Source organism: Arsukibacterium sp., from assembly GCF_018402695.1.
Lineage (GTDB): Bacteria > Pseudomonadota > Gammaproteobacteria > Enterobacterales > Alteromonadaceae > Alishewanella.
Genome location: NZ_JAGYIM010000019.1, coordinates 57,672 through 173,014, shown reverse-complemented (window position 1 = coordinate 173,014; position 115,343 = coordinate 57,672). Strand labels below are relative to the sequence as shown.

General features: G+C 48.0%; 102 protein-coding genes and 1 pseudogene (2 of these 103 cut by a window edge). 47 read left to right on the top strand and 56 right to left on the bottom strand.

The features are described 5' to 3' along the window. From KG631_RS12240 to KG631_RS12165, 16 genes are all read left to right on the top strand, one after another. Window positions 1-471, top strand: the 3' portion of a protein-coding gene (locus tag KG631_RS12240; RefSeq protein WP_213999996.1) for a hypothetical protein. Its footprint begins 147 nt before the window's first position; the window shows 471 of its 618 coding nt (coding positions 148-618); the start codon falls outside the window, past its left edge; it ends in the stop codon at window positions 469-471. A 178-nt stretch (window positions 472-649) separates the two neighbouring features. Continuing rightward, window positions 650-1,195 carry a hypothetical protein gene (locus KG631_RS12235; RefSeq protein ID WP_213999995.1) on the top strand — a complete coding sequence of 182 codons (546 nt, stop codon included), beginning with the start codon at window positions 650-652 and terminating at the stop codon, window positions 1,193-1,195. Window positions 1,196-1,252: 57 nt separating this feature from the next. Continuing rightward, window positions 1,253-2,815 (top strand): glycosyltransferase family 4 protein, encoded by a 1,563-nt coding sequence (locus tag KG631_RS12230; RefSeq protein WP_213999994.1) that lies wholly within the window; start codon window positions 1,253-1,255, stop codon window positions 2,813-2,815. Then, window positions 2,805-4,916 carry a glycosyltransferase family 2 protein gene (locus KG631_RS12225; RefSeq protein WP_213999993.1) on the top strand — a complete coding sequence of 704 codons (2,112 nt, stop codon included), beginning with the start codon at window positions 2,805-2,807 and terminating at the stop codon, window positions 4,914-4,916. Before KG631_RS12230 ends, KG631_RS12225 begins: the two co-directional genes overlap by 11 nt. Continuing rightward, window positions 4,904-5,857 carry a glycosyltransferase family 1 protein gene (locus tag KG631_RS12220; protein WP_213999992.1) on the top strand — a complete coding sequence of 318 codons (954 nt, stop codon included), beginning with the start codon at window positions 4,904-4,906 and terminating at the stop codon, window positions 5,855-5,857. Before KG631_RS12225 ends, KG631_RS12220 begins: the two co-directional genes overlap by 13 nt. After that, entirely contained in the window at window positions 5,821-7,833 is a 2,013-nt protein-coding gene (locus KG631_RS12215) for a capsular polysaccharide biosynthesis protein (protein ID WP_213999991.1), read from the top strand. The genes KG631_RS12220 and KG631_RS12215 overlap by 37 nt, the downstream gene beginning before the upstream one ends. Window positions 7,834-8,282: 449 nt before the next feature. Continuing rightward, window positions 8,283-9,191, top strand: coding sequence for a sulfate adenylyltransferase subunit CysD (cysD, locus tag KG631_RS12210; RefSeq protein ID WP_214000379.1), 909 nt, complete (start codon window positions 8,283-8,285; stop codon window positions 9,189-9,191). After that, entirely contained in the window at window positions 9,191-10,612 is a 1,422-nt protein-coding gene (gene cysN, locus KG631_RS12205) for a sulfate adenylyltransferase subunit CysN (protein ID WP_213999990.1), read from the top strand. The genes cysD and cysN overlap by 1 nt, the downstream gene beginning before the upstream one ends. Continuing rightward, on the top strand, window positions 10,609-12,336 hold the full coding sequence (locus KG631_RS12200) for an SLC13 family permease (protein ID WP_213999989.1): 1,728 nt from the start codon (window positions 10,609-10,611) through the stop codon (window positions 12,334-12,336). The genes cysN and KG631_RS12200 overlap by 4 nt, the downstream gene beginning before the upstream one ends. A 117-nt stretch (window positions 12,337-12,453) precedes the next feature. Continuing rightward, window positions 12,454-13,047 carry an adenylyl-sulfate kinase gene (cysC, locus tag KG631_RS12195; RefSeq protein ID WP_213999988.1) on the top strand — a complete coding sequence of 198 codons (594 nt, stop codon included), beginning with the start codon at window positions 12,454-12,456 and terminating at the stop codon, window positions 13,045-13,047. A gap of 56 nt (window positions 13,048-13,103) precedes the next feature. Further along, window positions 13,104-13,658 carry a sugar transferase gene (locus tag KG631_RS12190; RefSeq protein WP_213999987.1) on the top strand — a complete coding sequence of 185 codons (555 nt, stop codon included), beginning with the start codon at window positions 13,104-13,106 and terminating at the stop codon, window positions 13,656-13,658. Between the two features lie 137 nt (window positions 13,659-13,795). After that, a complete protein-coding gene (locus KG631_RS12185; RefSeq protein ID WP_213999986.1) occupies window positions 13,796-15,760 on the top strand; it encodes a nucleoside-diphosphate sugar epimerase/dehydratase in 1,965 nt (654 codons plus the stop codon). Between the two features lie 63 nt (window positions 15,761-15,823). Then, window positions 15,824-16,246 (top strand): hypothetical protein, encoded by a 423-nt coding sequence (locus KG631_RS12180; RefSeq protein ID WP_301003788.1) that lies wholly within the window; start codon window positions 15,824-15,826, stop codon window positions 16,244-16,246. Between the two features lie 156 nt (window positions 16,247-16,402). After that, complete coding sequence (locus KG631_RS12175) at window positions 16,403-17,029, top strand: YjbF family lipoprotein (protein ID WP_301003787.1); 627 nt, start codon at window positions 16,403-16,405, stop codon at window positions 17,027-17,029. After that, window positions 17,026-17,784, top strand: coding sequence for a capsule biosynthesis GfcC family protein (locus KG631_RS12170; protein WP_213999984.1), 759 nt, complete (start codon window positions 17,026-17,028; stop codon window positions 17,782-17,784). Before KG631_RS12175 ends, KG631_RS12170 begins: the two co-directional genes overlap by 4 nt. Further along, window positions 17,781-19,898, top strand: a complete 2,118-nt coding sequence (locus tag KG631_RS12165) for a YjbH domain-containing protein (RefSeq protein WP_213999983.1) — start codon at window positions 17,781-17,783, stop codon at window positions 19,896-19,898. The genes KG631_RS12170 and KG631_RS12165 overlap by 4 nt, the downstream gene beginning before the upstream one ends. A gap of 61 nt (window positions 19,899-19,959) precedes the next feature. Here the strand turns inward: KG631_RS12165 and KG631_RS12160 are convergent, their stop codons facing one another. Next, the gene (locus KG631_RS12160) at window positions 19,960-21,486 is read right to left on the bottom strand and encodes a diguanylate cyclase (protein WP_213999982.1); all 1,527 of its coding nucleotides are present in this window, start codon (window positions 21,484-21,486) and stop codon (window positions 19,960-19,962) included. Between the two features lie 75 nt (window positions 21,487-21,561). Next, window positions 21,562-22,146, bottom strand: coding sequence for a thymidine kinase (locus tag KG631_RS12155; RefSeq protein ID WP_213999981.1), 585 nt, complete (start codon window positions 22,144-22,146; stop codon window positions 21,562-21,564). A gap of 172 nt (window positions 22,147-22,318) precedes the next feature. Here KG631_RS12155 and KG631_RS12150 point away from each other — a divergent pair, with 172 nt between their 5' ends. The 3 genes from KG631_RS12150 to KG631_RS12140 all read left to right on the top strand — a co-directional run bounded on the left by KG631_RS12150 (window position 22,319) and on the right by KG631_RS12140 (window position 26,780). After that, entirely contained in the window at window positions 22,319-22,735 is a 417-nt protein-coding gene (locus KG631_RS12150) for an MAPEG family protein (RefSeq protein WP_213999980.1), read from the top strand. A gap of 84 nt (window positions 22,736-22,819) precedes the next feature. Then, window positions 22,820-25,534: a S8 family serine peptidase gene (locus KG631_RS12145; RefSeq protein ID WP_213999979.1), complete on the top strand. Its 2,715-nt coding sequence runs from the start codon at window positions 22,820-22,822 to the stop codon at window positions 25,532-25,534. A gap of 37 nt (window positions 25,535-25,571) precedes the next feature. After that, complete coding sequence (locus KG631_RS12140) at window positions 25,572-26,780, top strand: serine hydrolase domain-containing protein (protein WP_301003786.1); 1,209 nt, start codon at window positions 25,572-25,574, stop codon at window positions 26,778-26,780. On the opposite strand, the gene rlmA is transcribed toward KG631_RS12140, so the two are convergent. Further along, on the bottom strand, window positions 26,777-27,595 hold the full coding sequence (gene rlmA / locus KG631_RS12135) for a 23S rRNA (guanine(745)-N(1))-methyltransferase (protein WP_301003785.1): 819 nt from the start codon (window positions 27,593-27,595) through the stop codon (window positions 26,777-26,779). The two genes, KG631_RS12140 and rlmA, sit on opposite strands and share 4 nt — an antisense overlap. Before the next feature lie 117 nt (window positions 27,596-27,712). Here rlmA and KG631_RS12130 point away from each other — a divergent pair, with 117 nt between their 5' ends. The 5 genes from KG631_RS12130 (at window position 27,713) to KG631_RS12110 (ending at window position 30,682) form a co-directional block, all read left to right on the top strand. Beyond that, window positions 27,713-28,036, top strand: coding sequence for a DUF440 family protein (locus KG631_RS12130; RefSeq protein ID WP_213999977.1), 324 nt, complete (start codon window positions 27,713-27,715; stop codon window positions 28,034-28,036). Between the two features lie 87 nt (window positions 28,037-28,123). Then, window positions 28,124-28,756 (top strand): energy transducer TonB, encoded by a 633-nt coding sequence (locus KG631_RS12125; RefSeq protein WP_213999976.1) that lies wholly within the window; start codon window positions 28,124-28,126, stop codon window positions 28,754-28,756. 68 nt (window positions 28,757-28,824) lie between these two features. Continuing rightward, on the top strand, window positions 28,825-29,421 hold the full coding sequence (locus KG631_RS12120) for a sigma-70 family RNA polymerase sigma factor (RefSeq protein WP_213999975.1): 597 nt from the start codon (window positions 28,825-28,827) through the stop codon (window positions 29,419-29,421). Continuing rightward, entirely contained in the window at window positions 29,408-30,076 is a 669-nt protein-coding gene (locus KG631_RS12115) for a hypothetical protein (RefSeq protein ID WP_213999974.1), read from the top strand. The genes KG631_RS12120 and KG631_RS12115 overlap by 14 nt, the downstream gene beginning before the upstream one ends. Before the next feature lie 60 nt (window positions 30,077-30,136). After that, the gene (locus tag KG631_RS12110) at window positions 30,137-30,682 is read left to right on the top strand and encodes a hydrolase (RefSeq protein WP_213999973.1); all 546 of its coding nucleotides are present in this window, start codon (window positions 30,137-30,139) and stop codon (window positions 30,680-30,682) included. 31 nt (window positions 30,683-30,713) lie between these two features. Here KG631_RS12110 and KG631_RS12105 read toward each other — a convergent pair whose 3' ends face one another. Both KG631_RS12105 and rlmJ read right to left on the bottom strand, forming a co-directional pair. After that, window positions 30,714-31,517 (bottom strand): S1/P1 nuclease, encoded by an 804-nt coding sequence (locus tag KG631_RS12105; RefSeq protein ID WP_301003784.1) that lies wholly within the window; start codon window positions 31,515-31,517, stop codon window positions 30,714-30,716. Between the two features lie 3 nt (window positions 31,518-31,520). Beyond that, complete coding sequence (rlmJ, locus tag KG631_RS12100) at window positions 31,521-32,411, bottom strand: 23S rRNA (adenine(2030)-N(6))-methyltransferase RlmJ (RefSeq protein WP_365868988.1); 891 nt, start codon at window positions 32,409-32,411, stop codon at window positions 31,521-31,523. Window positions 32,412-32,529: 118 nt separating this feature from the next. On the opposite strand from rlmJ, the gene KG631_RS12095 reads away from it, so the two are divergent. Beyond that, window positions 32,530-33,441: a tRNA/rRNA methyltransferase gene (locus KG631_RS12095; RefSeq protein WP_213999972.1), complete on the top strand. Its 912-nt coding sequence runs from the start codon at window positions 32,530-32,532 to the stop codon at window positions 33,439-33,441. 13 nt (window positions 33,442-33,454) lie between these two features. On the opposite strand, the gene KG631_RS12090 is transcribed toward KG631_RS12095, so the two are convergent. The 14 genes from KG631_RS12090 to metK all read right to left on the bottom strand — a co-directional run bounded on the left by KG631_RS12090 (window position 33,455) and on the right by metK (window position 45,649). Continuing rightward, the gene (locus KG631_RS12090) at window positions 33,455-34,228 is read right to left on the bottom strand and encodes a LytTR family DNA-binding domain-containing protein (RefSeq protein WP_213999971.1); all 774 of its coding nucleotides are present in this window, start codon (window positions 34,226-34,228) and stop codon (window positions 33,455-33,457) included. Next, window positions 34,212-35,339 (bottom strand): histidine kinase, encoded by a 1,128-nt coding sequence (locus KG631_RS12085; protein WP_213999970.1) that lies wholly within the window; start codon window positions 35,337-35,339, stop codon window positions 34,212-34,214. The genes KG631_RS12090 and KG631_RS12085 overlap by 17 nt, the downstream gene beginning before the upstream one ends. Then, entirely contained in the window at window positions 35,332-36,570 is a 1,239-nt protein-coding gene (locus tag KG631_RS12080; RefSeq protein WP_213999969.1) for an ABC transporter permease, read from the bottom strand. Before KG631_RS12080 ends, KG631_RS12085 begins: the two co-directional genes overlap by 8 nt. Further along, window positions 36,563-37,273 carry an ABC transporter ATP-binding protein gene (locus tag KG631_RS12075; protein ID WP_213999968.1) on the bottom strand — a complete coding sequence of 237 codons (711 nt, stop codon included), beginning with the start codon at window positions 37,271-37,273 and terminating at the stop codon, window positions 36,563-36,565. Before KG631_RS12075 ends, KG631_RS12080 begins: the two co-directional genes overlap by 8 nt. Before the next feature lies 1 nt (window position 37,274). Continuing rightward, on the bottom strand, window positions 37,275-38,438 hold the full coding sequence (locus KG631_RS12070; protein WP_213999967.1) for an efflux RND transporter periplasmic adaptor subunit: 1,164 nt from the start codon (window positions 38,436-38,438) through the stop codon (window positions 37,275-37,277). A gap of 22 nt (window positions 38,439-38,460) precedes the next feature. After that, window positions 38,461-39,156: a YIP1 family protein gene (locus KG631_RS12065; protein WP_213999966.1), complete on the bottom strand. Its 696-nt coding sequence runs from the start codon at window positions 39,154-39,156 to the stop codon at window positions 38,461-38,463. Continuing rightward, entirely contained in the window at window positions 39,149-39,433 is a 285-nt protein-coding gene (locus tag KG631_RS12060; protein ID WP_213999965.1) for a superinfection immunity protein, read from the bottom strand. Before KG631_RS12060 ends, KG631_RS12065 begins: the two co-directional genes overlap by 8 nt. Window positions 39,434-39,606: 173 nt before the next feature. Further along, window positions 39,607-39,885, bottom strand: a complete 279-nt coding sequence (locus KG631_RS12055) for a DUF1653 domain-containing protein (RefSeq protein WP_213999964.1) — start codon at window positions 39,883-39,885, stop codon at window positions 39,607-39,609. Beyond that, a complete protein-coding gene (ruvX, locus tag KG631_RS12050; RefSeq protein WP_213999963.1) occupies window positions 39,869-40,291 on the bottom strand; it encodes a Holliday junction resolvase RuvX in 423 nt (140 codons plus the stop codon). The genes KG631_RS12055 and ruvX overlap by 17 nt, the downstream gene beginning before the upstream one ends. Then, entirely contained in the window at window positions 40,291-40,848 is a 558-nt protein-coding gene (locus KG631_RS12045) for a YqgE/AlgH family protein (protein ID WP_213999962.1), read from the bottom strand. Before KG631_RS12045 ends, ruvX begins: the two co-directional genes overlap by 1 nt. Window positions 40,849-40,909: 61 nt before the next feature. Then, window positions 40,910-41,875 (bottom strand): glutathione synthase, encoded by a 966-nt coding sequence (gene gshB / locus KG631_RS12040; protein WP_213999961.1) that lies wholly within the window; start codon window positions 41,873-41,875, stop codon window positions 40,910-40,912. 7 nt (window positions 41,876-41,882) lie between these two features. Then, the gene (gene rsmE, locus KG631_RS12035; RefSeq protein ID WP_213999960.1) at window positions 41,883-42,611 is read right to left on the bottom strand and encodes a 16S rRNA (uracil(1498)-N(3))-methyltransferase; all 729 of its coding nucleotides are present in this window, start codon (window positions 42,609-42,611) and stop codon (window positions 41,883-41,885) included. A gap of 107 nt (window positions 42,612-42,718) precedes the next feature. Further along, a complete protein-coding gene (locus tag KG631_RS12030) occupies window positions 42,719-44,302 on the bottom strand; it encodes an AbgT family transporter (RefSeq protein WP_213999959.1) in 1,584 nt (527 codons plus the stop codon). A 198-nt stretch (window positions 44,303-44,500) separates the two neighbouring features. Further along, the gene (gene metK / locus KG631_RS12025; protein WP_213999958.1) at window positions 44,501-45,649 is read right to left on the bottom strand and encodes a methionine adenosyltransferase; all 1,149 of its coding nucleotides are present in this window, start codon (window positions 45,647-45,649) and stop codon (window positions 44,501-44,503) included. Window positions 45,650-45,978: 329 nt separating this feature from the next. Between metK and tkt the strand changes: the two are divergent. The 10 genes and pseudogenes from tkt to KG631_RS11975 all read left to right on the top strand — a co-directional run bounded on the left by tkt (window position 45,979) and on the right by KG631_RS11975 (window position 56,662). Continuing rightward, a pseudogene (tkt, locus tag KG631_RS12020) lies at window positions 45,979-47,980 on the top strand (transketolase). Window positions 47,981-48,036: 56 nt separating this feature from the next. After that, a complete protein-coding gene (epd, locus tag KG631_RS12015; RefSeq protein WP_213999957.1) occupies window positions 48,037-49,050 on the top strand; it encodes an erythrose-4-phosphate dehydrogenase in 1,014 nt (337 codons plus the stop codon). A gap of 16 nt (window positions 49,051-49,066) precedes the next feature. Further along, window positions 49,067-50,257: a phosphoglycerate kinase gene (locus KG631_RS12010; RefSeq protein ID WP_213999956.1), complete on the top strand. Its 1,191-nt coding sequence runs from the start codon at window positions 49,067-49,069 to the stop codon at window positions 50,255-50,257. Between the two features lie 103 nt (window positions 50,258-50,360). Continuing rightward, on the top strand, window positions 50,361-51,425 hold the full coding sequence (gene fba, locus KG631_RS12005; RefSeq protein WP_213999955.1) for a class II fructose-bisphosphate aldolase: 1,065 nt from the start codon (window positions 50,361-50,363) through the stop codon (window positions 51,423-51,425). A 264-nt stretch (window positions 51,426-51,689) separates the two neighbouring features. Next, window positions 51,690-52,460 (top strand): DUF3450 domain-containing protein, encoded by a 771-nt coding sequence (locus tag KG631_RS12000; protein ID WP_213999954.1) that lies wholly within the window; start codon window positions 51,690-51,692, stop codon window positions 52,458-52,460. Between the two features lie 6 nt (window positions 52,461-52,466). Next, window positions 52,467-53,834 carry a MotA/TolQ/ExbB proton channel family protein gene (locus KG631_RS11995; protein ID WP_213999953.1) on the top strand — a complete coding sequence of 456 codons (1,368 nt, stop codon included), beginning with the start codon at window positions 52,467-52,469 and terminating at the stop codon, window positions 53,832-53,834. Next, the gene (locus KG631_RS11990) at window positions 53,834-54,361 is read left to right on the top strand and encodes a MotA/TolQ/ExbB proton channel family protein (protein WP_212682389.1); all 528 of its coding nucleotides are present in this window, start codon (window positions 53,834-53,836) and stop codon (window positions 54,359-54,361) included. The genes KG631_RS11995 and KG631_RS11990 overlap by 1 nt, the downstream gene beginning before the upstream one ends. Before the next feature lie 11 nt (window positions 54,362-54,372). Next, window positions 54,373-54,777, top strand: coding sequence for a biopolymer transporter ExbD (locus KG631_RS11985; RefSeq protein ID WP_213999952.1), 405 nt, complete (start codon window positions 54,373-54,375; stop codon window positions 54,775-54,777). Window positions 54,778-54,779: 2 nt separating this feature from the next. Further along, the gene (locus KG631_RS11980; protein WP_213999951.1) at window positions 54,780-55,394 is read left to right on the top strand and encodes an energy transducer TonB; all 615 of its coding nucleotides are present in this window, start codon (window positions 54,780-54,782) and stop codon (window positions 55,392-55,394) included. Between the two features lie 2 nt (window positions 55,395-55,396). Further along, window positions 55,397-56,662, top strand: a complete 1,266-nt coding sequence (locus KG631_RS11975) for a tetratricopeptide repeat protein (protein WP_213999950.1) — start codon at window positions 55,397-55,399, stop codon at window positions 56,660-56,662. Window positions 56,663-56,876: 214 nt separating this feature from the next. Here KG631_RS11975 and prsR read toward each other — a convergent pair whose 3' ends face one another. Genes prsR through KG631_RS11960 form a run of 3 tightly spaced genes read right to left on the bottom strand, consistent with a single transcriptional unit; the run spans window position 56,877 to window position 61,076 of the window. Next, entirely contained in the window at window positions 56,877-58,235 is a 1,359-nt protein-coding gene (gene prsR / locus KG631_RS11970; protein WP_213999949.1) for a PEP-CTERM-box response regulator transcription factor, read from the bottom strand. A 1-nt stretch (window position 58,236) separates the two neighbouring features. Then, the gene (gene prsK, locus KG631_RS11965; RefSeq protein WP_213999948.1) at window positions 58,237-60,309 is read right to left on the bottom strand and encodes an XrtA/PEP-CTERM system histidine kinase PrsK; all 2,073 of its coding nucleotides are present in this window, start codon (window positions 60,307-60,309) and stop codon (window positions 58,237-58,239) included. Between the two features lie 14 nt (window positions 60,310-60,323). Next, window positions 60,324-61,076, bottom strand: a complete 753-nt coding sequence (locus tag KG631_RS11960) for a serine protease (RefSeq protein WP_213999947.1) — start codon at window positions 61,074-61,076, stop codon at window positions 60,324-60,326. A 140-nt stretch (window positions 61,077-61,216) separates the two neighbouring features. Here KG631_RS11960 and KG631_RS11955 point away from each other — a divergent pair, with 140 nt between their 5' ends. The 4 genes from KG631_RS11955 to KG631_RS11945 all read left to right on the top strand — a co-directional run bounded on the left by KG631_RS11955 (window position 61,217) and on the right by KG631_RS11945 (window position 64,812). After that, window positions 61,217-61,783, top strand: coding sequence for a patatin-like phospholipase family protein (locus KG631_RS11955; RefSeq protein ID WP_301003783.1), 567 nt, complete (start codon window positions 61,217-61,219; stop codon window positions 61,781-61,783). Between the two features lie 76 nt (window positions 61,784-61,859). Next, window positions 61,860-62,045 carry a hypothetical protein gene (locus KG631_RS18940; RefSeq protein ID WP_301003782.1) on the top strand — a complete coding sequence of 62 codons (186 nt, stop codon included), beginning with the start codon at window positions 61,860-61,862 and terminating at the stop codon, window positions 62,043-62,045. A 221-nt stretch (window positions 62,046-62,266) separates the two neighbouring features. Next, window positions 62,267-63,133, top strand: coding sequence for a PEP-CTERM/exosortase system-associated acyltransferase (locus KG631_RS11950; RefSeq protein ID WP_213999946.1), 867 nt, complete (start codon window positions 62,267-62,269; stop codon window positions 63,131-63,133). Then, a complete protein-coding gene (locus KG631_RS11945) occupies window positions 63,130-64,812 on the top strand; it encodes an FAD-binding protein (protein WP_213999945.1) in 1,683 nt (560 codons plus the stop codon). Before KG631_RS11950 ends, KG631_RS11945 begins: the two co-directional genes overlap by 4 nt. 42 nt (window positions 64,813-64,854) lie before the next feature. On the opposite strand, the gene KG631_RS11940 is transcribed toward KG631_RS11945, so the two are convergent. The 4 genes from KG631_RS11940 to KG631_RS11925 all read right to left on the bottom strand — a co-directional run bounded on the left by KG631_RS11940 (window position 64,855) and on the right by KG631_RS11925 (window position 70,177). Then, window positions 64,855-65,568 (bottom strand): PEP-CTERM sorting domain-containing protein, encoded by a 714-nt coding sequence (locus KG631_RS11940; RefSeq protein WP_213999944.1) that lies wholly within the window; start codon window positions 65,566-65,568, stop codon window positions 64,855-64,857. 250 nt (window positions 65,569-65,818) lie between these two features. Further along, a complete protein-coding gene (gene prsT / locus KG631_RS11935; RefSeq protein ID WP_213999943.1) occupies window positions 65,819-68,581 on the bottom strand; it encodes an XrtA/PEP-CTERM system TPR-repeat protein PrsT in 2,763 nt (920 codons plus the stop codon). Between the two features lie 78 nt (window positions 68,582-68,659). Then, window positions 68,660-69,904, bottom strand: a complete 1,245-nt coding sequence (gene wecC / locus KG631_RS11930) for a UDP-N-acetyl-D-mannosamine dehydrogenase (protein WP_213999942.1) — start codon at window positions 69,902-69,904, stop codon at window positions 68,660-68,662. Between the two features lie 30 nt (window positions 69,905-69,934). Then, window positions 69,935-70,177, bottom strand: coding sequence for a phosphopantetheine-binding protein (locus KG631_RS11925; protein ID WP_213999941.1), 243 nt, complete (start codon window positions 70,175-70,177; stop codon window positions 69,935-69,937). Between the two features lie 163 nt (window positions 70,178-70,340). Between KG631_RS11925 and KG631_RS11920 the strand changes: the two genes are divergently transcribed. The 3 genes from KG631_RS11920 to KG631_RS11910 all read left to right on the top strand — a co-directional run bounded on the left by KG631_RS11920 (window position 70,341) and on the right by KG631_RS11910 (window position 74,156). Further along, window positions 70,341-71,963 carry an acyl-CoA ligase (AMP-forming), exosortase A system-associated gene (locus tag KG631_RS11920; protein WP_213999940.1) on the top strand — a complete coding sequence of 541 codons (1,623 nt, stop codon included), beginning with the start codon at window positions 70,341-70,343 and terminating at the stop codon, window positions 71,961-71,963. After that, window positions 71,960-73,213, top strand: coding sequence for a pyridoxal-dependent decarboxylase, exosortase A system-associated (locus tag KG631_RS11915; RefSeq protein WP_213999939.1), 1,254 nt, complete (start codon window positions 71,960-71,962; stop codon window positions 73,211-73,213). The genes KG631_RS11920 and KG631_RS11915 overlap by 4 nt, the downstream gene beginning before the upstream one ends. A 142-nt stretch (window positions 73,214-73,355) precedes the next feature. After that, the gene (locus tag KG631_RS11910) at window positions 73,356-74,156 is read left to right on the top strand and encodes a Stf0 family sulfotransferase (protein WP_213999938.1); all 801 of its coding nucleotides are present in this window, start codon (window positions 73,356-73,358) and stop codon (window positions 74,154-74,156) included. 17 nt (window positions 74,157-74,173) lie between these two features. Here the strand turns inward: KG631_RS11910 and KG631_RS11905 are convergent, their stop codons facing one another. Continuing rightward, a complete protein-coding gene (locus KG631_RS11905; RefSeq protein ID WP_213999937.1) occupies window positions 74,174-75,076 on the bottom strand; it encodes a hydrolase 1, exosortase A system-associated in 903 nt (300 codons plus the stop codon). Further along, on the bottom strand, window positions 75,073-75,900 hold the full coding sequence (locus KG631_RS11900) for an alpha/beta hydrolase (protein ID WP_214000374.1): 828 nt from the start codon (window positions 75,898-75,900) through the stop codon (window positions 75,073-75,075). Before KG631_RS11900 ends, KG631_RS11905 begins: the two co-directional genes overlap by 4 nt. A gap of 145 nt (window positions 75,901-76,045) precedes the next feature. On the opposite strand from KG631_RS11900, the gene KG631_RS11895 reads away from it, so the two are divergent. Further along, window positions 76,046-77,107 carry a DegT/DnrJ/EryC1/StrS aminotransferase family protein gene (locus tag KG631_RS11895; protein WP_213999936.1) on the top strand — a complete coding sequence of 354 codons (1,062 nt, stop codon included), beginning with the start codon at window positions 76,046-76,048 and terminating at the stop codon, window positions 77,105-77,107. A 5-nt stretch (window positions 77,108-77,112) separates the two neighbouring features. On the opposite strand, the gene KG631_RS11890 is transcribed toward KG631_RS11895, so the two are convergent. The 6 genes from KG631_RS11890 to KG631_RS11865 are packed head-to-tail and all read right to left on the bottom strand — an operon-like array spanning window position 77,113 to window position 83,943. After that, window positions 77,113-78,195 (bottom strand): GNAT family N-acetyltransferase, encoded by a 1,083-nt coding sequence (locus tag KG631_RS11890; protein ID WP_213999935.1) that lies wholly within the window; start codon window positions 78,193-78,195, stop codon window positions 77,113-77,115. Next, complete coding sequence (locus KG631_RS11885; RefSeq protein ID WP_213999934.1) at window positions 78,196-79,248, bottom strand: GNAT family N-acetyltransferase; 1,053 nt, start codon at window positions 79,246-79,248, stop codon at window positions 78,196-78,198. A 4-nt stretch (window positions 79,249-79,252) separates the two neighbouring features. Continuing rightward, window positions 79,253-80,188: a polysaccharide deacetylase family protein gene (locus KG631_RS11880; RefSeq protein WP_213999933.1), complete on the bottom strand. Its 936-nt coding sequence runs from the start codon at window positions 80,186-80,188 to the stop codon at window positions 79,253-79,255. Beyond that, window positions 80,178-82,019 carry an asparagine synthase-related protein gene (locus KG631_RS11875; RefSeq protein ID WP_213999932.1) on the bottom strand — a complete coding sequence of 614 codons (1,842 nt, stop codon included), beginning with the start codon at window positions 82,017-82,019 and terminating at the stop codon, window positions 80,178-80,180. The genes KG631_RS11880 and KG631_RS11875 overlap by 11 nt, the downstream gene beginning before the upstream one ends. Window positions 82,020-82,064: 45 nt before the next feature. After that, a complete protein-coding gene (locus KG631_RS11870) occupies window positions 82,065-83,036 on the bottom strand; it encodes a glycosyltransferase (RefSeq protein ID WP_213999931.1) in 972 nt (323 codons plus the stop codon). A gap of 1 nt (window position 83,037) precedes the next feature. Then, window positions 83,038-83,943 (bottom strand): polysaccharide pyruvyl transferase family protein, encoded by a 906-nt coding sequence (locus tag KG631_RS11865; RefSeq protein ID WP_213999930.1) that lies wholly within the window; start codon window positions 83,941-83,943, stop codon window positions 83,038-83,040. Between the two features lie 282 nt (window positions 83,944-84,225). Between KG631_RS11865 and KG631_RS11860 the strand changes: the two genes are divergently transcribed. Beyond that, window positions 84,226-84,936 (top strand): tetratricopeptide repeat protein, encoded by a 711-nt coding sequence (locus tag KG631_RS11860; RefSeq protein WP_213999929.1) that lies wholly within the window; start codon window positions 84,226-84,228, stop codon window positions 84,934-84,936. A gap of 161 nt (window positions 84,937-85,097) precedes the next feature. Further along, a complete protein-coding gene (locus KG631_RS11855) occupies window positions 85,098-86,255 on the top strand; it encodes a sugar-transfer associated ATP-grasp domain-containing protein (RefSeq protein WP_213999928.1) in 1,158 nt (385 codons plus the stop codon). A 27-nt stretch (window positions 86,256-86,282) separates the two neighbouring features. Here KG631_RS11855 and KG631_RS11850 read toward each other — a convergent pair whose 3' ends face one another. From KG631_RS11850 to KG631_RS11745, 22 genes are all read right to left on the bottom strand, one after another. Next, on the bottom strand, window positions 86,283-87,356 hold the full coding sequence (locus KG631_RS11850; RefSeq protein ID WP_213999927.1) for a sugar-transfer associated ATP-grasp domain-containing protein: 1,074 nt from the start codon (window positions 87,354-87,356) through the stop codon (window positions 86,283-86,285). A 233-nt stretch (window positions 87,357-87,589) separates the two neighbouring features. After that, complete coding sequence (locus KG631_RS11845; RefSeq protein WP_213999926.1) at window positions 87,590-88,660, bottom strand: sugar-transfer associated ATP-grasp domain-containing protein; 1,071 nt, start codon at window positions 88,658-88,660, stop codon at window positions 87,590-87,592. Next, the gene (locus KG631_RS11840) at window positions 88,650-89,630 is read right to left on the bottom strand and encodes a sugar-transfer associated ATP-grasp domain-containing protein (RefSeq protein WP_213999925.1); all 981 of its coding nucleotides are present in this window, start codon (window positions 89,628-89,630) and stop codon (window positions 88,650-88,652) included. Before KG631_RS11840 ends, KG631_RS11845 begins: the two co-directional genes overlap by 11 nt. A 110-nt stretch (window positions 89,631-89,740) precedes the next feature. Next, window positions 89,741-90,751, bottom strand: a complete 1,011-nt coding sequence (locus KG631_RS11835) for a polysaccharide deacetylase family protein (RefSeq protein ID WP_213999924.1) — start codon at window positions 90,749-90,751, stop codon at window positions 89,741-89,743. Continuing rightward, a complete protein-coding gene (locus KG631_RS11830; RefSeq protein WP_213999923.1) occupies window positions 90,751-91,656 on the bottom strand; it encodes a hypothetical protein in 906 nt (301 codons plus the stop codon). The genes KG631_RS11835 and KG631_RS11830 overlap by 1 nt, the downstream gene beginning before the upstream one ends. Next, a complete protein-coding gene (locus tag KG631_RS11825) occupies window positions 91,653-93,173 on the bottom strand; it encodes a lipopolysaccharide biosynthesis protein (RefSeq protein WP_213999922.1) in 1,521 nt (506 codons plus the stop codon). Before KG631_RS11825 ends, KG631_RS11830 begins: the two co-directional genes overlap by 4 nt. Before the next feature lie 108 nt (window positions 93,174-93,281). Beyond that, complete coding sequence (locus tag KG631_RS11820) at window positions 93,282-93,428, bottom strand: hypothetical protein (RefSeq protein ID WP_213999921.1); 147 nt, start codon at window positions 93,426-93,428, stop codon at window positions 93,282-93,284. Window positions 93,429-93,451: 23 nt separating this feature from the next. Continuing rightward, complete coding sequence (locus tag KG631_RS11815; RefSeq protein WP_213999920.1) at window positions 93,452-94,726, bottom strand: hypothetical protein; 1,275 nt, start codon at window positions 94,724-94,726, stop codon at window positions 93,452-93,454. After that, window positions 94,701-96,053 (bottom strand): AMP-binding protein, encoded by a 1,353-nt coding sequence (locus tag KG631_RS11810; RefSeq protein ID WP_213999919.1) that lies wholly within the window; start codon window positions 96,051-96,053, stop codon window positions 94,701-94,703. Before KG631_RS11810 ends, KG631_RS11815 begins: the two co-directional genes overlap by 26 nt. Next, on the bottom strand, window positions 96,046-97,368 hold the full coding sequence (locus KG631_RS11805) for a putative O-glycosylation ligase, exosortase A system-associated (RefSeq protein ID WP_213999918.1): 1,323 nt from the start codon (window positions 97,366-97,368) through the stop codon (window positions 96,046-96,048). Before KG631_RS11805 ends, KG631_RS11810 begins: the two co-directional genes overlap by 8 nt. Beyond that, window positions 97,361-98,476: a glycosyltransferase gene (locus KG631_RS11800; RefSeq protein ID WP_213999917.1), complete on the bottom strand. Its 1,116-nt coding sequence runs from the start codon at window positions 98,474-98,476 to the stop codon at window positions 97,361-97,363. The genes KG631_RS11805 and KG631_RS11800 overlap by 8 nt, the downstream gene beginning before the upstream one ends. Beyond that, window positions 98,463-99,746, bottom strand: coding sequence for a TIGR04063 family PEP-CTERM/XrtA system glycosyltransferase (locus tag KG631_RS11795; RefSeq protein WP_301003781.1), 1,284 nt, complete (start codon window positions 99,744-99,746; stop codon window positions 98,463-98,465). The genes KG631_RS11800 and KG631_RS11795 overlap by 14 nt, the downstream gene beginning before the upstream one ends. Before the next feature lies 1 nt (window position 99,747). Continuing rightward, the gene (locus tag KG631_RS11790; protein WP_213999916.1) at window positions 99,748-100,752 is read right to left on the bottom strand and encodes a hypothetical protein; all 1,005 of its coding nucleotides are present in this window, start codon (window positions 100,750-100,752) and stop codon (window positions 99,748-99,750) included. Further along, window positions 100,749-102,065 carry a nucleotide sugar dehydrogenase gene (locus tag KG631_RS11785; RefSeq protein ID WP_213999915.1) on the bottom strand — a complete coding sequence of 439 codons (1,317 nt, stop codon included), beginning with the start codon at window positions 102,063-102,065 and terminating at the stop codon, window positions 100,749-100,751. The genes KG631_RS11790 and KG631_RS11785 overlap by 4 nt, the downstream gene beginning before the upstream one ends. Further along, window positions 102,062-103,288 carry a TIGR03087 family PEP-CTERM/XrtA system glycosyltransferase gene (locus tag KG631_RS11780; protein ID WP_213999914.1) on the bottom strand — a complete coding sequence of 409 codons (1,227 nt, stop codon included), beginning with the start codon at window positions 103,286-103,288 and terminating at the stop codon, window positions 102,062-102,064. Before KG631_RS11780 ends, KG631_RS11785 begins: the two co-directional genes overlap by 4 nt. Beyond that, window positions 103,285-105,204 (bottom strand): asparagine synthase (glutamine-hydrolyzing), encoded by a 1,920-nt coding sequence (asnB, locus tag KG631_RS11775; RefSeq protein WP_301003780.1) that lies wholly within the window; start codon window positions 105,202-105,204, stop codon window positions 103,285-103,287. Before asnB ends, KG631_RS11780 begins: the two co-directional genes overlap by 4 nt. A 2-nt stretch (window positions 105,205-105,206) precedes the next feature. Continuing rightward, on the bottom strand, window positions 105,207-107,105 hold the full coding sequence (locus KG631_RS11770; protein ID WP_213999912.1) for an XrtA/PEP-CTERM system amidotransferase: 1,899 nt from the start codon (window positions 107,103-107,105) through the stop codon (window positions 105,207-105,209). Between the two features lie 16 nt (window positions 107,106-107,121). Continuing rightward, entirely contained in the window at window positions 107,122-108,252 is a 1,131-nt protein-coding gene (locus tag KG631_RS11765) for a TIGR03088 family PEP-CTERM/XrtA system glycosyltransferase (RefSeq protein ID WP_213999911.1), read from the bottom strand. Then, complete coding sequence (gene xrtA, locus KG631_RS11760; RefSeq protein ID WP_213999910.1) at window positions 108,249-109,781, bottom strand: exosortase A; 1,533 nt, start codon at window positions 109,779-109,781, stop codon at window positions 108,249-108,251. Before xrtA ends, KG631_RS11765 begins: the two co-directional genes overlap by 4 nt. A 3-nt stretch (window positions 109,782-109,784) precedes the next feature. Beyond that, window positions 109,785-110,813, bottom strand: a complete 1,029-nt coding sequence (locus KG631_RS11755; protein WP_213999909.1) for a FemAB family XrtA/PEP-CTERM system-associated protein — start codon at window positions 110,811-110,813, stop codon at window positions 109,785-109,787. Between the two features lie 8 nt (window positions 110,814-110,821). After that, window positions 110,822-111,673, bottom strand: coding sequence for an XrtA system polysaccharide deacetylase (locus KG631_RS11750; protein WP_213999908.1), 852 nt, complete (start codon window positions 111,671-111,673; stop codon window positions 110,822-110,824). Between the two features lie 5 nt (window positions 111,674-111,678). Then, a complete protein-coding gene (locus KG631_RS11745) occupies window positions 111,679-113,088 on the bottom strand; it encodes a TIGR03013 family XrtA/PEP-CTERM system glycosyltransferase (protein ID WP_213999907.1) in 1,410 nt (469 codons plus the stop codon). A 182-nt stretch (window positions 113,089-113,270) separates the two neighbouring features. Here KG631_RS11745 and KG631_RS11740 point away from each other — a divergent pair, with 182 nt between their 5' ends. Together KG631_RS11740 and KG631_RS11735 are read left to right on the top strand one after the other, a co-directional pair. Next, window positions 113,271-113,906, top strand: coding sequence for an XrtA/PEP-CTERM system exopolysaccharide export protein (locus KG631_RS11740; RefSeq protein WP_213999906.1), 636 nt, complete (start codon window positions 113,271-113,273; stop codon window positions 113,904-113,906). 46 nt (window positions 113,907-113,952) lie between these two features. Next, on the top strand, window positions 113,953-115,343 hold the 5' portion of the coding sequence (locus KG631_RS11735; protein ID WP_213999905.1) for an XrtA system polysaccharide chain length determinant. It continues 202 nt past the right edge of the window; only the first 1,391 of its 1,593 coding nucleotides appear in the window; it begins with the start codon at window positions 113,953-113,955; its stop codon lies beyond the right edge, outside the window.

The following is a 115,343-nucleotide window of genomic DNA, read 5'->3' as shown; positions in this document are numbered from 1 at the left end:
GAGCAGAACGCGAACCTGCAGATGTTTGTTAAACAATCGCAGGCAGAGTTGCTGTTTCCGGTAAACATTAAGCGGGCAGATGTAGTGCAAAGGCTGTTAAAGCAGCCTGCAGAGCAGCATCGACAGCTTATGTGCGGTTTTTCATTTAGTGTACCGCTAAGCCAGGATAAGTTTGATATTGGGGTTTTAATTGACGACGAACCTGTAGTGTTGGCCAATGTGGAGGTTGTCGGGCAACTTAAGGTATTGCAGGGCGACGAAGGCTGGTTGTTTCTGGATAATGATAACAACAACAGCGTTGAGCAATTTACCGGCAAAAAGTTACTGGGTTGGAGAGAGCGGCGTAAATGGCTACAGTACGCTAAAGGCTTGCAGCAGATTGCCCGGGAGCAGCAGGTGCCCTATGCGTTGCTGATCGCTCCGTCGGAAAGAGTCTGTTTATGCAGATCATTATCCGTACGCACGTGGTAAAAAAACAATAATTAACCAACTGTATAAGATTTTTCCGGCTGATTTTAAGCTGGTATATCCGGTACAGCCGCTACTGCAAAGCAATGAGCGTAGTTACAAGCTGACTGATACTCACTGGTCTACTTATGGGGCCAGAATAGCCACTGAATGTCTGGCGCTTGAACTGGGCATTGAAGAAATGGCGTTACAGCAGACATTTGGCCGCGACCATTACTACAATTCGATGGTTGTGGGCGATTTAGGTAATAAGGTGTTTCCTCCGGTAAGCGCGAAAGAAGCATTTTTAGATAATTACCATTACCTGAAAAAGCGGGTGTATGATAATGGTTTGCCAAATTTTGGCCGGATCCAGGTTTTTCGTAATGAAGCTGCTATAGCGCCGGGGCATTGCCTTGTTTTTGGCTCATCATCATCATACTCAATGCTGAGCTACTTAACCCGGGTATTTACAACATTGACTCTTGTTCATAGTGCCGGTAATACCGATGCAGCGCTGGTACGACAGCTAAAACCGGACTATCTGGTAGGTCAGACTAATGAACGATTCGCCGTGCGTGCGCCGACAATCGATTATAAAGTCGCCGATGCTATTGCCCAAAAGCTTAACGGCTATTCGGCAACAGAGCTCGCACAGCAAACTGCAGCGCTGGAGCAAAAATATCCGTTTGCTGATGATCCGCTGATTGCTGTATTGCATGCGATGTATAGTTCGAAAAATGGTTAAATTAACAGCGAGCTCTTTACGGCATACTCCTGCTGGCCATATTGTTGCGAGAAGCCGATGAGTGTATTTTCATTACCGCGGACATTAGTCAGCAAGTTCAAAAGCTGGCGTAATCATCGGCAACAACGTCTTACCCGGGACAAACAATTGAAGCTAATCACACGCTCGGGTTATTTTGATCCTGACTGGTATCTGAGTGTTTATCCTGATGTTGCCAGTGATAGTCACTGGCACCATAACCCGGCAGAGCATTACCTGCGCTTTGGCGCAGCAGAAAATCGCGACCCGGGGCCATGCTTTAGCAGCAGTGGTTATAAATTACTCCAGCCGTCAGCAGCTGAGATAACTAATCCGCTGCTGGATGCGATTAGCCGGTTTAGTGCTGCAGCTGTTAGTGCAAAAAACGGTGGGTCAGGTGATATGAGCCAGCTAACCCAGTTTGCCCAGGTGAGTGTTGACGGTGTTAACGAGCTAAATGCAGACTGGCCCTGGTTGCTAATCTGCGCCCATAGTAGTGGCCCGCAATTGTTTGGGGCCGAGCGCAGTTTGCTGGATGTGCTGCACGGCTTAAAACAGTTACCATGGAATTTATTAGTGGTGCTGCCGTCAGTTTGCTCAAAGCCCTATCTACAAAGCGTGCAAGACAACGCCACTAAAGTGGTGGTAATGCCTTACAGCTGGTGGCGTCAGGATAAGCCGGCTGAGCCGCGCACGGTGGCCTTATTTAAAGCGCTGATGGCCAACTATCCTTTTGCTGCCTGTTATTGTAATACGCTGGTATTAAATGAGCCTTTGCTGGCCGCCCAGGCGTTGGCGATCCCGACCATCGTGCATGTCCGTGAGCTGCCCGAGGCTGATAAAGATTTATGTCGACGCCTGGCCGCATCTCCGGCCCAGATTCGTCAACATATGCTTAGCTTGGCGGATTACTGTATTGCCAACTCGGCCAGTGTTGCCGCTTATATCAACGCACCAGAGCGAACCACAGTTATTGCCAATGCCGTGGATACCGATTTGTTCATTAGTTGCCAGCCAGCGCAGTTTGCTGATAACCAGCAACTGCGGATTGGCTTAATTAGCAGTAATCTACCGAAAAAAGGCCTGGCTGATTTTGGCGAACTGGCCAGGTTGCTGGCGGCTTATCGTGATCGGATTAAGTTATGCCTGATTGGGCCTGATAATGAATACACTGAACGGTTAAAGCAAGCATGTGCGCGCGGTGAGTTGCCCGATATTATTGAGTTTGCGGGCTATGTGCCAGACGTGATTACCGCACTACAGAATTTACATGTTGTTCTTAATCTGTCGCATTTCCAGGAATCGTTTGGCCGTACTGTGTTAGAGGCGATGGCTGCCGGCAGGGCGGTAATATGTTATGACTGGGGGGCATTAACCGAACTTGTTCAACACAACAGTACCGGGATCCTGGTGCCTTTTTCAAAGGTAGAGACGGTGGCTGAGGCGGTTATTAATCTGTATAACAGGCCCCAGCTTATTAACCAGTTTGGTGCTGCTGGCCAGAGCTATGTGAATGCACATTACAGTAAACCGCAATTGGCCGCGAGATTAGAGCAATTTTTTCAGATTTTTCAACAGGGTGAGAAACAGCTTGAGCCTTAATAACAGTGAGATACTGCAAGTTAAGCCGCAGATAGAGAATGCTAGTTTGCAAAGCCCGCAGCTGAGCCCTGAACAGATATGGCATGGCAGTGAACTGAGCCGGATTGTCATGCCGCTACCGGCAACATCTTGGCTGGCGATCACCGCGCAACTTGAATTACTTGATGGCCAGCCCGGTGTGCAGCTGGAGTTTAGTGGTGCTGAATCATCACTGGTTGGTTTGCCGATGTCGCTAAAGGGCGTGATTAATGAAGTTGTGGCGGTGCCAGCAGGCGCAACTGGTGTGGCGCTGCGGCCATTAACCACTGATGGGCGCTTTATTTTGCACGCCGTTACACTGCAACCGTTGTCAGAGCTTAAACGGCTGTGGCGAATGTGGCGCCGGGTGGCAATGTATTTTAAGCAGACAACTGCGGCTGAACGGGCCCGGGCAGCGATTACCCCTGGTTTATTTAAACACGGGGTGAGCGCTCTATATCAGCGTATTGGCCAGTTAAAAGCCAGTGCGCCAACGTTGCCATACCCGGAGTGGCTGGCGCGGTTTGATACCTTAACTGGCGCTAGTAAACAACAGCTGCTCAGGGCGTTAAAACAATGGCAAACGCCGACATCACTGGCGGTACTGATTTATCCCACTGCCAGCTGTAGCCAGGCGGATGTGCAACACTCTGTGCAGTCTGTTACCGCGTTGTACCAGCATAATCCAGTGCCGGCTTATGTGTTGCGAGAAGATAATACCGCAGAGATTGCCCGGCAACTGGCCAGCTATCAGCATGCGTTGCTGTTGCCGGCTGGTGTTACCCTGGCACAACATGCGCTGGGCTGGTTACTGGCCCCGCGGTTTCGGGGTTTTGCTGTCTGTTACTCAGACCATGATGTGCTTGATGCCGGCGGGCAACGTTGCCAGCCGCAGTTTAAACCGGACTGGAACCCTGAGCTTTGCCGCAGTGGTCATTATATTGGCGGGGCACTGCGTATAACGGTTGATAAGCTGCTGGCAGCGGGTTGGCTTGACCACGCAACTGCAGAGGGCAGCTATGGGTTGTTGCTGCGTATAGAAGCAACGCTAACGGCTGAGTCTACCGGCCATATTCCGGCGGTGTTGTATCACCAGCCCCAGACTACGGTGTTATTGCCCGACGCCCGCCTGCTACAGCAGCATTTTGCCAGTTTGCAGCTTAGCGCTGAGGTTAAGCAAAACCGTTGGGGGCAGTTGGACATTCATTACCAGCCAGCTGCACCTTTGCCACAGGTAAGTATTATTGTGCCAACCCGCAATATGCTGGCAGTATTGCAGCCTTGTATTGATAGCGTGATACAGCGTACTGATTACCCCGATTTTGAAGTGTTGATAGTCGACAATCAGAGCGATGACCCGGCAACGTTGGCATACATGCAGCAGATGGCGCAACATCCGGGGGTCAGGATATTGCGCTATGATGCGCCGTTTAACTATTCGGCGATTAATAATTTTGCGGTTGAACAAGCCCGCGGCGAGTTTATTTGCTTGTTGAATAACGATACTGAAGTGATACGACCCGACTGGCTAAGCCAGCTGGTCGGTCAGTTGCAACAGCCAGCAGTGGGGGCGGTTGGCGCCCGCTTATTGTTTGCTGATAATCGGGTGCAGCACGCCGGCGATGCGATAGGCGTGGGGGGCTGTGCCGGCCACATGCATTTTCGGCTGGCGGCTGAAGAGCCTGGTTATATGGCCCGGGCCGTGGTGTCACAGGATTTATCTGCAGTTACCGCCGCCTGTTTGTTAACGCCAAAAGCATTGTATTTGCAGCTGGGCGGGTTAAACGAGCAGGATTTAACCGTGGCCTTTAACGATGTCGATTATTGTTTAAAGGTGCGAGAGCAGGGCAAGCGGGTTATATATACGCCGTTGGCCGAGTTGTACCATTATGAGTCGGTGTCACGCGGCAAAGATGACAACCCGGTCAAGCAGCGCCGGGCGGCACAGGAAGCTGAGTATATGCGGCAGCGCTGGGCCGGTATTATGCAGGGTGACCCGTTTTATAACCCAAATTTGAATTCTAAAACGCCGGACTTCAGAATAAGTCCGGCACCGGAAGTTACTAAACCATGGCAGAGTTGAGCGTTACCCGGATATTAGTAGTAGAAGAGCGAACGAATCCTTCTACCGATTTTTTTGTGGCACCGGAACTGGTCGCGTTGGGCGGGCCGGTTGAATACTTTAATTTTGTTAATCCACCAAAATTAGCCACAGGTGAGCAAGTGGTGCTGGTATTTGTGCGCTACGTGTCAAAAATTTGGTTACGCTGGGTACAGCAACACCGCTCGCAAATCAGCAAGATCAGTTATTTTATGGATGATGACTTGTTTGATCTGGCCGCGTTCAAGGGCTTGCCGTGGCGGTATCAGTATAAACTGACCCGGCTGGCATTTAGCCGGCGCCAGTGGTTAAAAGCCGTCGGGGCTGAGCTGTGGGTGTCGACCCCTTATTTGCAGGCAAAATATCAGCAATGGCAGCCCCGCCTGGTGCAAGCCTGCTCGCCAGCACAAAGCACCGAACAATTAACCATGTTTTATCATGGCTCGGCTTCGCACCGCCTGGAGATTGCCTGGCTGTACCCGGTTGTAGCAGAAATACTGCAGCTGTTGCCACAGGTCAGTTTTGAGATTATTGGTGGTAGCGAAGTTAATAAACGCTATCGCATGTTAGACAGGGTACATGTATTGCACCCGATGAGCTGGCCAAGTTATCAGGCGCTGCTGGCCAGGGGCGGGCGTGATATTGGCCTGGCACCACTGCTGGCAGGTAATTTTAATAACGCCCGGGCGTATACCAAATTTTTTGACATTAGCCGGGCTGGTGGTGTCGGCTTGTATACCGAAGATAGTATTTACAGTGAGGTGGTGACCGATCAAACCACCGGTTTGTTACTACCCAATAAACCAGATAGTTGGGTGGCAGCGGTGCAAATGCTGGTGAATGAACCGGACAAGCGGTTAGCGATGCAGCGGGCAGCGGCAGAGAAATGCGAACATATCCGGGCACTGACATGTCAGAGCTGATTAACCGGCTGAATACTGATACGGTGCTGGTTACCCAGTCGCTGGCGCTGGCCCGTTTACCAGGCTTAACGGCATTACTGGCTAACGCACCAATCACTCTGTGTCGTTATCGCTGGCAGCAACCGGCAGCGAACGGTCATGCTGTGCTGGTATGGGGCCAGAAACCCTCGGCCCGCAAAGGTGAACAGTTAGCAGCAGAGCATCAGCTGCCGTTGCTAAGGCTTGAAGACGGCTTTTTACGTTCAGTTGGCCTGGGAGCAGATTGTCCGCCTTATTCAATAGTGCTGGACGATGTGGGTATTTACTACGATGCGCGCTCGCCATCGCGTTTAGAGTCGTTAATAGCCCAACCATTAACCGCAGCGCAACAGCAACGGGCTGAACAATTCGCCGGTAGCTGGCGCCAGGCAAGGGTTTCCAAGTACAACCACAGTAAGGAACATGCTGTGCCGGCAGAACCTTATGTGTTGGTGGTGGATCAGACTTTTGGTGATGCCTCTATTGAGTATGGTTTGGCGTCAAGCACCAGTTTTCAGCAAATGCTGCAAAGTGCGCTTGAGCGCTACCCGCAGCATCAGGTTATTCTGAAAATCCACCCCGATGTGTTTGCCGGCAAAAAGCAGGGACATTTTTCTGCAGAGCAGTTGCAACACCCCAGAATACAGGTACTGACTGAAGATATTCATGCGCCGGCACTACTGGAAAAAGCGTCGGCCGTTTTTTGTGTTACGTCGCAAATGGGCTTTGAAGCCCTGTTGTGGCAAAAACCGGTATATACCTTTGGCATGCCGTTTTATGCAGGATGGGGCCTGACGAACGATGCCCTCACGGCGCCGGCTCGGCGCCAGCCTGTGAGTTTTACCCAGCTGGTTTATGCGGCAATGCTGGCCTATCCGCGCTATCTGGATCCTGAAACCGGCCAGCGTTGTGAAGCGGAGCAACTGCTCAGCTGGCTCGGTTTGCAACGTCAGCAACGAAACCGCTTTGTTCAGCCCTTATGGTTGCAGCGGCCACCTTACTGGAAAACACAAGCGTTTAAGCGTTTTTTTCAGGGCAGCGACGTAAAAATTGTACCCAGAAAGCAAGCAATACCAGAGGGTTGCTGGCAGCTGGTGTGGGGTGCTAAAGCGGGTGACAAGCTGATCCGGGTGGAAGATGGTTTTATCCGATCCGTTGGCCTGGGCGCTGACTTAACGCAACCGGCTTCCTGGGTGGTAGATGAAACAGGCATGTATTATGACGCCAGAACGCCGTCAAAATTAGAACAGCTGCTGGCGACACATTCGTTTACTGTTTCAGAACGGCAGCGCGCTGCCCAGTTGATTGGCCGGCTGCTGGCGTTAAAAGTAACGAAATACAATGTTGGCAGCAGAAGCTGGCGGCGGCCGGACGCTGACCGCGTGATATTGGTGCCCGGTCAGGTAGAAAGCGATGCGTCTATTCGGTATGGCTCACCAGTCATTAAATCTAACCTGGCATTGTTGCAACAGGTCAGAGCGGCGAACCCGGCTGCATATATTGTTTATAAACCGCACCCTGATGTCCAGGCTGGTCTGCGCCTGGCGGGTGAAGCTGATGGTGGCGCAGCCGCCCAATATTGCAATGAAGTGCTTGGCAATGAAGATATGGCCCACTTGTTAAGTCAGGTTGATGAGGTGCATACGTTGACCTCACTTACCGGTTTTGAAGCGTTGCTGCGTGGGGTAGCCGTAACTTGCTACGGCCAGCCGTTTTACGCAGGGTGGGGCCTGACGACTGATATTTACCCGAACGAGCGCAGGCAGCGTAAATTAGCGCTAAGCGAACTGGTAGCTGCCACCTTGTTGTTATACCCAACTTATATAAGCACCAGTACAGGTTGCTTTACCACGCCGGAACGGGTGATCACAGAGCTGGAGCAACAGCGCAGCCAACATCGGCGACCTGGCATTAAGCGTCAGCTGATGCGTCTTCTGCAGCGCTATTGGCGATTTTAAATAAAAAGGGTCAGAGTGAATAATTTAATGGGTCGGAGTGAATAATTTAGCGGTGACTAGCTTACTGCGTAAGCCGTGACGAGTTCGCTACGCGAACGGTGACTAGCTCGCATAGCGAGCGGTCACCAGGCCCTGGGGGCCGGTTACTGCTGCCTGCGGCAGCTCGTTACCAGCGACGAAGTCGCGAGTCACCGGCGGCTTTGCCGCCTCGTCACCTGCAGCGCAGCCGCGCGGCATATCTTATACCAAACCATTCCTTGAACCTTCACCCCGCTCAGCGGTATATTTCTGCCGCTGCAGCCGTCTACACCGCTGCTTTAACTTGCCACTGCCGGTGGTATATCGTTAGCTAATATCTGGTACTGCAATGACTATTTCTGTAAGCTATGGCAACGAATCAACAGGAGTGATTTATGCAAACGCCTTTGCAAAACCCTATGCAAAACTCTATGCAAACTAAAGGGATGACCCACCTTAAGGCTCTGGAAAACGAGTCTATTCAGATTTTCCGCGAAGTAGCTGCCGAGTTTGATAACCCGGTAATGCTCTATTCGGTTGGTAAAGATTCGTCTGTGCTGCTGCATCTGGCGCGTAAGGCGTTTTACCCGGGCAAAATTCCGTTTCCGCTGCTGCATGTTGATACCACCTGGAAATTCAAGGAAATGATTGCCTTTCGTGACAAGGTGGCTAGCGAGCTCGAGCTTGATTTGCTGGTGCATATTAACCCGGAAGGGCTGGCGATGAATGTGGGCCCGTTCAGTCATGGCAGCGCTAAACATACCGATATTATGAAAACCCAGAGCCTGAAGCAGGCGCTGGACAAATATAAGTTTGATGCGGCTTTTGGTGGCGCCCGGCGTGATGAAGAAAAGTCGCGGGCGAAAGAGCGGGTCTATTCGTTTCGGGATAAACACCATCGCTGGGACCCGAAAAACCAGCGGCCGGAGCTGTGGAATATATATAACGGCCGGGTGGATAAAGGCGAGAGTATCCGGGTGTTCCCGCTGTCGAACTGGACTGAGCTGGATATCTGGCAATATATCTATTTAGAAAATATCGACATTCCCGATTTGTACTTTGCTAAAGCGCGGCCGGTGGTCGAGCGCGATGGCACTCTGATTATGGTTGATGATGAGCGGATGCCATTAAACGATGGCGAGACTCCAATGCTGAAGCAAGTGCGCTTCCGCACCCTTGGCTGCTACCCGTTAACCGGCGCAGTGGAGTCAACTGCTGCGACCTTACCGGAAATTATTCAGGAAATGCTGCTGACCAAAACGTCAGAGCGGCAGGGCCGGGTGATAGACCACGATAGCAGTGGCTCGATGGAAAAGAAAAAGATGGAGGGTTATTTCTGATGAGCCACGCATCCGCCTTAATTGAACAAGATATTTTAGCCTACTTAAACCAACACGAGAACAAACAGCTGCTGCGCTTTATTACCTGCGGTAGTGTTGATGATGGGAAAAGTACCTTAATTGGCCGCTTATTGCACGACAGTAAAATGATTTTTGAAGACCAACTGGCGGCGATTACCGAAGACAGCAAAAAGTCGGGTACGCAGGGCAGCCGGGTAGATTTAGCGCTACTGGTTGACGGCCTGCAGTCAGAGCGCGAGCAGGGCATTACTATCGATGTTGCCTATCGTTATTTCTCAACTGATAAGCGTAAATTTATTATTGCCGATACCCCGGGCCATGAGCAGTACACCCGTAATATGGCGACCGGTGCCTCGACTTGTGATGTGGCGATTATTCTGGTCGATGCGCGCAAAGGCGTGCAAACCCAAACCCGCCGTCATAGTTTTATTTGTAGTTTGCTCGGTATTAAACATGTGATTGTAGCCATTAATAAAATGGATTTAGTCGATTACTCACAGGCGCGCTACAAAGAAATTCAGGAAGAATATTTAACCCTGGCCGGATCGCTAGATATTCCGGATATCCGTTTTGTGCCGATTTCGGCGCTGGAAGGCGATAACGTGGTTAACCCCAGCGAAAAACTGAGCTGGTTCCGCGGTTCAACCTTAATGCAATATCTGGAAACCATGGAAATCAGTGCCTCGGCCGACAGCCCGGAGTTTCGCTTCCCGGTGCAATTGGTCAGCCGGCCGAACTCTGACTTTCGCGGCTTTGCCGGCACTATTGCCGCGGGTAGTGTGGCGGTAGGCGATACTATTCGGGTGTTACCCGCCGGCACGATTTCGACAGTGAAATCAATTGTCACGTTTGATGGCGAGCTTAATGAGGCGCATGCGCCGCAGGCTGTCACTCTTACTCTGAATGACGAGATTGATATCAGCCGCGGCAATATGCTGGTGAAAAAAGATGTGCTGGCGCACGTGTCATCACGGCTGCGGGCTAAGTTGATTTGGATGCATGAGCAGCCAATGAAAACCGAGCGCGATTACTACTTTAAGTTTGCCTGCAAACTGGTAAGTGGCGAAGTAGCAAAGCTACACCACCGGATTGATGTCAACACCTTGGAAGAGCGCGATGCGCAAAACCTGGGCTTGAATGAAATAGGTCTGGTGGATATTAACCTGACCGAAGCAGTGGCTTTTGATGCTTATTTAAAAAATAAGCAAACCGGCGCCTTTATTGTGATTGACCGCTTAAGCAACCTGACGGTGGCGGCTGGCATGGTCGATGCGGCATTGGTTGCCCAGACTGAACCTCAGCCTGAGCAGGAAATAACCGGTTTAAGCAGCTTTGAGCTGGAGTTTATTCAGCTGCTGCGTAAGCACTTTCCGGAATTGTCGCAAAAAGGCCGTAAATGAGCCTTTCGGCCCTTGTGCTGATAGCGTTGTTAGTGCTGCTGGTGGCCGCACTGGTGCGCTATTCAGCGCATTCGGCCGGTATTTTCGCGGCGATGTTGCTGGCTTTGCTGGCGCTGGGCTTTATTGATAGTGCGGTGTTACTGCGTAACGCGGCTAACCCTGGCCTGGCCACGCTGGTGTTGCTGGTGCTTATTTCGTTTTCGCTGGAAAAAACCAGTTTGCTCAGGCGCTTATCGCGCTTTTTATTTACCCGCTCGGTGCCTGGTTCTATCTGGCGCACTATTGGTTTTTCGGCGCTGGCGTCGTCGGTATTAAATAATACTGCTGTAGTCGCCGCCATGCTAAATGCGGTGCGGGCCAATAAAAAAGTGGCGCCAACCAAGTTACTTATTCCACTGTCTTATGCCGCCATTATGGGCGGCACCCTGACCTTAATTGGCACTTCTACCAACTTAATTGTAAATTCCATGCTGGTAGAGGCAGGGGAGAACGGTTTCGCCTTTTTCGATTTTACCTTAATTGGCCTGGGCGTGCTGGCCGGCGGTAGTCTGGTGTTGTTTATTATGAGTTACGCCCTGCCAGATGAGAAAACCCAAGACGTCGTTATTACCGAATACCTGCTGGAAGCGAAACTAAATGCCGACTCGCCCCTGATCGGCCAGAGTGTGGAGCAAGCAGGGCTGCGCCATTTAGATGAGCTGTTTTTAACCGAGATTGTGCGCGAGCGCGAAGTGATCCGGCCGGTGGCCCGTTATGATGTGCTGAAAGCCGGCGATAAACTGATTTTTACCGGCAATGTGCATAAAGTTAATGTGCTGAAGCAGTTTGCTGGTATTAGTTTGTTTGCCGATGAAAATGGCCTGGCCACCCAGAACCTGACTGAAGTCATTATTAAAGAAGAGTCGGTGCTAACCGGTAAAACCCTGAAAAGCTCTGGCTTTCGGGCCAGGTTTGATGCAGCCGTGGTGGCAGTGCGGCGTGAGGGTGAGCGGGTAAATGGTAAGCTGGGTGAAATTGAATTAAAAGCCGGTGATTTTTTGCTACTGGCGACCGGTCCCGACTTTGCCAGCCGGCATAATATCAGTAAGAACTTTTACCTGTTATCGGGAATTGAACCAGAGCATATGCTCAGCGGTTGGCGCGAGCGTTTAACCTGGTGGGGCTTTGTGGCAATGATTGCCGGCACGGTGCTGACCGGTACTTCGTTGTTGCTGGCTGCTATTTATTTACTGGCAGCACTGCTGTTTAGTGGTTGTTTAACCCTTAACGAGATTAAGCGGCGCTTTCCGGTTGAGATTTGGCTGATTGTCACCAGCGCGCTATGTATCGCCAGCGCCATGAGCCATACTGGTCTGGCGCAGAGTATCAGCGACTTTGCTGGTAGTGCCTTAGCGGGCCAGGCGCCGATGGTCACCTTTATTGGTATATTCCTTGTAACCTATCTGCTAACTGAAATTATTACCAATAACGCCGCCGCGGCATTAATGTTTCCGGTGGCGTATAGTCTGGCTAAAGGCATGGGCGTGGACATTATGCCAATGGTAATGGGGGTGGCCTTTGCCGCATCAGCCAGCTTTGTGACGCCCTATGGCTATCAGACAAACTTAATGGTATTTAATGCCAGCAGCTATAAACTTAAACATTTTTTAATCGTCGGTGGCCCGGTGGCGCTGACCTATGTGGTGCTGAGTGTGCTGCTGATCCCGCTGATTTTTCCATTTTAAAATTTTTTCCTTTTTAAGATTATTATTTTAAGGGTCAGGTACAGCAGATGAGCAACCTCTGATACAACGATGAACATCTCGATAGATGCAACAATGCAAACAATGATGGATTTGAAGATGAGCAAAAATATTGTCTGGCATAATGCCGCAGTCAGCCATAATGAACGCCGGGCCCGCAATGGCCACCAACCCTGTTTACTGTGGTACACCGGTTTGTCAGGCTCAGGCAAGTCGACCATTGCCAATGCAGTAGACCGGCTACTGTTTGACTTAGGTTGCCACACTTATTTACTGGATGGCGATAATGTACGGCATGGCCTGAATAACGATTTAGGCTTTGATGATGCCTCGCGGGTGGAGAATATCCGCCGCATTACCGAAGTCAGCCGGCTGATGCTGGATGCCGGGTTAATTGTCGGCACCGCGTTTATTTCACCTTTTATTGCCGATCGTGCTCAGGCCAAAGCGCTGGCGGGTGATGCCTTTATTGAAGTGTTTGTCGATACGCCGTTAAGTGTTTGCGAGCAGCGCGATCCGAAAGGCTTGTATAAGAAAGCCCGCGCCGGTGACATTGCCCATTTTACCGGCATCAGCTCGCCTTATGAAGCGCCGGCCTCACCAGATATTCATTTGCAAACGGCAGACTTAAGTATTGAACAGGCTGCCAGACAGGTTGTGGCTTTTTTGCAACAGCGTGGAGTAGTGTGTTGATTTCGGTACGGCTGGATTAATGGATAACTGTGACTAACAATAAAAAGGAATAACCGTTGCTTAGAGTGTTAGATATTGTCCTGTCACTTGCAGGGATATTGCTGCTATGGCCATTACTGTTGGTGTTGTTGATTTTAGGCTGGTTCGATACGAAGTCCCCGGTATTTTGTCAGCAACGGGTTGGCCGTTATCAACAGCCGTTTATTTTGATTAAGCTGCGAACAATGCACGTGAATACAGCATCGGTGGCAACGCATTTGGCATCGGGCGCATCGGTAACCCGGCTTGGTGGTTTTTTAAGAAAAACTAAGTTAGATGAACTGCCGCAATTGTGGAATGTGCTAGTGGGTGAAATGAGCCTGGTTGGCCCCAGACCTTGTTTATACAGTCAAACTGAATTAATTGCTGCAAGGCAACAGTTGGGCGTTCTAAATGTGCGACCAGGGATAACTGGGTTAGCGCAAATTCAAGGAATTGATATGTCAACTCCTCAGCTTTTGGCACAGACGGATGCAACAATGTTAAACACTTTAACTGTAAAAAATTACTGCAAGTATTTATTGATGACAGTAATGGGTAAGGGCAAAGGTGATAAAATTAACTATCATTAAGCGTTTGTTCAGACACTGGCGGTAAATTATGAGGTTGATCGATGTTTGCCTGAGAGGTAAATGCCGTTTGGCAACGTGGGTGATTTATACCGTTAATTCAGCTAAACTTAACGTCTTTTTTTTATTCGGAGTGCGATATGCTTGAGTGGTTACTCAGCTTGCCTCGTTCAATTAAACGGTTAGTGTCAGTTTTTGCCGATATTTGTTTTTTGCTGGTCTCTATTTTTGCTGCCTTTTATCTTACTCAGGAGGCGGGCTCGCGCAGTGATGTTGGTCATATAGCTATTGCTTTTGCAATTACCCTGCCTATTACCCTGTTTATTTTTATTAAGCTTGGCTTATACCGAGCGGTTATTCGCTATATTGGTCAGCATGCGTTGGGTGCGGTCCTGACTGGTATAGTAAGTAGTGCTTTTATTCTGGCATTATTATTTTCTGTACTTGGGATCGCTGATAAAGGCAATTTAATTTTTGTTTATGCAGTGCTGGCGCTTATTAGTGCTGGTGGTTTGCGTTTGCTTGCCAGAATGTTTCTGGTGCAACGCAATAACAGCCGAAAAGAGCGGGTATTAATCTACGGCGCCGGCTCTTCCGGTCGTCAATTAGCGCAGGCATTGATGAACGGTGAGCAGTATCACCCGGTCGCGTTCGTTGATGATGATACTACTTTACAGCGTTCTACCATTTTGGGAATTCCTGTTGGCAGCCCGGGACAGGTTGGCCTGATCATAAAAACGTATAGTATCAATCGTATTCTGTTGGCGTTGCCGTCAGTGTGTCGCTCCAGACGCCGTGAAGTACTTGATGCGTTAGAAGATTTGCCAATTCCGGTTCAGTCTATTCCCGGTATGAGTGATTTAGTTGATGGTGCTATGCGCATTGACGAACTGCAGGATGTGAAGATAGAAGATTTGTTGGGACGTGATCCGGTTGAGCCGAAATTAAAACTTATGCATGCCAATATCCAGGGTAAAGTAGTGATGGTTACTGGTGCAGGTGGCTCTATTGGCGCAGAACTTTGCCGGCAGATTATTCACTATGAACCTAAGATTTTAGTGTTGTTCGAACAATCAGAGTATTCGTTGTATAACATTGAACAGGAACTGCTGGAAATCATTGAAAAGGATCAGCTAGAGGTAGAAGTAAAAGCGGTAATGGGTACGGTGCAACGGCAGAATCGCTTGCAAAGTGTGATGGAAAGTTTTGCCGTCAATACCGTTTACCATGCGGCTGCCTATAAACATGTGCCCCTGGTAGAATATAATGTTGCAGAGGGTGTGCGAAATAATGTTTTTGGTACCTGGTACACGGCTGAAGCTGCCATTGCTGCTGGCGTTGGTACCTTTGTATTAGTATCGACCGACAAGGCGGTACGGCCGACCAATGTAATGGGCGCATCGAAGCGTCTCGCCGAACTGGTATTGCAATCATTAGCGCAACGGCAGACAGCTACTCGATTTTGTATGGTTCGCTTTGGTAACGTGTTGGGATCCAGTGGTTCAGTGGTGCCTTTGTTTCGTGAGCAAATCCGGCGGGGCGGTCCGGTAACTGTTACTCATAGCGAAATTATCCGTTATTTTATGACGATCCCTGAAGCGGCTCAGCTGGTGATACAGGCTGGCGCCATGGCTCAGGGCGGCGACGTGTTTGTACTGGATATGGGCGAACCGGTTAAAATTGCCGATCTTGCTAAGCGAATGATTCACCTGATGGGCTTAGAGGTAAAAGATGATGTCCACCCAACAGGGGATATAGAAATTCGCTATATCGGCTTGAGGCCTGGTGAGAAGCTATACGAAGAACTGCTGATTGGCGAAAATGTTCGCCAGACAGCTCATCCAAGAATTATGTCTACTGATGAAACCTGTCTTAGCTGGGCAGAGATGTTAGGCGTGTTGCAAAAACTTGAACTGCTTTGTGATGAATTTGCGGTAGAAGAAATATTGGATTTAATGCGAGCAGTGCCAACCGGTTTTACCTATAGTTATGCCAATAGTGATTTGGTGGTAAGTGCTGCGTGCACCTTAAATCAGACAGCAGCGACAACAAACAGAAAACTGATATCGTTGGATGAGAACAGAGTAAAAAAGCAAACAGCATGATCAACAGATTCAGGTTAAGTTAGTGTTCAGCGCCAGCAAAATATAGTTGAGTATAACGGTTGTTTGGTTTATGCTGCGAGCATCTGGAATTTTTATTTGTTAATTGAGGGACAGAATATGAAAAAATTAGTAATCGCTGCTATGGCCTTGGCTTTATCTGCTGGTGTTAACGCTCAGGATAGTGCTAATGCAGGTGGTGCAGGTGCGTCTGGTTTTGGTGGTTTAACTGTAGCAAGTTTGACAGCCTTGGGTGTTTCCGCTGCTGTTGCTGCTGCCATTATTTCAAACAACTCTGGTGTAACTTTGCCGCCGGAGCAGGAATTTGAGCTGGTATGTAACGAAGGTGATGCAGCGCCGGTTGATGGTGTTTGTACTACTGTAGGTAGCACTGTTACCGTGACTGGAACTGGCACTGGTACAGCAACAACTACCATTACCGTACCGGTTACCAGCACGTATCCGGCAATTGTTCAACCAGTGAACTAAAATGTAAGTTTTCAGAAGCCGCCTTCAGGCGGCTTTTTTGTTTTTGTGGCTATTTTTTTAAAGGTTTGTCAGATGGTGCTTTTAAAAAAGCTTGTGTTGCTACTTTGCCTTGGTTCCCTCATGTCGTGTTCTGGTACATACCATTCGTACGCGGATATGCTTAAGTTAGCGTTTAGCAAAACGCCTGATGTGCAACTACCGTATTCTTTTTTTTCTGAAGCAGAACATGATTACTTATATGTAAAGCAGGGAGAACAGGCACAGGTTGCTATGGCGTTGATGTTTATTGAACAGGGCCAGTTTAAGTGGGTGTCGGCAGATCGGGTAGTGTTGGTTACTGAACAGGGTAGGATTGTCCGCACTGTTGGCTTGAAAAACGACTTGTTGCATTTGACTAACACCGCTAGTGACCCTTTAAAAAAGCAATTAAGTTCAACGTCCACTACAAGCTGGAGCCGGATTGCTGACTGGCAGCAACATGAATATGGTTATCCATTACGTTCGACCTTTCAGTACGGCCCGGTTGAAACGCTGCAGTTTTTTGGCCAGCCACTGGATGTAGTGCCGCTAATTGAGAATATACAATATGCCGCCGATGCAAACTTCGTCCGGTTTGACGATAAATGGCAGAACCGGTTCTGGCTGGATGCAAAAACCGGTGTGGTATTGAAAAGTGTGCAAACGCTGGTTCCCGGCGCTGAAGCTTTTGAAATGATTTTTATCAGTGAAGTTGTGCGACAGCTTCGTCGGGCGGGTGTTGATGTGGCGGCTGATGCAGTATGAGAATTTTTAAGATAATACTTACGACCGGTTTGTTGCTTGTCGGGCAGGCTGAGGCTGTTACCCTTGCTGATGCTACTCAGAGTGCTGCTGTTAGAGTTGAGATTAATAACACTACTTACCCATTCGACACTAAACCCAGGCTGGCAACTGTGCTGGCTCCTGTTGCTTTACAACAAAACTGGTATTGGCCGGGATCAAGACTCTACCGGCTAAATAGTAGTGAGCCAGAACAGCTTCGAACATTGGTTTTGCAACAAATAGAAGATTTAAAGCAATCAGCGAAACCCGCATTGCAGTCAGAACTTGCTGCAGTGCAGTTGCAGATTAAGAGTTGGCAGCTGGCGAAACGAATACTGATCCCCATCGATTATGATCTGGCCAGAGCCCAAGCACCTTTCAACCCGCTATTTGATGCGGGTGATTACAAGCTGCAATTGGTGGAGCGGCCTGACCAGGTGCTCTTTTGGGGAGCGATACCTGCACCAGTTACTTTACCCCACAAGGGAGCTGTGGCAGTAGGTGATTATTTGTCTGATATTGCTCGCACTACATCTGCTGATAAATCAACAGTATTTGTTATTAATCCTGATGGCAGCATGCTGGAGGTCGGTGTCGGGGCATGGAATTGGCAGCATACTGAGGTTATGCCTGGTGGCCAGGTATTTATTCCTTTTGCAAGCAGTTGGTTTAGCGCTGATATGAAACAATTGAACGAAAACTTGCTGGCTCTGGCTTTACATCGGGTAGAACAATGAAATTAACAGGTTGTATTGTAAGTTGTAGCTTAATTGCGTTGGTTTTCACTTTTACCGGGGTATCAGCTTCGCAGGATGAGTCTGAATTTAACTGGCAGCAATCGCCCAGCAGAGTGACTCAGACTGCGCATGGCGGCGTTGGCTTAATTCAAACGCCGACTGCCCGGATGCATGCTGAAGGCGCCATGACAGCAAATTACACTGATAATGAAGAGTATCGCTTGTGGTCGCTTAATATTCAGTTATTTGACTGGATGGAAGCAACAGCACGTTACACCGATGTCCGTACCCGGTTATACAGCAGCTCTCCAGGTTTCAGTGGTGATCAAACACTGAAAGACAAAGGGATTGATGTCAAATTCCGACTGCTACAGGAAAGCCGTTATTTGCCTCAGGTGGCATTAGGTTTTCGTGATTTTGGCGGCACAGGATTCTTTGAAAGCGAATTTATTGCGCTAAGCAAACGCTGGCAGAATGTTGATTTTCACTTGGGGATGGGCTGGGGCTACTTAGGAACAGCGGGTAACACCATTAACCCATTCTGTGAGTTACAGGACACCTTTTGTGACCGCCCCAGAGGTTTCAGTGGCCGGGGCGGAAAAATTGATTATCAGCGTTTTTTTAAAGGTCCCGCATCAATTTTTGGTGGTATTGAATACCAGACACCCTGGCAGCCATTAACGCTGAAATTAGAATATGAGGGTAATGACTACTCTGTCGACCGTGCCGGCGAGCTGGAGCAGGATAGCAGATGGAATATTGGCGCAGTATACCGGTGGCGGGACTTTAGTTTTGATGTTAATTACCAGCGTGGCAATACCCTGGGTTTTGGTATTCATTATCAGCTGGATCTTAACAGTACCGATCAGCCGAAAATAAAACCGGCTATGCTACCTGTGGCGTCACCGCGAGGTCAAATTGACAATTTTACCGATATGAATGTTGTATTACGACAGTTATTGTCCAATGCGGGATTCTTTTTAAAAACATCGCGGATGACCGATGATGAGTTTATTCTATATGGCCATCAGCTTTACTACCGTAACGATGACGAAGCTACTGAACGTTTAGCCCGGGTGGTTCTGAGCCAGTTACCCTCGCATATTAAACGAATTCGGGTTATTGAGTATAATGGCAATCTGGCGTTAGTTGAGAAGGTGATCGATGTCGATGCCATGGTTAAAGCGGCGGCCTATGAGACGCTCCAGCCTGATGTCAGGTCCAGTTATGTTCGCCGGGCGCCAGACCATGCTAGTCTGACAGCCTCAGATTTACCTTACGACACGGGCTTTTACAATGGTATGGAAGTGTTCTGGGTGCAGTCTTTTGGTAACCCGGAAAGTTTCTATATGTATCAGGGGGGCCTATTTCTGGGAGGTGGCTACCGCTTTACTGAAAATTTCAGTGTTAATGCTACTGGTAAATTGACGTTGCTGGAAAACTTCGACAAGTTTAACTTTAAAGTTGATGCAATGGATACGCCGTTACCCCGGGTACGGACCTATGTGCGGGAATATGTAACCCGCAGTAAATTCAGCATGGAAAATGCGTATGGCCACTGGCAAAAACAGATGGGTGACAACTGGTTTGCTCAGGCTTATGGTGGTTACCTGGAAACCATGTTTGGCGGGGTAGGCACAGAAGTATTGTACCGGCCGGTGGATAGCAATTTTGCCTTTGGTTTTGATTTGAACTATGTCAGGCAACGCTCATACGAAAACGACCTGGACTTTTTTGATTATAAAGCCCTGACTGGCCATATTAACCTGTACTGGCAGCCGGAGTTTTTACCCGATAGCCGTTTGACCTTTAATATTGGCCAGTTTCTGGCGAAAGATAAGGGGGTAAATATTGATTTTGCCAAGCGCTTTGACAGTGGCATTATTATCGGTGCCTATGCGGCAATTACCAATGTATCGTCAGAGGACTATGGTGAAGGCAGTTTTACCAAAGGCTTTTATTTGTCGCTGCCGTTTGATTTGTTTGCGGTGAAACCAGCGAAAGGCCGGGGCCGTTTACCCTGGGTGCCCATTGCCCGCGATGGTGGCCAGCCCCTGAACCGGCCAATTAAGCTGATAGATATGACTGAGCCCCGTTCTGGGTTTTATGATTAAGCCGCAGCGCGGTAATTGATGAACATACAGCAGCGCCGGTGATTTTACTGGCGCTGATCCACTATGCTGCGCTGATAATAGTATTACGACCCGCTGCCTTGGCCTGATACAGCGCCTGGTCGGCTTTACTGAGTAGCTGTTTGGCGCTGGTATTTTTATCGGCGATAACAGTGTAACAGCCTATGCTGGCGGTCAGATAACGGGCGACATCGGATTGGCTATGCTGAATTTGCAGTGCTTTAATGTGTTGTTGTACCCGCTCAGCGACTTCCAGACAAGCGTCGGTATCACAGCCTGGCAGAATAAGGGCAAATTCTTCGCCACCATAGCGCGCGGCCACTTCACCCTGGCGACGGGCTTCTTTGCGAAGCGCTGTGGCAACCTGTTGCAGCGCCTCATCACCGGCCTGATGACCATAATGGTCGTTGAAGGGTTTAAATAAGTCGATATCCAGCAATATCAAGCTCAGCGGTAACTTGCTGCGGGCGCTACGCTGCAGCTCTTCCAGCAGCTTTTCATCGAAATGCCGACGATTTGCCAGGCCGGTAAGGCCATCCTGATTAGCTTGCTTTTGCAGCTCCTGATTGGCGGCCAGCAACTCCTGCTGAATTTGTTGTAACGAGATCCGGTAATTAACATTCTGAATACTGTTGGCAATCATCTCACCAACCAGTTTAATCCGGCGTAAGTCGTTGCTGGTCCAGTTGCGCTGGCGGGCGACCATATCACAGCCGACAAAACCAATCAGCTGCTGGCCGGCCAGCATAGCGATACATAATACAGAGCGGATATCTTCGTTATTAAATTCTTGCTGTTCATTCGTTGCTTCCGGCGGCAGCTGGCTGACGTCGGCGACAGCAAAAATATGATCGTGCTGAATTTTTTCAAAGAAATACGGTAACGCATGGTCCGGAATGTGCTGCAGGTTATCTTTATGGGCGCTGACACCGTCGCGCACCCACTCATGAGTATTACTCATTTCGGTTAAGTCAGCATTAAACTGAAACAGATAGCTACGATCGGCATGGCAAAATTCACCGAGCGCTGCCAGGGCGTCTTCGACATGCTGGTCGAGCGCGTCACTGCTGACATTGATTAGCTCTGTAGAAATAAGCGACATTAATTTATCGAATGCCAGGGCTTCCTCTAATTCGGCGATATCGGTAGTCGTGGTTTTTGCAGATGATTGGATAGCTGCGCTGTCAGCTGTCTGCTGTAACGGGCAGAGGGTGACGATAATGGTATTGCCAAGACTGAATTGTAATTTGATTAGCTGGCTCTGCAACATATAAGGTGCGGTAGTGCCTTTATTATCGAGCAAGACCTGCTGGCTAACTTCAGTACCTCCTAACGCCATCAGTAACGGATTATTTAATAAACTAATTTTTTGCTGTTGCTGATCCAGCAGCCGTATCTCAGACAGTTGCGGCAGGCTCAACGGCTTATGCGGCGCAATGTTGCCCAGCAATGCACGTGCCGCGGCATTGGCAAATATATCTGCCTTAGCGCTCTCTTTGTAAAGCAACGCTACCGGCAGTTGTTCGAGGATGGCCCAAAAATGGGGGTAAGGGTCAGAGTTGTCAGCCATAAATCACTATATCTGTTTTTTCTAACTATAACGGATTGAGCGTTTAAGGCAACTTTGCCAACAGACGAACAGGGTTTACGCCTGTTGCCAGACTAACTGTTTAAAATGCTGGCGACACATGGAGACATAGCTTTCATTACCACCAATTTGTACCTGGCTGCCGGCAGTGGCGGCGTTACCATTGGCGTCCAGCCGCACCACAAAGTTCGCTTTGCGGCCACAATGGCAGATGGTTTTTAACTCGATTAATTTATCGGCCCAGGCCAGCAGGGCTTCGCTGCCAGCAAAGGTTTCGCCCAGAAAGTCGGTGCGCAGGCCAAACGCCAGTACCGGTATATTCAGCTCATCGACAATATCGGTAAGCTGGCGCACCTGCGTTTTGCTAAGAAACTGCGCTTCATCAATCAGCACGCAGTCCAGCCTGCCTTCAGCTTTAAGCTGCTGCACATGCGAACTAAAGTTAAACTGCGGGTCAAAGATATGGGCGTCCATCGCCAGGCCAATCCGCGAGCTGACTTTACCCAGCCCAAAGCGGTTATCCAGCGCGGCGGTGTATATGGCAACGGTCATGCCCCGTTCCTGATAGTTATAGGCACTTTGCAACAAGGAAGTAGATTTACCGGCATTCATTGCCGAGTAATAGAAATAGAGTTGGGCCATTGGCCAGGCTCCTGAAAATAACCCTGAAAATTGACGGCTAAGAATAGCGAAAGCAAGCATAACTGTAAACGCTGGCTGCCGGCGATTGGCTTTGACGGCGCTAACAGGCATACTTTGCCGGTGACTTTATTAAGTGTATAACCGCTAATTAACTAACAAACAGGAAAATCTGATGGAAAAATTGATGTTACTGCCGGTGTTTGCCCAGGTATTGCTAACCAGCATAGTGATGATTTTAATGGGACGGCGGCGGATTAAGGCGGCGAAAACCAAAGAAATAAATATGAGCGCCTTTCGGACCATGGATTTAACGGGAGCTAACGAGCAAGTGATTGCCACCAGCCGCAATTTTGATAATCAGTTTCAGATGCCGATGCTATTTATTTTCAGTGTGCTGTTCTGCTTACAGTTTGGCCTGGCTGATTTAACTTTTCTGGTTATGAGTACGGTATTTGTCGCGTTGCGTTACTGGCATGCCATTATTCATACCGGTAGTAACAATGTGCGGTTGCGTTTTCGGGTGTTTTTGCTTGGCTGCCTGGTGTTATGGCTTATTTGGATTCGCTTGCTGGTGCTGGCGTTTATTTAAGCTGGTATACCCTGATGCATCGGATAAGCTTGTTCGGGCGTATAGCTTACTGTACAAATAATAAACCGATAGCGGGGTGATCTGATGCCAAGGTTTTTGACACAGTTATTGCTACTGGCTTTTGCAGCCATGGTTGTATTGCCAGCGACGGCACAGCCAACCAGATTAATAGTTGCCACTGATCTGCAGTACAGTGCAGTTAACCAGCCGTCAGCTCCAGCTGTTCAGCGCCAGTTCGCCAGCAAATATGCCAGCCGGGTTGAGGCTGTCGGGGTATCTGGGAAGCAGCATGCAGTATCTGGCTTGCTGCGGGTTACGTTGGATGACGGGGCAACGCTGGCGCAGGCGCTGGCGTATTATCGCCGCCTGCCCGGGGTTCGCTTCGTCGAGCCTGACTACCCGCTGCACAAGCAGCAAATTCCAAACGATCCGCAGTTCAGCCAGCAATGGCACCTGAGCCAGCTGCAAGGCATTAATGCGCCGCAATTCTGGCAGCAAACAACCGGCGATCCGCAGTTAGTGGTTGCGGTAATTGATACCGGGGTGAGCTACCAGCACCCGGATTTGCAGGCCAACTTATGGCGCAACCCACAGGAAAGCGCCAATGGTCTGGATGATGACGGTAACGGGTACGTTGATGATATTTTCGGCATTGACAGTGCAAACAACACCAGTGATCCGTTAGATGAAGACGGTCACGGTACCCAGATAAGCGGCATTATTGGCGCGGCAACCAATAATGGCCTGGGCGTTGCCGGGGTTAACTGGCAGTTGCAGGTGCTTAACTGTAAGTTTCTGGATGAGACCGGCAGTGGTTTTGTCAGTGACGCCATTGCGTGCCTGGATTATGTAACAGACTTAAAACAGAATAGTGGCGTTAATATTATTGCCAGCAATAACTCCTGGGGTGGGCCCGGTCAGTCGCAGGCATTGTATGAGGCCATTAAACGTCAGCAAGATGCCGGTATTTTATTTATTGCCAGTGCCGGCAATAGTGGCAACCAGAGCCCGCTTTATCCGGCGGCGTACGATTTAGCTAACATTATTAGTGTCGCGGCGCACGATCAGCAGCAAACTAAAGCATCATTCAGTAACTATGGCCGGGACTGGGTGGATGTCACTGCCCCTGGTGTTGCCATTCTGACCACTGATTTAGCGGACAGCTACCGGGCGGTAGCGGGTACGTCAATGGCTGCACCGGTGGTAACGGGTCTGGTTGCGCTGGTAAAGGCGGCAGAGCCGGGGCTGGATTGGCGAGCACTGCGGGCCAGATTGTTGCTTAGTGGTAAAGTCAGCGATGATCCGTTGATCAGAGACCATACCCTGAGCGGTAAATTGCTGCTGGCCAGTCGCAGCGAAGCCAGTCCGGCGGCTGATAGCGGTGTGCTGACGTGTCAGCCAGCTGCTGCGCGGCGTATTTCACCTGCACCTGACACGGTGTATCTGCTACCCGGTAGTACTCTGGATATTAAGGTGCTAAGCATTGATTGCAATGGTAACAGTTTGTTGCCGGCGGTAACCGATAGCCAGAGCGGCGAGCAGATCGCGCTGACTGAGACTGCTGATAATCCGGATGGCATTTTCAGCGGCCAGTGGTTGTTTAGCGGCCAGGCTACCGAACTGCAGTTCGCCGACTCGGTAGTGAGGGTGCTGCCACGCAATGACAACTTTTGCGCCGAACATAGCAACCTTGATGTTCCGCAAAACCAATGTAACGCGCTGGTGCAACTATATTACGATACCCTGGGTCAGAGCTGGCTGAATAACCAGGGCTGGCTGGACCCGGATACCGCCGTCTGTGACTGGGGGGGCGTCACGTGCAGTAATGGCCAGATAACCGCCCTCGATTTGAGTAATAACAACCTGAGCGGTGAATTGCCGGCGGCATTAAGCGCCCTGAGCGAATTAACCGAGCTGGACTTAAGCTTTAACAGCCTGAGCGGAAGTTTCCCTGAGGTTCTACTGCAACTGACGACTTTGCAACGTTTAAGCCTCTGGCAAAACGGCTTTTCCGGCGTTATTCCCGCTACCATCAGTGAGCTTGGCGGCTTGCGCCAGCTTGACCTGTCTTTTAATAATTTCAGCGGTGGCTTGCCAGCCAGCATTGGCCAGTTAACGGGTTTGCAGCGGTTGTTTGTTGAGTCTAATCAGCTTGCCGGCGCACTGCCGGCAGCACTGGCTGAACTGACTAATTTACAGGTACTGTGGTTGGCTGATAACAATTTTAGTGGTACCTTGCCGCAGAATTTTATTGAACTGGCCCGTTTAACGGCTTTTAGTTACCAGAATACTGAGTTGTGCCCGCCCCGCAATCTGGCGTTTTCCAGCTGGCTGGCGGCTATTGCCACGCTGGAGCGCAACACCAATTGCGCCAACAGCAGCCCGCAGGTAACGACGCCCGGGAGTATTTCGGCGAACAGCGGCAGCACAGTACAATTGCAGGCCACGGCAACGGACAGCGATAATGATTTTTTACGTTATCGCTGGCAGCAACTTTCCGGTCCGACGGTGACATTAAGCAATGCGACCAGTCTGACGGCCAGTTTTACCGCGCCAACAGTCAGCAGCAGTAGCAGCCTGGTGTTTAGCTTTACTGCTGATGATGGTGTCAGCCAAAGCAGCAGTAACACCACGGTGCAAATAAACCCTGCAGGTAGTAGCGGCGGTGGTGGTACTGGCGATGACGGCAGCCAGGGTAGTGGTGGCAGCTTAAGTTTTGCTGTACTACTGCTTTTGTTAGGCGCCAGAGCCCGGGTAGGCTGGCGAGGTGCCGGAGGCGGCCGGTATAAACAATTTTGAGGTGATTTTGATTCGGGTATTTTCAGCTGTAGTACTGATGAATTTAATGTTGGCATGGCCGGTACCAAGCCAGGCGCAGCAAGCTGCTAGTGGGCAGCTTGCTGAACAAACGGTGGCGACAGGGTTACTTGCAACCGAATTAGCAGAGTTTGATCGCTATTTTAATCAGCAGATGGCTGAACATGGCATTCCCGGTGCTGCCTATGCGGTGGTCTATCAGAACAAAATTATCAGTGCCAAAGGTTATGGGGTACGAGATATTGATGGCGATGAAGCCGTTGACCCCTACACCGTATTCCGGATTGCCTCAGTGTCAAAAACTTTTGCTGCCGGTTTAGCCAGTCTGCTGGAACAGCGGGGCCATTTTCAGTGGGACGAGCCGGTGGTGCAATATATTCCGGAGTTTTCCTTTAAAAATGCACTGTACAATCCGCAGCTGAAAATTGAGCATTTATTGTCGCAAAGCAGTGGCGTTATGCCTAATGCCTACGATAACCTGATTGAAGCGAATATTTTGCCTGAGCGGATAATGCCGCAGTTTCAGAAAATAGACCCGTTGTGTAACCCGGGCCAGTGTTATGGTTATCAGAATGTGCTGTTTAGTTTAATTGAGCCAATAATAAGCCAGACCACCAGCAGTGATTACGCCAGCTTACTGAAGAAAAACATTTTTGAGCCATTGCAACTGCCGACAGCGTCAGTCGGCTTAGAAGCTTATTTGCTGAATGAGAACCGGGCCAGCCCGCATATCCGGGCCCGTGGCCGTTGGCATTCACGCAATGTAAACCAAAATTACTATCGGTTTGCCCCGGCGGCTGGGGTGAATGCCAGTGTTATTGATTTAAGCCACTGGCTGATTGCCCAGCTGGGTTATTACCCGCAGGTGATGCCGCAACAGGTATTGGATAAAATTGTAAAAAAGCGGGTAAAAACGCCGCGTGATTTGCGCCGGGCACAATGGCGTAATTACATTAACGACGCCCATTATGCGTTGGGCTGGCGGGTATATCAGTTTGGCAGCGAGCAACTTATTTATCATGGTGGCTGGGTGCAGGGCTTTCGGGCTGAACTGGCCTACTCGCGTGAGCGTGAACTGGGGCTGGTAATCTTACTGAATGCTGAGTCGAATGTGGTAAATGAACTGACACCCCGATTCTGGGCCACCATGTTTGCCACGTTGCAGCAGCAGGATAAAACCCGGCTGGCTAAGTGCACCGTGAATAGCGATGGCCAAACGCAGTGTTAACCGGGTTTATCGGCGGTTTTATCTGACTGATATACGTCCAGCAGAAAGTCGATACTGATAGTGCGGGTGGTGGCAATAAAAGCCTGGCGGGTGTCGCTGCTAAACTTCCAGGCCAGTGGCACCATCTGCAGCAGGTTATCCAGCTGCTCTGGCTCGGTAATATGCAGCGGGTAGCTTAATTGCTGCCGCTGAATATGCTGAAAACCCGGCTGGTCTTTAATTTGATCACTGTGCAGTTTTACCTCGCGGTACACCGCTTGCTTCATTTCAATTAAATGCTCTGGGCCGGGATTAACACTGATTAGCCGGCCCTGTGGCTTAATAACCCGCTGCAGCTCGCTGCTATCTGACGGGGCATAAATGCGGATTATGCTGTCGAAGCTGTTATCAGCAAACGGCAGCTGGTAAGCACTGGCCACAGCAAACCGGATAGCCGGATAGTGGCGGGCGGCATATTTGACTGCTGCTTTGGAAATATCAATACCAGATAGCCGCACAGCCGGTTTTAATGCCTGTTGTAACCGACCGCTGTAATAACCCTCACCGCAGCCTAAATCCAGCACGGTTGCCGGTGCAGCCTGCATTACCAGTTTATTCACTGCATCTGATAACGGCTGATACGCTGCACTTTGTAAAAATGCCCGGCGGGCCTCGATCATCAGTTTATTATCGCCGGGATCTTTCGAGTTTTTTTGTTGTACCGGCAGCAGATTAACGTAGCTCTCTTTGGCAAGATCAAAACTGTGGTTACTGGCACAGCGATACTGGCGGCCGGTTAACGTAAGTGGCTGGCGACAAAGTGGACAAATATACATGTTAAAATCCGCTGTGATAAACGGCCGCAGTGTAACAGCTTGGCAGCTTTGCGCGCAAAGGCTTGCTATAATGCCGGCATTATTACCTGAGTAAATGAACTTACCAAGGCAGGAACTATGCAAGGTTTAGAATTATGGTCGCTGGATGAGCTGTGCGATCACGCGTTTGATATTTTTGAAGAGCTGGCCGCGGATAATCTCAGCGCCGAAGACTATACCCAGTATCAGCAGCAATATGAGCAGCGGGGCTATGTGGATTTGGTATTGCCCGGAGTAGAGTGGGTAGAGCTGATAATGCAGGATTTAGAGCCAGAGCTGCATTACGAGGCACAAATAGGCTTAACCGGACTGGATGGTAACCCCGATAAGGTGCTGGCCCGTATTTTACTCAGCCGCGAAAAACACGATGGCTTGTGTCATGCCCAATGGCGTAATCAATAAAGAGTGGCGTAACCAGTAAAAAACTAAAATAATTTAACCCCTTATTCCATCCTCCGGCGTCTAATCACTAAACACGGAGGATGCCCTATGCAAAATATCAGTTGCGCCAACCCTTTCACCACCTTCAACCGGATGATTAGCAGTATGCTGCTGGCCGCGTTAGTGACGTTCAGCTTGTTTGTTATTATGTACCTGCTGATAAAGCCACCGCTTGCAGAACGCCCGGTAATGACAGCATTGCCAATAGTTGAACTGTTTGTTAACCCGGAAGACCCGCCGGTAGTGGTAAAACCGCTGCCGCCACCGCCACCGGCTGTGGTACCGCCCGAGCAGGCACCCCGTACACCAGTGGAAGTAACCAATGTTGCTATACCCGGGCCCGGCTTTAAAGTCGCGCCACCGCAACTGAAAACTGATCTAACAGGTTTTGGCGCCGGTAGGGATCAAACAGCAACGCCAGTGGTACGGGTTGAACCCCGTTTTCCGGTAGCGGCGCTGCGGGATGGCATTAGTGGCTGGGTGAAATTACGGTTCAGCATAGATGAAAGTGGCAGCGTTACGGATGTTGAAGTACTGCAAGCCGAGCCCAGAGGGGTATTTGACCGCGAAGCCGCCCGGGCACTGCGCCGTTGGAAGTATCAGCCACAAGTAATTGATGGTAAAGCAATTCGCCAGACAAATTTGCAGGTAGTACTCGATTTTACTGTTGATGCTGGCTAAGCTCAGAACAGGCACCAGAGGTTGTTGACCGGCAATGGTCAGCAGTCGTTAACAGAAGGATGTGGCTTATGGCATGGTCTGTAATACTTCCGCCCTGGTTTAACCGCAGCAGTTGTGCCGATGAGCTGATGCAACAGTTTCAGCAAAGTGGTCAGTTGCAATGGCTGGAGCAGCTGATAATGCAATGCGGTGATGATTTATATCACTTTTTATTGCGGCAGGCCGATGCCGAACTGGCAGCTGATATCAGTCAGCAATGCTGGTTAAAAGTACTGGAAAACCGCCAGAGCTACCGGGCAGAAAGCCGCTTTAAAACCTGGCTGTTTACCCTGGCCAGAAATGCCCTGGTAGATGAGTTACGTAAACAACAGCGCTGGCAGTTAACGGAGTGGCAGGACGGCCAGATTGGCGGACCGGCTGACAGTAGCCACCAGGATACTCTTGCCGACCAGCTGGCAGGTTTGCAACAGCAACAGCGGCTGGCCGTGGGGTTAGCGGCGCTGCCGCTGCTGCAACGTGAAGCGATATTGTTGCAGTTAGAAGAGTTTAGCCTGGACGATATCGCCCAGATAACCGGCGAACTGCCAGAGACCATTAAAAGCCGTTTACGCTATGCCCGGGAGCGCTTAGCCCACTTTATGGGAGAGGATAATGTCAAAGTTTGATTCTGACACCAGATTGCCTGACGAGCAGCTAAGCAAAGCTTATCAGGCACTAAAAGCTGAGCAGCCCCTGCCTGGCGCAGTAAAACAGCGGATTATGCGCCAGGCAATTCAAGCACGCAGCCAGCGTAACTGGCGGTCATGGTGGTATTTTTCGCAACTGGCGCTTGGCTGTGCGGCTTTAGTCTTAGTGCTTAGCTGGGTTAACCCTGCTAAGCTACCGACGTACTATCAGATTGATACCATTACCCATCTGACGGCTGATAACAGTGCGGCAACGCAAGTACAGTGGCACCATTTAACGGCGCCGGCAGCTGGCGATCCTGAAATAAAAAGTGAAACAACAATTGCCCGGCAGCGTTTACAGACGCTGCAGGCTCAGCAAAAGCAATTACAGCGCGCTGGTGAGCGTAGCAGTGCAATGCAGCGCGAGGTAGGGGTGCTGACCCGGCATAAAGATTCGTGGCAGATTGCAATGTGCGATAATCTGCAGCTTAATGTGGCAATTGAGCTGGTACAGGAACTTAATGCTTTGATGCAGCTTGAGCCGGTGCCGCAACCGCAGTGGGTTGAACTACAGTTTGCGCCCAGCGGCCATATTCTGGCCATTGCTGCGCTGAAACCAACCGCAGCTGCCGGCCAGTGCCCGGCAACGTAATGTGCAGGACGGCAGTAGCAACTTTCATTCACAGACAGAGCTAACAAGTGTGGACGGCTAATGTTATTACAGGCTAACGACAGTATGGTGCTGCTGATTGATGTTCAGCAGAAACTGGCACCGGCAATATATGAAACCAAAGAAGTAGAGCAGGCGGCTGCCTGGGTGTTGCAGGTAGCACTGCAACTGGATGTGCCCTTGCTGGCGACAGAGCATTACCCTAAGGGGCTGGGCCCGACGGTGGCCAGTTTGCGGGAGTTACTGCCAGATGACGCAGTAGTAGAAAAAATTCACTTTAGTGCCTGCCGTGATCTGAATATCCAGCAGAAACTGGCGTCCCTTGGCCGGCACCAGATAGTGGTGATTGGTACCGAAAGCCATGTCTGTGTGCTGCAAACGGTATTTGATTTATTAGCCACCGGCTATCAGGTGTTTGTGGTGGCTGAGGCTGTTGGCTCGCGTACCGCTGAAAACAAACAACTGGCGCTAAGCCGGATGCAGCAGGCCGGCTGTCAGATAATCAGCAAAGAAATGCTGGCCTTTGAATGGCTGGAACGCGGCGATCACGAGAGCTTTCGCCAGATCAGTAAGGGCTGGATCCGTTAATTCAAGCTGGCTGATTTATTCTGCAAATAGCTTATTCTGCAAATAGCGTGTCCAGAGTGGCAGCGAGGCGCACTGCCGCCTGCAGCAGGCGCTGCTCCAGCGTAGCCTGGTGTTTTGTCAGGTAGGTATCATCAATCAGCATGCCTGGCCGGTAGTCCTGGTATAGGCCAACGGTGATCGCTGCTGATTCATTGGTCCAGTCCATTAAGCTGCTGTCACGCCATTGTTGCTGCTGCTCTGGGGTTAAGCTGGCAAACAGTTGCTGTTGTTTGGCAGGCGCTTCATAGCCCAGTTTCACCAGCATGGCGGTATCCCACAGCCCGTGTAAATTAGAGGGCTCACCATAAAAATAAACCGCGGTACGGTTGCCACCTAAATCATCAGCAAAGCTGACATGCAGTGGCTGGTGCAAGTCGCTGATATAGTGGCTTAAAAACAATAAGGCCTGCCAGTCTTGCTGATCTTGTTGCAGCCGCAGCTGCATATCTTCAATGGCTGATACCACACAGCCGACTTTTGGGCAGTGCTGCCGGGTAACCACCGTTTCGCCACGCTGCAAATTGATGTAATGGTGTGGTTTGGTCCAGGCATACTCATCTTCTGAGCGTACTTCATCAGGCCAGACACAGGCCGGCCCAAAACTTTGGTAAGGGGTTGCCTGTAACAGCTTATCAAGCTTGTGGCGGGTTGCAGGCTGGATTAGCTGATAACTCATGTCGCAGATCATAATATGACCGGTACGACCAAACGCCTGACTGTCGGCAGATATCCCCAGTAACAGGGTAGCGGCGATAATATAAGCCGCCATTTTGGAAACAACCCGGACAAACATCATTATTTACTCTCCAACTAACTGGCTGACTTGCCACAAAAGTCTGGCCGCTTCAGGGCTTGCCGGTAAGGGTTCGGCCAGTAATGGGGCCAGCTCGGTTAATGCTTCGCGCATTGCATCGGCCAAAGTGTAAGGTGGATTTATGACAAGCATACCACTGCCGCTCATGCCAAAGCCGGCTTTATCAGGGCAGGGACAGTATTCAATTCGCAGCTGGTTTTTAATGCCGGTTGCTACTATGGCTGAAATAAAGGCTTCTGCGGCCGGGCGTTCAATTACCGGATACCAGATAGCGTATGTCGCCTGCGGGAAACGGCGATAGGCTTCGCTCAGGCCGGCAACCAGGTCGCTGTATTCAGTTTTCAGCTCGTAGGGCGGGTCCAAAAGCACCAGACCGCGTTTCACCAAGGGCGGCAACATGGCTTTAAAGCCGGCATAGGCATCAATATTTTCAATCCGGCTGTAGCGGCGGCGGGCAAACTGGCTTTGCAGAATGGGGTAGTCGCTCGGGTGCAGCTCGGTAGCCTGAATGGTATCTTGCGGGCGCAGCATGAGCGCGGCGATTTTCGGTGAGCCGGGGTAAAACGCCAGCTCATTATCCGGATTAAGACCTTTAATCAGTTCTAAATAACGGGCCAGTGGCGCTGAAGTTGGCTGATACTGCCACAGCCGGCCAATACCCTGCTGGTACTCGGCAGTCTTTTGGGCATGCTCACTGCCCAGGCTGTATAAACCGGCGCCAGCGTGGCTGTCGTGATAGCACAGCGGTTTATCTTTTTGCAGCAAATAGTCGAGAATAGTCACCTGCACCAGATGTTTTAACACATCGGCATGGTTGCCGGCGTGATAACTATGACGATAACTGAGCATGCTGTTCTGGCCCTGTTTTGCTGACACCTTTAAATAATGTCGCCAAGGATACTGGGGTAGCGGAAAAATACAAGTAATAGCGCGATAGCGATGCTAAAATTGGCGCCATTTCGCGCGATGCAGAACATTTTAATGGTAAATTTCAATGGTAGATAAGCCAAAACGCGCTGGCCGCAGCCAGCAGCGTCACCCCAAAGCCGCCAACAACGAGTTGCAGAAAAACCCGCTGCAAAAGCCATGGCTGAAAAAAGCGCCAGTCAGTAAGGCCGCTGCCAGCGATAAGAATGCTGATAAAAATAGCGTCAAGGCCGCTCGTCCCTCTGCTTATACTGATGAGAGCAAAGTGTACGGCGACAATGCCTGCCGGGTGTTGTTCAGCCAGCGGCCAGAGGCGATTATCCGCTTATACATCTCGCAACAAATGGCCCCCAAATTCGCTGACATGATGAAGTACCTGGCCGCAGAGAAAAAAGCCTACCATATCGTTGATGACACCGAGCTGGAGAAGGTCGCCGCCAGCCAGCACCATGGCGGCATCGTGCTGCTGGTTAAACGTAAGCCTGTTAGCAGCATTGCCAGTTACCTGAGTAAAACAACGGCCCGGCGGGAATGTTTACTGGCGCTGGATGGCGTAGGTAACCCACATAATTTAGGTGCGATTGCCCGCACTTGTGCGCATTTTGGCGTTACCGGCATTCTTATGCGCGAGCCGCAGTTGCTGCAGTCGGGGGCGGCGCTGCGCACAGCTGAGGGCGGTGGCGAATTTATCAGCCCGCTAAGCTGTGATGATATGCCACTGGCGCTGCAGCTGTGTAAGCAGGCAGGCTACAGCCTGGTGACTACCTCCAGCCATGGTGGCCAGTCACTGTATAAAACAGCACTGCCGCAAAAGGTGGTGATTGTATTTGGTGAAGAGATGTCTGGCGTATCAAAAGCCGTCGCCAAAAGCGCAGACATTGCATTGCAAATACCGGGCAGCGGCAACGTAGAGTCTCTAAACGTCAGCGTAGCGGCCAGCTTAATAGTAGGCGAGTGGTACCGCCAGCACGGCGAATAATATCAGCTGCAAATTAAAAACTGCTGAAAAGCTGACGTAGCTGCTGGGCTTGGCGCCGGCTTACTTCGATTTGCTGGCCATCGCGCAGTATCGCCAGCATAGAGCCGGAACTGATCCCGGCTTCAATATGTTCAATGGCATCGAGCCGGATAATGTCGGCGCGGCTGGTTTTAAAAAAATAGGCCGGGTCGAGCCTTTGTTCAATTTTGGCCAATGAACTGTGCAGGTAACTTTTGCCATAAGCGGTGTAAACCGCCGCATGGTTGCCGATACTTTCAAAACGGTAAATTTCCTGCAGGCGGACAATGCGGTTAATGTCGCCGAATTTTAGCAAAATACCATGATGCTCCGGTAACCAATTTTGCTGGGCGTGCTGCTGGTGCAAAGTTGGTTCAGGCTGGGTGCCGGGCGCTGGTGGCTCTGCTGTGCCGGCAACCGGCAACCGGCCAATGGTTTTTGCCAGCCGCTCTGGCGCGACCGGTTTTAGTAAGTAATCAATAGCGTTTAGCGAGAACGCATCCAGCGCATAGCTGTTAAAGGCCGTAACAAAGACAAAGCGGGTACTGGCCGGGATGTCATGTGCCAGCTCGATACCACTGACTTCCGGCATTTGAATATCCAGAAATACCAGGTCTATCTGCTGCTCTGCCAATATTGCCAGGGCCTCAGCAGCGCTGGCGGCCTCGGCCACAATCTCACACTGTGGATGCGCCCGCAATAACCGTTTTAGTTCATTGCGGGCCAGCCGCTCGTCATCAACAATTAAGGTTTTAAAGGCTGTGGGCATACGGCAGCTCCAGGCGCACGCTGTAATGGGTTGGGTTCTGCTCAGTCGTTATGCTGGCTTGTTCGCCAAACATCAGCTGCAGCCGTTTACGACAATTGCTTAAACCGGTACCGGTACACTGGCTGCTTGAGCGCACACCAATGGTGTTCTTCACTAATAATTGCCAGCGGTTACCTTGCCTGGCGGCACTAATTTCAATACTGCCAGGCGCAGCGTTAGGGCTGATGCCATGTTTAACTGCATTTTCCAGTAAGGTTAGTAAGCACAAGGTCGGTAACAGTTGCTGCGAAACGTCATCGGCAATGCTTACGTGAAGCTGCAGTCGCTGCTCCAGCCGTACCTGCTCAATTTTCAGGTAGTGTTGGCAAAGCAGCCACTCCTCCTGCAGGCTGGCGGTAGGGCGTAGATGCGCCTGTAAATGGACCCGGAATAATTCAGCCAATTGAGTAACGGTATCAGCAGCTTTGTGTTGATCTTCAAAAATCAGTGCGCGGATACTGTTTAAGGCATTAAATAAAAAATGTGGGTTTAGCTGGTTAGTCAGTTGCTGCAGCCGCGCCTGTTGCATTTCCTGTTGTAGCGCTTTGCGGCTTTGGCGCATTTGCCAGCCGATGTAAAACAAACTCCACAGGATATACAGGCCCAAGTGCATTGACCACATCATCACCACCAGGGTAGTGAGCGAGAAGTGCATCTGCAGGCCTTCAGCGCTGTCCTTATCCACAATGGCGATTTGCTGCATATCTGTACTGCTAAGGGCAGGTAAAAACGAGATAAAAACACTGACTACAGCCAATAGCAAAGCCGCCAGCACCAGCATTAAGGCAAACTTCAGCGCGGCACCAAAGCTAAAACCGCGGTAATAATAAATTCTCAGTGGTGGCCGGAGTAAAAAGTGACTAACCAGCACAAAACACGTGGCTTCCAGCAGGTAGCGGATAAAGAACGTTACCAGCAATGCTTGCTGCTCGTTCTGCAAAAAAGGCAGGCTGTACAGCAAATAAAAGCTGACAAAAAGCACAAAGGTCAGCAGTTGACCAATCCGGTATGCCCGGTTAGTCTGCCAGCATAGTTGCCAATGCTGGCGCCAGTAAGATAGGGATTTATTCATAACGAAGCGCATCTATCGGATTAAGGCGGGCGGCTTTAATGGCAGGGGCCAGGCCAAATACTACGCCAATTAAGGTAGTGAAACCGATTGCCAGCAACACCGCCCATAACGGAATTAATGCATCGGGCATGGCTGGCATCATTAAGCCGATAAAACTGGCCACCCCGGCGCCCAGCGCTAAACCAATAATGCCACCAAACAAAGACAGTACCAGCGCCTCAACCAGAAACTGAATAAGAATAAATTGCGGCGTAGCGCCCAGTGCTTTGACAATACCAATTTCCCGGGTCCGTTCGGTAACCGATACCAGCATAATATTCATCACGCCGATACCACCGACCAGCAGGCTGATACTGACCACACCGCCGGCAACCAGGGTAATGGTGCGGGTAATGGTATTAAACTGTTCAATCATCCGTTCGGCACTGACAAATTCAAAGGGGTCGGGTTCATCTGCAGCCAGTTTAAAGTGCTGGCGCAATAAAGCGCGCATTTGCTGCTGTATTTGCTGAGGGTCGGCACCGGCTGCAGGGCGGAACATCACGTCAATATTGCGGGCCGCCCGTTCGCCGCTTAACGAACGAATGGTGCTGAACGGGGCAATAATATAGTTATCCTGATCAAAGCCAAACATACTGCCACGGGTTTCTGCCACACCGATTATCCGGAACCAGTCGCCGGATAAATTGATAAACTCACCGACCGGGTTAGCGGGTAAGTCGAGCTGTTTAATCAGCGACGAGCCGATAAAAGCGACCCGGCGGCGGCGATCATCGTCACTGCCTGATAAAAACCGACCCGCTTCCGGGTATACCCGCACCACATTCTGATAGCTGCTGTCGGTGCCGATAATCTGCGACTGGGCGCTGTTGCGGCCATATTGCACCTGCGAGCCCATACTGAATGCCTGCATGCTGGCGGTCATATCTTCGACGTTACTTACCCGACTTTTCAGCATCAAAAAGTCGTCGTAATGCAGCCGGTTTTGAATACCCAGCATTTGCTGGTTGGTCGGGGTATAGGCCCTGAGGGTGATCATGTCACTGCCTAAATCGTCCAGCTGGCTGGTAATGCTGTGGCTAAGCCCCTGCATAATAGCCACAACTGTGATGACCGCAGCAACGCCAATAATAATACCCAGGGTGGTCAGGGCGCTGCGCAGGCCATGAGCGCGGATTGACGCAAAGGCCGCTTTACTGCCTTCAAAACCGGCATGCAGTAATTTAAGCATGTCTGACCACTCCCTGCGGGTTACGAAAATCCTGTTCAATTTCCCCGTCGACCAGCCGGATCACCCGCTGACAATGATCAGCAATATCCTGCTCGTGGGTAACCAGAATGATGGTGTGACCTTCCTGATGCAGCTGATCGAATAACGCCATAATATCTTTGGTGGTTTTACTGTCCAGGTTACCTGTTGGCTCATCGCCGAGCAGGATCCGCGGTTTCGTTACCAGCGCCCGGGCAATGGCAACCCGCTGGCGCTGACCACCCGATAGCTGGTTGGGTAAGTGGCTGGTTTTATCAGCAAGACCAACCCGTTGCAGGGCTTCCAGCGCCAGTGCTTTGCGCTGGCTGTTCGCCATTAACCGGTAAATAAGCGGTTGCATCACATTTGCCAGTACGCTGGCGCGCGGCAGCAGGTTAAAGCTCTGAAAAATAAAGCCAACCGCTTCATTACGCAGTTCGGCCAGCTCGGTTTCATTCAGGGTTGATACGTCGCGGTTTGCCAGCTGGTAATGGCCGGCGCTCGGGGTATCAAGGCAACCCAGAATATTCATTAAGGTTGATTTGCCAGAGCCTGAAGGGCCAATAATTGCAACGTAGTCATTTTCTGTGATGGCCAGGTCAACGTGCTTTAGCGCATAAAAGGTTTCGTCAGCCATCTGATAACTTTTACTGACCTGATGCAGCTGAATAACCGGGTTACTCATCTCAGTATTCCTGCTGTTCGGTGGTAAGGCGGCGCCCTTCAACCAGGCCAAGCATGGTACGGGCCGGGCCGACAACGACTTCGTCACCCGCTTGCAGGCCAGTTAATATTTCCTGGGCAATATCGGTGGCCATGCCAAGGCTAACGGTTTGTTTTACTGCGACATCATCCACTACTTTCCAGACAAAATAAGCCGCTTCCGGCTGCTGCGAGCCTTGCTGAATGGCGGCAATCGGTACCTGCAAGCTTTGCTGTTTTTGCGACAAAATAATTTCGGCCCGGCAGCTCATACCCGGGTACAGCGCAATATCCTGCGGTTGCAGCAACACTTTTACCCGGAATGATAAGCTCTGGCTTTGGTTCAGATAACGGGCTGAAGTCGCAATTTGGATAACTTCGCCTTGAATAGCCTGATGCGGATAAGCCGCGGCATAAATTTCAGCGTGCTGACCAAGATGAACATTGGCAATGTCCGCTTCGTCTACCCGCAATTCAGCCAGAATGGCGCTGGGATCGGCCAGGGTCATTAACGGACTGCCAATAATATTGGTACTGCCGGCTATGACTGTTTCGCCTGGCTTGATATCAACGGTGGACAGCAAACCGGCAATCGGTGCCCGGTATACCGTTTTGCTCAGGTTATCTTCGGCCATTGCCAGCATAGCCTGGCCTTGTTGCAAGGCCGCCTCAGCCGAGCGGACATTAATGTCGGCAATGTCGAGCTGGCTTTGCAGGCTGTCGATGGTTTCCTGCTGAATAAGCCCGTTTTTAAGCAGCTGCTGTTGCCGGTTGTACTGGCGCTGCAAATCAGCCAGTTGCGCTTTAGTACGGGCAATATCAATTTGCTGGCTTTGCACCATGGCCCGGTTACGGTTAACGTCGGCGGCAAAAGCCGTATCGTCAAGCCGCATTAACATCTGGCCTTTTTCAACGGTGTCGCCTTCCTCAACTAACACTTCCAGCACCCGGCCGGTCACCTCAGAGCGAATTTGGATCTGAGTATTATACTCCAGGTTACCCGACGCCAGAATGCTGTCGGCCAGCGATCCCTCACTGACCAGCGCCGTCGTGACGCTGGTGGTTTGTTGTTGTTTCCGGTATTGGCTCAGGCTCAGCAGCCCCACCAGTACAGCGACAATTACCAGCAATATCAGCAGCTTTTTCATTAGTTAATTCCGTTTAACAAGGTCAGATAAATACAGCCCACAGACCATAAATAACCAGCAGTGGTGCGTAGCCCAGCAGGGCGCTTTTAACAGCACTGTAGCCACTCCAGCAATGCAGGCCAACCGCAAATAAGCCAGCAATCCACAGATAAATTAAGTTAAAGTTCTCAGCCCAGGCATACCAGGCGTGGCGCGGCTCCAGACCAAACAACAATTGGTTTAATGACAGGTAGTTGGCGGTGGTTAGCGGTAAGTTAGGATCGCTGCTGATCAGCACCAGAATAATCAGGCCCAGCATATTTAACACTCCGGGCATGTTGCTCCAGACGGTCATAGCGAACCAGTCACCATACGGCCGCTTCTGGCCCGGATTACCTACCAGCATCAGATATAGCGCCATAATGGCCATAATAATCGGGGTCATCACCAGAATGGCCGCTACTGAAATAATGCCGGTTTTATCGGCCATTTGCCCCATAACGGCGCGGCTTTGTTCAATCTCTGCCGGGGTCATATTGTGGGCGGTCTGGGCAATTTGCTGCTCTACAATCCACTCCGGGGTCATTCCCGAGTAAAAGTACCAGATCCCGACAACGTTAACGACCAGGATGACTAACAATGCTACCCAGCTCCAGCCTTTTTTTTCTGGTAACACCTTAAATACTTGTTTGGGCGCGACATAGATATCCAGCAGCGCCTGACCGACATTTTTACTCATGACTGTTCTCCATTTGTTGTGACGTTTTATTTTTATTAAATAAGTTCTTGTCCAGCAGCTTGCCACTGAACGCCACACCGATCAGCGCACACCAGGCGATAACCGATAAGCCCGCCGGAATATTGGCCAGCACGATTTTGCCAAGATGTTTGCGGTTGAAAAATAGTGCAATCAGGCTTGGAATAAAATAGATAGCCAGAAACAATGGTACAAACCAGAGTAAAAAACCGACGCTGCTTTGTTGATATAAATGTAACCATTCAGTGGATTCAAACATAACATGCTCCTGCGAGTTAACAAAAAAGTTAAATGTAACGACTTTTGTCATAAGCAACGGTAACAAGAGTAAAACTATTTACTGTGGCGAGAGGGGGAAAAATGATAAGCGGTTATTTACGGTGATTTTCGGCAGAATTTGCGAAATAAGAGTAGGGCGTATTGAGTAAGAAATTACAGTGGCGACTCTTCGCCGATATATTGAAAGCGGGCCAGCTCTTCACCGGCAATCTCGACAGTTTCACTAAACATACTGGCCGGGCGGGCCCATAAGCCAAAGTCGCCGAATAAAGCGCGGTAAATTACCAGCCATTCGTCGGTTTCACTATGGCGCGCGAAATCAATAACCTGATAATAGGCGCCTTTATAATGCTGATAATAGCCACGAACGATTTTGGGTTCAGCAGCATTCGCGGGTTCAGCAGCGTTAACGGGTTCAAGACTGTTGTTCATACCAGCCCTCAAAAATAATCTGCGCAGACAAACTATCGACTTTGTCTTTGGTCAGTTTACGATAGCCACCTTCGGCAAATAAGCGACTACGGGCATCGGCAGTAGATAACCGTTCGTCATGCAGCTCAACCGGCAAACCATAGCGGCCATGCAGCCGGTTGGCAAATTTTCGGGTGCGGGTGGTAAAGTCCTGCTCGCTGCCGTCCATGTTCAGCGGTAAGCCCACCAGCAACAATTGCGGCTGCCAGTCGGCGATAAGCTTCGCTATTTGATCCCAATTCGGAATGCCATCCTGGGCTTTTAGGGCGTTAAGTAAGGTGGCGCTGCCGGTAAGCTCGTTGCCTACCGCCACGCCAATACTTTTAGTGCCGTAATCAAAACTGAGTACGGTTCTGCTGCTACTCATTACGCGTGGCCAGCCTCAGCGGTTAACTGCCAGGGTTTAATACCCATTTTCGCGGTGGCAGATTGCCATTTTTCGGCATGGCCCAAATCAAAAATAATAGTGTTATCGGCAGGGATCACTAACCAGCTGTTGTCAGCAATTTCCTGCTCTAACTGGCCAGCGGTCCAGCCAGCATAACCCAGTGCCAGCAGAAACTTCTCTGGCGCGGCCGGGGTGGTTAAGTCGATTAAAATGTCTTTTGACGTGGTAACCATCAGGCCGTTATTTAACGCTAAGGTACTGCTGTAACCGCCTTTGGGGCTGTGTAACACGAAGCCGCGATCGCTTTGCACCGGGCCGCCGGCGCATACCGCGCTGCGCGCTACCGGACTTTTACTGTCAAATTCAATTTGTAACTGTTGTAATAAATCGGCTACCGTCACGTTCAGCGGATGGTTAATGACGATGCCCATCGCGCCCTCGGCACTATGTTCGCAAATGTAGGTGACACTGCGCTTAAACATCGGGTCGTCCAGCGCTGGCATAGCAATTAAAAAATGATCCTGGAAATCTTGCATAGCAACCTCACTGTTGTGATTACTGTATTGTCGTTACAGTAATGCGGTTATCGCACTGCAGTTATAGTGCAGGGGTGGCGGCCAGGCGTTGCTCGATAGCATCGAATAACATCCCGGTAATACTTACCGGGTAAGCCGCCTCGATTTCACGAATACAGGTGGGACTGGTGACATTGATCTCAGTAAGCTTATCACCAATTACATCTAAACCCACAAAGATAAGCCCTTTTTCTTTTAACACCGGCCCCAGTGCCCGCGCTATGGCCCAGTCAGAGTCAGACAAGGGCCTGGCCTCACCGCGGCCACCGGCTGCCAGGTTGCCCCGCGTTTCACCACTGGCCGGGATCCGGGCCAGACAGTAGGGCACCGGCTCGCCGTCAACCACCAAAATACGTTTATCACCTTCAGTTATCTTGGCAATATACTGTTGTGCCATGGCATAGCGGCTGCCATGTTCTGTTAAGGTTTCAATAATCACACTGACATTAGCATCACCGGGTTTCAGCCGGAAAATAGACGCGCCGCCCATGCCGTCCAGCGGTTTTAAAATAACGTCCTGCTCGGCCTGATAAAACGCTTTTAAGCGCGCAGCGTCGCGGCTGACCAGGGTTTTCGGGGTAAACTGACTAAACCAGGCGGTATAGAGTTTTTCGTTAGCATCACGCAGGCTTTGTGGTTTATTAACAATAAGGCTGCCAGCTTGCTCGGCCCGCTCCAGGATGTACGTGGCGTAAATATATTCGGTATCGAACGGCGGGTCTTTACGCATGAGTATGACGTTTAAATCGGCCAGGGCGATGTCCTGTTCTTTATTAAACTGATACCAGCTGTGTTTGTCTTCCCGCAATGTCAGGGTTTTGGTGGTGGCCCGGGCTTCCCCTTCCAACAGGTATAAGTCGGCCATTTCCATATAATGGATTTCATAGCCGCGATGCTGGGCTTCCAGCAACATGGCAAAGCTGGAATCTTTTTTAATATTAATCTGGCTGATGGGGTCCATTACTACCCCCAGTTTAATTGCGGTCATACTTACCTCAGGCGAGATCGCCAAATTGCAATTGTAAGGCGCTGATTGCGCTCAGCGCTGCTGTTTCAGTACGAAGTACCCGTGGCCCTAACTGAATACCGGTAAAACCGGCGTTGCTGGTTGCCGCAACCTCAGTATCAGTAAAGCCACCTTCCGGGCCGATAACCAGCCGGATATGTTGGCTGACTGTTAAGGTTTTAATGGTGGCGCTTGCCCGTGGATCCAAGGTCAGCTGCAATGAATTTGTACTTTGGCCCAGCCACTGGTCTAAATTGACAGCCTGGTGTACCGTAGGAACAACGCTGCGACCGCTCTGCTCGCAGGCACTGATGGCGATTTTTTGCCATTGCTCATTGCGTTTACTTAGCCGCTCCCCGTCCAGTTTTACGCCGCAGCGTTCGGTAAACAGCGGGGTGATTTCCGTTACCCCTAACTCAACGGCTTTTTGAATGGCAAAATCCATCCGATCACCGCGCGAGATAGCCTGACCCAGATGAATATGCAGAGGTGACTCTACCGGGTTGGCCTGCGCATCAGTAATGTTAACCGATACCTGCTTTTTACTGACTTCAGTAATAGTGGCAGCGTAGTTATGGCCATCGCCATTAAACAGTTGCAGCGCCTGACCGGCTTGCATCCGCAGCACCCGGCCGACATGGTTGGCAGCGTCATCATCAAGTTGCAACGACTGGTTTACTGTCAGACTTTGGGGGGTATAAATTCGGGGGATCCGCATAGCAACTGCTCTTGCTTAAAAGTGCTTAATGGTAGCAGGGAATTATGCTTTCCAAAATAAAAACCGCTGCAATGGCAGCGGCGTTGAAGGGTCGACAATATTTTGGGTTATCGACCTGGCAGGTACTCGTAACTTGAATCAATACCAAGTGGAATATCCAAAGCCCAGAAACCGAGTAAGAAAGCGGTCCATAAAACCAGCATCACCACGGAGAACGGCAGCATCAATGCAACCAGGGTACCAATGCCGCTATTTTTGACATATTTCTGGCAGAACACCACAATTAATGGAAAATATGGCAACAACGGGGTAATGATATTGGTTGAAGAATCACCTACCCGGTAGGCCGCCTGGGTCAGATCGGGCGAGATACCCAGCTCCATCAGCATGGGCACCATAATGGCACCAATTAAGGCCCACTTGGCCGAGGCAGAACCCACGACCAAATTAACAAAGCCCGATAAAAACACGATGCCTACCAACGTCATGCCTAAGGGTAAACCCATTGCTTTTAGGGCATTTGCGCCTTTTAACGCCATCAGTACACCCAGGTTAGACTGGCTGAACGCATATAAAAACAAGGCACAGAAGAACGCCATAACAATATAGTAGCCCATGCCGCTCATGGCATGGCTCATACCGGCGACCACATCACGATGGCTTTTTACTGAACCGGAAACATAGCCGTAGACAATGCCCGGCACCAGGAAAAACACAAAAATAATGGTAACAATAGACTTCATTAATGGTGCGGCAGCCGTCAGCAGTGGGTTAACACCGGGTAATACTTCTTCTGGTTTGGCGGCCCAGGGGGTGTTTTCCGGCAATATGATACTTAATGCCAATAACCCTATTACTGCCAGCATCGAGAGCGCTGCAGCTTTTAGACCACGTAATTCGTTGGGTTTTAATGCCTCCATCGTCACCATTTGTGAGGTATCACCGTCCACCTTTGTCGCTTTTAAGCGCGGCTCTATGACTTTATCGGTAAGAAACCAGCCAATAGCGACAATTAAAAAGGTTGATGCCGTGGTAAAGAAATAGTTGTTAAGTGGGTTGACGGTAACTGACGGGTCCAGAATTTGCGCCGAGGCCTGGGTTAAACCAGCTAGCAACGGGTCTAAACTTGATGGCACAAAGAAGGTTGCGGAAAAGCCACCGGATACGCCGGCAAAAGCAGCAGCAATACCCGCTAACGGATGACGGCCGGCCGCATAAAAAATGACTGCGCCAAGCGGCACAACCAGCACATAGCCGGCATCTACAGCGACATGGCTTAACACACCCACCGCAACCAGCACCGGGGTAAGCAACATTTTCGGCGTAACAGTTAAAATAGAGCGTAAGCCGGCATTAATAAAGCCGGTGTATTCCGCCACACCTAAACCTAACATTGCAACTAACACCACACCCAATGGTGGGAAAGTAACAAAAGTATTGACGATGTTTGATGAAAAATTAGTTAAGGCGTTGCCTGATAGTAAATTGACAATCTGGATGGGTTCACCGGTAGTCGGGTGAAGTTCGCTAAAGCTTACTCCAGACAATAGCCAGGACAGTACCCAGACAATAACCATCAATAAAGCAAATAATACTGCTGGATCGGGTAATTTATTCCCCACCACTTCTATCGTGTTGAGCGCACGATTCATCCAGCCGTTTTTTTCTACGGCGGTAATTTGTTCAGACATAGATTTTCCTTTGACCTTTTTGTCTTTCTTATCTTTTTAGTTTGTCAGCTGCTATCGCTTGCAGCTTACCCCTGGAAGGTAAAACGCCTTTATCATACACAAAACGTTGGTATTGGTAAGCGTAAAATAAGCTGAAGTGCTAATAAAAACGGAAAAGGAGAGCCTGAGCTCTCCTTTTTACCCTTCGTCTTTCAACGATTATTTGGCGTATTGGCGCAGTAAATCAGCTTTGTCGGTTTGCTCCCATGGGAACTCGCTGCGGCCAAAGTGACCGTAGGCCGCAGTGGCACCGTAAATAGGCCGCTCCAGGTCCAGCATTTCAATCAGGCCATAAGGGCGCAGGTCGAAGTGTTCGCGTACCAGTTTAATTAACTGCTCTTCGCTCAGCTTGCTGGTGCCAAAGGTTTCCAGGCTGATAGAGGTTGGCTCGGCAACGCCAATTGCATAGGACACCTGCAACTCACAACGGTCAGCTAAGCCTGCTGCTACAATATTTTTCGCAACATAGCGGGCAGCATATGCCGCTGAGCGGTCAACTTTTGACGGATCTTTACCCGAGAAAGCGCCACCACCATGGCGGGCCATACCACCATAAGTATCGACGATAATTTTGCGGCCGGTTAAGCCGCAGTCGCCCATTGGGCCGCCAATAACAAAACGGCCGGTCGGGTTAATAAAGTATTTGGTTTTGCTGGTTAACCACTCTGCCGGTAATACCGGTTTAATAATGGTTTCCATTACTGCTTCGCGCAGGTTTTCGGTGCTGATGGTGTCGCAGTGCTGAGTAGATAACACCACGGCATCAATACCTACCGGCTTACCGTCTTCATAAATAAAACTTAACTGTGACTTGGCGTCAGGACGCAACCAGGGCAGGGTGCCATCTTTACGCACCTGCGCCTGACGTTGCACCAAGCGGTGGGCATAGGTAACAGGAGCTGGCATTAACACGTCGGTCTCATTGCTGGCATAGCCAAACATTAAACCCTGGTCGCCGGCACCTTGCTCGCGTGGGTCGGTTTTATCCACGCCCTGATTAATATCCGGTGATTGCTTACCAATGGCATTGAGTACTGCACAGGAATCGGCATCAAAGCCCATATCTGAATGGGTGTAACCAATTTCACGCACGGTTTTGCGGGTCAGCTCTTCAATATCGACCCAGGCGGTGGTGGTAATTTCACCACCTACCAGCACCATACCGGTTTTTACAAACGTTTCGCAGGCAACACGGGCTTTCGGGTCTTGTTCCAGAATTGCATCTAATACTGCATCGGAGATTTGATCGGCGATTTTGTCCGGATGTCCTTCAGATACCGACTCAGAAGTAAAAATATGTTGTGCCATCTGTTGTGTTCCACCAAAGTTGGTTAATTCATCACGCTGGGGGCCAAAATACTAGTGTGCATACTTTTGTGTATATAGCTGAAACTCAGCCTGCACGTCGCCGCCAGAAAAATAGCCGCTTATTTTAGTGAAACAGACCGGCCTTGGCTAGTAATATTTGACGCCCAGACGTCTTTAATGCCAAAGTTTACGGTAAAGTTAACAGGCCGATCACTTCAGGCCGGAAAATAGTCGCTGCCGCGGATTATCATTTGCCATCTGGCTGGCAGTAAGTGAAAATAAGGCCCAGTTTTATGCCGTCCCCAATAAAGACACTAGCAGGAGCTACAATGCCATCTCGTAAACAACTCGCCAATGCAATCCGTGCCCTAAGTATGGATGCCGTTCAAAAAGCAAAATCAGGCCACCCTGGTGCCCCTATGGGCATGGCAGATATTGCTGAAGTACTCTGGCGGGATTACCTGAAGCATAACCCTGCAAACCCGGCCTGGGCCGACCGTGACCGCTTTGTGTTGTCAAATGGCCATGGCTCTATGCTGCTGTATTCATTGTTGCATCTCAGCGGTTATGATTTAACCATTGACGATTTAAAACAATTCCGCCAGTTGCATTCCAGAACTCCGGGTCACCCGGAATATGGCTATGCGCCAGGCGTAGAGACCACCACGGGCCCGCTGGGGCAGGGTATTACCAATGCAGTCGGCATGGCGCTGGCAGAAAAAGCACTGGCAGCCCAGTTTAACCAGCCAGACTTCCCGATAGTGGATCACCACACCTATGTGTTTTTAGGTGACGGCTGTTTAATGGAAGGCATTTCGCATGAAGCCTGTTCGATTGCCGGTACCCTGGGCTTAAATAAGCTGATTGCATTCTGGGATGACAATGGTATTTCGATTGACGGCCATGTTGAAGGCTGGTTTACCGACGATACCCCGGCCCGTTTTGCTGCCTATGGCTGGCACGTTATTGCTAATGTTGACGGTCACAACAGTGATGCCGTTAAAGCAGCAATAGCCGAGGCACAAGCCCAGACGGACAAACCAACCCTTATTTGCTGTAAAACGGTAATTGGTTATGGCTCACCGAATAAAGGTGGCAGCCATGATTGTCATGGTGCGCCGTTAGGCGATACTGAAATAGCGGCGTCGCGTGATTATCTGCAATGGCCCCATGCACCTTTTGAGATACCGGCGGATATTTACGCACAGTGGGATGCCAACAGTAAAGGCGCCGCAGCAGAACAGCAGTGGAACACTTTGTTTGCTGCTTATAAAAAGGCGCACCCGGAACTGGCTGCCGAGTTCAGCCGCCGCACTCGCCGGTGAGTTACCGGCTAACTGGGCCGAGCAATCACAGGCTTACATCGAAAAGTTGCAAGCCAACCCGGCGACTATTGCCAGCCGTAAGGCCTCTCAAAATGCATTAAACGCCTTTGGCCCTTTGTTGCCTGAGTTGATGGGTGGCTCTGCTGATTTAGCTGGCTCAAACCTGACCATCTGGGACAACTCTAAGCCACTGACAGCTAACGACGCCAGCGGCAACTACATTTATTATGGTGTGCGCGAGTTTGGTATGTCGGCGATGATGAATGGCATTGCCTTGCATGGCGGTTTTGTGCCTTATGGCGCCACCTTTTTAATGTTTATGGAATACGCCCGCAACGCGGTGCGAATGGCCGCATTAATGAAGCAACGGGTGATTTTTGTTTATACGCACGACTCAATTGGTTTAGGTGAAGACGGCCCGACGCATCAGCCGGTAGAGCAATTAGTGAGTTTACGTGCCACCCCTAATTTAATGAACTGGCGGCCTTGTGATCAGGTTGAGTCTGCGGTTGCCTGGCAGGCAGCAATTGAACGCAACGACGGTCCGACCACATTAATTTTCAGCCGGCAGAACCTGGTACAACAGCAGCGTGATCCGGCGACTGTCAGCAATATCAAACGCGGTGGTTATGTGCTGGTTGACAGCGCGCAACAGCCGGAACTGATTATTATTGCCACAGGTTCAGAGGTTGAACTGGCGGTGCAGGCAGCGAAAATCTTAACTGACCAAGGTAAACAGGTACGGGTGGTATCAATGCCATCTACCGATGTATTCGATGTTCAGGATGCGGCTTACCGTGAAGCGGTATTACCTGCTGCTGTAACCAGCCGCATTGCGGTAGAAGCAGGTATTGTTGATAGCTGGTATAAGTATGTAGGCTTAACGGGCGATATTATCGGTATGACCACTTTTGGTGAGTCGGCACCAGCCGAGCAGCTGTTTAAGCACTTTGGTATTACCGTTGATGCTATTGTAGACGCTGCGGCCAAACAACTGAACGGCTAATCGTTACTAATACACAATCCCGGGGCCGCTTAGCGGTCCCACTTTTATGTGGTGATATGGCAATTAAACTGGCAATAAACGGCTTTGGCCGGATTGGCCGCAATATTTTGCGGGCAATATACGAAAATGGATGGCAACAGCAACTGCAGGTTGTTGCTATTAACGAGCTGGCCGATGCGAAAGGGGTAGCGCACTTATTAAAGTATGACACCTCACATGGCCGTTTCGGTTGTAAGGTGGAATCATTTGCCGGTGGACTCCGGGTAGCCGATGACGAGATTGCGTTATTCAGCGAAGCGGATCCGCTGGAACTGCCCTGGGCAGAGCTGGATGTCGATGTGGTGCTGGAGTGTACCGGGGTATTTCACAGTCGTGAGCATGCCAACTGGCACTTAACTGCAGGTGCAAAAAAAGTATTGTTTTCTCATCCGGCGGATACGGATATTGATGCCACCATTATTTATGGTATTAATCAGCATCTGTTAACTGATGCGATGACCGTGGTATCGGCAGGCTCCTGCACCACTAACTGCATAGTGCCGGTTATTCAGGTGTTGGATCAGCATTTTGGCGTAGAAAGCGGTACTATTACTACTATTCATGCTTCAATGCATGATCAGCAGGTTATCGATGCTTACCATCCGGATTTACGCCGGACCCGGGCGGCCAGTCAGTCGATTATACCGGTTGATACCAAACTGGCGTTGGGCATAGAACGAATTTTACCCAAGTTTGCCGGCAGGTTTGAAGCCATCGCCGTACGCGTACCCACTGTAAATGTCACGGCCATGGATTTAAGTGTTACCTTGCATCAGGATGTCAGCATTGACCGGGTAAATAAAGCACTGCAACACGCCGGGATCGGCATCCTGGCGGGTATTCTGGATTATACTGAAGAGCCGCTGGTTTCCGTTGATTTTAATCATAACCCGCACTCCTGCATTGTCGATGGCTCTCAGACCCGGGTCAGTCATAAACGGCTGGTTAAATGTCTGGTGTGGTGTGACAACGAATGGGGTTTTGCCAACAGGATGCTCGATACAGCGCGGGCCATGCTGCAACAACATTAATGACAAGGAGCAAAGAATGAGCGTTATTCGGATGAGTGATCTGGATTTAGCAGGAAAGCGGGTATTAATCCGGGAAGACTTAAATGTGCCGGTTAAAGCGGGCAAAGTAACGTCGGATGCCCGGTTAAAAGCGGCAATACCTACTATTCAGCTGGCGCTGGATAAAGGCGCGAAAGTCATGGTGATGTCTCACCTGGGCCGGCCTGAGGAGGGGGTGTTTGCAGAGGATGCTTCCCTGCAACCCGTTGTTGATTATTTGGCTGAGGCATTAACGGTACCTGTGCGACTGGCCAGCGATTATTTACACGGCGTCGAGGTAAGTGCGGCTGAAGTTGTGGTTTTTGAAAATGTGCGCTTTAACCAGGGTGAAGCGAAAAATGATGACCAGCTGGCAAAGCAACTTGCCGCCTTATGTGATGTGTTTGTGATGGATGCCTTTGGTACGGCCCACCGGGCACAAGCATCTACGCATGGTGTGGCAAAATTTGCCCCCGTTGCCTGTGCCGGGCCATTATTAGTAGCAGAGCTGGATGCGTTGGGTGCCGCGTTAAAGAACCCGAAACGGCCATTGGTTGCCATTGTTGGCGGCTCAAAAGTTTCAACTAAACTGACCGTGCTGGAATCGTTGTCAGGTATGGTAGACCAGCTGATCGTGGGTGGCGGTATTGCCAATACCTTTATCGCTGCAGAGGGCAATAACGTGGGTAAATCTCTGTACGAGCCAGATCTCATCCCGGAAGCGAAGCGGCTTATTGAACAGGCCAGAGCGCGCGGCGCCATAATACCTGTGCCAACTGATGTGGTAGTGGGGCAGGAATTTAATGAGCAGACACCGGCCAGTTTAAAGCTGGTTGCCGATGTCGCCAGCACCGAGATGATTTTTGATGTGGGCCCGGCAACTATTGGCCAGTTAACCGATATTCTGAAAAATGCCGGTACTATCGTTTGGAACGGTCCGGTAGGGGTGTTTGAGTTTGAGCAATTTGCGGCCGGCACCAAAGCAGTGGCTGAAGCCATTGCCAGCAGTGATGCTTTCTCGATTGCTGGCGGCGGCGATACCCTGGCAGCTATTGATAAATATGGTATTGCCGGTGATGTATCTTATATTTCTACTGGTGGTGGCGCGTTTTTAGAGTTTTTAGAAGGCAAAACCTTACCGGCAGTCGCTATACTGGAACAACGGGCAGCTAATAGCCCCAAAAATTAAGTTTGCAAAGCATCGCGCTAATGCGATGTCATAAAAAATTCATAATAAAATAAAGACGACATTTTACCTACAAACTGTACCTTAGTATAAAAGAGAGGTTTTCATGGCACTGATATCATTACGGCAAATGCTCGATCACGCCGCCGAAGTGGGTTACGGCATCCCGGCATTTAACGTAAACAACCTGGAACAAATGCGCGCCATTATGCTGGCCGCAGATAAAACGGACAGTCCGGTGATTGTGCAGGCTTCGGCAGGTGCACGCAAATATGCGGGGGCTCCGTTTTTACGGCACCTTATATTAGCCGCGGTGGAAGAGTTTCCCCATGTTCCGGTGGTCATGCATCAGGACCACGGCACTTCACTGGCGGTATGTCAGCGCTCAATTCAGCTTGGTTTTTCATCGGTAATGATGGATGGCTCACTGGGCGAAGATGGTAAAACGCCGATGGATTATGCTTATAATGTTAATGTAACGCGCAAGGTTGTTGAAATAGCGCACGCCTGTGGCGTCTCCGTTGAAGGAGAGTTAGGTTGTCTTGGCTCGCTGGAAACCGGTGAGGCCGGTGAGGAAGATGGTATTGGAGCAAGTGGGGTGTTAACCCATGATCAAATGCTGACTGATCCGGAAGAAGCGGCACAGTTTGTGCGTGAAACGCAGGTTGATGCGCTGGCTATTGCCTGCGGTACCTCGCATGGTGCATACAAATTCAGCCGGCCACCTACTGATGATATTCTGGCGATTGACCGGATTAAAGCGATACATCAACGGATACCGGATACCCATCTGGTAATGCACGGCTCCTCTTCAGTGCCACAAGACTGGCTGGAAGTTATTAATGAGTATGGGGGTAAAATCCCGGAAACTTATGGCGTGCCAGTGGCTCAAATACAGCAGGGTATAAAGTTTGGGGTGCGGAAAATTAACATTGATACTGACTTACGGTTAGCGTCTACTGGTGCTATTCGTCGTTATCTGGCGCAGCATCCGGCGGAATTTGACCCACGTAAGTATTTACAGGCTTCGGTAACAGCGATGGCAGATATCTGTATTGCCCGTTATGAAGCCTTTGGTTGTGCTGGCAATGGCAGTAAAATTAAAGCCTTGTCGCTCGATACCATGGTTGATTTATATACGGCTGGAAAATTGACACCGAATATAAAATAACCAAAATATTTAATGCGTCATTAAATATTAACAACTATAGGTTTAATGACGCTTAAAATTGGTGATAAACCGGCCGGATCATCGTGGTAAACCCTAGGTTCAGGCAGCTGCATGCTGTTGACAACCTGAGTTTTAACTGCAATGATGCGGACGGTTTACCCTCTAACCGAGGGCTTATTGTATCTGAATTTTGCGTCTTAATATTTCAGCGTAAGCCCTTACACTAATCAGGTTACGTTAATCAGCAATAATTGGTTGGGAACTATGTTTAACAAAAAAATTCAAAAGAGTCTTGTTGCCTCAGCGCTGGCTGGCAGCTTAGCTTTTGCCGGTTCTGCCGCTGCAACAGACTTAAAAGATCTACACCAGGCGAATAGCCAGATCCAACGTGCTGCTTTGCAGTCTCAGGAAAAAATCAACACCATATACGAGCAAACTCAGGAATTACTGGGCGAGTACCGTGTTGTCGTGGTGCAAACTGAAAACTTAAAAGTTTACAACGACTTTTTGCAAACACTGGTTAACGACCAACAACGTCAACTGGATTCTTTACAGCGTCAGATGGATGATTTGGAAAATACCAACAAAGGTACTGTGCCTCTGATGTTCCGGATGATTGATGCATTGGAGCAATTTGTTAATGCTGATATTCCACTGCGCACCGAGCGCCGGTTAGAACGTGTTGAAAAACTACGTGAACTGATGGACCGTTCTGACGTGCAACGTTCAGAGCAATATCGCCAGATCCTGGAAGCATATAGCATCGAGATGGGCTATGGCTCAGAAATGGCTGCGTACCAGGGTACACTGAATTTTGAAGGTCAGGAAATCACAGTTGATTACCTGAATGTTGGCCGCCTGGCATTAGTTGCGCAGTCTTTAGATGGCAATGCAGCCTGGGCTTACAACAAAGAAACGAAAAGCTGGGAAGAGCTACCTGATTCATACATGAATTCAATCACCAACCTTATCAAGATGTCGCGTCGTGAAGCGACCCCTGATATGGACCGTGTACCACTTTTCGCAGCGGAGTAAGAATAAATGAGAAAGGCTATTAAAACATTGGTTGTTGCTGCTGCGGTTACTTTATCTGCATCAGTAGCATTTAACGCTGCAGCTAACACCGAGCAGCTTGACCAGCTACTAGAGCAAATTAAGAAAGAGCGGGCTGTTGAAGGCCGGATGAACCAGGAGCGTGAGCGCGCTTTCCTGGCTGAACGTGCTGACAAGCAAGCTTTACTTAACACTGCGAAAAGACAGTTTGCTGATGAAGAAGCTCGCGGCGACCGTTTAGCCAAGCAGTATTCTGACAATGACATCTTAATTGCCCAGAAAATCCAGGAGCTGGAAAGTGCTCAGGGTACTATGGGTGAAGTGTTTGGTGTGGTACGTCAATCTGCCAACCAGGCCATCGGTGTGATTACCAGTTCTTTAATCAGTGCTCAGTACCCCGGCCGTGAAGAGCCATTACGTGCAATTGCTGCTGCAACTGAGCTGCCAACCTTAAGCCAGATGGAAGACCTGTGGGTTGCCATGCTGACTGAAATGACTGAATCAGCCAAAATTGCAAAATTTGATGCTGAAGTCGTTAAGTTAGATGGCGGTAGTTCAACTGAGCGGGTTACCCGTTTCGGTGCTTTCCACCTGACGACTGACGACCAGTATTTGATCCGTAACGTAGACACTGACCAGATCCAACCTCTGGGGCGTCAGCCACAAGGTAAAATTCATGGATCAGTTGCGGAGTATCACAACGCCGCACAAGGCGAGTTAGCCGGTTTATATGTTGACCCTACCAAAGGCAACAGCTTACTGCGCTTAAACCAGCAACGTAGCACACTGATGGAATACTACCACCAGGGTGGCACAGTTGGTTACCTGATCACGGTATTACTGTTTATCGGTTTACTTATTGCGCTTGAGCGCTTCCTGGTATTAACCATGGTTGGCGGTAAAATGCGTTCACAGCTGAAAAACCTGTCTAACCCATCAGATAAAAACCCACTGGGTCGTATTCTGAATGTGTATCATCAGAACCGTTCTGCTGATGTTGAGAACCTGGAACTGAAACTGGATGAAGCTATCCTGCGTGAAACACCAAGTATTGACCGCGGTATCGGTTTAATTAAGTTGTTTGCTGCTGTAGCACCGTTAATGGGTCTGTTAGGTACCGTTATCGGTATGATTCTGACGTTCCAGCAAATTACTCTGTACGGAACCGGTGACCCGAAACTGATGGCAGGCTCAATCTCTCTGGCGTTGGTAACAACCGCTCTGGGTCTGATTGCGGCGTTACCATTGTTGTTTGTTCACAGCATTGTCCAGGCTAAAGCAAAATCAATTTTACACGTGTTAGATGAGCAAAGCGCTGGTATTGTTGCTGCTCATGCGGAGAAGGAGAACGCCTAATGATGACCCAGCTAGTAGGGCTGTGGGAATCGGTACAGGATTTTATTCATACCGGTGGCAACGTGTTATACGTTGTTGCCGTGGTTCTCTTCATCATGTGGTTTTTGATGTTAGAGCGCTACTGGTACGTATCGGCAGTATTTCCTAAGATTAAAAAGGATATTATTGCCAAATGGGATGCCAGAGCAGATACCACGTCCTGGTATGCCCATAAAATCCGTGATACCTGGATTTCTGAGGCGACAAATGACCTTGATCAGCGGATGTTACTGATTAAAACACTGGTTGCAATGTGTCCATTGGTTGGTTTGCTTGGCACAGTAACCGGCATGATAGCGGTATTCGATATCATGGCAACCCAAGGTACCGGTAACCCCCGTACTATGGCTGCTGGTATCTCGATGGCAACAATTCCGACAATGGCGGGTATGGTTGCAGCGTTATCAGGATTGTTTTTCAGTTCGCGGCTTGAAACAAAAGTGAAACGGGAAAAAGCAGATCTCGTTGACAGCTTACCGCATCATTAAGAGAGAATTTTATGGCACGTAAACGTATTCGTGAAGACGAGGAAGCGGCAATCGACATCACGCCGATGATGGATATCGTTTTCATTATGTTGATATTCTTCATCGTAACGACTTCTTTCGTCAAAGAAGCTGGTATTGATGTAAACAAGCCGGAAGCAACCCAGGCGCAGCAAAAACCGTCGGCCACTATCTTTATCGCTATTCGTGAGAATGGTGAAGTATGGATGGATAAGCGGATGGTTGATATTGAGCGGGTTTCTGCCAACATTGAACGTTTAAGAGCTGAGTCGCCTACAGATACTATTATTCTGCAGGCTGATGTTGGCGCTAAACACGGTGTAGTAATGGAAGTAATGGATCAGGTTAAAGCTGCTGATCAGTCGCTTGTAATTACCATTGCCGGGGAGAAAAACTAGTTATGATGCGTTTCCTAACATCGTTAATTATCGGTGCAGTGGTAACGTTTCTGTTGTTTCTGATTATGGCGCTGCTTATTGAAAGCAGCGACAAACGTCGGGCGCCTGAGCAAGAGCGTATTATTGTTGAAATCAATACTACGCCGCCTGATTCAGATACACAGGTGCGGCGGCCTCCACCGCCACCACCACCGCCACCACCGGCTGAGCCACCAAAAACGCCACAGCCAGAGCCTGAGCAGACTAATACCGCCGGTGCGGTTGGTTTTAACATGCCAGGCATGGACTTAGGTGCAAATGTTGGCTTAAATAATCCTGGTTCGTTGTTACGTGATGGCGATGCGACCCCGATAGTGCGGATTGAACCGCGTTATCCGGTGCAAGCTGCCCGTGATGGCTTACAAGGCTGGGTTCGCTTAAGCTTTACCATAATGGAAGACGGCAGCGTCGATGAAGTTCAGGTTATTGAAGCTGAACCACGTCGGGTCTTTGACCGGGAAGCGATTCGTGCGCTGCGCCGTTGGAAATACAGCCCTAAAGTTGTAGATGGTAAAGCACAGCGGCAACCAGGCCAGCAGGTTCAGCTAGACTTTACCTTAGACATGGCCGGAGGTTAACTATGAAAAAATTAACGTTATTAACTTCCAGTTTAGTGTTAGCGGCGAGCTTCAGCATATTTTCGCTTCCGGCAGCGGCGCAGGATTTAACTGCCGCTGACCGCGAGCGGATTGAAGCGCGTAAAAATGCTAAAACTCAGTTGCCCGGAGAACGGGTAGGTCGGGTAATCACTAAAGCGCTTGAGTTATACAACGAAGAGAAAGTCGACGAAGCTATTGCAGTGTTAGTTGACGCGGATCCTAGTGGTGATTTTGATAAAGCATTTCTATATCGGTTCCTTGGTAATCTGTACGCTTTTAAAGATGTCCCGCAGGCAATTAAGTATCTGGAAATGGCAGTAAAACCTGATGTACTGGGTTTTAATGACCAGGCCGCAGCCCTTAAAATATTAGCTGACCTGCAAATTCAGGAAGGCCGTTTTAAGGTTGCGATTGAAAGCTACCGTCGTTGGATGCGTTTTACCGGTGAAAACGATCCTGATGCCTACTTACGTATAGCTAATGCGCACTTTCAGCTGGGTGAGTTTGACAAGGTAGTACCGGCTGCCGATAACGCGATTCGTTTTTCAGACGAGCCTAATAAAAATCATTATTTAATGAAAATGGGTGCGTACTATGAGCTTAAGCGTTATCCGGAGACGGTTGCCACGGTAGAAACCATGGTGCAGTTATTCCCTGAGGAAAAAACGTACTGGGTTTATCTGGGTAACTTTTACACTCTGGTTGAAGACTATACTAAGTCGTTAAGCGCCTTTCAGATTGCCTATTCGCAAGGTTTCCTTGAGAAAGAGTCTGAGTTTAAAGCGTTAGGTCAGATGTATGCGAATAACAATATTCCATACAAAGCCGCTACCATTTATGAGAAGTACGTTAAGAGTGGTCAGATCAAAAAAGATAAGACTATGCTGACGGCCATTGCTTCGAATTTCCAGGCGGCCCGTGAGTTTAGTAAGGCTGCTGAGTATTATGGTGAGCTTGCTAAACTGACTAACGAAGCTGACGCTTATCGCCGGCAGGGTATGGCACTAATGTCTGTGCAGCGCTACCCGGATGCTATTACGGCTTTTAATGCTGCGTTGAGCCGCGATGCTGATCGCCCTGGTAGTATTCATCTGAATATACTGGAAGCGTACTTCTATCAGGGTAAACTGAAAGAAGCGTATGCCGCACTGCAACAAGCGAAAAAAGACCCGTCAACCTCTCGTCAAACAAGAAGTTGGGAGTCTTATATAAAAGACCGTGCTAAAACCAAAGGTATCAGCCTTTAATTCTGGCACCTAAAAAAGCCCGCTTCATGCGGGCTTTTTATATTTTAATTAAGAGATAAGCCCGCTTCATGTGGGCTTTTTATATTTTAATTAAGAGATAAGCCCGCTGAATGCGGGCTTTAATATTTTAAATCAAGAAATAAGCCCGTTTTACGCGGGCTTTGTTGTCACTGGAATGGGTCACAAGCTGCGATTAATCAGCAGGGCTGATAGCCTAGTGCTCAGGGTCCGTGTGGCGTAAGTCGTGCAAGCGGTACTTATCAATAAGGGCGTAGAGCGTCGGCCGGGTAATACCGAGTAAATCTGCAGTTTTAGATAAGTTTGTATTTGCTACGGCATAGGCATGGCGAATAGCCTGGGTTTCTGCCTGTTCCCGTACTTTTCGCAGCGTATCAATTTTACTGTGGTTATTACCATTCAGGCCAAGGTCTGGGGCATCGATAAGCTTATTGTCAGCCAGAATTACAGCCGATTTCAGTTTATTCTGTAATTCGCGAATATTGCCCGGCCAGTTGTGAGCTAACATGGCTTGAATTGCGCTGTCAGTAAAGCCATGGATTTGTGAATGATATTCTTTATTAAACTTATGTAACAACGCCTTGGCAATGATGATGATATCGTGCCCACGTTCGCGCAGTGGCGGAATAGTCAGAGTAATTTCGCTGATCCGGTAATAAAGATCTTCCCGGAAGGTCTGGCTTGCCACCATTTCGGCCAAATTACGATGGGTGGCGCAAATAACTCTGACGTCCGCTTCAATCTCCTGCCGGCCGCCAATGCGCTCAATTACCCGCTCCTGCAAAAAACGCAGCATTTTCGCTTGCAAACTTAATGGCATATCGCCAATTTCGTCTAATAACAAGGTACCGCCATTGGCACATTCAATTTTGCCGAGCGTGGTTTTATTGGCTCCGGTAAAGGCCCCTTTTTCATAGCCGAATAACTCACTTTCCAGCAGATTTTCGGGAATTGATGCACAGTTAATCGCCACAAACGGCTTACTGGCCCGTTGGCTTTGTTTGTGAATCGCCCGGGCAAATACTTCTTTACCGGTGCCGCTTTCCCCCAGTAGCAGGGTGGTAATTTCGGTTGGTGCGATTTTCTCAACGGTACGACAGGCTTTAATCATGGCATCACTGTTGCCGATAATATCCAGCTGGGCACTGTTACTGGCTTTTAAGGCCCGGTTCTCCTGCTCCAGCCCGGTTAGTTTGAATGCTCGCTGGATAATGATATTAAGCACATCGGCATCTATTGGTTTCTGATAATAGTCGTACGCACCCAAAGCGACAGCTTTCAGGGCATGTTCGTTGTCAGTGTTACCGGTAAGGACAATGACTTTACAGTCGGGCTGAATAGCAAGAATTTCCGCCAGACAAGCCAGGCCTTCTGAGGCATTGGCAGGGTCTGGCGGTAAGCCTAAGTCGAGGGTAACAACGGCTGGTTCATAGCGTCTTAGCTGAGTCAGGGCACTGGCCCTGTCGTCAGCAAAAACCAGTTCATAGTCGCTCAGGCTCCATTTTAATTGCTTTTGGATACCCATGTCGTCTTCAACGACCAGTACAGTTTTCATATTACATTCCTTGTATTACTGTTTCACTTGGCTCAGCCAGGCTAAACGAAGATTTTAACGGAAGTAGCAGTGTAAAAGTAGACCCTTGTCCCGGTAAGCTGCTGACAATGAGCTGACCACCTTGTTCCTCAACGAAATGCAGAGCATCGTGAGCCCCGATTCCCATGCCGGCGTTACCTTTGGTTGAGTCAAACGCTTTAAAGAGACGGTTCTGAATAAATTCCTCGCTCATACCACAACCGGTATCGGCGATAATCAATTGCAATTGTCCCTTTTTTTCTGACACGGTTACCGACACCGTGCCATCAACAGCGGTAGCATGTTGGGCATTGTCGATAAGATGAAATAACACACTGCTAAAACGTTCTTTGTCGATGTAAAGGGCGCAATCCTGCTCAATCAGTAGGGTAGGCACCGGCTTCCTTACAGCACAACGGTTGTCGATTACGTCCTGGGCCAGACGGCCGACTGAAACAAGACTGACACTTTGCTGGTCCGGTCTTTTATTGGTCAGTTGGCTGAGCATATTTTGCAGGCGTTGCTGCATTGCCGCCAGGGTGCTGAAGCTGTCGTCAATAAACTCCGGATTGTGCCGGTGTTTATCGGCATTTTTCAGAATAAGGTCGATTTGCGCTTTTACATTTTTCAGGTCATGTACTACAAAAGCCGACATTCTGCTAAAAGCGATAAACTGGGCGTTCTCACTTAACGTCTGACTGGCTTGCATCAGTAGCAGCTGGCTGGATATCTGCTCAGAGACTATAGTCAGAAAGTCTCTTAACTCCCAGTTTAAGCTTAGTTTGTTAACCTTAGGGGCGTTCATAAGACACAGCCCCCATAGCTCACCTTTGGTATGAATTGGAATAATAAGCTGAATATCCACTGTTGTTGTCGCAACATTTTTCTGCACAAAAGGGTCGGAATTGTCTGACAAATCAACCAGCCAGTTGCGGTTGCTGAAATGCTGTTGGTAGGCGCTGATTAACCGACGTTCATCCGTATTTAGGGAAGGGCGCTGTTGCAGTGCCAGGGTGCTGATATTGGTCGCTTTAAATCTGACAATTGCTCCCCGGCTATAACCAATACTGTTTAGCCAGGCCAGCAACAGGCTTTTATAGTGGTCGTCAGGCTGGGTAATATCTATTGCTTGTAATGTCCGGGTAAGCAGCAACCACTTTTCACGATAATCAAATTTATTAGCGAAAAAATGTTTCTCGATAAACACTTTAAGCTTCCGTCGCAGTGTTCCTGACAACATTAAGAAAATAAGGGTGGCGATTCCGAGGATGATAAAGGTTGCCTGAATCAAATTTGTCCAGTCCCCCCCAAAATAGCGGATGTAAAAACCGGTAATAGCCAATAAACAAAGATATACGCCAGCGCCGAGTACCAGTGAGCTTTGCAGCACAATGTCCCGGGAAACATAGACATTAATTCCCCATGCTTTAATCCGCCGTACCGCAATGATCATCAGCGGTAACATTGCGCAATAAACAAAACCCCTGGCCATCCAGATTTGATCGTCGATCCGGCCAAACAAAGCGGACTCTGCCAGCAAGGCAAAGTCGTACAAGGTGGTCACTGTAAGCGCCAGCACTAACGGCTTATATTGCCATTTTGCCTCGCCTGAGCGTCTGTACAGTGCCTCCAGCAAGGCTAACTGTAAAATGGATATAGCTAAGTTACCGGTGAAAATATTGCTGGCACTAAGCAATGAGGTGGAGGAGAGCAAAGTCCAACTGCCAATAGCAATCAGTAAGCCATAGACATGGGGCTGGCGGAAAAACTGACTGACTGTTTTGTTTGCCTGGCTCAACGCCGCAAACAGAAACAATAACAGTATGGCATTTTTGCTGTTTTCAATCAGGTGTGAACTGAGTGTTGTAAATGGCAGTGCCGCAGACCAGCTGTAATAGCTTGCCCAGCCAACGCAGGTAACCGACAATGCCAGTAGCAGGTATTTGGGCAGGTTAGAAACTTTGGTGGTAAGCAATAATCCAAAGAAAAAAAGATAAGCAACCGCTGCCAGAATAAAACCAATTTTGTCTAAGCCAATGCTCAAAAAATTATCCATAAGCGATCGTCTGCTTAGTTGGGCTGTTGCATTAAATTCAGCAAATGCTGGCTTGGAATAGCATAACTAATGCCACTCGGGTCGCTAAGGACGGCTTCTCTGCTGCTTTTAATATAAACCTGGTTAATGATACCGATAACTTCACCTTTGTCGGGGTGGTATAACGGACTGCCGCTATTGCCGGGATAAGCAACCGCATCCAGTTGATACACCAGGTAGGGTTTATCAAGTTGCTTAAGTACAGCAAGTTGTAAGTTGCGGGCATTGTCTACAGGAATAGCGATGGGTGTTTGCGCGGCAATAATACCGCTGTGAGTAGCAGGATATAGCCCCAGCACCTGGGTGATAGGAAAACCGGTAAAAGCCACTGGCGAGCCTTCGGCAGTTAAGGGCGCATCGCTAACGGTTAAAGCTGGTAAGGTTTCAGCTATGGTTAACAGTGCTAAATCATGGGCTGGTGCATGTTTTTGTTGCTGAATTGGGTGTACTTTAAATACTGTACCGTGGCCGGATAATACCACGTATTGTTCAAGCCTACTCTCATCCAGCGGGTTAGCAATGACATGATAATTTGTTGCAACACGGTTACCCGGGCTTACCACAAAACCACTGCCTATTAATCTGATGCGTGGCGAACCCGTTGGATTAGAAATACCAATGGCAACGACAGACGGTTTAACTTTTTGCAGCGTTTCCACAAGTTCAGTTGATTGGGCGGGTAAATTAAATAGTAGCAAAATGCTCAAAAAATATATGTGCTTAACCATAGCAATAGCGCTTTCCCTTTCCATAGTGAACGTTGTCATACTAGCGTATTTGTTTACAAATTGCTCTAGTCGGTGCTGGAAACTTGCCGATATTAGCCCATACTGAAGCAGAACTTGTAATTCAGCTGATAAGGTTGCCGATGCCAAAGGAAATTGTGCCAATATTATCCGGAGGTGGCACTCGGTTAGCCTGTTACATCGGTATATTAAAAGCATTGCAGGAGCAGGGGCTGACCTTCCGCCATTTAGTTGGCGTATCTGGTGGTAGTATCGTTGCTGCCTTATATGCGGCAGGTTGGAGCTTAAGCCAAATGCATCAACTGGCGATGACCACAGATTTTCGCCAGTTTCGGGGAATGTCACTGACCAAGTTAGTCAGACTGGGCGGCCTTAGTGATGGCAATGCGTTTGAAGCATGGCTCGATCATTTACTGCAAGGTAAATGTTTTGCAGATCTGGATATCGATTTACATGTACTGGCAACCGATATTCAGGGCGGAGGGCCGGTTATTTTCAACCGGCAGTTAACGCCTGAATTAAAAGTATCACAAGCTATCCGGTTTTCGATGTCTATTCCGTTGTTTTTTGCTTTTAAACGTTTCAAGCATCATGTTATGACAGATGGCGTTATTTTATCTGAAGATGCCTTACACCGGGATTGGTCAGGCGAGGGCTTACCGCTGGTCTGTTTCCGATTAAAAAAGTGAAGCCGATAGTAAGCCTGTCGTTACCAGCAGGTACTTTCCGGTTTTGTCTTATATATACATGTTAATTCAGACGTTTATGAATGCGATATCACGGGAATATGTGCATGCTGAATACTGGCACAATACTATCGTGGTTAACACCGGGCTGATATCTTCTGTTAACTTTGATATGACACTGGCACAAAAACAATGGTTATATGATGTTGGATATCAGACCGCTTCAGAAATTGTACCGGTAAAATTAGCCGAATTATTTGTTTAAGCGATTATTAAATAACCATTTCCTGTCAAAGGTGCTAATCTGACTACGGAATTTTATTGGCGTTTTAGCCAGTTATTCTGTAAGGATCATCTACACTTGACTGATATCGGATTGAGTACCTCACACCATTCAATCTTTTAAATCTGTAGTGTTTTATGTCAGTGTGTTATTTCAGCAAATGTGCAGTGGCAGGTATATGAAAACAGGTAGAAGAGGGGTCTATGAGAAGGCTTAAATCTCTGGCAGATAAACCCATTATTGGTGGTATGGTTAAAAAAGCGATGGCTGGCCTTGCTAGTAATGATGCTAAGACCATTTCTGCGCACTTTTCCAAGTATTTGCGGCCTCAAATTGCTAATACCGACGCGCTTCGGCACGAAGTGTATCGTCTACGCCATCAGGTATATTGCGAAGAATTACATTTCGAAGATATTAAAGAAGGTTATGAAGAGTTCGACGAATTCGACGACCGCTCAATTCATTGTTTTATCAGACACCTTAACTCAAACGCGTTGGCCGGCACGGTCCGGTTAATAACCTCTGCCAGTGCCGATGAGCCGTTACCCATCGAAAAATTCTGCTCGCATGCTATTGAAGATAACGACTTTGCTCCCTGGAATTTCCCCCGGGAGAGTATCTGTGAGATCTCCCGTTTAGCAGTGCCTGAAAATTTCCGGAAGCGGGCAATAGATCAATTTAAAGGGGCGGCGACTGGTGCTTTTAATGAACGGGAATACTCGGAAAGTGAGCTACGTTGCTTCCCCTACATTGCGGTATGCTTATATATGTCAGCCGCAGCCATGGGCTTTCACTCTAATCGTTTTCACGGTTATGTGATGATGGAGCCCAGGCTGGCCCGGAGTTTAAGTTTTATTGGTATTAATTTTAAACAGCTGGGTAAACCTGTCGAATACCATGGCAAACGAGCAGCTTACTATATTAATTCTGATATGTTCAGAACCAGTATTTCGTCAGGTTTTACCCGGTTACTGCAGTCGATTGAGCGTGATTTATTTGAACAGGACAAAGGTGATGGCGACAACCGTTTTGGTATTAATTTCGCTGGAAAGCTGGGAGTAAGCTATTGAATACCTCGTCTGTGAAAGCTGATTTTGCCGCTATTGCCAACTTAATACAACCAAAGCTTAGTCCCGACAGTCGTATATTAACAACGGAAACTGAATTAGCACCGTACCGGCTCAACTGTGAAGGTGATGCGGCGCAAACTCAGTTAGTGCTAAGGGTAGCTGATAAAAGCGATATTGCAGTGGTATTGAAGCTAGCCTCTGATCATAAAAATACCAAACTAGCGTTTACAGTTCATCCGCTCAGCACTGGCCGCAACTGGGGTTACTCGTCAGCCCGCGCTAATGATCGAAACGCGATTATCCTCGACTTATCCGGACTAAAAAATATTGTTAAAGACGATGAAACACTTGGCATTTTTACGGTAGAGCCGGGCGTCACTCAGCAACAACTTCGTGACTATCTAAATGACCAGCAGCTGAAGTTTATGGTGCCGGTAACTGGCGCAGGGCCTGGTTGCAGTATATTGGGTAATGTCCTGGAGCGCGGCTATGGCATTACCCCGTATACCGACCATTTTGCTGCCGTAAACAGTATTAAAGGTTTTCTGGCAGATGGTACCGAATTTCAGTCCGCAGTGGCCGAACTTGATAAAAGTAAAGATAAGTTAGTTGATAAGACTTATAAATATGGGCTTGGGCCCTATCTTGACGGTTTATGGACTCAAAGCAATCTGGCGGTTGTCACCGAGATAACCCTGAGATTAAAAGCGGAGCCGGAGGCATTCAGTGCGTTTTATCTGCAGTTTGCCAGTGAGCATCAGTTCGAACAGGCACAACAGCTGGTATTTACTATTTTGCAGAAGCTGGAAGGCGTCGTGGGGTCCGTTAATATTATGGACCAGCGCCGGGTAACGGCGATGATGGCGCCGAACCCTAATGGTGCCGCCGCGCATCAGGTGATGACAGAGCAACAAGTTGCCAGGCTTGCTAAAGATTACGATATACCGGCCTGGACCATTGCCGGCACCCTTTACGGCCAGAAAACGGTTGTTAAAGCGGCTAAAGCAGAAGTTAAACGTTTTGCCGCAGGTCAATGTAGTAAAATGATTTTTTCAGATAGCTGGCTCATCAACATTGGCAGAATGGTTATGCAGCTGCTGCCCTCAGGTATGCTAAGTAAGCAGCGAAAAATGTTAAGCTCACTCGACGGGGGTATTGAAATAATGCGTGGCTATCCTAATCAGGTAGCGTTGCCGCTGGCTTACTGGCGTAACCCCCGCATTCAGCCATCGAAAGATCAAGCGTTAAACCCGGCGGCCGATGGTTGTGGCTTGCTGTGGTATGCGCCGCTGGTACCAATGAGAAGTGAAGCCATGCGCCGTTTTATTGGCCACGTAAGAGACGTGTGCCCAAAATACGGCATTGAACCGATGATTACCTTCACCAGTTTAAAACATGATACGGTCGACAGTACCATTCCCATTGTGTTTAACCTGGCCGACCCTGCAGCGGTAACCCAGGCACATGCCTGTCTGGAAGCGTTAGTCAGTGAGGGCTTACGCCAGGGCTGGGTGCCTTACCGGCTGAACCTGGCGCAACAAGCCAGCTTACTTGATCCTGACACACCATTCTGGCAAATAAGTGGCAAAATCAAGCAGGCCTTAGACCCGGATAATATTATCAGCCCCGGCCGCTATCAGCCGGCTTACCATTGCCCCAAGCCTGATCCACAGCCATAAAAAAACCTCCGTTAAGGAGGTTTTTTATAATCAGGTAACTGATTAGGCTTTACGGCGACGTGACAGTGCACCCATGCCCAGTAAACCTAAACCCAGAATAGCCAGAGAGGCTGGTTCTGGAATTGTCGCTGCGCGTATGGTACCTGAACCATCAAATGTATTACCTACTACCAGCGAGGCTTCAGATACGCTTGAGGCATCGTTACCATTAATAGTACCTGGTACAAAGTTATTAAAAGCCGAAGCACTGGTGTCACCCAGTAACCAGCTGACGCTAAGTATACCAGTATCATACGGAGTAGACGGATCAGGTGACAAAGTAATGAATGCTATGTCCTGCGCAAGCAATTCAAGCCACAAGTTACCGTCGGTAGCAGTTCCTGCATCCATTGGGCTATTGGTAAAATCATAGTTTGGCGTTGAGTCAGCGAAGATCCTTAGAAAACCTTGATTCTGTACAAAACCACCAGCGCCATCAGTAAAGAAACCGCCAATTTCAAAAGTTAATTCGCAAGCCGTACAAAATACACTTTCATTTGTACCGTTGATTGATCTAACGATGCCATAACCAAAAAGTTCTGTACCGGCGATTTCAGGCGAACCATCAAATTGTTGAGCAAAATCATATTGTGCCCGAAAATCATTAGGAGCAGCTGGATCCCAGGTTACGCCATTAATATTAATTGGAGTTGCTGATGCAGCAAAAGTGGCAAGTGCTAAAACTGACGCGCCTAACAGAGTGGTTAACTTCTTCATACTTCATTCCTTGTAGTTACTACGATAATTCGCAACTTGTCATAGTTAAAGCATTTATCATGCCGAAATTAAAATAAATTTATCTGTATGATATATATAGAAAAAAATAAGAAGCTTCAGCTGGTGAACTTTAGGTGTAAAAAAAACAGACAAAAAAGCCGGGTTTACCCGGCTTTTTTACAATCGCGGTGTCAGCTATCCTGACACTTACTGTGATATCGGCATAAATCCGAAAACTGAATCTAGGCGACTATTGCTGCAGCTGTTGCTGCAATGCTTTGGCCCGGTCCAGATACTCGACTTTATCGGTTTTAACTGCAGCCAAAATTTTACCCGCCTGTTCTTGTTCACCATTGTTGATCAGTGCCTGTGCCAGGTTAAGCTGAACTTCGGCATGGCCCGGCCGTAATGCCAGCGATTGCTCAAACTGTACTTTTGCTTTTGCGTGCTCGCCCTGCTCAAGTAATACTCTGCCATAGGTGTCCAATACATCCGGATGGCGGTCGTTAAGTTTCAATGCTTGCTCTGCATAGGTTTTAGCCTCAGCTACGTTGCCAACCTCTAACAGAACCCAGGCATAATTATTTAAAGCAATAAGGTTGTCAGGTGCCTGCTGCACAATCTCCGCATATACCGAAACCGCTTTATTGACATCGTCCTCAATCAGTAAGTTAGCGTAGTAAGCATGCAGTTCAGTGTTGTTTTTACCGTGCTTGGCAAAATGATCTTCAATAAAGGTTACTGCCCTGCGAAATGAAATATCTTTGGCATAAGCCCCGGCTATGGCAATCGCTGTAGCGGCGTGAGGTTCAATATTATAAGACTTATTCAGAGTTTCAAGTCCCGGACTGATTTGCTCGTTCAGAATTTGAATGCGGCCTTTGTGGTATAACATTTCGGCGCTGTTGGCAACGTCCTCAGGCAGCTGCTCATAGGTTGCCAATGCTCCTCTTTGGTCACCATTTTCCGATTGCGCCGCAATTTTGGTGCGCAATAAAATTGGCTCCTTCGGATGAACTTTAAGTTGTTTATCCAACACGGCTATCGCATCTTTAAAGCGGCCGGCATTTGCCAGCAGGTTTGCATAGGCTAAGCCGGCCCGGATGTTTTTATCATCGGTGTTGAACCAGCGTTCTGCCAGCGCGAGTGCCTGATCAGTTTGGTTAGTTCTGACATATGCAGTGACCAGCAGATTATAGAAGGCGGGGGTGAACTGTTGCTGCGTATCGCTGATGGGTTTCAGTAGCGTGATCACATCCGCAAATTTATTCCGGCTTTGGTACAGATTGGCCAGTAACATTCTGATCTGGTTGTTATCCGGGTGAGCCTTATGTGAACGCTCGACAACATCCAGCGCCACTTGTGGCGTACCTTGTTGCTGCATCGAGCTAAAATAGGCAATCAGAGCAGGGACATAATCAGATCGCAATTCAATAGCCTGCTCAAGCAAAGCGTCACTTTTCTCTATATCGTCTTCATCGCGGGCAACGGCTGCCAGCATATATATCGTAAACACATTTTCACTGTCTGCCTTCTGTGCCTCAGCCAGCATTAACTTGCCGTTTTCCATATCTTGCTGTAATAAATAGGTCAGCGCTTTCAGATTATAACCGGCATTGCGGGTTTCTGCTGCTTTCAGCCATTCATCTGCCAGCTCTGCCGCTTTGTCGAACTGCTTTTGTCTTATATAGCTACCCGCTAAAACCAGCCGGGTATCATGTAAGCCCGGGTCCATCATTAACGCTTGCTCAAGGTTTTTAATCCCTTCTGCGTTGCGGTTTGGCAAACCCAGCTTAATGCTACCTAATGTACTTAACGACTGACCGTCCTGAGGTACCACCATGTTTTCATAACGACTGATAATTTCAGCTGCCAGACTTTCATCACCCTGGCTTATCAGCTGAAACGCGGTACCAGCAACCAGTGATAAATCCTGTTCGGTGAGATCGGCTTCGTTCAGGCTGCTGGCTGCATCGGCAGTTTCACCCGCGCGTAGTTGCAACAATGAATACAGGCGTTGAGCGGGTGGGTAGGTATGCAGACTATTTTTAACTGCACTGAGGTGGCTTAGCGCCTGGGCTTCGAGGCCAAGCTGATGGCTGACAATACCTGCCAGAATACGACTCGGTGTATTGGTGAAGCGGGCGCTAATGGCTTTATCGATATGCTCTTTAGCTTTCGGGTAATCTTCTTTCTGGTATTCAATGGTGGCCTTCAGGTAATTACTAAGTCCGTGTTCCGGCGCACGCTTCAAAATAAATACCAGTTGCTCATCTGCCTCAGCAAATTTTTGCTGTTGCACATAAGTTTGCGCCAGCAATAATCGTACACGTAGGGCGCCCGGCACCTGCTCAATGTACTGCTGTAAGTTGGTAATCGCATCGTCTGTTTGTTTATTCAGCAACTGTAATTGAGCGGTCAGTAACAAGGCTTCTTTAGCTATAGCGCTGTCTGTGGTGACTTGTTGTACGATACTGAGTGCCTCAGCGATGTTGCGCGCGTTTAACAGCAGTGCGGCTTCAGCATAAGCGGCTAAATCCTGATACTCACTGTTTACCAGTTCATCAAAAATAGCCACAGCGTTTTCGGCAGCACCCAGCTCAACTTCGGCCAGTGCCCGGTAAATTTTCAGGAAGTGCTCAGTTTTCGACGACAGACCTTCGGTTTCAGTAAACAGGCTGAGCACGTTCTGATAGTTTTCTGCCAGATAACTGGCTTGAATCACTTCAATGGCAATGTTCTCCGGGTCAGCGCCATTGCGTAGTGCCCGATCAAACTCTTTTTCTGCTGATACGGCATCACCGGCTTTCAGATATATTCTGGCCAGTAATAGTCGGTATTCACTGTTGTCCGGCTCCTTAGATATAGCAGACTTCAGTTCAATTACAGCTGCATTATATTCGTTGTTCTGGCTGTATTGCAGTGCGTCCTGATAATGTTCAGCAGCATCTTTGCCGCTGCAGCCACTTAAAACGGCTATCAGGGCGACGGCGGTTAACGACATTTTTTTCATGTTACTACACTCCATTGCGGTTACAATTTGGGCGGTGACAACGAGGATGTGGCATATCGTGCTTACATTAAGTACGGTTTAGCCAAATATACCTCTGGTATCTATAACAACCTTAGTAGTGACATCCGCTGGCTGCAGGCTTTTAAACTGCTTATGATCTACCAGTACTACTAATATATTGGCTTTTTCCAGCGCCTGATTCAGCGTGGTCAGTTCAGTATTATATTTAGCCAGTTTAGCAGGTAGTTGCTTAATATTCGGTTCTACTAATAAAATTTCACCGATATTTTCACTTAACAGTTGTTTAGCAATGTCCAGCGCCGGGCTTTCCCGTAAATCGTCAATGTCAGCTTTAAACGCTAAGCCCAGACACGCGATAACCGGCTTTTTAAATTGATCAGCGGCCTGGCGGATTTTTTCAACTACATATAATGGTTTGTTATCGTTAATTTCCCGCGCTTTACGAATAATTTGCGCCTGTTCCGGGGCCGAGTCAACAATAAACCAGGGATCTACTGCAATACAATGGCCGCCAACGCCGGGGCCGGGGCTTAAAATATTTACCCGGGGGTGGCGGTTAGCCAGTTTAATCAGCTCCCAGACATTAATTTTCAGGGTGTCACAAATGATAGATAGCTCATTGGCAAAGGCAATGTTGACGTCGCGAAAGGCATTTTCAGTCAGTTTCGCCATTTCGGCAGTCCGGGCAGTGGTACGCAGGCATTCGCCACGCACAAACAGCTGATACAGCTCAATCGCCCGCTCAGCGCAACGCGGGGTTATACCGCCAATAATCCGGTCATTACTGACTAACTCCTGTAGCACCCGGCCTGGTAAAACCCGTTCCGGGCAATGGGCAATAAACAAGTCAGCCTGTTCGCCATCGGTGTGCGGTAATTTAAAATCAGGACGCAGTTCAGCCAGCCACTGGGAAATCTGTTCAGTAGTCCCCACTGGCGAGGTCGACTCTAATACAATTAAATTGCCTTTGGCCAGCACCGGCGCAATAGTTTCCAGCGCCGCTTTAATATAGCTGAGATCCGGGCTTTTATTTTCTTTAAACGGCGTAGGTACCGCTATCATAAAGGCATCGGCAGGCTCCGGGCTCAGGGCCGCTTTTAACTTGCCGGTCGTAACCGCCGCTTGCACCAGCATATCCAGGTCGGGTTCAACAATATGCACTTTACCCTGATTAATGGTGTTAACAGCGTGCTCTGATACATCAACACCTAATACCTCAACGCCCCGTGAGGCGATAACGGCAGCGGTGGGCAAGCCGATATAACCCAAACCAATCACAGATACCCGGTTAAATGGCAACATAGTAAATCCTTTTTAAAATCTGGGTTTGCTTCAGGCTGCTTGCTTTTCAGCAACAAAAGCACTGAGCTGGCCAAAAGTCTCAAAAATTTCCGCTGAAATCTCATCATCATCAAACTCGATGCCAAGTTGATCTTCCAGTTCAGTAATAACGGCAATAATCGCCATCGAATCAAATTCCGGAATCGCTCCCAGCAATGGGGTGTCGGCGCTGAAATCTTTCTCTATCTGTAGTACAGTGCGTAAAATGTCGGCGAGTAGTTGTTGATTGGGCATGCAGTGCGTCCTTTTAATACCTATATCCTGGCTGAGGTAAAATTCAGTTTGCGGTAAGCAAACTATAAATTAATAACAACCTCAATTTTCTTATCGGCTTCTTGCTGAAACTGTTTTATTATTGCACACAAAGGGATTAAAAGTGAAAGGTCTAGAGGACACAATGACCAAAAATCTATATCAATTGCTGCAACAGGCTCAACGAACATTTCCTCAGCATACTGCGCTGTACTTTAAAGACAAAAGCTTAAGTTACACTGAACTGCTACAGCAGGTAAATGCTGTCGCTGTTAGCCTGCAACAGCAGGGCGTTAAGCGCTATGATCGGGTAGCAATTTATTTACCGAAGCAGTTTGAAACGATTTACAGCATCTGGGGTGCCAATGCGTGTGGTGGTGTTTTTGTGCCGGTTAATCCGGCGCTGAAAGCCGTGCAGGTACAGCACATTCTGCAGGACTGTAATGTCAGGGTGCTGGTAACCAGTAAAGACCGGTTAGCTACATTAACTGAGGTACTGGCAGACTGTCCGGATTTGCATACAATATTATTAACTGATGAGGCTCAGCCAGAGCAGGTGGTTGGCCATCTAGCTGTTAAACCATTAATACCGGCTGCCAATGAAAAAGAGTTTAGCACCGCTAATGCTGCGCCACAGGGCGCGGTCACTGACAGCGATATGGCTGCTATCCTGTATACGTCGGGCAGTACTGGTAAACCGAAAGGGGTGGTGCTATCACAGCGCAATATGCTGGTTGGTGCCAGTAGTGTGGCAAGTTATCTGCAAAACCGTCCAGACGATGTCATTCTGGCATTACTACCGTTAAGTTTTGACTATGGCTTAAGCCAGCTGACTACCGCCTTTTTAACCGGTGCCAGTGTGGTATTACTGGATTTCTTTTTGGTGCAGGATGTGGTTCGGGCTGTCAGCCGGCATGGTGTTACCGGTATTGCGGCAGTGCCGCCATTGTGGGCGCAGCTAGCCAAAGCCAAATGGCCGGATGGCAGCGCCGATAGTGTCCGCTATTTAACAAACTCGGGTGGCGCTATGCCGCAGGCGTTACTCAGCCAGTTACAGAATATCTTTATTAACGCTGAACCCTATCTGATGTATGGTTTAACGGAAGCATTCCGTTCAACTTACCTGCCACCAGCCGATTTAGCCCGCAAACCGGGCTCAATGGGTAAGGCCATACCCAACGCCGAAATTTTAGTTGTGCGAGAAGATGGCAGTATTTGCGGGCCAAATGAGCCGGGCGAACTGGTGCATCGCGGGCCGCTGGTTAGTCTGGGTTACTGGAACGCACCGGAGAAAACCGCAGAACGCTTTAAGTTTGACCCGGTGACCCCGTCAGGTATTCAGCTGACGACGCCGGCCGTGTGGTCGGGCGATACTGTTAAGGCCGACGAAGAAGGCTACCTGTACTTTATTGGCCGACGAGATGAAATGATTAAAACTTCTGGCTACCGGGTAAGCCCGACTGAAGTTGAGGAAGCGGTCTACCGGCTGGACCCGGCGCTGGTTGATGTTGCAGCCATGGGCGTTTACGATGGCGTCGATCAGGCCATTCTGGTCGTGGTAGCGACGTCAGGGGCAGCTCCGGATGTAAGCAGTTGGCAAACCCAGTTAAAACGCAGTCTGCCTAATTTTATGCAGCCCCGGGAAATTATTATCCTGGACAGTCTGCCGAAAAATGCTAACGGCAAAATTGATCGCAAAACCCTGGCCAGCCAGTACCAGGATTATTTTGTTGACAGTAATAACAGCATGACAGGAGCGTCAACATGAGCAGTACCAGCGCGAGCAGCACAAGTGCGCCGCAACATGAACAAATGAGTCAGTTCAGGGTAAAGCAGGGCGAACTGGTGGCGGCCGGTTTTACCATGACTGAAATCAGCCAGCTGTTAAACCGGCCGGCATTTTATGTTTACGACAGGCAGATTATTGCGCAGCAGGTTCAAAGCTTCAGAACCCATATTCCTTCCCGGATTAAACTGCATTATGCGGTCAAGGCTAACCCCTATTGGCCTGTAGTGCAGTATTTAAAGCCGTTAGTTGACGGCTTTGATGTCGCCTCCCAAAAAGAAATGCTGCTGGCGCTGCAAAGTGGTATGCCGGTCGCCGACATTAGTTTTGCCGGACCTGGCAAAGGCGATACTGAGTTGCTGTCAGCCATTATTGCCGGGGTGACCCTGAATGTCGAATCACTGGGCGAATTACAGCGTATTAGTCAGCTTGGCGCGCAAACCACCCATACCCCACAGGTCGCACTACGGGTTAACCCGGCGTTTGAATTAAAAGCATCGGGCATGAAAATGGCTGGCGGTGCCAAGCCATTTGGTATTGACGAAGAGCTGGTGCTGGAAACCCTGGGTAAAATTGCCGATATGCCGGTAAAGTTGCGTGGTTTTCATATTTTCTGCGGTTCGCAAAACTTGAAAGCTGACGCCTTAATGGAAGCACACCAGCATACCTTTGCTTTGGCGGCGAAACTGGTGGCGGCTTGCCCGTATCGGCCCGAGATGATTAATCTGGGTGGTGGCTTTGGTATTCCGTATTTTGCCGGGGAGCGCCGGCTTGACTTGGCACCGGTAGGTGAGTCTTTACAGGGGTTGCTGCAACAGTACGACACAGAACTGGCCGGAATAGAGCTGGTTATCGAGTTGGGCCGTTATATTGTTGCCGAAGCCGGCCTGTATGCCTGTCAGGTAGTCGATAAAAAACAATCACGTGGCACCACTTATCTGGTGTGTAACGGTGGTTTACACCACCATCTGGCTAATTCCGGTAATTTTGGTCAGGTTATTCGCAAGAACTATCCGGTCGCCATAGCAAACAAGTTCAGCGAGTCCGATACAGAGCTGGTAACTGTAGTAGGGCCCTTATGCACCCCACTGGATATTTTAGCCGACCGAATGTTGTTACCCAAAGCCGACGTGGGTGACTGGGTAGTAGTGTATCAGTCGGGTGCTTATGGTCCTACGGCCAGTCCGCAGGATTTCTTAGGCCATCCGAATGTGGCTGAGATACTGTTGTAAGCAACAAATTTTTGGCTATTAGTAGCTTTTGAATTGATGCTAACCGTGGCCACAGTCACAGATCGGTGGCTTAATATTTAGGGCCGATAAATAAAATGCGTCTTCTACTTTGGCCGGATGCGAATATGATTAAGGGACTAAGATGAATTTGTATGAAGACCAGTTCTTAGAGGAACACGATTTTCCTACTGTAGACAAAGCGAGTAAGACGTTAATAATCGCTTCGACAGCCCGCTGTGGTAGTCACATGTTAGGGCATGCGCTTTATAAAACTGATAGTTTTGGATTTCCTCTGGAATATGCTAATCCGGCAAATTTAAGACGTTGGAAAGAACGCTTTGGGATTAAAGACGTGGATAAATTGATGTTGCAGATAAAAAGGCATCGTACCTCTGAAAATGGTCTGTTCAGCATTAAAATTCACTACAATCATATTAAGCAGTTTGGTAGTTTCACAAATCTGATGAATATATTCCCTGATGCGCATTATGTTTTGCTTTCCCGGCATGATGTTTTAGAGCAAGCGGTCTCCTTGGCTATTGCCAATCAGACTGGTGTATGGATCTCTGGCCAGAAACCTGTCAACGAGAACCCCGTTTATAATGCAATACAAATTAACCATTGTTTACGACAAACTATTCTTAATAATGCATCCTGGCGCTATATCCTCGCTGCGAGTGGAGTAAATTATATTGAAATGGATTTCAGCCAGATAAAACATCATCTGGTTTCTTCGATTTCGACTATTGCACGTTTCGTTGAAACTGAGGTGAAGCATTTTCCAACGGAGCAGGCTACAGAGAAACAAAGCAACAATCTCAACAAGGAATGGACACGCCGTTTTCTTGAGGATTTCGATCTTAGTGAAGAGCTACTTTATCCAAAAAGAGAACCGATATTACCAAAAGTAACTCGCAAATTGCAGCGTATATTTGGGCGATAATGTAGTAACGGCGTATATTATTTCGATTCTAAATTCTTAATAAAATCAATACAGCACTGCTCAACTTCGCCGCGCCACAAAGCACTGGCAAACGTATGGTTAGCGGCGGCAATGTGCTGATGCTGTGCCTGGTTTAAACACTGCTGCCAGTCTGGTTGCTCGCTACATAAATCTAAAAACTCCTGCGCAGTATGATCATTGCCGCTGGTTATTACTAGCGTACTGCCAGTAAAGCGCTGCCAGCCTGCCAGCATATGCTGCACATAGTTTTCTGCTGTTGTGCTACCTGCGGTCGTTAGCTGTTTGCTACCTTGTTGTTCAGCTGTATTTTCTGGCTGGTTAGTTTTACTTTTTTTGTAGGTACGCAGTAATTCTTTCAGGCTTTGTAACGGATTCAGACCGCCGCCCAGCAACTTTTGCCAGAAGGCTTTAGAGCTGAAGCGCTGCCAGTAATAGTGTTTCAGCATCACCTGGGCATGGCTGTGTTGTTGTCTTACCCAGGGGTTTAATAACACTAACCCTGCAATTCTATTATCTTCCTGTTGATGGAAATATAACAGTGCTGAACTAGCTGCATCACACAAGCCCCAGATTACGACCTGGCTGATAGTGGGGTTTTGGTTTATAAAAGTGTCTATGGCCTGCTGAATAGCCTGCTTATTAGCATAAAAGGGCTGCAATTCACCTTCGCTGTCACCCATGCCACTAAAGTCAACACGCAAGCTGCTTATCCCGGCATTTGCTAACGCTCTACTTAGCTTAACAAATTGGCGATGGCTTCCTACCCGGTACTGCGGCCCACCGACTATTATCAATACACCGGTAGCTAACGCTTCATCTGCGTTAGTGGCCGGCGTATCATGCAAAATGGCGCTAAGTTTGTCATCCCCACTTTGGACAATTATAAAGCGCTCGCTCATTTCTGCGCTCCAACAAGCTGCTGTACCGTTAATGATATCAGCTTATCAGCGTTGGCCAGTTCAATTGTTTGCCAGTAAGGCTCATCCTTTAATTGCACAAAATTTAAATCGCCTTGTTGCTGAAGCTGCTGCAGCATCTTTTGTACCGGCGCCGCGGTATTGTCCAGTTGCGACGTTTCAAACCAGCTTAGCTTGCATTCGGAAAGTTGAGACGGTATCGAAGCTTTTATGTTCAGCAGGCTTTGGTAAAACTCAGGGCTTATCGGGTAGCCGGCTATTTCAAGCGTATCTCCCTGCAGTAATTGCTGCTCAAGCTCTTTTTGGCTGATCTTATTACCGCTGGCCATCGCTTCAGCTACCTTTATCCGGGCAAACTGTTGCCAGAATTTTTTTACCTCGAATATTGGCTGCCACAATACTATGTGCTGCAACGATAACTCGGTGTTGTTCAGTAAATCAAACAGCTGTAAAGCGCCAAAGCGAATGGCAATAATACTTAAACGTTGGTAACCCTGTTGCTGCAGTAGCTTAATAAGCTGTTGAATATCGTTGCGCCATATATCGACAGAGGCCTGATCTAAATCACCTTCGCTATCACCCGTGCCAAAGTTATCGAGCATAAAGCAATTACAACCAGCCGCAGTAAGCTGTTGCATTAACGCACTGATTAAATGCCGAGTTTTATTCATCTCCTCGGCGAAAGGGGGCAATATTAGAATTGCATTTTTATTGCCTTGTGAATTCCCTGTTGTACGAAGAAACAACTGACGATTATTCAGACTGATAAAACCGCTGGCAAGTCGATTATGCACATTACCTTCCATGGACTCAATTTTCAATCTGCAACATAATAACCCTTACCTGGCTTCTCACCAAGTTGGTTTAGTACTTTTCTACATAGCGTTGTTCTGTTGTCTGAGCCGACATACTGCTATAGGATGACATAATCGGGTTTCATGGAACGAATCAATGTCAGTCACGTTTTCCGCGCCATTAATGGATGCAAAACACTTTCCACCGTCATTAATTAAAGCTCAGCCTGTATTTCAATTAAGTGCTCGCCGACTGCGGCATAATAACTTGCCGGTCAGTGATGTAAGTACGTTCAGCAAGGCCCGTTATGCGCTGGCTGCCGCGGCAATATTTTTGAAATACGCCAACCAGCAAAACACCGTGTTATTGCCAGCTTATCACTGCCCGGCTTTAGTCGAACCTTTTATTTATGCTGGCTACAATATCGTATTTTATCCGCAATCAAATGATTTGAGCTCTGATTTAGCTGTTTTCGAGAGCTTCCTGTCCTCTGATGTTACTCATGTTGTAGTGGTTCGTTATTTTGGGTTTTCACAGAATGCAGAGTTGCTGATGAATACTGCATTTAACGCAGGGAAAAAAGTTATTGAAGATAATGCGCATAGCTTGTCACATTTTTGGCGAACATGTACTGAAAAATCTGAATTCATAAATGCTAGTGTAAGTAGCGTCTCTAAAACCCTAGGAACAGTAGATGGTGGTGTTTTATATTTGCCAGGATTCAAAGCCAACCTTCAGAAACCAGATTTTATTGCCGAATTAAAATCACTCGTCTCAGGTTTCAGGCCCGTAAAAACGGGGAATGAGCCGGCAGATAGTTTTCGTTATTTTCAGCCTGCTATGGTCAAGGAGGACTGTCTTCGTTCAAGCCGCTTGCTGCTGACACAATCAAATTACGAAGCGATTGGAAAGAAACGCCGTGAAAATTACCAATATCTTGCCGAAAAATTACTGGATAGTTCTGCTGGCAAAGTAATTTATCCTGAGTTAGCTGACGATGACATGCCGTACGTGTTGCCATTTTTACTCAATGATTTAACGTGGTTTTCCAAGTTAAGAATGCGACAAATTCAAGTTCTAAGATGGGAAGAACTTGCAAGTGTACAAAATAAGATGTTAGAAAACTTCAGAGGATTGTTAGTTCAGTTACCTTGTCACCAAAATTTAAAATACAAAGATCTTGAAAAAATAGCTAGTGTGTTGGTACGAAATGAGTGAGGAGGTTAATCAGCATGTTTCTCACGTAATAAATGAAGTTTTTTACCTAGTTTTCCAGCGAAATTAAGTAGCGATAAAAGCTGGCCTTTTAACGTCCTAGTATTACACAGATGTATACCATACAAAGGGCGATGATTAGACATCCAGTCTTTCTTATAGCTGTCGTTTCCGGTAAGAAAGTCGACACAAGTTACTCTGTCTATCTCTATAACATGTTTTAGTAGTTCCGCCATTAGAACAGTACCTGGACTGAATTTTGTATAATCCTCAACATGAGCGAGTTTAAATATATATGCTGAAGTGTTACACACAAACCAAATCTGGGCAGCTACTGGTTTCTCGTTGTGATAAATAACACCTAGACGAAGTTCATTGTTGTCCCATGCTTGCTCTGCGATCGCATCAATAAAAGCTGGGTAGGGTTCTTTTTGTTTCCAGCTATGAAAATATACGTGGTGATAGTCTATTAGAGCAGTGATCAGTTCAGGTAGGGTTCCACTACTATAAATTTTGGTGGCAAAGCCTCCATCTTTGGTCATTTGGTCACGTTTTCTTCTTAAGGTATTCAACAGCCTAGGAGGGCGAAGCGACCAGTAATGGTCAATATCTACTATATTATCGTGATACCAGTTAACTGAATGTTGGTAAAGATGGCCGTAAAAGCCTATTTCACGAAAGGTTGCCAGCCAACCAGTCGCTTGAGAGTGAATAAGGGGCGAAATATTAATGCTATCGAAATCTGTCAACAGTTTTATCGAAGATTTATCTAAATGTTCGGCTGAAATTATTTCATTAATATCGTTATCAAGCATACCGTAAACAGGTGAATAATAATTACTCATACTGTGCAGGCTTTTAATCCCGAATATTCCTTTCTGCTTATTTTCCTTCAATAAAGGTAGTATTTTCTTTTGTTTATGTTCAGTCAGGTTAAGCCAAACTGATGAATTTTCAGAAGCTATATGGTTTTCAAAACATTCGAACCAATGTCGCCTTAAAAAGATTGATTGCTTTTCACCGGGTATAGTGGATGAGTTGTATGTCGAATCATCCACCTGGTGAGAATCTCCAATAGTTTCAATAGTCATCTAATCTGAACTCAATAAATCTTCAGAACCCTTTAGTCGTTTTTTTACATTTGACAGGGTTGACAACATTTTTCCGGGTAAACTAAGTGAGTAAAGACTGGCATCGAACATATTTCTGCGTGTGGTCGCCCACTCCAACTGCTCGGATGACGCATTTGTATAGAAGTCAATTAGCTTTATATCGTGTCTGGAAAACCCCCAGCGGATAAGCTCTTTTAATAATAGTCTACCAACTGCATACCTTTTATAAGTTTCATCGAAAGTGGTTTTTAAAGCAATCAGCAATCCATTTTGAAAACAGCAGAGACGAGATGCAATCATCCTGTTCCCAACATACATTTCAATAATCAGTGCGGCTTGTTGCTCCGCCTGAGCCGACAGAAATTGACGATAAAATTGGCCCTGGAAATTGCCGGGATGAAGTGCTGTCTTAAGTTTACCTTTCCAGCCTTTTGATTCGAGCAAACCATAACGATCAGTGCCAGCTTTTATATCGGGAACCGACATCAAATGCTCAAATCTTACCTGGCCTTGCTCTTCTTCTATCCTGCTCTGATACCGTTTGATATTCGACTTAAGTTTTTTTGGTCTAGCCTCCCAGTATTGATCAAAATCAGACTCCAAATTAATTTGCATATTTATTGCTTTGGTAATTAATTCAGAAGAGGTCTGTGAGTCAATAATATCTTTACATTCATTGGGGTCCAGACTTATAAAGTCAATTCTGTAACACAGTGTTGGAATAGATCGGAAAAGCTCACTCCACGAAAAGTCAGAATTTGGTGTAGATACTATACAGGCTAAGGTTGCCTGGCTAGGTTTGAAAACCTGCCAAATTCCCGGCTTTTTTCTTTCCAGTAAAAGCATTGTCTTCGAGTTGTCTGAATCTGTTCCTAATGCGACATACAGAAGTGGGTTAAGGTAACTGCTAATCAGACGAATGAAGCTGCTGCTTAGCATTGGATTTTTATTGTGCCAAATATTATTTAAAGTATCCCATTCATCCCAAAGGTTACCGGGGTATTGGTGCTGTAGAAAAACCTGCCATTTCATTCTTTCACAATCCGGTAATATTTTTTAACAAGCGAAAATGAAAACGTGCTGGCGTTTTATCCCATGGCGTAAAGCGTTTGAGCTTCAGTCGCGATGTTGCGGGAGTCGAAATGCCCCAATCAGTAACAACTGCACTTTTAAAATTACTTTGTTTAACTATTTCTACCGTTCTCTCGTCAAAGTCCACGTTTTCGCCACCATTTGGATAGGCAAAATGATTTATTGGTTTTTCAAGCCAACTTTCCAGTTGGTGTTTAGAGCTGCTAATTTCCTGCTTCTGCTGCTCTTCTGACATCACTTTTAATATTGGATGATTAATTGTATGGGCGCCTATCGCTATGCCATGTTCAGCCAGTAGTTTAATTTGACTGGGTGACATCATAAGGGATGGCTGCTCAGTGACGTTATTTTGTTGATAGAAACGGTCAACGGCTTCCAGTCGCTGTGCAATAGGGAGGTATTTTAGTTTTTTAAGACATTCCTGTGCTTTGATACGTCTGTCACGCCAATCACCCAATTGCACTATTTCATCATCCAATTGCAACTGCTTTCGCTCTGTAGCAGAGAATAAAAAGATAACCCGGTCGTTCCACATATTGCTTCCATGACTGAAACCGGTAGCAATATAGACTGTTGCCGGAATACTGTACTTAGCCAGAATGGGTTGGGCAACTGTTAAGTTATTCAAATAACCATCGTCAAAGGTTACACAAACCGCATTGGCCGGCAGACTGTTACGCTGCAGGTGGTATAAAGCGTCATCCAGTGACAAGGGGGCAAAGTAGTCGCGGAGTAGCCGCATATGCCAGTCGAAAACCGCTGCCGTTGGCTCGCTTGGCCGCATCGGGTCTGGCTCTGCCAGTACCTGATGGTAGATAAGGATGCTTAATTTATTGCGGCTAAGCAGCTTGCCTGCCAGTTGCAGAGCGCTATGAATCATAAGCGCTCCGGTGCTGTTGTAGCCATAGTTCCAGAACGACAATGATCCAGACCAGCTCGCCATAATAACCCGAATGACCTTTCTCAAAGGTAGCTATTGCCTCATCGACAAACGACGGCTGCAATATATTCCGTTGTTTGAAACTGTGCATAGCGCTTATTGCTATTTGCTGCAGGTCTGGCCGCTGTTTCATCCATACGCCAAAGGGCAGGCCAAAGCCATGCTTACTTTTCGATATGGTTTCATCCGGTAAGAACCCGCGGAAACTGTTTTTATAAAAATCACGCAATTTCTGGCCGGGAGCTTTCAGGCTGGCAGGTACGGTGCAGCTAAAGTCGACTAACTCTTTTTCAAATAACGGGAAGCGCACTTCAACACCGGCTAACTGACACATCTGGTTTACTTTAACCAAGTCATTGTCTGCCAGTGTAAACTTCCAGTCCAGATACATCATTTTATCAACTGCATTATCTGCCAGGCAGGCATTGTAACGTTGACGCTTTTGCTGGGCGGGCAGCTCCGGCTCTACCTGCTGGAGCAGGTGCTGACTGAACATCCGGTTTAAATCAAAACGATTAACAAAGTTATAGCTATCCAGCCGATCAGGCAGTGGTACTTTAGCCTGGCGCACATAACTACTGGCCTTTTTAACCCCAGGTATTTTATCGGCAACAGGGTTATCCAGCCCAAGGTTCAGTGCTCTGCGCAGCGGGCCAGGCAGGGCGGCGTAGCGCTCAAACACTTTTTGTTTAAAGTAGCGCTCGTTACCGGCAAAAATTTCATCGCCGCCATCGCCTGCCAGCATCACTTTAATGCCATCTTGCTGCGCACCTTTGGCACATATATAGGCTGCCATGGCAGAAGAGTTACCAAAGGGTTCGTTAAAATAACCAGCCACCTCAGTAAAGTGGCTGGCAATTTCTTCCGGCTGTAAATAGTGCACCTTATGTTCGGTATTAAAGTGGCTGGCGGTCAGCAGTGCATATTCTGTCTCATCGTAGCCTTTTGCTTCAAAGCCGACAGAATAAGTTTTTGCTCGCTGGTTGTTAGCGTTTTTTTGGTCCTTGCCGTTGCTATGTTTGGCCAGCATACCCGCCACGGTAGAACTATCCAGTCCACCACTTAAAAATGCCGCGCAATCATCACTGATATTGCGCCGGACGGCTTCAGAGATTAGGTCCCGGCACTTTGCCATTAACTGCTGCTCATCCTGCTCTGATATCTGCGCTGCGCTGGTAAAAGCAGGGGTATAATAGCCATGCTGAGTTAACATGCCGCTACGTTCAAAAGACGCAATAACCCCGGGTTCCAGCTTACTGATCCCCTGATAAATGCTTTGCGGCGATGGAATGCAATGAAAAAACAAATAATTGAAGATGGCCTGCGGGTTCAGTTCCACACTTGCTGCTGAAGCTTGCAGCGACGCCATATTGTCGCTTATCCATAATTCAGTATTATTACGCTGGTCAACATAGCAGGGTATGCTGCCAACATGGTCATTAATAATCTGCACTGTGCCAGCGTTTTTATCGAAGATAAGCAGCAGGAAAAAGCCGGCAATATGTGAGCAGAAGTCAGTAGGTTCCTGTTGATACAGCTGTAAAAACCACTCGGCAGCATTCCCCACCAAGTAATCCTGGTTGTATGGCCTTAAACGGCCAGAAACACAGACTATTACATTATTATTTTCTGCAATATCAAATTCATGCAGACTGATAAATTTAATATTATCAGGAAAACCCTCTATTTTTCTGTTCAGGCTGAAGTTTGCAACAGTAGTAGCACTGTCTGCATTGGCCTTATTGGTGCTAATTCCATTGTTACACCACATTTGAGTTACCTTTTGCTTTATATACAAATTTTAAATAGTTAAACTTCACTGGTTAGCTAATACTTGAGCATTTTTTCGCTTTAAAAACAAATGGTAAACCGGCGGTAGAGCGCAGATGAACCAAAAAACTAACGCTTTGGATAGCCTGTATTTACAGCTAATACAGCCTTGAAAAGATTTTAAAGCTTTATCCCGATGCCCCTTGATCATCGCGTTATATCCATAGCTAAAGTGCCTTGCACCAAGGTAGCTGTTCACCAGACTTTGTGAAATCTTTTCGCCGGAGGGACAACTAAGACCATAATTGTTAAGTGCAGTTTGTAATACCACTAAGCTAAAATTTTGGCTGTGTACTCCCTTGGTGATACTGGTAGGGTTGTCGCGATAAATTGCAAATACATTGTTTAGCTTGGCAATTCTATACTTCTGCGAAATGCGCAACCATAGATCATGATCTTCGCCGATGCGATAATTAGCATTAAATAAACCAATATCGTCTAATACAGAACGCCGAATAACGGCAGTAATGGTATGAATTATTGAGTCTTTAAGCAATTTCAGATAAAGCCAACCAGTATAGTTCGGGTCCGTCTTTAATAGTTGATCTTTGTACGAGTACCGATCTGAAATTTCCTTGAAAGTAACTGGGCTATCCCATACCGCCCAGTGACAATAACAAAGTCCTATATCCGGATTTTGCTCCAAATATGTTATTTGGGCGCTTAATTTGCCAGGAAGCCAAAAATCATCGCTATCATTAAAAGCGATGTACTTTCCTTTAGCTGCTTTGATTCCGTTGTTTCGTGCTGCAGCAGGCCCTTGGTTCGCTTGCTGGATCAGAGTAATTCGGTTTCCAAATTGTCTCAGCACAGAGACACTGTCATCGGAAGAGCCATCGTCAACCACTATTACTTCAAAATTAGGATAGTCCTGCGAAAGTACACTCTCCAACGCAGCTACAACGTAACTTGCATTGTTGTAACATGGCATAATAACGCTAACTAGAGGCATACTCATATCAGATACCAAAATCTCGTCTGAATTGATGGACTTTTTCCATCAGCTTATCGGTGTTGTTGCTCAAGACAATTTGTTTGCTTAACAATGGTTTTGCACTGCCAGCAATTTTTTTAAGCGTATCTGCGCTTGCGATACTGTTTGATTCTGAAGATGCTCGCTTGGGGGGGCTATCCCATGTTGACTTCCAGAATGGCGTATTTACTAAGACACGTTTTACGTTGTTTTTAAATTTAACGTTAATTGGTGATGAGTTGTCGCCACGCCAAACAGGTGGTATTGCATTAAATTCTGCAGTAAGTTGGACTGAAGACATCCAGTCTTGCCATTTATATTCTGAGATATGTGAGTAAGCTTTTACCGGTATCCATGGTACGCGAAATGAATCAGCAAGAATCGCGCCGTGCATAGCTTCAGTTAACAGCAACTCAGATTGTCGTATGCCATCAAAAACTTCTAAATAGGGTTTTCGGGGATCAAGATAATTTATTCCTGCATGCTGACATACCTTTTCCCAGTCTCCGAGACGGGCACTGTCGCAATGCGGCATAAAGCTGACTTTATGCTGTTTAATAACCGGGGGTGTATAAAATTGAGCAATTAGTGATGCCGGGTCAGTAATCGCTAAATTTTCGTTAAGACCCAGTGCTTTAGCCGTAAGTGGCCCTCTGACACAATAAAATGTCCAATTTGGATTGGTTTTCGGAAGTTCGCCGTAGCCGTGGCCCGAACCAAATACCGTAACGGCTGGCGCCGCAGGGATGCGATGATTTAGAAGGGTGCCAACACCGACAAATAAATTTTCATCAGAATCGTTAAAAAAATCTGGGAAAAGCTGTTGCCATAACCAAGGGTTAAGGTCATCGCCAAAATTGCCTTCGTCATCTTTAAAGTAGTACAGCTTCAAAATACATTCCTTGTATTACTCGATATCTGACGCATAACCGCGTTACACACATACGTATTTAAACGTTTTGCTACTGGTAATGCAACAACAGAAAGGACATAGCAAGGTGAAATTACTAAAACTCATTGCTTATGGGTAAACTCTTTCCCCTAGCAACTTCGTTTTAGCAATGAAACTTTAAGTATTTGAGGCAGCCGAGAGACTTTTTTGCGTGTTATAGTTACCAGCATGTATGCAATGTTGTAAGCTAGCATTCCAGAGTGAATTAACATGGAGGTTTAAATGAAAAGGTTTTTTACAGCGATAATCGGCCTATTCGTGGCAATACCTGCTTTTGCTTTTAATTTTACATTGTCTGAAGCTGAATTCAATACTTGGGACCAGCGATGCAAAAAGGCGTTTGCTGGGAGTGGAGCTGGGCGTAGCTCTGGCTTTTATCGCTATATGTCTGATCAAGAGCGTGCAGACGCGGGTCGCTTTGGTGAGGAAGCAGGTGGTGCCTGGCACTACTGTGCTGGAGTGATCTATTTGCAGCGCGGTGCTTCCACAGTAGGGCAGGAGCGCGAAGGTAATTTAAAACGCGCTGTTGCTGAAATGGGCTTTACAGTCAGAAAAATTAAGCCTGCACATGCATGGTACCCAGATATTCATGTTAATTATGCGCGGGCTCTCTATACAAACAATCAAAATGACGAGGCTTTTGCTGTACTTGATCGACTAATTGCAAGTCATCCAACAAATTCTCTTGCCTATACTGCCCTTGCTTACTATCTGAAGCGGGAAAATCAATTAGAGAAAGCTATTGCAACTTTGCAAAGGGCACCAGACTTATTGTTAAATGAATCTGCAGAAATTAATTATTTTCTGGGATGGTATCAGATGGAGGCAAACAACATTGAAGCTGCCGTCGAGTATGCAAAACGTGCTTATGCTTTAAACTATCCCGTACCGACTCTGCGTCAGCGATTGGCCGAGAAAGGGCTAAGTTGGTAGTAGCAATAAAAGGGTATTGTCTCCTTTCAGTACTAGAGAATGGTTTTATAGTTTGTTTTTTCTATCAAATGCTTAGTGCTTTTGCAATCCTTGGTTTTTCTCCTTAAAAGTATGGCGGGGAATTATCTGATAGTCATTATATGTAAATGGAAATTACTACAATGTCTAAATTATTGAAAAAGGTATTTTCTGTTTTAATCAATGCTCGCTATGTAAAACAACAATTTAAACGCGGGTTGATTGCACAGGGGCTTGATATACTTAAGCTGTACAGACTTAATCCTACTTGCAATATTTCAGATTACTACGTTTACAAATTATTTGCGGAAGCACGTGGTTCTGCTCTTTATAAAGAACTTCTTGGTTTTAGTGGACATGAAGCATTTAGCCGCAGCTTAAACGCCCGTACGGCTGTAACTCCAGCCTGGGATAAAATGGTTTTTGAGGTCGTATGTAAAGCTTATAATCTGCAAACGCCAGAACTGTTAGCCGTATACAAGCCTGCAGGACTTATTCCAGGCTTTGTTCCAGCTAAGATCTGCGATGCCAAAGAATTAAAAGACTTTTTAGTTCAATATGGAGCTCCTGTTTTTGTAAAACCAGTGAAAGGGTCTTTGGGGCAGGGGGCATTTTATGTTGCAGAAGTCGCAGAAAATGGTGAGCTGGTAATTGATAAAAACGGTAATGCTATTAGTTTTGATGCGTTTTGCAAAAGAACGATTGGGCTTACTGGTGCAAAACACTATAACGCTGAGTCCGGAGTATTACTGCAAAAACCTATTGTCCAGCATCCGCTTATTACTGAGTTTACTCAGAATGACTCACCTTCCGGCTTTCGTATTTTAGTAATAAATACCGGTAAGGGGCCTTATATTCACAGGGTGATCTGGAAAGTAGTTGTTCCGGGTAATATCAGTGACAACTTTGATAAAGGTGGTTATGGCAATATGCTGGTCCAAGTTAATCCGACCACGGGTAAGTTAAGTGGTGCAGTTAGCAGTTACTGGCCTAAGGCGAAGTTTTATTCCCAACATCCGATATCAGGGCGAGATTTTAGTAGTTTTACACTCCCGCTATGGGAGCAGGTTACTGCAGAAGTGCTGAGGGCAGCAGGCGCTATCAATGGCATGGGAGCAATGCATTGGGATGTGGTGATTACTGAGAAAGGAGCTGTATTTTTGGAGTTAAATGATATTGGCGGCACAGATATCTTGCAATTGCATGGTAAGGGGCTGATGGATGACGACCTTAAAATTGCTTTACGCCAAAAGCCTTCCGTGCAAAAAGGTAGTACTTTTGCACGTTTTATCAATAAATAGACTTTTTCAATGTTAGATTATTAGTGGCTAACTGTTATCTAGCCAACCCAGTAATTGCTGATGACTTGCATTCATTTTTGTTGTGCCGGTAGCTGTTGGTGCAAAATTAAATTCAATAATTACCGGTTGTTCAGGTGTTAACGCTATGTCCAGCCCAACAAACCGGGTATTAGGTAAAATACTGATAACCCGCTCAGCCAAAGCAACTACCTCTTGCTTGAATGGCAATTGACGGTCGATCATATTCTCGCCACTATCAGGATGATTATGGTAGCAGTGGTCATTGTTGTCCGGCGGCAGTAGCATGACAGTTTTAAAGCTATCCATATCAATTGATACGCCAAAACCACCAGCTGCTTTATTGTCGATAAGTTGACCACTCCGACCAACCCGCAGGTATATCGCAATAATTTTCGGGCTGCCGTCGGTTGTTTTACCTATCCAGACTCTCAACGTGTTTAAGCTGCTAGGGTTAAACGCTGCAAGATCAGGGTGTTGTTGCAAATATTTCTCGATAATGTAATCACAACCCTGCTGTAACGTCAGTGACTGTTTGAGAAAATCTGCAATAGATTTAGATGTCAATTTGCCCAGTTCCCGAAAAAGTATGGTGTTGGAACGTTCTATTTCAACAGCACAAAAGCCTTCACCACCTGAGCCATTTATTGGTTTAAAACAGATTTTGTCGAGATCTGGCCGTTGCTGCAGAAATTCAGCTAATTGCTCTGCCGTATTTAATGGCGAACCATCTGCTTTAAATCCACCAGTGGTGGACAGGTAACCAAGATATTCGGCGTCCGGAATGTTGTAAAACTTCAGTATCGCTTTAGCCATCACTTTATTGCGGGCCAGCATCCGGTAATTTAACGGATTAACTTTATTAAGAAACTGATAATACTTTTGATCATGCCAATACCCCAACTTTTGCTGCCACGGCATATTTTTCTGCCACAAGAGGTATTTATGATAGTTACCCGGCCCAAATCCGGTCATTATCTGTAGCAGCAGTATCTCTTTAATTTGCTGTATAAAGGGCAAGGCGTCAGGGGCGTAGCGAAGCGCCCATGAACGTTTAATCGCGTTGCTTATTGTACTTAGCATGGCAATTAAGCGTATGAAGATTTAATAGTTACAAAAAGATGTAAACTGATAGAGTGTAATACCATAACGTTTCTATTCCTTTAGAAAGTAAGCGTCTTAAATTAGCAGATACAACTGATAACCAAAAAGCTATTGCCGCTATAATTTTACTGTAGTGTAGATGGTATATTCGAAATTTACAAATATGTAATAAAAAATTCTTAAATATCTTGTGCGTGCACTGAAAATTCTAGCTATTGTTCAATCCACCCCAGAAGCTTTTGGTGGCTCATATTCATACCGCAAGCGCCGATAGCACTGGGTGCCAAATTGATTTCAATAATTACTGGTTGCTTCGGGGTAAAAGCAATATCTAAGCCCACGAATCGGGTGTTTGGTAAAATATTTGTTGCTTTTTCTGCCAAATCAATGACCTGCTGCTGGAAAGGTAGCTGTCGTTTCGTCATGTCGAAACCATTGTCTGGATGGTAATTGAAAAGGGGACAGCTTTGTTCTTGCAGTATCACGTGAGTCGTCGTAAAGCTCTGTGGATCAATGGCGATGACTAAGCCACCATTCATACTGTTGTCCACCAAACTGCCAGCACGCCCAACTCTTAAAAATGTGCCGATGATTTTTGGTTTGCCTGCTTTTGTTTTACCCACCCATACCCTGACAGTATTAAGACTGCTGGAGTTAAAGGCTGTTAAATCAGGATGCTGTTCCAAGTATTTTTCAATGAGATAATCACATCCTTTATTGACATTAAGCAACTGGTTAATAAAGTCAGTTATTGATAAATGCAGATCTGTGCCTAACGCTCTGAACGATATAGTGCTATTCCGTACTATTTGTACTGCATTAAAGCCATCGCCACCTGAGCCTTCAACCAGTTTAAAGCATATTTTGGTTATTTCTGGGCGTTGTTGCAGCAATCTGCTTAACTCTTCTGCAGTGTTGAGAGGAGAGCCATCTGCACTAAAACTACCTTTCGCAGATAAATAACCCAGATACTCAGCGTCAGGAATGTTGTAAAATTTTAGCATTGCCTTGGCGATGACTTTGTTTCGCGCCAACATACGATAGTGAAGTGGATTCACTCTGTTGAGAAAGCGGTAATACTTTTGGTCATGCCAGTAGCCGAGTTTTTGTTGCCAGGGCATATCTTTTTGCCATAAACGGTATTTATGGTAATTACCTGGCCCAAATCCGGTTAATATCTGCAGCAGCAGCATTTCTTTCAGTTGCTGCAGAAACGACAGGGCATTTTCATTATGTTGGTTTACCCAGGACAGCTTTATCGCTCTAACTAAGTTATTTAGCACACAGCTTCCTGGCAGCAAACTGAAGTTTAATGGATGGTATATTGCCATGGGCCGCACCATCTTTATCGGGTGCTACATTCGATTCAATCAGCAATGGACCCTGTTCAGTCATGGTAATGTCCAGACCGGCAAAGCGGGTATGTGGTAGCGTTAACAGGACCTTTTCAGCAAACTGTTTAATCTGGAGCCATTGCTCCAACACAACCCCGGCCAGAGGCGCACCATGATCGGGGTGCTGACAGATATCGTCCCGGTGCGGGGTTTTTTTAATCAGTCCCGGCTGCAGCTCTCCGGTTACAAGATTAACCGGACACATAATACCGCCTGCGGATGCATTATCGATAACCTTGCCGGCCCGGCCAATCCGTAAGTAGCCGCCAATTACTTCAGCTTGATCGGGCGCAGTTTCCAGCACCCATAACCGCAGAGTATTTAAGCTGGATGGGTTAAAACTGGCGAACTGAGCCGATTGCTGAATATAGGCTTCCAGCATAAACTCCGGCTGCATGCCATTGCGCTGATAGGCGCTTATTAGTTGTTCTGCACTGTATAATTGCTGCTCGCCCACCGATTGCAGTTGCAGCTCTTCGCCATCAGAACGGATGGCAAGGGCCAGTACCCCTGTGCCACCAAAACCTTCCAATGGTTTTACCATCACCGTACTACCGTTAAGCTTCTGCAAGAACTGTCGCAGTGACTTGGCTGTTTGCAGAGCTTCGCCGCTTTTGGTAACACCGACAACAGGGTGAAAGTAGCCAAGCATTGGTGCGGTGGGTATATGTAGCAGCTGATATAATGCTTTCTCTGATAACTTGCTTTGGGTTAGTTTGCGATAAAGCGGTGGGTTAAGTTTATCTAGCGCGTTGTAATACTCGCGGGCTGAGATATGCAGCCACTTATCGGCTTCTTTAAAGTTTTTTCTGGCCATCCCTGCGACGACGAAATAGCGGGGGCCCAGTCTGGTTTTCATGCAAAACATACAGGTTTGCCAAACCATTTTTGAAAATGAAATACCGGCCAGTTTTGCTTCCTTTCTTAACATCTTCAGGGTATCGCTCAACCTTTTGTAATTACCGCTGATCATTGTCGGCCTCTTTTAAAAAAAGACGTTAGCTCGCGCAGTAGCGTCATTACACCGCATAACTCTGCTTCAAATTCCAGGTCACTAATATTATCCCTGTCCATCAGGCGGGGAAGTGTAAGAGGGTGACTCCGAGCGTTGACCAGACCATTTTCCGTGGTTGTAGCAGTTTTTAACTCCATGTTATTTAGCACGTGCAGCTGCTCTGGCCGATGATTACCACTTGGGTAACAAAAATGTTGTGCAATTTTGCCAGTAAGTTGTGATATCACGTGCTGATTATCGATTATCTCTTTAGTCATTTCAGCTGAGTCAAGCTTCAAGAACTTATGTCGATGGGTATGAAGCTCGATAGCAAGCCCCTGCTTAGCCAGCGCTGTGACTTTTTCGGGAGAAAGAAACATTAATTTGCAGGTGTATTGCCAATTAGTCAGATCTTCATCAAAGCAATCTGCCAGCTCTTGCAAAATGGGTTGCTCGAAAGCTGAGCCCAGTTCTGCAGCCAGTTTTAATAGTTCATTAATACCTAATTGCTGCAGAGTTGTATAAGGCTTTAAGCAGCTGCTGTCTGAAAGGGTTAAAGGGCCTTTATATTTCCAGAATAAGTAATAAACAGCCAGCTTAAATACCGGCCTCTGATTTACAACGAAATAAGTGCATAAATATAAGGTTGCCGGAAAGTTATGCTTTTTAAGTGCCGGTAGCATTCCGTACTCAATGGCGGCCCAGCCATCATCTATGGTAATTACCAGGGTATCTTTGCCATATTGGCCAGCATGATGTTGCCGGTATAACTCATCGAGCGATACCGGCTTATAACCCCATTTCGCCACTAGCGCCATGCGTCTGGCAAAGGTGCTGCTTTGCATAAACACCCCGGGTGAAAAAAGGTGCTCATCCTCTACCGCAATACCATGGTAACAAAGAATTCGTGGCCTTCTGGCAGTAAGTATTTTTGCCAGGCTAAACAGGCCAAGCCATTGGCATAATGTTAAAATAATCGTTTTCATCAGGTGGTCTGCCTTTTATGCCAGGCGAGCAGCCGTTTTCTGGGAATAAAAATAACATAGTTTTTCGGTTGGTACTGGCCAGCTTCATAGGCTTGTTTACGTGATTCGGAGCGGCTGAAGGCGCCACTTTTTTCACCCTCTGCATGGGAATAAAACCAGCTGGCCTGCATTTCGTTTAGCAGTTCACTGATAAAAGCCAGTTTTGGGCTGACGGTAGCGATAGCCGGATCATAAAACCAACAGGCACCAACCACGCCCTTAAGTTGTGGATTAAGCAGCAATAACTCACCCAACTGCTGGCATGTGAGGCGCCAGCCGGAGGCGGTCAACTGACTTATTTCTGACAAATGAATATGCAGCCGGCAAACCGGCTTATTGCCCCTGGCGGCTATTAACGCCCGAACAAAGCCTACAGCCTGAGTTATACCATGAGTGTAAAGTAATGAACGCTGTATAGCGGAAAACGGCTCAACAACTCGTTCAGCACAAGGCAGCAGAGCACCGGTTAATAAGCCAATATCTTTTAGAAACCGGTCATCTGTCGCTGGCAGTTGGGTTTCTGAGCGGTGGGCCCACAGCTGAAAAATTCGTTGGATACTGCGTTGGTAGTTCTTACTTATATCATTAGTTATGGCCACTGGTAATTGTTGCAATGAAAACTCTGTTAGCAATTTTAAAATCAGTAATCTAGCCAGCTGAGCCTTACTACAGCCAAGCTGTGCCGGCAGGTTATTTAACTCTGTCAGTAAGTCAGGCCGCTGATTGTATGCCTGATAAGCTCTTATCGAATAACACTGTTGCTGTAGGTGTTGTAACACTTCATTGCTTTCATTGTTTTGTAACAGCGGGCTCAGCTGTAATTGCTGCAGCGCCGTTTGCTGAATATTAGCCAAAGTATCGGTCATGGCAATGGCCCACCAGCTTTTGGCGGAAAGTTCTTTAAGCGCAATCGACTGAAAATATTATGCTCAAACCCTTCGGGGTAGCCCTGTAGATGCCAGATAGCCAAGGTAATCAGACTATAGCTGATAACGCCAGTCAGGGTTTCCAGCAATAATTGCAGCAGTGGTACAGTTAAACTTATAGACGATTGCACGCCCCAAACTACTAAAGCCATTATTAGTCCTGCTAATGCCGGCCTGATAAACGCTTTAAGTAAATCGCGTACAGGTAGTTTTAGAAACCTGATTACTGCAGCCTGCACTATCAACACCATTAACAGGGTCGCGCCAAGCCGGGCCTGACCGATACCTATTAAACCATTGTATTCGAGTAACGGAATAAACAGCGCAAAAAAAACGGCCAGCCGGCTGAAGTTAATTAAAAATGAAATATGTGGCTTACCGGCCGCCAAATAAATATAACTATTGTTAGAGGTAATGCTAAAAAACATATTAGCTAATGCCAGCAATTGCAGCAGCGGTACCATATTTAACCATTGCTCACCCAGCAATACACTAACCAGTAGTGGCGCGATCAAGGCTATGCCAATGGAAGCGGGAATAGTCAGGCTGGCCGTCAAGGCAGCAGTATTTAAGTAGGCCTTTCTTAGCTCAATCGGATTATCCTGAAACCGCGAATAAACCGGGAAGGTCGCTATATTAATCGGTACCGCCATATGTGATGTAGGTAATTGACCTATTTCTTTGCTTAACGAGAGAAAGCCTAACGCCGCAGGTGACAGTACTTTACCCACTACCAGCTGGCTGACTTTATCATTAATAAAATGAACTATGTTATTTAACAATAGCCAGCGGGAAAACTTAAATAGTTTATTAAACGAACTAAAACATATCCGTGGCCGGAATGGATGCATCATAAAACTGTAAACGGTAGTCACTAGTTGATTGCACAGAACGCCAAGTACCAGCGCCCAATAATTACGCAATATAAAGGCGAGGGTGAGCGTAACTACAAAGCTTATTAATTTTGGTACTAGTTGTAGCTGCAACTCCTTCCGAAAATTTAAATTTCTTCTGAAATTCACAACGCCGATATTATGTATACCTGACACAATGCTGACGAAAGCCATCACATAAAGAACATGTCTGAGTCTCTCGTCACTATAAAATTCCGCTACCAATGGAGCGACCAGCGTCAGACTGATTGCCGCAACAACGCCAAATAACACATTAAAAGTCCAGGCACTGTTGTAGTCGTCCAGATTATTGGTCTTTTGCTGAATTAGAGCGGTACCGAGTGCCAGCGCACCAAACAGCTCAATAAAGGCGTAAATTGCCACTGTAATAGCTACCACCCCAAAATCTTCCGGAGTAAGTAAACGTGCTAGAAAAATTGTGCTGATTAAGCCAATAGACTTAATACTTAAGCGGGTAATCAGCATAAAAACGGAACCAGAATAAACTTTATTCTGAGTTTTATTATGTTGTTCCTGGCTTTCCTGGCCGGAGGGGGAGGGCATTACAAAAAATCCATTTTATTGAGTAAATTACCGTGCATTTATACCAATATTGCACCGGAATAGCCAGTAGCGAGGCTAAATTGGCTGCTGATTTAGCGGCTAAAACAATTAATCGGTAGCCAGTATTACATTATCGATATACAGCTCCATTTCCTGGACGGGTTTAGCTGTGCCACCATGATAGAAATTCAGCCATAGCCGCTCTATTTTCAGATCGCTGGTGTCCCGAAAGCGAATATCTGTGCGCTCAAACACCTGCTGCTGGTCAACCCAGGCTTTTAGTACACCGTTTTGCTCACCGGGGTATTAAGCTTAACGTACTGGGTGAGCCGGTACCATTTGCCGGGCTTTATCGGGTTGCTGCCGGTATCCCAGTACAAGGCTGCACCATGGTTCTGGCCATTGTCCGGATAATAGGCATAAAAGCCTAATGGGGTGCTGTTGTTAAATTTATCATCACTTTCTATGGTATCGCCAAACTGACCGCGGGCCGACCAGCCATTTTTGCCATCAGCGGAGCGGCCGCCCCAGCCCGCTCTGTTATAAGTACCAGCTAAGCCGGGGAATTTGCCGCCCCCTTTGGTTGCCAGCCAGTTGTCATTAAGGTACAAATCGTACTGGAAATATAAGGCTTCCGGCTCTTCAGCCTGAATTGATTTTAACAGCAGAACCAGATTAAGCGCGGTGTTCTGGGCTGGGTTAAACTCGACTTTCAGCGCTGTATTATCGGTCCGCTGGGGTGCTTTTGCCTGTTCAGCAAGGCTGCGCCGGTCCAGGCTGCTCCAGTTAGCGGCCCAGTTACTGTCAGAAAATTCTTCCTTAAAAATAATTTGCTTCGTAGTAAATTCTGCCAGTTTAGCTGGTTTGTGGCGCTGTTGAGCAAGCCAGAATACGCCGAGATCACCTGAACCATATTGTTTTTTTAAAACGAGTTGTAGCTCTGCAGAAACAATGGTCTCATCAGCAGTCAAGTTGGGCTTATTAAATTGCAGCAAAACAACGTTTTGGCGGCCTGCTTTTAAATTCTTACTGTGGCCAAGCGAGCGAAAAGTGCTGCTATCCAGATAAGTATCCATTGCTGCGCTGGATTCAATTGTGTTGCCGGTTGAAGTAGTGATGATTAATTTAGGCGCTTTATTGTTTGCGGACTCTTTGCTATGAAAAACGCTGTTACCTTTGCTTTCCTGCCCATGCAGTAGCAGGTCTATAGCCTGATGATCACTATTAACAATGCGCCTAACCAGTTCCGTAACCTGCCAGGTTACGCTTTGACCTTGCTGTGAGCCGTTAATTTGCTGCTTTGCAAAAGCCTGTTTACCGAGAAAGACCATGTTGCTATCGACCCAAGCCCCCATTTGCTGCTCAGGCCAGCTGAGATGAGCGGCGGCATAGCTATAGCTGCGACCGGCACCAGACAGTTTTTTATCGCCTTCATGCCAATCGACTGCAATAATCTGAGCAGGGGCTAGCGGGGTTGCCTGTGCTGCTTCTATCGGCAACAGCCACAGTAGTAGCAGGCAGCTTACGTTAACTATCCATTTTTGATTCAACATAACGATGTTTCCCATTTGGCAAGCTGGCAATACTGTCCAGCTGCTTAAGTGTGATATTGCAGCCAGTCCCAAGGCGCTGCTGAAACTGACTGATAATCTGCTCAGCCAACGAGGGGGAGAGCGGGGCGACAGTAACCAGCTGAACTTCAACTTCTGTCTGGCTATGCTGGATAATTTTAAACTGTCTGATCTCACTTAGATCCCGTAACACATAAATCAGTGATAAGGCATGCAATTTATCGCCGGCGGTCGTCAGCATAAAGTCGGTAGTGCGACCGCTGACATGGGCTAGCACCGGCAGGCCCCGACCACATTTACAAGGGGTGTTGCTAAGCTGCCCCATATCGCCGGTGCGATAGCGCACAAACGGGAATGCCTGGGTCTGCAGGTGGGTGACAACGATTTCACCGGTTTCACCAACCGGTAACACCTCGTCATTGTCACCAATTATCTCGACGATTATATCTTCAGCACTGATATGCAGGCTGCCGGCCGGGCACTGATGGGCAATAAAGCCAGCGTCGCGGGCGCCATAGCCATTAGCAACCGGACAATTAAATACCCGCTCAATCACTGTTCGCTGATGTTCAAACAGCATTTCCGAGGTAACAAATACCACTTTAATTCCAAGTTCAGCCAACGAAAGTTGGCGGGCTTCAGCAGCCAACGCTAACTGGTGGATAACCGACGGATAGCCAAATAGCATCTTGGGTTTTAACTGCTGTAATTGCTTTAGATAAGCCTCGATATGTGCAGGGGTAAATTCAAAAGCGGGCAGCAGGTAGGAGCGAAACAGACTGTCGCGGATTTTTTTAATCCGGTCCTGTTTACCAAGCTCAATCGGTGAGCCCCACAGTACCACTTCCGGATCGCCAATATCCACGCCCCACCAGCGGGTGGCTCTGAGCTTGGCGGCAACGTCATGGCTGACCCGTGCTTTACCCATATAAAAAATTAACGGTACGCCGCTGGAGCCGCCTGTATTGTAGCGCTGCAGTTTGTCTTGCGGTTCACTGCACAGGGCCTGCTGATTGTCGGTAATAAGTTGTTTGCTTAAAAAGGGCAGTTTTGCCAAATCGGCTACGCTGTTGATATCTGCTGCGCTCAGGCCTTCGTGGGCAAAAAGTTGCTGGTAATAAGGGCAATGCTGGCTGATATCAGTGATAAATACCTGTAGCCGTTGTTGCTGCAGTTTTGCTATTTGGGCAGAGTCTAACCACTGGCTACGTTCCAGCCGGGCCAGCATCTGATAAGTACTATGGCCTTTTAGCCGCTCGTGCAGCCGGAACAGCAGTTTGCTTACAAATTTAGTGTACAGACTAGTCATGGCTGCCTCGTAGTTGTGGCTTCAGGCCATGACGATGTGGCATGCCATTCTCTGGTTGTTTTTCAGCAGCCAATTGTTTTTTCACTACCACCTGAAGCGCCACCACAGTAATTACCAGATGATACGGTAAATCGAAGTAGGCTAAACCAAGGAAGGCGCCGCCGGCAGCATAGGCAATTAAACTGCATTGCAGCATTTTAGCCAGCAAGGCTGCCCATTTTAAATCATCGCGTTTATTAGTTAGCTTGATGGTTTTTTTGGCATTACGCCAGGTGCAAAGGTAGATCGCCAACCATAAGAAAAAACCAATAAACCCATGATGGCCCAGGATCTGAAAGTAAATGCTATGCGAGTCATGAACACGTTCTGGCTCAGGGGCATAAAGATAAAAATGTTCCCGCTTAAAGCCATTGAAGCCGCCACCAAAAGGCCGGTCTTTTGCCATATTGAAGGCCATTTCCCATGAGTTAAAGCGGCCTTGCACTGAGCCATCGTAGCTTTCCCGATCCGGCTCGATAATGGTGGCCATTCGATCATGCCAGCTGTCCGGCATAAATTGGTAGACCACCGGTGTTGCCAGGATGATTGCCAGAGCGATGGCGAGTTTATTCGGGCCTTTTAACCATAGGAAAAAACCGACACAGACACAGGCGACCAGGCCGCCGCGGCTTTGGGTGCCTAAGGCTGCCAGTACGCACAAACCCATGGCCGCCAGCAACCCCCATTTTAGCCAGCGTTTATGTGTAGGCACCAAATAGCGTAAATAAAACAGAATTGGCAAGATCATCAGCAGGGTCAGGGCTAGTTCGTTATTGCCGAAAAAGAAGCCTCCGGTGGGGCCCCAGACCCGGCCACCGCCGGCGGTTTGTATGGTATAAATACCGCCTTTCACCCCATAAAAACCAATACTCAGTGCTACCACCCATAGCGCTTGCTCAATTCGTTGCCGGGTGGTAAGCAATGCCAGAATAATCAGGGTAAAAAACTGAATTTTCATGATTTTTTCAAATTGGGATAGTACGTACGGGTCTTTCACACTCATAATAAAGGTGATAACCATCCAGATATTAAATAGCAGCAGAAAGACCACTGGGCTGCTTAGCGGGATCTTTTTTGGCTCTTTACTGAATAAATAACTGACTAAAAAGACTAAACCAATAATTGCTGCAACCGGCATAGTTTGGATAAAACCCCAGCCGAGGCGATGCGGTACCATATAGCTTATCCAGCACCAGACCAGTACGCCAAAAAAAGGCCGACGTAAAATAAGTGGAATACAGGCAATAATAATGAGTAAAAGAGCTATGTCACGCATCAGCACATCCGAGTTGTTGATAAAGTTGCAACCAACCCGGTAGCACCTGGTCGGGTTGGTACTGGTTGACTTTGTGGCGGGCGGCGTTGCTTAGTTGTTGGCTTAGTTGTGGCTGTTGTACCAGGCATAGCACGGCTGCGGCCATTTGCTCAGGTGCTGTTGGTGCTACCAGTAAAGCATCATGCTGGTCTTCCACCATAAACGGAATGCCGCCGACATTGGTCGAGACGACCAGCACATTCGCTGCCATCGCTTCTAAAAGCGAGTTTGGCATATTATCGGCAGTGCTGGGGTTGAGCATAATATCAGCGCTGGCATACAAGTCTGCCATTTGCCGGCGATCGAGTTTGCCGCAAAACACTACGCTATCGGTTAACTGTAACTGGCTGACCAGGCGTTGTAGCGCAGCATGTTCAGGCCCGCTGCCGGCAATACTCAGCCGGGCCTCCGGCAACTGTTTGCTGACAATGGCAAAGGCGCGAATGGCGCTAGCAATATCGTAAATCGCTTCCAGATTGCGGGTAACCACTAAATGTGGCGCAGTGGCTAAACCGGGCTTTATTTCGCCTTTAAAAATGCTGGTATCGACGATGTTGGGGATGACCTGACACTTCAGCTTATATTGCGCAAAGACGCCCTGTAAAAACGCACTGGGTGTGACAATAGCGTGAGCTTTTCTGAGCGAGGGCAGAACCCAGCGCTGTTGTTTTTTTAAAAAGTCTGCAGCCAGACCGCCACGGTAATTAACGATAACCGGCACCTTATGCCAGTGAGCAATCCAGATAGCCGGAGCAGCAAATAAATGCCAGGCCCAGCCGGAATTGGCCATTAAATGAATAACGTCAGTATGCTTGCAGGCCTTATGTAACTGCCAGAAGTAGGGCACTAAGCGAAACAAGGCCCGCAGTACCGGAATGTTGGCAATCCAACCTGGCCGGTAGGGCGGATTCACTGCCACCAGCTTGACCTCAAGCTGGCTGGTTTCAGTCAGCAAGCGTAATAATTGTGCGGTTTGCATGGCCATACCGCCTGCCGGCGGCGGCACGGGGCCCACCAGAGTTACCACCAGCGGCGAGCTCACGCGCCCGGTCTGTTTAGTTACGTTCACGTAACACCTGCTGATAAACCGGCAGAATGGCCGCTACGGTATGCTGCCAGGTTCGTTCTTGGGCGACAAAGTTGCGGCCGTTTTGTTTTATTCTTGGCCAGTCTTCACGGTTATTCAGCAACTCGTCCAACACGATAGCTAACTGCGCCGGGTTATCCGGCTCAAACAGGATGCCGGTGTCGTTGTGACGGATCAGCTCCCGGTGACCACCGATATCAGAGGCAACTACCAGGCCTTGCTGGGCCATGGCTTCCAGCGGCTTTAGCGGCGTAACCATCTCGGTTAAACGAATGGCCTGGCGCGGATAAATAAACATATCGGCCAGGCTGTAATAGCGGCTGATGGTGTGGTGGTCGACCCGGCCAGTAAATATAATGTAGTCACTGATATTCAGATCTTTTGCCTGCGCTCTGAGCGCCGCTTCTTGTAAGCCGCCGCCGACTAGTAATAGTCTGAGATCCGGGTGCTGCGGCTGCAAACGAGCAAAGGCATCAAGCAGAATGTGCAGCCCCTCATAACGGTAAAATGAGCCCAGAAAGCCCAATACCGTTTTACCCTGTAAATTCAGGCTATGTTCCAGTTCCTGATCTTTGCTGACCACCGGGTTAAACGCGCTGATATCAACCGCGTTAGCGACGACGGCAATCCGATCTTTGGCAACGCCCCATTGTGCAATCTGATCAGCTAAACCCTGGCAAATGGTCACAACGTAATCGGCACTTCTGAGCGCCTTCTTCTCCAGATACTGGCCAAGCCGGTAGCGCAAGTCGCCTTCTTTACAACTGCCATGGCTGACCGCGGCATCTTCCCAGGAGGCGCGCATTTCATATACCAGCGGAATATTAAAGCGTTTGGCCACTTTGGCCGCCGCCAGTGCATTGAGGGAAGGCGAATGGGCATGGATGATATCCGGTTTTTGTTGCTTTACCATCCTGGTGAGCTGGCGTTCCAGCTGACTGATAACATCAAGCTGGCTTAGTACCGGCAGTTTTGCCAGTAAACCCGGTTTAGTGCGGTGAAATGTTAAACCCGCTATCTGCTCTTCAGCGGGCCCGGCTAAATAATGTTTGCTGCTGGTAAGCTGCCGGGTACTGATATTCAGTCGCTGCTGTTGTTGTAAAATGGCCAGACTGCGAAATGCATAGCCACTGTGCAGCGGTACAGAGTGGTCAAATACATGTAAAACCTGTAATTGTGCTTGCTGCGCCACGTCTTGTTGTTTCTGTTGGGGTTGCGCTATACTTTCCTGCACCATGTTTTCCTGCTCCATATTACTTCCTTGAGCGTCGTCGGGTGAACAGCGTAATCAGCATGGCCAGTAACAACAGCGCCAGCAATACCTCATAGAAGAACAATACCCAGAGCATATACTTCAGCCTCTGCATATTGTTGATCATATGCAGATTTTCTGGCTCTGCTATCGCCATAAGTTGCGGGAACTGACCGCTGATAATGGCCACCATTTGCTCCAGGTGAGGGGAGACACTGGCAGCCAGTTTAATCAGGGGGTGCTCGTCATAACTGATATTGTTATTGGCCCACCACAAATAAAACTGATGACGGCCATTGTGATAATAATCGAGCGCCATGGCGTCATCTTTAAAACCAAAGGTCTGATCGGATAATCTGACCAGCGTGATTTGACTACGATCGGCAATTAGCTGCTGTTTAAACTCCAGTACCGACATCGGTTGCTGTTGCTGGTTTACCGGATAAAAGCCGTTAAACACGTCGAGCATAATCCAGCGCTGCGCTTGTTGGTCCCATATTTCATTGATAGCGTGGCCGTGGCCGCCAAAACCATCAAATGCCAGTGCCCATTCCCGTACCGGAATATCCAGCGCGTGGCCAAATACATTAATAACTTCAGTGTAGTCGGCACAGTAGCCGCGTTGTTGCTGAATTTCTGCCAGGGTCGTGCTGACATCGGCCTGAATGGCGCCGCCACGACGGCGCTGATCCAGGTTTAACACTGCAGCTTGCTGCAACATTAAGGCCAGCGGCTCGGCAGCACTTTGCTGGTTGCCAGTCTGTTGCGGATTGATCACCACCTTGGCAATCGCATCAGGCAGCGGCGCATTTTCCTGTTTAAACGACGCCGGAAACTGATCGCCGGGCCACTGGCTTTGCTCAATGCTGATCACATTAAATACCATAGCATTACGCAGCCGCACCAGCTCGGTACCTGAATTGAAGTTTGCCACCAGCAGTGCCACCGGCAAGACCATCATCGTCACAATTACCAGGCAGCTGCGCCAGCTGATTAACCTGTTCACCAGCATAACCCGATATAGCGGCCACGAACGTCGGCAATTTGTTTCAGGTGTACCAGATCAACCAGAATATGCTCAGGTGTCAACCCTGCCAATACCTGTTCAACGATATGTTTGTCGTTTAATCCCAGCACTATTACCTTATTATTTGCCAGCAGCTGTTCAATATCACTGGTCATCAGCTGGCCAATATGGGGAATAGATTCTTCAATAAAGCGTTTATTGGCGCCAAGCAGCCGGGACAGGTTAACTTCCGGGTCAAAAATACTTAAATGCATACCTTTACCGATAAGGTGTTCGGCCAGGTCAACCAGCGGGCTTTCCCGCAAATCATCGGTGCCTGATTTAAAGCTCAGACCGATCATGCCGATATCCCGTGAGCCCAGCGCCAGAATTTTTTTATAGGCCTGTTGCAGATGTACCTGATTAGATGACAGCACCTGAGATAACATCGGAATTTCAATATCTGCCTGTTTGGCAACATATTGCATGGCCCGTAAATCTTTTGGCAGGCAGGAACCACCAAACGCAAAGCCGGGTTTTAAATAGGCCGGTGAAATATTCAATTGTTTATCGGCACAGACTAAATCCATGACTTTAAACGGGTCGACGGTCAGGCCTTCACACAATCTGGCCACTTCATTGGCAAAGGTTATTTTCAGGGCGTGAAAGATGTTACAAAAATATTTAACGGTTTCTGCAGTTTTTACATCGGTACGGTGATACTGACCGGGCAAATGACCAAACAATCGCTGCATCTGCTGGTGGGCTGCTTCGTTATTAGCGCCAACGATAGTGAAAGGCGGGTTATCGTAATCTTTAATGGAGCTGCCTTCACGCAGAAATTCGGGCTGGAAACAGATATCAAAATCTACGCCATCTTGTTTGCCGGAATGTTGTTCTAACAAGTTTTTTAAACTGCCTTCTACCGTACCTGGCAGCAGGGTAGAACGAAATACGATAGTGTGGCGACTGCTTTTAGTGGCTAACGCTTTACCAAGCTGCTCGGCTAAACGCAGTACTGCTGACTGATCCTGACTGCCGTTAGTCTGAGACGGTGTACCGACACAGATAAACGACACGTCACTGTCATCAATGGCCTGTTGGACGTCTTGAGTTACGCTGACCCGGCCACTGGCAGCCATCGCCGCCATCAGCTCTGGCATACCTTCTTCGATTACCGGCGACTGACCACTTTTAATCAGTTCCAGTTTTACCGGGTCAATATCTACCCCGATAACTTTATTACCATCACGAGCCAGACACGCCAGCGACACGGCACCGACATAACCTAAACCAAAAATACTGATATTCATATTTGCACTTCCCTTTGTGTCAGCTGTTTTTCCTGATGTAAGTTTATACATTGTTGCACTATGCTGTCTAACTGTTGCATGGACAAGTGCCATTGATGATGAGTCAGCATCCGCTGCCGGCCTGCCTCTGCCAGTTGCTGCCGGTATGACGGATTACGCATCAGTTTTACCAGAGCATTGGCATACTCAGAGGGCGTGTCGGCAATTAAAAAATGCTGATTAACAATTGCATCTATACCACCAGCGGCCTGGCTGCTACTGACAACCGGCACGGCCATGGCCATGGCCTCCAGAATTTTATTCTGGGTGCCGCGGGCGATATTAAGCGGTGCCACCATAGCTGCAGTGTTGATTATATAGGGCCTGACATCCGGCACTGAGCCGGTAACCACAACACCAGGTAAATTGGCTAATGCCCGAATTGCGGCACTGGGTTCTGCGCCGACGATATACAGCTTAACATCAGGTATTTGCTCCCGGATTAATGGCAGGGTTTGCCGGCAGAACTGCAGCATAGCTTCCTGATTGGGGTAGTAATCCATCCGGCCGATAAAAGAAATACTGTGATGCTCGTAAGATGCGGTACCAGGGTTAAAGTAGTCGGTGTCTACGCCGTTAGGGAACCAGGCCGTTGGCACCTGGGTATTGTAGCTTTGCAGGGTGGCCAGTTCGGCTTTAGTGGTGCAGCTGCATAAGTCAAAGCGCCGGGCCAGGCGTTTTTCCGCCCGCAACATTTTCTGACCTTCCAGGTAATAGCCCAGACTAAGCGGAAATGGTTTGAAAGCCCGGTAAGCTAACCATTTTTGCGAGTCCATATCGCCAAAATCGAGTAACTTAGGGGTATCCGTTACCCCGGCGACATATTGCGCAACAGATGAGCAGTGAACAAAAATCAGGTCAAACTTATGTTCTGCCAGTAAGCCTTTTATATGGTTATTTAAATCATGGCTGAAGAAATAACCCATTGATGACGGGGTCAGCAACGGTAGCCGCAGGATCATCCTGGCAAACTGGACTGGCTCCTTTACCACGGCCGCATAATAATGATGACAATACTGTTTAATGCCTTCACCGTCTGCCGCTTCCTCCGGACTGCGGGCCAGTGATGCGACATACACCTGATGACCCTGCTCAGTAAAGTGGCGGATCATATTAAAAGGGCGAATTTTGCCGCCGCGCTTCGGCGGAAAAGGGAAACGGTGACAAACATATAGTATTTTCATAACGACGTCCTGATTGTCTCTGATATTTGCCCGGCGCTTTGCTTGTCTAAATATAAGCGGCACCAGATCTCCAGATTCATCAGCGCCAGCAAGTGATCGGTGTGATCTTCCTGTTGGCTGAAATGCTGATTAAGTGTTTGTTCAATAATGGGCCAGTTGAGTAAACCGCGGCTTTCTATGGTTTCGCGGTTAACAAATAACCGCAACATTGCTGCCAATTCCTGCTTTAACCAGGCCCCGAGTGGGGCGCCGAAACCGCGTTTGGGCCGATCAAGGATACTGGCAGGCAAAATGTCGCTTAGCGACTCTTTTAACAGGTGCTTTAGCCGGCCGTTTTTCATGGTCAGGCTTTGTGGAATTTTTACCGCCAGTTCAACCATTTGATGATCAAGAAAGGGTACCCGGCATTCCAGCGAAGTTGCCATGGTCATTTTATCGGTTAATAACAATAAATCGTCTGGTAACTGGCTTTGTCTATCGGTATCAAACATGCGCCATAGCCCCTGTTTGGCATGACTGAACTGATAATGCTGTTTTACAATACTGACTGGTTTGTCACAGTTTAACAGTTGCTCCGTTTGCTGTTGACTGAATACCTGCATGTAACGCTGATAACGTTCGGCATCATCCAGCTCCGCTGACTGGATAAAAGCTTTGGTCAGGCGTAGGGTGTTGAGCAGTTTTGAGTGGCGGTCACTGGGGAGTTTTCCTGCCACAGGCACCAGCAGTTTTTGTCGTATCCACGCCGGCAGTCGACGGTATTTCTGTAAATAGTGTTCACCGAGGTAGCGACGATAACCGCCGAACAGTTCATCGCCACCGACACCCGATAAAATAACAGTAACGTCTTTGTGGGCAAACTCAGATACCAGATAGGTCGTAATAAAGGCGCTGTCAGCAATAGGCTCGTCCATGTGCCAGAGTAATTTTGGCAGCAGACTGACTACGTCGGGTTTTACCAGGATTTCACGGTGTTCTGTGCCAAACTGCTCAGCCACGGCGCGGGCATAGGGTAGCTCATTATAAAAACTGGCGGCATCACCGGTGTCAAAACCTATGGCGTAAGTCTGGACAGGTCCCTTACTATGTTTTGACATCAGGGCAACCACAGCACTGGAATCTACACCACCGGATAAAAAAGCACCTATTGGCACGTCACTAACCATTTGCATGGCGACCGAGCTTTCCAGTTGGATGCGGATTTTCCTGGCCCAGCTTTGCTCGCTTAGTTGCTCGCTTTGTGCAAAGTCGGGCTGCCAATACTGGTGCTGCTGCATTCCTTTGTCGTTAATTAGCAGATAACTGGCGACCTCGAGCTTCTGAATTCCCTTGAACATGGAGTAGGGGGCAGGAACGTAGCCCAATTGCAGATATTGCTCAAGGGCTTGCGGGCAAACTTCCGCTTCAATACCGGGTAACGCCAGGATAGCTTTGCTTTCGGTTGAAAAGGCCAGATAGCCATCGTGCTGGCACAGATATAAGGGTTTGATACCAAGTCGATCCCGTGCCACCAGCAATTGCTGTAGGTTATTGTCCCACAGCGCAAAGGCAAACATGCCGTTTAAATGCTGCAGACACTCCACACCGTATTGCTGATACAGCGCCAGAATGACCTCAACATCGGACTGGGTTTTAAAGGGGTAACTGTCGGCCAGTTGCGTCCGCAGTTCACGATAGTTATATATTTCACCGTTACATACCAGTACCAGGCTGCCGTCAGCATTGCTGATAGGTTGCTGGCCGCCGCTTAAATCGATAACCGACAACCGGCGCATACCCAGCGCAATATTGTTGTTCAGATAACTGCCACTGTCATCCGGGCCGCGATGGGCGGTAATATCACCCATCAGGTCAAGCCATTGTGCCGGAAACTGCTGCGGTCGTTTTAAGGCAACAACGCCATGAATACCACACATAGTTACTGCCCCAACTGCTGGCGATAAAACTGGGAAAACATTAGCAGCGTCCATAGTGCTGAGCTGTGATCACGTTTACCCGAAACATGCTGTTGATATAACTGCTGAATATAATTCTGATTAAACAAACCGGAATCGGCCAGCGCTTCTGAATTTAAGGCCTGTTGCAGAGTTTGCTTCAGCGGGCCGCGAAACCAACTGGCCAGCGGCACAGCAAAGCCCATTTTTTTGCGGTACAGAATATCATGCGGTAAGTGGGGCTCCAGTGCTTGTTTAAAGGCGGCTTTTCCTTCATTACCACTGATATTCATATTGCTTGGCAGCCGGCTGGCCCATTCCACATATTTGTGGTCCAGTAGCGGCACCCGCACCTCCAGGGAGTGGGCCATACTTGCCCGGTCCACTTTAGTCAGGATATCGCCTACCAGATAGGTTTTCATATCCAGGTATTGCACCAGCTTTAGTGGATCATCGGTATTAGCGTTGGCCGCGTGGCGTTTAAATACCTCTACTGACTGATAGCCGGCTAGTTTCTGTTTTAGTTGTGGAGAAAATAGCGCAGCTCTGGCATCAGAGCGCATAATCGACATAGTATTGCAGTAGCCGGAAACGGCATTCATTGCCAGCGACTGAAAGGTGGTTTTTGCTCTGACAAAGCGCGGTGCCCAGTCCAGTTTCGGATAAACCTTGCCCAGCATACCAAATAACGGCTGACGGATGGCCTGGGGCATAATACTGCGCATTTTTTCTTCATGTAACTGGTAACGGTAGCGACGGTAACCACCAAACAGCTCATCACCACCATCGCCGGACAGCGCAACTGTTACATGTTTACGGGCTAACTGACAAACCCGGTAGGTTGGCATTGCAGAGCTGTCGGCATAAGGTTCGTCATAAAGCGCAGCCAGTTTGTCAATAAGCGAGAAGTCATCACGGTCGACCATACCACTGCGATGGTTGGTTTGATACTGCCTGGCAACCTGACTGGCATAGTCACTTTCATCAAATTGCTGATCGTCAAAGCCAATGGAGCAGGTGTTGACGGCTTTATCCTGCTGTAACTGGGCCATCAGGGCGACAATAGCGCTGGAATCGACCCCACCGGATAAAAAAGCGCCCAGCGGTACTTCAGCGATTAGCCGGATATCGACCGCTTCTTTTAACCGGTCGAGCAATTCAGCTTTTACCTGTTGTTCGGTTAAAACTGCCTGACTAAAGTCAACATCCCAGTACTGAGTTTGCTTCAGCGTTGCCGGCCTGGTTTTATCGATCAACAGGTAATGTCCGGGGTTTAGCTTATAGCTATTGGCATAAATAGTGTGCGGCTCAGGAATATAACCAAAAGTAAAATAGTCCTCTATGCCTTGATAATATAGCCCTTTATCAAATTCCGGATGGGCGGTCAGCACTTTTAGTTCTGAGCCAAACAGCAATTCACCGCTGGGAAGTAAACTATAAAATAAAGGTTTAATGCCCATTCTGTCGCGTGCCAGAAAAAGCTGCTGTTTAGTGCGATCCCATATTGCAAAAGCAAACATGCCGCGAAAATGCTGAACACAGTCCACTCCCCATTCTTCCCAGGCATGGACAATCGTTTCGGTATCGCCGTGAGTGGCAAAAACATGGCCAAGCGCTTTTAACTCTACTGTGAGTTCAGCAAAATTATAAATTTCACCATTAAAAACAACAGCCACGTCACCGGTTTCATTAAACAGCGGTTGATGGCTACCGGCGATGTCAATAATTGATAAGCGGCGGTGCGCAAGGCCAACACCCGCTTCAAAATGATAACCATCATCGTCCGGGCCGCGATGTGATTGCAGCGTATTCATAACTTTCAGGACGCTCTGGTTAACCTGATTGGTGTTGTTTAGCTGTAAAATTCCGGCAATACCGCACATCTGTTTAACCTTCCTGTTATTTACTACCATCAAGATACAAGTGCCGATAGGCGGCTACCATAGTACCGAGACTAAATTTCTGCTCTGCTGCAGCCCTGGCATTGCTGCCGAGGCGCTGCAGCTCCGTCGGCGCTTGTTGACACTGCAACATTAACTGCTGCAACTGTGATTTGTTGTTACTGCTAAACAGCCAACCAGTTTGCTCCGGCTCTACCAATTCGGCATTACCACCAACGTTACTGGCAATAACGGGCAGGGCGCAAGCCATTGCTTCGAGAATGGTGTTGGAGATGCCTTCTGCCAGTGAGGGCAACACAAATACTGACAAATCCGGCAAAATGGCGGCAATATCGTTTCTGTCTCCCGGTAGCCAGCATTGGCTATGCAGGCCTGCAGTTGCCAGTTGCTGTTGCAATTGCGTTCTTGTCGGGCCATCGCCGATTATGACCAGCGCGGTTGTTTGTTGAAAGGTTTTGTGCTGCTGGCACAGCTCAATGTAGGCAGCCACCAGCAATTGTTGATTTTTAACATCGGCAATCCGGCCAACGGTACCGAAAATAATTCTGTCACCTGTCACCAGAGGCTCAGGTAAAACGCTTAGTTCAGGGCTTTCGGGGGTGAAGCGCTGCGTGTCTACACCATTGCAGATTTTGCTGAGCCGGTTTGACGAGACACCTACCACGTTTTGCAGGTAGTGGCGGCCTTCTTCTGACAGGCAGATATAGCGATGGATGATTTTTTTAAACAAGCGCTTTAGCAGTACATATTTTTTATTCTGACCCGCCAGATCAGTTAAATCCCAGCCATGCTCACCATGGAGCCGCAACGGTATTCTGGCCAGCATAGCCGCGGCCTGATACTCCATAGCAGCCAGATTACGGCTATGACAGATATCCGGTTTAAGCTGACGTAACAACCGCCAACATCGCCAGAATGAGGATAAGTCGTGGCCCGGACGTTTATGCAAACAGTAAATGTGCACATTGTCCCGCTGTATCCGGGAGAAAAACGCCTGATCATAGTCTGTCAGGCAAATGATGCTGTGCCGGAATTCGCCTGGCTCAAGTTGATTAATTAAATTAACCACACCATTTTCCAGCCCCCCGGTTCTGAAACTCCACAGCAAATGACAAATATGAACTGTCATGGCTGTTGAGCCTGCTGTGCCAGACTCAGTTCTGCTGGTTCTGACGAATTTGCCGTGGCAATTAAACTAAACCGTTCAGTCAGTTCCTGCTCTAAGATGCGGCTGGCATGTTCCGGGTCGTCATCATAGTAAACACTTAGTGCGTAAAAGCTACCATGCTGACTGAAGTGGAACACCTTGCCCAGTGCCTGCATTGCGGTAATCAGGTATGGGTCGGCTGAGAAATAATTACCGCTACCGTACCAATACCAGAGCATTCTTCTCTGGCCGTTTGAGGCTCGCAGGTCCACTTCCTGCAACACCAGACTTTGCTGACCGATTTGTAAATTCCGGCGTTGGCTGGTAGCGGGTGTCCATTTTGCCGTCTGATAAGGCTGGTTATGCCAACTGACTAACTTTTTATCATCTATATGCTGATAAAAAGCCGCATAAAACCAGATATCGTGGCTTTCGCGCTGCCAGATACCAGCCAACTTTGCTGAGCTATCGGTAAATTGAGGTAATGCAATGGTGTTGCCGGCCGGAGCCAGACTTTGTTCAAGTTGTTTGGTACTGAACAAGGGCTGCTGTGCAAGGGGGGGTAATAGCAGCGTGACGAGCATCGGTAACAACATAACACTGACCCCGCTCAACAGTATGGTACCTGAAACAGGTTTAAGCTGTGCAGAGCGGCTTTGGGATTGTGGTGGTTTTTTATCTGCAAAAAAACCACCAACATAAAACATTATAAAAATGATGATACCAAAAAACAGCCAGCCGTAAATCAAGTGATCAACGCCGACAGCATGTTTCATATCGGTCAGGGAGGCGATTAACACTATACCGTAGGCACGCAGGCCATTAGCCACAATAGGAACAATTATCGCAGCCAGACAAAAGACCAGTTGTTTAACTCTGCTGGTGTAGGTCAGGTAAGCGTATAGGGTGCCTAAGGCGACAGAGGCAATTAAATAGCGAATACCAGAGCAGGCTTCAGCGACCAGAAATAACCCGGTGGGGGTTGTCAGGTACAATCCATCCCGGTACACCGGAATTTGACTTAGTTGCAGTGCCGCCACGGTAATGTCTGCTGTTATGTCTTGCAGCCAGGGCACCAGGTTTTCACCCATTGGTACTGCAAACAACAGGTAACACAGCGGAAACCGCAGTAGCTTTAACAGCGGCCAGCCACAGCACAGCCAAACCAGAACCGGCAGCATCAGTACTACTGCAAGCTGACTGACGACATTAACGGCCACGGCGTTAGCAAAATACCAGACCGTAACCAGAATAAACAAAAACAGTATAGGCGGGGCAGATGGACTCAGTCGGGTAGCGGCGATTTGCTGGCGTTTTCGCCAGATTAGATACAGGCTGATTGGGAAAATTAATATGCCGTGGGCATAGGTATCGGACCGCAACCAGATAGTAACCATGGACCATAAGGTTTCCGCAAAACTAAGCAGCCAGACAACTAAAAACACTGTCAGGGTAATAGCATAGCTGCGTGCCGGACTTGATAAATGAGACATGCTGACTTTGTTCTTCATTGGCTACCCCAGATACCGGGAAATTTTAGGTCCCAGCCATTGACTAATGCTGAGGGGCAGCTTTTGCCATAACTTAATAAACAGCTGATATTTAGGGTTGTTCGGGCTAAGGTTTGGCAAAGCACTGGCATTGATTAACTGGTACTGGTAATGCAGCTCTTGCGGGATCATCCCCCAGTGCTTTTTGTAACTGTAGGCACCCGAGTCAACTTTGCTCCTGCCAAAATCGTAACTGTTGCAATCTCGGTCAGCTCTGGCGTGGCACATTAGCTGATAGTACATAAAGTCATTACTTTTCAGCTCGCGGGCTTCACTGATACCTCCGCCATAGTAGGGTAAAACCTGCTGGTTATAATAAAAGCTGAGAACACTGGAGACAGCTTTGCCGTCCTTGCGTACGGTCAGGATTTCAGCATCATCGCCAAATACTTTTAACAGGGATTGAAAATAGGTTTTACTGAAAACCGGTGTACCCAGGTTTCTGACACTTTCTGAATAAGTTTGATAGAAATTATCTAAGCTGTTATCCAGGGTGAAACTGAGCTGTTGATTCAACGATTGCCGGATGACGGCCCGTTGTTTCTTTTTAATTCCGGCTAGAATTTCGGCGTCACTGTCGGCTAACGGGCACTGGAAAGTTGCATGTTGAATGCGGGTAGTTAACTGGTTGTTCTGAGGATAACGATAGCGTAACTCAAGATGGTCGACCCCAAGCTCGCTGGCCAGAGAAATTGCGCTTTGCTCCAGCAAGCGTTTAACTTCATCCGGACCAATAGCGCCACCATAAACACAAAAAGGGGTGGATACTAAAGCATCACCAAATAGACGGCTTTTAACTCTTGCCAGCGGTAACACACCAACAATTTGTTGCTCACAGGTAGCGTATAAATAAAAACCCTGATGGCCAAGATCTGCCAGTACCTGCTGCCAGCCAGCAAGATGAAAAAAACTACCCTCAGAGCTGTCTTTTACAAATTTGTCCCAATCTGCATTGCGCTTGTCATCCAGCGCTAAGCCTGATACCTGATACATGCTAATCCTTAGCTTTTAAAATAAGGTTGGTATACTTCGTTTACTGACCGCCAATTAAAATCTTGCAGTAAACAACCTATTTTCGCTTCCATTCTGCTTAAATTAACATAATGCCGAAATCGCGATTTTAAAGGCGCATCTTGTATCCGCGGTTGCTCGGGATCAATTTCCCAAGGGTGGCAGTAAAACATGTAGGGAATATCTTTTTGCTTTACATAACGCGAAATAAGCCGGCGGGTTAACCAGTAGGGCAGTAAGCGGAAATAACCACCACCAGCGATGGGCAATTGCCGCCCCAGCATCGATAGTACTGGCATTGGGCATTCCCAAATCCCTTCGTCGCGTAAATAAGGTTGTTGTGGCCAATCGGGCGTACCGTACAAGTCGTGGATGACCGGGTAAGTACTGGAACTGTATTGATAGCCGGCTTGTGTTAAGGCTGCAAAAGCCCATTCATTTTGTTTACCGATCGAAAAACTGGGGGCCCGGTAGCCGGTCACCGCGTTACCTGTTATATCTTCAAGCAGGTTTTTTGCGCGGCTGACATCCTGCAGAAATTCATCCGGGCTCTGACTGGTGGCTTTACTATGATTAAAACCATGGCTGGCCACTTCATGACCGCGTTGATGAATTTCCCGGACCAGTCCCGGAAAGCGCTCAGCGACCCAACCCAGCATGAAAAAAGTGGCTTTTGCCTGATGGGTATCAAAAAGATTAAGCAACTGATTGGTATTGTATTCTACCCGGGCTGGCATGCTATCCCAGTCAGCTGGTGCAATATTGCGCTCAAAAGCGGCAACATGAAAATAATCTTCAACATCCACTGTCAGGGCACTGAACACGGAACTACGTTTGTTCATTATTTCTAACGCCCTTTACCAAATAACACAATTTCAACTGTACGGATCAGAATCATCAGATCAAGCAACAAACTGCGGTGCTTAATGTAGTACAAGTCAAATTTTAACTTTTCCTGAGCATCTTCAGCCGTTGCACCGTAAGGATATTTCAACTGAGCCCAACCGGTAAGGCCCGGTTTAACATTGTGGCGCTGGCTGTAGTAAGGAATGTCTTTTACCAGTTCATTGACGAATTCCGGCCGTTCTGGTCTTGGGCCAACAAAGCCCATTTCACCTTTTAAAACATTCATTAACTGTGGCAGCTCGTCTATCCGGTATTTTCGAATGTACTTACCAACCCGGGTCACCCTGTCGTCATCGGCACTGGCCCAGCGAGCACCATTTTTCTCAGCATCAGGTTTCATACTCCGGAACTTCAGAATGTAAAAAGGTTTGCCATCGAATCCTACCCGGACCTGCCGGTAGAACACCGACGCACCGGTTTTACGACCATCTTCCAGATAAATAAGTAAGGCAGTAAGCAGCATGATGGGCCAGGTAACAGCAAGTAACATGACGGCCAGTATCAAATTAAGTTTGTAATCAAGATTGGTTTTAAAACGCTGATTTAAATCCAGACCATTACCGTAAATAATCCAGCTGGGGTAGATGAGATTAACTGCAATCTGGCCGGTTTCCCGCTCGATAAAATCCAGTATTTCAATGACTTCAATGCCACGGCTTTTACATTTAAACAGATGTTCAACCGGTAACATATTGCGACGCTCGTCACAGGCGATAACGAGTTGGTCAATGCCGTTATCAATGACGTACTGAAACAGGTTTTCTTTGTAGTCGAAGGTGATCAGTTTTTCCGCCGGTATACTTGCCGACCTGTCGCCATCAATATGTGCAAAACCCACAATCTCGAAAAAACGCTTATCGACGTTCCGACGCATTCTGCGCTCAATTATGGATGCACGCTCACCGGCGCCAAGAACCAGAACGCGGCGGCGACTAATCCGGGTAATGTCGTTGTAATGAAACAGTGCCCTGAACCCGGTGAGGCTGAAAAGTGCAATGACTGATGCCACAGCAAGGTATAGGGCGCTGATGTGTAAAAATGGGAACAGGTTAAAAATTATACCTTCCAGCATTACCGCACTAAAAAGCAACGTGATGAGAACGCGTTTGATTATACCGCTGTGGCTTTCTCTCAATTTCTGATCGTATAAACCGACAGATAAAGCACACAACATAACTGTTGCAGCAAATAAGGCGGCATTAATAAGTCTGTAATCGAGAGGAATATGCGGATTAAGGTTATTGTACAAATAACTGGCAACTAAACTTGACAAACATAGCAGAGAAACTTCGCTAATCAGGAACAGCTTGTCTGCGATGGTACTCTTTCCGTGTCGGCGATACGTGCCCATAACGACTTCCTTGTGCGTTTGTTGCTTGTGCAGAGCTTCCAACTGCTGCACTGTGAGGACTAATCTAGCTTAAAAATCGTGCTTTTTCTAGAATAAAATATAAATTTAATTTTCAAAAAATGCAGCACAAGGGTAAAGTTTTGCGTTATATTAAGCCCGCAGCAAACAAAAGGACGCGTTTTATGATTGCAAACCGACTCTTAGCGGCACTGGTAGTGGTGCTGGTTTCACTAAGTACTATCACGGCTTGTTCCAGTAGCCGGCAACTTCCCCGGGCTACGGTACAGGAATCCCTGACCACCTCTGTATCAAATTATCAGTATCTGGTCGGCCCCAACGACAGTCTGAGTATTTTTGTCTGGCGCAACCCGGAGTTATCAGGCAGCTTTATTGTCAGACCTGATGGCAAAATCTCCACCTCATTGGTAGAAGATGTGCCTGTAAGTGGTAAAACACCCACCCAGGTAGCCCGTGATATGGAACAAATACTGGGTAAGTATATTCGTGACCCGGTTGTTACCGTTTCTGTATCAAACTTTGTTGGTCCTTACAGCGAGCAGGTAAGGGTTATCGGTGAGGCGACCAATCCACAGGCTGTAAGTTACCGGGAATATATGACGGTACTTGACCTGATGATTGCAGTTGGCGGCCTGACTGAGTTTGCCGACGGCAACGGTGCTAAGCTGGTGAGGACCAGCAGTGGCGGCCAGGTTACTTATGACCTGAGACTTGACGATTTGATCCGCGACGGCAACATCAGCGCTAACGTTGATATTTTACCGGGCGATATTGTGATTATCCCTGAAGCATGGTTCTAGAAATTAGTCTGCTGGCAGTAATGGATATGTTGTTCACGGAGGATAGATGAAAGAGTTGCAACAGGCGATAGAGTTACTTCATACCTATATACAGGGTATCTGGTTACGCCGGCGATATATTGTTATTACTGCCTGGTTAGTATGCCCGGTAGGCTGGTTTTATGTGTATAGTTTGCCACCGACGTATGAAGCCAATGCCAGACTTTTTGTCGAAACCCGGACTTTTCTTGAGCCCTTACTGCGTGGTCTGGCATTAAGAGGCAATACTGACCAGGAAATACAGTTGATGGCAAGGACGTTGCTAAGTCGGCCTAATCTGGAAAAGATTGCCAGAGCAACGGATTTGGATATTCAGGCAAAAGACGAGAAGCAATTTGAATCCTTGATTGATTCTCTGCAAAAAAATATTAAAATTTCTGGTTCTGGCCGGGAAAATATTTACGTCATTTCCTACAGTAATCCAGTACCGCAACGGGCATTGAGTGTGGTGCAGGAAACCCTGAATACCTTTGTTGAAAACCGTTTGGGTTCAAGCCGGGCTGACTCTCAGGCCGCAGAGAGCTTTCTGAATAGTGAAATTGCAGAATACGAAAACCGTTTAGTTGAGGCTGAATTACGTCTGTCGGATTTTAAAAAGAACCGGATGGCGATGTTGCAGGGTAACGAAAGCGATTATTACAGCCAGCTTACTCAAGAAAAGCGCCGGTTAGAGGCGGCGAGGTTGGAGCTAAGGGAACAGGAAACACGTTTAGCCTCCGCCCGAAGCCAGTTAACAGGCGAGGAGCCGGTTTTCGGGGTTATGCCATTTGCCGGTGGGGGAGGCGGTGTTGCGACGCAATTTGATGATCGGATCAGAACGTTATCTGCTCAGTTAGACGGCTTGCTGATCCGATACACGGAGAATCATCCGGATGTTCAGGAAACAAAACGGTTGCTTGAGCGCTTAAAAACGCAGCGCGAAGAAGAGCTGCAGTTAGTTGCTAACAGCGCGCCGGAGGGAAGAGGCACCAGCAGCTATAATCAGAATCCGGTTTATCAGGAATTACGCATCAATGTTGCGCGGCTGGAAACGGAAGTGGCATCGACCCGGGTGCGGGTGCAAGCCTATGCCGATCAGGTTGATGAGCTGGAAAGTAAGCTAAACCTTATTCCGGAAATCGAAGCAGAGTTTACCGGTCTGAACCGGGACTATCAAATCACAAAATCAAAATATGAAGCGTTGTTGGGTAAGCGGGAGCAGGCCGAATTATCACGCCGCGCTGAAGCAACAGAGCAAGACGTACAATTTAACATTATTGAACCCCCCCGGGTACCGTTGACACCATCGGGCCCGCCGCGGGGCTTATACTATACCGCTGTGTTGTTGTTAGGTGTAGCAGCGGGTATTGCCATGGCATTTTTACGCAGTCTTATTTCTCCTGTGTTATCCCGTGCATC

Excerpts from the sequence above, each read along its gene's own strand:
- KG631_RS12235 (WP_213999995.1), top strand. The coding sequence starts at position 650 with ATGGCGTTACAGCAGACATTTGGCCGCGACCATTACTACAATTCGATG.
- KG631_RS12230 (WP_213999994.1), top strand. The coding sequence starts at position 1,253 with ATGAGTGTATTTTCATTACCGCGGACATTAGTCAGCAAGTTCAAAAGC.
- KG631_RS12220 (WP_213999992.1), top strand. The coding sequence starts at position 4,904 with ATGGCAGAGTTGAGCGTTACCCGGATATTAGTAGTAGAAGAGCGAACG.
- KG631_RS12215 (WP_213999991.1), top strand. The coding sequence starts at position 5,821 with ATGCGAACATATCCGGGCACTGACATGTCAGAGCTGATTAACCGGCTG.
- cysD (WP_214000379.1), top strand. The coding sequence starts at position 8,283 with ATGCAAACTAAAGGGATGACCCACCTTAAGGCTCTGGAAAACGAGTCT.
- cysN (WP_213999990.1), top strand. The coding sequence starts at position 9,191 with ATGAGCCACGCATCCGCCTTAATTGAACAAGATATTTTAGCCTACTTA.
- KG631_RS12200 (WP_213999989.1), top strand. The coding sequence starts at position 10,609 with ATGAGCCTTTCGGCCCTTGTGCTGATAGCGTTGTTAGTGCTGCTGGTG.
- cysC (WP_213999988.1), top strand. The coding sequence starts at position 12,454 with ATGAGCAAAAATATTGTCTGGCATAATGCCGCAGTCAGCCATAATGAA.
- KG631_RS12185 (WP_213999986.1), top strand. The coding sequence starts at position 13,796 with ATGCTTGAGTGGTTACTCAGCTTGCCTCGTTCAATTAAACGGTTAGTG.
- KG631_RS12175 (WP_301003787.1), top strand. The coding sequence starts at position 16,403 with ATGCTTAAGTTAGCGTTTAGCAAAACGCCTGATGTGCAACTACCGTAT.
- KG631_RS12170 (WP_213999984.1), top strand. The coding sequence starts at position 17,026 with ATGAGAATTTTTAAGATAATACTTACGACCGGTTTGTTGCTTGTCGGG.
- KG631_RS12165 (WP_213999983.1), top strand. The coding sequence starts at position 17,781 with ATGAAATTAACAGGTTGTATTGTAAGTTGTAGCTTAATTGCGTTGGTT.
- KG631_RS12160 (WP_213999982.1), bottom strand. The coding sequence starts at position 21,486 with ATGGCTGACAACTCTGACCCTTACCCCCATTTTTGGGCCATCCTCGAA.
- KG631_RS12155 (WP_213999981.1), bottom strand. The coding sequence starts at position 22,146 with ATGGCCCAACTCTATTTCTATTACTCGGCAATGAATGCCGGTAAATCT.
- KG631_RS12150 (WP_213999980.1), top strand. The coding sequence starts at position 22,319 with ATGGAAAAATTGATGTTACTGCCGGTGTTTGCCCAGGTATTGCTAACC.
- KG631_RS12145 (WP_213999979.1), top strand. The coding sequence starts at position 22,820 with ATGCCAAGGTTTTTGACACAGTTATTGCTACTGGCTTTTGCAGCCATG.
- KG631_RS12140 (WP_301003786.1), top strand. The coding sequence starts at position 25,572 with ATGAATTTAATGTTGGCATGGCCGGTACCAAGCCAGGCGCAGCAAGCT.
- rlmA (WP_301003785.1), bottom strand. The coding sequence starts at position 27,595 with ATGTATATTTGTCCACTTTGTCGCCAGCCACTTACGTTAACCGGCCGC.
- KG631_RS12130 (WP_213999977.1), top strand. The coding sequence starts at position 27,713 with ATGCAAGGTTTAGAATTATGGTCGCTGGATGAGCTGTGCGATCACGCG.
- KG631_RS12125 (WP_213999976.1), top strand. The coding sequence starts at position 28,124 with ATGCAAAATATCAGTTGCGCCAACCCTTTCACCACCTTCAACCGGATG.
- KG631_RS12120 (WP_213999975.1), top strand. The coding sequence starts at position 28,825 with ATGGCATGGTCTGTAATACTTCCGCCCTGGTTTAACCGCAGCAGTTGT.
- KG631_RS12115 (WP_213999974.1), top strand. The coding sequence starts at position 29,408 with ATGTCAAAGTTTGATTCTGACACCAGATTGCCTGACGAGCAGCTAAGC.
- KG631_RS12110 (WP_213999973.1), top strand. The coding sequence starts at position 30,137 with ATGTTATTACAGGCTAACGACAGTATGGTGCTGCTGATTGATGTTCAG.
- KG631_RS12105 (WP_301003784.1), bottom strand. The coding sequence starts at position 31,517 with ATGATGTTTGTCCGGGTTGTTTCCAAAATGGCGGCTTATATTATCGCC.
- KG631_RS12095 (WP_213999972.1), top strand. The coding sequence starts at position 32,530 with ATGGTAGATAAGCCAAAACGCGCTGGCCGCAGCCAGCAGCGTCACCCC.
- KG631_RS12090 (WP_213999971.1), bottom strand. The coding sequence starts at position 34,228 with ATGCCCACAGCCTTTAAAACCTTAATTGTTGATGACGAGCGGCTGGCC.
- KG631_RS12085 (WP_213999970.1), bottom strand. The coding sequence starts at position 35,339 with ATGAATAAATCCCTATCTTACTGGCGCCAGCATTGGCAACTATGCTGG.
- KG631_RS12080 (WP_213999969.1), bottom strand. The coding sequence starts at position 36,570 with ATGCTTAAATTACTGCATGCCGGTTTTGAAGGCAGTAAAGCGGCCTTT.
- KG631_RS12075 (WP_213999968.1), bottom strand. The coding sequence starts at position 37,273 with ATGAGTAACCCGGTTATTCAGCTGCATCAGGTCAGTAAAAGTTATCAG.
- KG631_RS12070 (WP_213999967.1), bottom strand. The coding sequence starts at position 38,438 with ATGAAAAAGCTGCTGATATTGCTGGTAATTGTCGCTGTACTGGTGGGG.
- KG631_RS12065 (WP_213999966.1), bottom strand. The coding sequence starts at position 39,156 with ATGAGTAAAAATGTCGGTCAGGCGCTGCTGGATATCTATGTCGCGCCC.
- KG631_RS12060 (WP_213999965.1), bottom strand. The coding sequence starts at position 39,433 with ATGTTTGAATCCACTGAATGGTTACATTTATATCAACAAAGCAGCGTC.
- KG631_RS12055 (WP_213999964.1), bottom strand. The coding sequence starts at position 39,885 with ATGAACAACAGTCTTGAACCCGTTAACGCTGCTGAACCCGCGAATGCT.
- ruvX (WP_213999963.1), bottom strand. The coding sequence starts at position 40,291 with ATGAGTAGCAGCAGAACCGTACTCAGTTTTGATTACGGCACTAAAAGT.
- KG631_RS12045 (WP_213999962.1), bottom strand. The coding sequence starts at position 40,848 with ATGCAAGATTTCCAGGATCATTTTTTAATTGCTATGCCAGCGCTGGAC.
- gshB (WP_213999961.1), bottom strand. The coding sequence starts at position 41,875 with ATGACCGCAATTAAACTGGGGGTAGTAATGGACCCCATCAGCCAGATT.
- rsmE (WP_213999960.1), bottom strand. The coding sequence starts at position 42,611 with ATGCGGATCCCCCGAATTTATACCCCCCAAAGTCTGACAGTAAACCAG.
- KG631_RS12030 (WP_213999959.1), bottom strand. The coding sequence starts at position 44,302 with ATGTCTGAACAAATTACCGCCGTAGAAAAAAACGGCTGGATGAATCGT.
- metK (WP_213999958.1), bottom strand. The coding sequence starts at position 45,649 with ATGGCACAACATATTTTTACTTCTGAGTCGGTATCTGAAGGACATCCG.
- epd (WP_213999957.1), top strand. The coding sequence starts at position 48,037 with ATGGCAATTAAACTGGCAATAAACGGCTTTGGCCGGATTGGCCGCAAT.
- KG631_RS12010 (WP_213999956.1), top strand. The coding sequence starts at position 49,067 with ATGAGCGTTATTCGGATGAGTGATCTGGATTTAGCAGGAAAGCGGGTA.
- fba (WP_213999955.1), top strand. The coding sequence starts at position 50,361 with ATGGCACTGATATCATTACGGCAAATGCTCGATCACGCCGCCGAAGTG.
- KG631_RS12000 (WP_213999954.1), top strand. The coding sequence starts at position 51,690 with ATGTTTAACAAAAAAATTCAAAAGAGTCTTGTTGCCTCAGCGCTGGCT.
- KG631_RS11995 (WP_213999953.1), top strand. The coding sequence starts at position 52,467 with ATGAGAAAGGCTATTAAAACATTGGTTGTTGCTGCTGCGGTTACTTTA.
- KG631_RS11990 (WP_212682389.1), top strand. The coding sequence starts at position 53,834 with ATGATGACCCAGCTAGTAGGGCTGTGGGAATCGGTACAGGATTTTATT.
- KG631_RS11985 (WP_213999952.1), top strand. The coding sequence starts at position 54,373 with ATGGCACGTAAACGTATTCGTGAAGACGAGGAAGCGGCAATCGACATC.
- KG631_RS11980 (WP_213999951.1), top strand. The coding sequence starts at position 54,780 with ATGATGCGTTTCCTAACATCGTTAATTATCGGTGCAGTGGTAACGTTT.
- KG631_RS11975 (WP_213999950.1), top strand. The coding sequence starts at position 55,397 with ATGAAAAAATTAACGTTATTAACTTCCAGTTTAGTGTTAGCGGCGAGC.
- prsR (WP_213999949.1), bottom strand. The coding sequence starts at position 58,235 with ATGAAAACTGTACTGGTCGTTGAAGACGACATGGGTATCCAAAAGCAA.
- prsK (WP_213999948.1), bottom strand. The coding sequence starts at position 60,309 with ATGGATAATTTTTTGAGCATTGGCTTAGACAAAATTGGTTTTATTCTG.
- KG631_RS11960 (WP_213999947.1), bottom strand. The coding sequence starts at position 61,076 with ATGGTTAAGCACATATATTTTTTGAGCATTTTGCTACTATTTAATTTA.
- KG631_RS11955 (WP_301003783.1), top strand. The coding sequence starts at position 61,217 with ATGCCAAAGGAAATTGTGCCAATATTATCCGGAGGTGGCACTCGGTTA.
- KG631_RS18940 (WP_301003782.1), top strand. The coding sequence starts at position 61,860 with ATGAATGCGATATCACGGGAATATGTGCATGCTGAATACTGGCACAAT.
- KG631_RS11950 (WP_213999946.1), top strand. The coding sequence starts at position 62,267 with ATGAGAAGGCTTAAATCTCTGGCAGATAAACCCATTATTGGTGGTATG.
- KG631_RS11940 (WP_213999944.1), bottom strand. The coding sequence starts at position 65,568 with ATGAAGAAGTTAACCACTCTGTTAGGCGCGTCAGTTTTAGCACTTGCC.
- prsT (WP_213999943.1), bottom strand. The coding sequence starts at position 68,581 with ATGAAAAAAATGTCGTTAACCGCCGTCGCCCTGATAGCCGTTTTAAGT.
- wecC (WP_213999942.1), bottom strand. The coding sequence starts at position 69,904 with ATGTTGCCATTTAACCGGGTATCTGTGATTGGTTTGGGTTATATCGGC.
- KG631_RS11925 (WP_213999941.1), bottom strand. The coding sequence starts at position 70,177 with ATGCCCAATCAACAACTACTCGCCGACATTTTACGCACTGTACTACAG.
- KG631_RS11920 (WP_213999940.1), top strand. The coding sequence starts at position 70,341 with ATGACCAAAAATCTATATCAATTGCTGCAACAGGCTCAACGAACATTT.
- KG631_RS11915 (WP_213999939.1), top strand. The coding sequence starts at position 71,960 with ATGAGCAGTACCAGCGCGAGCAGCACAAGTGCGCCGCAACATGAACAA.
- KG631_RS11910 (WP_213999938.1), top strand. The coding sequence starts at position 73,356 with ATGAATTTGTATGAAGACCAGTTCTTAGAGGAACACGATTTTCCTACT.
- KG631_RS11905 (WP_213999937.1), bottom strand. The coding sequence starts at position 75,076 with ATGAGCGAGCGCTTTATAATTGTCCAAAGTGGGGATGACAAACTTAGC.
- KG631_RS11900 (WP_214000374.1), bottom strand. The coding sequence starts at position 75,900 with ATGGAAGGTAATGTGCATAATCGACTTGCCAGCGGTTTTATCAGTCTG.
- KG631_RS11895 (WP_213999936.1), top strand. The coding sequence starts at position 76,046 with ATGTCAGTCACGTTTTCCGCGCCATTAATGGATGCAAAACACTTTCCA.
- KG631_RS11890 (WP_213999935.1), bottom strand. The coding sequence starts at position 78,195 with ATGACTATTGAAACTATTGGAGATTCTCACCAGGTGGATGATTCGACA.
- KG631_RS11885 (WP_213999934.1), bottom strand. The coding sequence starts at position 79,248 with ATGAAATGGCAGGTTTTTCTACAGCACCAATACCCCGGTAACCTTTGG.
- KG631_RS11880 (WP_213999933.1), bottom strand. The coding sequence starts at position 80,188 with ATGATTCATAGCGCTCTGCAACTGGCAGGCAAGCTGCTTAGCCGCAAT.
- KG631_RS11875 (WP_213999932.1), bottom strand. The coding sequence starts at position 82,019 with ATGTGGTGTAACAATGGAATTAGCACCAATAAGGCCAATGCAGACAGT.
- KG631_RS11870 (WP_213999931.1), bottom strand. The coding sequence starts at position 83,036 with ATGAGTATGCCTCTAGTTAGCGTTATTATGCCATGTTACAACAATGCA.
- KG631_RS11860 (WP_213999929.1), top strand. The coding sequence starts at position 84,226 with ATGAAAAGGTTTTTTACAGCGATAATCGGCCTATTCGTGGCAATACCT.
- KG631_RS11855 (WP_213999928.1), top strand. The coding sequence starts at position 85,098 with ATGTCTAAATTATTGAAAAAGGTATTTTCTGTTTTAATCAATGCTCGC.
- KG631_RS11850 (WP_213999927.1), bottom strand. The coding sequence starts at position 87,356 with ATGCTAAGTACAATAAGCAACGCGATTAAACGTTCATGGGCGCTTCGC.
- KG631_RS11840 (WP_213999925.1), bottom strand. The coding sequence starts at position 89,630 with ATGAAAACCAGACTGGGCCCCCGCTATTTCGTCGTCGCAGGGATGGCC.
- KG631_RS11835 (WP_213999924.1), bottom strand. The coding sequence starts at position 90,751 with ATGAAAACGATTATTTTAACATTATGCCAATGGCTTGGCCTGTTTAGC.
- KG631_RS11830 (WP_213999923.1), bottom strand. The coding sequence starts at position 91,656 with ATGACCGATACTTTGGCTAATATTCAGCAAACGGCGCTGCAGCAATTA.
- KG631_RS11825 (WP_213999922.1), bottom strand. The coding sequence starts at position 93,173 with ATGCCCTCCCCCTCCGGCCAGGAAAGCCAGGAACAACATAATAAAACT.
- KG631_RS11815 (WP_213999920.1), bottom strand. The coding sequence starts at position 94,726 with ATGTTGAATCAAAAATGGATAGTTAACGTAAGCTGCCTGCTACTACTG.
- KG631_RS11810 (WP_213999919.1), bottom strand. The coding sequence starts at position 96,053 with ATGACTAGTCTGTACACTAAATTTGTAAGCAAACTGCTGTTCCGGCTG.
- KG631_RS11805 (WP_213999918.1), bottom strand. The coding sequence starts at position 97,368 with ATGCGTGACATAGCTCTTTTACTCATTATTATTGCCTGTATTCCACTT.
- KG631_RS11795 (WP_301003781.1), bottom strand. The coding sequence starts at position 99,746 with ATGGAGCAGGAAAACATGGTGCAGGAAAGTATAGCGCAACCCCAACAG.
- KG631_RS11785 (WP_213999915.1), bottom strand. The coding sequence starts at position 102,065 with ATGAATATCAGTATTTTTGGTTTAGGTTATGTCGGTGCCGTGTCGCTG.
- KG631_RS11780 (WP_213999914.1), bottom strand. The coding sequence starts at position 103,288 with ATGAAAATACTATATGTTTGTCACCGTTTCCCTTTTCCGCCGAAGCGC.
- asnB (WP_301003780.1), bottom strand. The coding sequence starts at position 105,204 with ATGTGTGGTATTCATGGCGTTGTTGCCTTAAAACGACCGCAGCAGTTT.
- KG631_RS11770 (WP_213999912.1), bottom strand. The coding sequence starts at position 107,105 with ATGTGCGGTATTGCCGGAATTTTACAGCTAAACAACACCAATCAGGTT.
- KG631_RS11765 (WP_213999911.1), bottom strand. The coding sequence starts at position 108,252 with ATGACAGTTCATATTTGTCATTTGCTGTGGAGTTTCAGAACCGGGGGG.
- xrtA (WP_213999910.1), bottom strand. The coding sequence starts at position 109,781 with ATGAAGAACAAAGTCAGCATGTCTCATTTATCAAGTCCGGCACGCAGC.
- KG631_RS11755 (WP_213999909.1), bottom strand. The coding sequence starts at position 110,813 with ATGTATCAGGTATCAGGCTTAGCGCTGGATGACAAGCGCAATGCAGAT.
- KG631_RS11750 (WP_213999908.1), bottom strand. The coding sequence starts at position 111,673 with ATGAACAAACGTAGTTCCGTGTTCAGTGCCCTGACAGTGGATGTTGAA.
- KG631_RS11745 (WP_213999907.1), bottom strand. The coding sequence starts at position 113,088 with ATGGGCACGTATCGCCGACACGGAAAGAGTACCATCGCAGACAAGCTG.
- KG631_RS11740 (WP_213999906.1), top strand. The coding sequence starts at position 113,271 with ATGATTGCAAACCGACTCTTAGCGGCACTGGTAGTGGTGCTGGTTTCA.